Consider the following 112,885-nt stretch of genomic DNA (forward strand, 5'->3'; position numbering starts at 1 on the left):
CCACGACGGCGTTGTGGGCGCCGCGTCCGGCGCCGAACCACATCTCGGCCTGGCCCAGCGTCTTGGCGCCGTTGTCGATGAAGTACGGGACGGTGTCCGGCAGCGGGGAACCGGCGCGGAGCAGGGCCTCCAGCGGGACGGCGTCCCAGCCGATGGTCTGCCCGTGCACGAGCGCGCCACGGTCCGCGGTGCGCTCGACGATGCCGGGCACGCCGATGCCGACGCCGAGGAGCCGCTCGGGCGCGAGGCCGGCGGTGTCCAGCACCTCGGCGATGCCCCGGCGGATGTGGCCGACGACGGCCTCGACCTCGTAGCGCTGTGGCGACGGCTGGTGCTCGGTGCGAGCGAGTTCGGTGAGGGTGAGGTCGAAGAGTTCGACCCGGACCCGGGTCTCGCCGACGTCGACGCCGATCATGTGGCCGCTGCCGGGCGCGACGCGCAGCAGGGTGCGGGGGCGGCCGCCGTCGGAGTCGACGCTGCCGGCCTCCTCGACCAGCCCGTCGGCGACCAGGTCGGCGACGACGTTGCTGACGGAACCGGAGCTCAGGCCGGTCGCCGGGCCGAGTTCGAAGCGGCTGAGCGGGCCGTCGAAGTAGAGCCTCTGCAGCACGGCCGTGCGGTTGGCCCGCCTGAGATCGCGTACCGTGCGCCCGTTCCGCGCAGCCATGTGGCTCCCCCTTCGCGTCCCCTGTCCGACCTGCAACATACCGTCGAGGAGGGGCCCGGGGCGACATTCCTCCACCCCTTATTTCACGGTGTGAGATAACCGCGTCCGGTCGGTGGGCTCAGGACGTCTCCTCGATCTCGTCCAGGGCGGCGACGAGTTCGGGGGCGACCGTCTCCCGCACCCAGCGCCGCTGCTCCTCGCCGGCCTCGCGGGGAATCGTCTCGGTGAGCATGATCAGGTACAAGTAGGCCCGGTACAGGGCCAGTCTCAGACGGGCCGGGGCGTCGAAGCGGGCCCGGCCGCCGGCCTCCCGGTAGCCGGCCAGGAAGTCCTCGTCCCTCCTGATGTCCCCGAGCAGCGCCAGGGAGACGAAGTCGGCCAGGGGGTCGCCCCAGAACATGCGCTCCCCGTCGATGAGGCCGCCGATGCGGGCCCGTCCGTCCACGCGGTCGACGAGGATGTTGCCCCGCCACAGGTCGAAGTGGACGAGGCAGGGCCGGGTCACCTCGTCGAGGGCGCCGTACGCGGACGCGGCGGTACGGGCCACGGAGTCGACGGGGCGGGGCAGCCGGGCCCCGTAGCGCCGGGCGTCGTCGAGGACGGCGTCGAACATCGCCGTGAACGCCGTCCGCCAGTCGGGGGCGAGCGGGCCGAGGGCGCCGGAGGGGTAGCCGTGACCGGGGCCGGTCACACCGTGCAGGCGGGCCACCTGGCGTCCCAGTTCCGTGCGCAGAGCGGTCTGTTCCGGGTCGGTGAGCGTGCCGTCCCACGGGTCGCCCGGCAGGGCCGTCATGAGCAGGAAGTCGTCCCCCGCCGACACCGTCCGCGGCGCGGGGACCCCTGCCCGGGAGGCCGAGCGGTAGAACTCGGCCTCCGAGACGAGCAGCCGCTTCTCGTGCCGCAGACCGGGGACGGCGGCGGCCGGCGGGATCTTCAGCACGTAGCGGCCGCCGTCGGTGAGGCGGAGTTCCTCGACGGTGTTGTACGTGCCGCCCGTCAGCGGGACGAGGTGGGCGAGGCGGCGGGGGTCCAGGCCCGCCCCCTCCAGGATGTGCCGGGCCCGTTCCCAGGAGTCCACCACCGTGTGCCCACCCCTCCCCTGCCGCATCGGTCAGCCGGCCGCGTACACGTCCTCGACGTAACGCCCTTGCGCGATCAGTCCGTCGAGCCACTGCTCGGCGGCCGTCTCGTCGGCGCCCGGCGTGTGCTTCCGGAACAGGGTACGGAACGCCTCCCGCACCCCGGGGGCCATCCGGGAACCTTCACCGCAGACGTACACCCGCGCTCCGGAGTCCAGCAGGCCCCAGACCTCCTCGGCCTCGGCGGCGATCCGGTGCTGCACGAACCGCACCTCGCCCTCGGGCGCCTCGCTGAAGGCGGGGCGCAGGGAGACGGCGCCGGCGGTCTCGGCGGCGCGCAGTTCCTCGGCGTGCAGGAAGTCCGCGTCGGGGGCGTCGCAGCCGAAGTAGCAGAGGGCCGGTGCGAGTTCGGTGCCGGTCGTGAGGGCGGCCGTACGGTCCGCGATGGTGCCGCGGAACGGGGCGAGACCGGTGCCCGCCGCGACCATGACGACCGGCGCCGAGTCGCCGGTGACGTCGATCCGGAAGGCCTCCCGGCAGGGCTGCACGCGCGCGTACACCGTGTCGCCGGGCTCGACGGTGGTGAGGTGGCCGGAGCCGGTCCCCCGGTAGACGCCCCTGCCGGAGCGGGCGGGTGCCTGAAGCAGCGACACCATCAGGTCGACGTGGCCGGGGTCGACGGCCGGCGAGGAGGAGATGGAGTAGTGGCGCGGGCGCAGCGGGGTGAGGAGGTCGAGGAGCCGGGGCCAGTCCAGGGCGCCGCGCAGGGCCGGGTGGTCCTCCAGGATCTCCACGAGGGTGCGCGGGTCGTCGGTGAGGGCGGCCAGGGCCATGCGCTCCGGCGGGCACGGGTTGGCGGCGGCGAGCGCGGCCAGCTGCCCGGCGCTCGGGCGCTCCTGCAGCTCCACGTGGTGAGTGAGGAGCTGCCGTACCGTCACGGGGCGGTCCACGGCGATGCCGTCGCGGCGCGGGCGGGTGGCCCGGATGTCCAGGACGGTGTCGAGGTCGGCGCCGAGCGCGGCGGCGGCACGGGTGACGAGGCCGGGGGCGTTGGCGGGCAGCACGGTGAGGTGGTCGGCCGTGCGGTAGGTGACCCCGTCCGGCAGGGCGACGCGGAGGAACCGCTTGCGCCGGGCGTAGCCGGGGGCGGTGAGGTCGCGCGCCTCGATGACGCGCATGGGGACGAGGCCGTGCCGTTCGGCGAGCGCGTCCAGCGGCCCGCCGGTCAGGGCGCGGACCTCGTAGGCACTCCGGGGCTCGGGGTCCGGGGTCGTGGCGTCCGGGTCGCCGTAACGCTCCAGGAGGGCGGTGCGCAGGGACGCGGTGAAGGCGCGGACGGTGCCGGTGAGGTCGCCGGAGGCGTCGGCGGCTGCGCGGTCCACCAGCCGGGCGGCGCCGGACTCGGCGAGCCGCTCGTCGATGCGGGTGGGGACGTGCTGGTAGGTGGCGGCCCAGTTGCGGTCGCCGACGCCGAGGACGGCGTAGGTCACGCCCGACAGGTCGTGGGTCTCCTCGAGGCGGGCGGCGAAGGCGGTGGCGTCGTCGGTGGGGCGGCCGTTGTAGGAGGCGGCGGTGATGATGACGGGCCGGTCGGTGGGCAGGCCGCCCGCGTGGGCGTCCAGGGGTGCCACCAGGGTCTCGCAGCCGATGGCGGTGGCCTCGTCGGCGAGCTGGGCCGCGAAGTCACGGCAGGTGCCGTAGTTGCTGCCGTGTAGGAAGAGGGCGGCGGTGCCGGGGCGGACGCGGGCCGGCAGATCCTGCGGCTCGGTCACGGCGGTGTCCTGGGCCGGGGCGGCTCCGGGCAGCGGACTGTGGACGCGGTCGGCGCAGGTGCGCGGCGTCAGCGTGAGGGTGAAGCCCTCGGGCTTGAGGGTGAGGGTCTCCTTGACGTCGAGCCGGTAGTCGGCGTGGTCGCTCAGCCGGTAGCGGTGGACGAGCATGGCCAGCAGCATGGTCGCCTCGTGCAGCGCGAACTGCCGTCCGATACAGGCGCGCTCGCCGGTGCCGAACGGCTTGAAGGCGTGCACCGGCCGTTCTGCCTCCGCCTCGGCCGTGAAGCGGGCGGGGTCGAACAGCTCGGGGTTGTCGCCCCACACGGGCTGCCGGTGCAGCATCGGCGTGAGGACCAGGACGCCCTGCCCCGCGCGCAGCGGGATGCGGCCGCCGAGCAGGGTGTCCTCGCGGGCCTCCCGGGAGAACACGGCGGCCGTGGGCCACAGCCGGAGCGCCTCGTTGAGGACCTGGCGGGTGTAGGCCAGCCGGCCGACCTCGTCGAACGTCGGCTCGACGTCGGCCCGGTCGCCCCACAGCGCGTCGACCTCGCGCTGCACCAGCTGGAGCGCGGCGGGGTGCTTGGCCAGGTAGTACAGCGCGAAGGACATCGCGCCGGAGGTGGTCTCGTGGCCGGCGATCAGGAACGTGATGACCTGGTTGCGGATGTTGGCTGTGTCGAGCGTGGCGCCGTCGGCGGGGTGCCGGGCGGTGAGCATCAGGCCGAGGAGGTCCTCGGAGTCGCTCTGGTCGGTGCCGGTGCGCGAGGCGATGACGTCGTCGACGACCCGTGCGAGGTAGGCGGAGTCCTCCCGGAAGGCCGCGTCCTGCTCCGTGTAGTCCTGGCCGGGGACGCGTGCCAGACGGGTCATGCTCCACTCCAGGCAGCGGACCATCGACTGGACGAAGGGGTGCGGTTCGGCCCGTTCGAAGGAACCGAAGTCGTAGCCGAAGCCGGCGAGTCCGATGGTGTCGAGCGTCATGCGGGTCATGTCGTCGGGCACGTTCACCGGCTGCCCGGCGCGGGCGTCGCGGTCCCAGGACGCGATGAGCCGGCGCGCCACCTGAAGCATCACGGGGTGGTAGGTGCGCATCGAGCCGAGTGCGAAGGCGGGCATGAGGATGTCGTGCGCCTTGGCCCAGTTGGGCTCGTCGTTGTACGCGGTGAACAGGCCGTCGGCGGCGAACTCGCGGACGTTGCCCAGACCGGGCCCGATGTGCTTGGCGAACCGCTGCTCGTCGGCGAGTTCTGCCACGAGGTCCAGCTCGCCCACGAACAGGGTGTCCCGCCCGTACAGCCGCCGCACGAGCACGGGGCCGTGCTCACGCATCAGGTCCATGACCTGCTGGATGGGCGCACCGCCGGGTCCGGTGGCGGAGATGTCGGCGACGGGGACGCCGGGGAGGGTGTCGGTGGTCAGGGGGGTCTGTCCGGTGGGGGGCATGACGCGGCAACTGCCTTTCGCGGTACGGAAGTACTGCGCTCCAGCGTGATCCACCGGGCCCGGGAGGCGGCGCCCCGGCCCTACATGATTGTGTAGGAGGAGCAGATGCGCCGCTCTTGCGCGGGAGCGGCCCGGCGTGGCAGGAGAGGCTCGTGGACCTGGCCCGGCACGAGGCCGTGACGTGGCGCAACCGCGCCCTGCTCCTCTTCGACCGGGTCGCGATGCCGGTCGCGGTGTGCGACGTGTACGGGGCGGTACTGCTGGCCAATCCGGCGATGGCGGCGGAGTGCGGCAGGACGCCGGGGCGGTTGCGCGGCCGCGACGTGCTGGACCTGTTCAGCCCGCGGGAGGCGACGCAGGTGGAACGCATCGCCGAGGCCCTGCGCCTGCGGCATCGCTCGCGCTACCAGGTGTCGGTGCGCTGGCGGGCCCCGGGCGGCGCGGAGCGCACCGGCGAACTGACGGCCGATCCGGTCAGCGACACGGCGGAGGACCCCCCTGCCCTGCTGGTGATGCTCCAGGTGGACCCCGAACGCGCCCCCTCCCCCGCCGCACCCGCCGAACCGGCGCGGGTCACCCCGACGGAGGCCCGCATCCTGACGCTTCTGGCCGCCGGCGCCACCACGGCCCGAGCATCCCGGGAGACCGGTCTCACCCCCGACGGCGTGACCTACCACCTGCGCCGCCTGTCGTCCCGCTGGGGCGCGTCCAACCGCACGGAACTGGTGGCCCGGGCCTATGCGCTGGGGGTGCTGAGACCCGGGGTGTGGCCGCCGGAGGTCTCCGGCGCCGAGGCCTGACGGAAATCCGGTCGCCCCTCGCGTCGCGACTGTCTAATCTGACCTCGCCCCCAAAACCTAGGACCCCTAGGTTTATGGACACGACTCCCAGGAGCCCCCATGCAGCCGCTCACCGAGCAGGACATCCGCGCCTCCTTCGTCAACTGCTCGAAGGGCGAGGCCAAGCGCCTCGCCGTGCCCAGGGATCTCGACGGGCGGCCCTGGGACGATCTCGACTTCCTCGGGTGGCGGGATCCGGGAGCGCCGGACCGGAGTTATCTGGTGGCCGAGCGGGACGGGCGGCTCGTGGGGCTGGCGATGCGGTTCCAGGCCGCGCAGCGCGGGTTCCTGCACCGCAGCATGTGTTCGCTGTGCCTGACGACCCACCCGAGGGGCGGGGTCTCACTGATGACCGCGCGCAAGGCGGGGCCGGCCGGGCGTGAGGGCAACTCCGTCGGCGCGTACATGTGCACCGACCTCGCCTGCTCCCTGTACGTACGCGGGAAGAAGGCGCCGGAGGCGGGGTCCCGGCTCGACGAGAGCCTCACCCTGGAGGAGCAGATCGCGCGGACCACGGGCCATCTGGCCGCCTTCCTCGACAAGGTGTACACCTGAGCCCCTCGGTCGCCCCTGGTTTGCCCCGGCATTAACGTCCTTCATGAGCGTCCTTCATGGATGTGTTCGACGGATGCGTTCGATGCGCCGGGGAAGGGGAACAGCCCGAGGATGCGAGAGGTACGTGAGTGGACGGCGCACGCCGAGCGAATCGTGAGGAAGCGCCGTGATCCGGTGGTCGTCCAGACGCTGCGGTCCGCGACGGCGGCGACGATCGCGTACGTCATCGCGCTGCGGCTGAGCCCCGAGCCGGCCCCTCTCACCGCTCCCCTGACGGCACTGCTGGTCGTCCAGGTGACGCTGTACGCCACGATCACCAACGGCTTCCGGCGGGTGAACGCCGTGGTCACGGGCGTGCTCGTCGCCATCGCGTTCAGCCTGCTGGTGGGCCTGACCTGGTGGAGCCTCGCGCTGCTCCTGGTGGCCTCGCTGGCCGTGGGACGGCTGGTCCGGGTGGAGGAGTACGTACCCGAGGTCGCGATCAGCGCGATGCTCGTCCTCGGCGTGACCAGCGTCGGGGACTACGCCTGGGCCCGGGTGGTGGAGACGTTGATCGGCGCGGTCGTCGGGCTCGCCTGCAACCTTCTGCTGGCCCCGCCGGTGTGGGTGGAGGAGGCGGGCGAGTCCATCGAGGACCTGGCGCGCCGCCTGCGGCAGTTGATGCTGCGCATGGGCGAGGAGGCGGCGGCCGGCACGCCCGTGGACCGCGCGGAGAAGCAGCTGCACGAGGCGCGCCGGCTGGACCACGACATCGTCGAGGTGGACGCGGCCCTCCGGCAGGCCGAGGACAGTCTGCGGCTCAACCCGCGCGTGCAGGACAGCGTGCTGCACCGGGTGGTGATGCGCACCGGTCTGGACACGCTGGAGATCTGCACGGTCGTCCTGCGGGTGCTCGCCCGGTCCCTCACCGACCTCGCGAAGGAGCGTGAGCCCAAGCCGCTGTTCGAGGCCGAGACGGGCGCCGTTCTGGAGCAGTTGCTGTCCGAGATCGCCGACGCCGTGGTGAGCTTCGCGGTGCTGGTCACCACCCATCTCAGCGCGAGTGCCGAGTCGGCGGAGGAGCGGCTCGCCGCGGAACTGCGCACCGCCGCGGGCACCCGCGACAAGCTGGACCTGCTGTTGCGCCAGGAGGCCGAGCGCAACCCCGGGTACTGGCAGCTTCCGGGGGCCGTCCTGACGGAGGTCAACCGCATCCTCGACGAGCTCGACACCGAGCACCGCACCCGGCGGCTGTTCGAGGAACTGGACCGCGTCTCGCGCGAGCAGCGCGCCCGGATGCCCCGTCTGACGCGGCTGCGGGAGCGGCTGGGCGTCACGGAGCAGATGTGGCGGAACCGCGCGGGGTTCGACGGGCGTTCTCGCTGAGGGGAACGCCGGCAGGGGGCCGGCACCGGATGCGAGGAGCGGGCCGATGGCCGACACGACCGTGCGGATCGACGGGAACACACTGCGGCTGCCGGGCGGGGTCGCGGTGCGGTTCATCCGCACCCTGCGCCTGCCGGAGACCGGTACCCATCCGCTGCCGCCGGGCCTGGGCGAGTTCCCGGTGCGGCGGGTCGCGGACTACGCGGACCGGGTTCCCGACGCGATGCGGGCGCGCGGCGGTGTGATGCTGCCGGTGTATCTGCGCGAGGCAATGTGGCTGAGCTTCGCGGGCACCTCCGAGCCGGCCGCGCTTCAGGTCGGCGTCGGCAAGGTGTGCGCGGTATCGGGCCGGCCCTGGAGCGACCGGCCGGCTCGCGGCCCGCAGAACTACGTGGTGCTCCCCCGCCAGCCCTGGCTGGACGGCATCAACTCCGGCACGGGCACGGTCCGGCAGTTCGTGGCCGTCCCGCTCGGTCTGGGCGCCACCGTCGAGGGTCAGGTCACGGGCGAGGAGGTGTGGGGCGGCGTGCAGCTGCAGTCCTTCGCGTTGAACGACCGGGAACTGGCGCGGTGGCGAGCGGAGGAACGGGAGCGGGCGGAGCGGACGCGGTTCATGGCGCCGCCGAGTGGCTACGGCGCGGGGCTGCCGGGTGGCCTGCCCACCGCCGCGTCCGGCGGCTACGGCGCCGCGATGCCCATGGCGGCCCCGCCGGCGCCCGGGGCGGCCCCTGCCCCGTCCGCCCGCGGATCGATCCCGGCTCCCGCCGCTGCGGGCGCTCCGGCGAGCCCGCAGCGCGCGGCCGCCGCGATGGGCCTGGGTGTCGGCGGCTCCATGCGGCAGGAGGTCTACCAGGACGACCGGCCTCTCTCGGACTGGTCGAAGAAGCCTGCGGGACGGGTTTTCGTGCACCTGCTGACGCCACCGGAGTGGCGCCGCATCACCGGCGAGGCCGCACCGCCGTCGCCGGTGGACCGGGCCGCCTACACCCGGGCGGGCCTGCCCTGGTTCGACTACTTCGACCAGGACGCGGAGGACCTCGCCCCCACGGACACGCTCCAGGCCGTCAAGCCGGTCGGCGACTGGCTCGGCGACGACCACGAGCCCTGGCAGCCCCCCACGCCGGGGCAGACACAGCAGCTCAAGGACGCCCCGGGCCGACCGGTCGCGGACGGGGACTGGTAGTCGGCCGGGAGCGCAGCGAACGGGACCGGTGGTCCGCCGGGAGCGCCCCGGACGGAGACCCGGGGTCCGCCGGAAGCGCCCCGGACAGAGACCGGAGGTCCGCCGGGAGCACCCAGGACAGATACCGGTGATCCGACGCTGGCGCGTCAAGGACGGGGACCGGGGGGCGACGCTGGCGCGTCAAGGACGGGGACCGGGGGGCGACGCTGGCGCGTCAAGGACGGGGACCCGGGGGGCGACGCTGGCGCGTCAAGGGCGGGAAGCGTCGGCCAACTCCCCCTCAGGTGCGTTGCGCCGCACGCAACACCCGCTGCCGCTTGTTGCACTCGAAGGCCGGCAAACGCCAAGGTGGCAGTCACGACGGGGACGAGTGACGACCTGAGGGGCGACATGGACAGTGGTGGCTGGAGCAGGCGCCGGTTCGTCGGCGTACTGACGGGCGGGGCCGCGGCGGCGGCGCTGTCGTCCTGCGACAACGCGCCCGCGACCCCGTCGACCCCGGCCGCAACGCCCGAGGCGGGTACTAGCCCGTCGCGCGAGGCCCGGCGCCCCTCCGGGCCCCGTCCGCTCCACCTCGGCACCTACACGTCCGTCGAGGGCGGCGGCAAGGGCATCGGCCTGGCCACGTACGACGCGGCGACGGGTGAGATCACCGGTGCCGGCACGATCGGCGGCGTCGGTGACCCGTCGTACCTCGCTGTCCACCCGGACCGCGGCACGCTGTACGCGGTGGACGAGCGTGCGGACGGTGCCGTGACCGCCGTCCGGCTGTCCGACCGGAAGGTGCTGGGCAGTCGCAGCACCGGCGGCGCGGCCCCCTGCCATCTGTCGGTGCACCCGGGCGGGCGCTGGCTGCTCAGTGCGAACTACGGCACGGGCAGCGTCGCCGTGCATCCCATCGACGCCTCGGGCGCCCTCGGCGAACGCACCGCCCTCGTCCGGCACTCCACTCCCCCGCCCGGTCCGGGCCAGGAGGGCCCGCACGCCCACCAGGTCGTCACGAGCCCGGACGGGGGCCATGTGCTCGCCGTCGACCTCGGGACGGACACCGTCTACACGTACCGGCTGGACGACAAGGCGGGCACGCTCACCGAGATCGCACAGGCACACACCCGGCCGGGCGCCGGACCGCGCCATCTCACGTTCCACCCGGGCGGCCGGTACGCGTACCTCGCCAACGAGGTCGACAACACGGTGGCGGTCTGCTCCTACGACAAGGCCTCCGGCCGGTTGACCGTCGGCGAGGCGCAGTCGACGGGCACGGGTTCGGGCACGAACTACCCGGCGCAGATCCTGGTGACCGCCGACGGCCGGTTCGCCTATCTCGCCAACCGCGGCCACAACAGCCTCACGCGCTACGCCGTCGAGGCGGACGGCGCCCGGCTCAGGCTGCTCGACACGGTGCCGGTGGGCGGCGACTTCCCCCGGCAGATCGCGTTCTCCCCGGAGGGCACGCTGCTGTTCGCAGCGAACCAGAAGTCCTCCAGCGTCACCGTCTTCCATGTGGACGAGGGCAACGGCGCACTGCGGCGCGCGGGCGGGTCGTTCCCCTCACCCGTCGCCGTCTGTGCGCTGCCGCTGTAGGGCCCGTGGGCAGGACGCGGCGGTGGCCTGGCCGAGCAGGACGTGCATGCGCTCGGTGAGCTGCGCGACGTCGTCGGCGGGCGCGTGGAAGGCGAGGCGTACGTCGCCGTGGGCGCGGACCCGTTCGATGCGCAGCGTCAGTCCGTGCCGGTCGACGGCGAGCGGCTGGACACGCACCGCGCCGTGCAGGCTGTCGGAGTCGACGAGCCGCGTGAGGCGTTCGACGGCGTCGGCGTGGCAATCGGCGAGGTGGGTCAGCAGCCGGGCCTCGGCCGTGGTGAGCGGGTCGGGCACTGCGGCCGCGAACTCGGCGAGGTCGACGACCACGGAGCCGGACGGCTGCCGCAGCACGACACGGGTGGGCGTGAAGGCGAGCCTCTCCCCCTCGACGGCGAACCAGCCCGCGAGCCACAGCCGGGCGCGGATCCGGTTGCGGACCGGGACGGGCGCGACATCGGCGAACTCCAGTACCGCGGACGGCTCGCCGCGGGGTGCGCAGATCGCGGCCGCGAGCAGGGCGCTGTCCTCGGGAACGTCCACGAACACCCGGCCGCCCTCGTCCACGCCGTGTGCGCCGACCAGTTCCTCCCGTGTGCCCTCCGCGGTCACGGAGCAGGACCATGCGGCGGCGAGCACCGAGCGCGCCCGCTCCGCGGCGGCGGGAGCCGCTGTCCAGCTGTGGCTGTCGTCACCCATCCCAGACCTCCTTAGGTAAGCCTCACCTAACCTATCGAAGATCGGGGTGCACGCCAACCGCGTCACACGACCTTTGCGGGACCTTTCAGGGCGTGAGAACGCCCAGCAGGGCGCGTGCGCACAGCTCGCGCACCTGCTCGCGGCCCAACTCCGTACCGCGCAGCCACTCCAGGCACACGGCCGTGGTGAACGCCAGCCAGCCGCGCACGGCCAGCCGGACCTCCGGCCGCCCCTCGACGGCGGGGCCGAACTCGGGATCCGCGGCGAGCGCGGCGAGGATCTGCCGCTCCTGCGCGGCCAGGGCCCGCTGATAGACGCGCCGCACCGCCTGGTCCCCGGCGGCGTCGGCGCGGTGGAAGGCGCGATAGCCGTGCGCGTGCGCCTGGACGTACTCCAGGAACGTCTCCAGACCTGCGCCGAGTTGCTCGCGGACCGGGACGCCGGGCACCGCCGCCGTCATGCGCAGCATGCGCTCGCTCTCGCGCTCGACGACCGCCGCGAAGAAGTCCCGCTTGGTCGGGAAGTAGTGGTACAGCAGCCCGCGCGACACCCCGGCGATCTCGGCGACCTGCTCGATCCACACGTCGTCGTAGGGGCTCTCCGAGAACAGCCGCGCACCGACCGACAGGAGCTGCTCGCGGCGCTCCTCGGTGCTGAGCCGGCGGCGCGTGCGCCCGCCCTGGTTCGCAGCCATGCCCGCACTTTACTTGACGTCGGTTCAACAACGGGACCACACTGAACCGCGCTATTGAACCCACGTACAACACTGCGAACCCACCGTCGGATCAAGGGAGATCGCGTCATGACGGAGGCGCCGACACGGACCGGGGAGCCCAAGGGTTTCCGGAGTGCCGAGCTGGGCTGGCCGGAGCTGGACCGCATCCCGCATCCGCCGCGCCGGATCCCGCTGCTCGGGGACGTGGTGGGGGTGAACCGGCGCACTCCCCTGCAGGACTCGCTGCGCTACGCCCGTGAGCTGGGGCCGGTGTTCCGGCGGAAGGCGTTCGGCAAGGAGTTCGTGTTCGTGTGGGGTGCCCGGCATGCGGCCGACCTCGCGGACGAGTCGCGGTTCGCCAAGCACGTGGGGCTCGGCGTGGCCAACCTGCGGCCGGTCGCCGGGGACGGCCTGTTCACGGCGTACAACCACGAGCCGAACTGGCAGCTGGCCCACGATGTGCTCGCGCCGGGGTTCAGCCGAGACGCCATGGCCGGTTACCACCCGATGATGCTGTCGGTCGCGCAGCGGCTGACGGAGCACTGGGACCGGGCGGCGGCGACGGGCCGGGCGGTGGACGTGCCCGGCGACATGACCAAGCTGACGCTGGAGACGATCGCGCGCACCGGCTTCGGGCACGACTTCGGTTCGTTCGAACGCTCCCGGCCGCATCCCTTCGTCACCGCGATGGTGGGCACGCTGACCTACGCCCAGCGGCTCAACACCGTGCCCTTCCCGCTGGCACCCCTGCTGCTGCGGAGCGCGAGCCGCCGCAACGCGGCCGACATCGCCCACCTCAACGAGACGGTCGACGAACTGGTGCGGGCCCGGCGCGCCACCGGCGGCGGTGACGGCGATCTGCTCGACCGCATGCTGGAGACGGCCCACCCCGACACCGGGGAAAGGCTGGCGCCGCAGAACGTCCGCCGCCAGGTCATCACGTTCCTCGTCGCCGGCCACGAGACGACCTCCGGCGCGCTCTCCTTCGCCCTGCACTACCTCGCCCGCCACCCGGAGATCGCCGCCCGGGCCCGCGCCGAGGTGGACCGGGTGTGGGGAGACACGGCGGAACCCGCCTACGAGCAGGTGGCCCGGCTGCGCCACGTCCGCCGGGTGCTGGACGAGTCGCTGCGGCTGTGGCCCACCGCGCCCGCGTTCTCCCGGGAGGCCCGGCAGGACACGGTGCTGGCCGGGGAGCATCCCATGCGGCGCGGCGCCTGGGCGCTGGTGCTGACCCCGATGCTGCACCGGGACCCCGAGGTGTGGGGAGCGGACGCCGAGCGGTTCGACCCCGACCGCTTCGACGCCCGCGCCGTACGGTCCCGGCCCCCGCACACGTTCAAGCCGTTCGGGACGGGCGCGCGGGCGTGCATCGGGCGGCAGTTCGCGCTGCACGAGGCCACGCTGGTGCTCGGGCTGCTGCTGCGGCGCTACGAACTGCGGGCCGACCCGGCCTACCGGCTGCGCGTGACGGAACGGCTGACGCTGATGCCGGAGGGCCTGCGGCTGCACCCGGAGCGCCGCACGGCGGTGCGGGCGCCGGACTCAGACCTGCGCTGTCCAGTGCCCGGGGCGGGTGACTGACCCGGGCAGCCGGGTCCCGGCGCTTCCCCGGGCCGCGTTCAGCTGCGGCTGGGTGAGGAAGAACGCCCCGGTCAGGTCGGCGTCGGTGAGGTCCGCGTCGCGCAGGTCGGCACCTATCAGGTCGGCTCCCCGCAGGTCCGCTCCGGTGAGGTCCGCGGCGATGAGATAGGCGCCGCGGAGGCAGGCACCGCGCAGGTCGGCGCCCTTGAGACGGGCGCCCATGAGGTCCGCGCCCCGGCGGTCCTTCTTGCGGCCCTTGAAGCCGGCCCTGGCCAGCTCGCTCGTCCTCAGCAGCAGGACGTTGACCTCCTGGCGGTGTGCCGGCACGTCCAGGGCGGCGATCTCCTCGGGTGTCCCGCCGGTCAGTTCCTCGGTCTTCTCCAGGGCCCTGCGCAGGTCGGCGTGGACGGGACGGGCCGCCGGCAGGGTGAGCGCCTCGGTCAGGTACCACAGCAGTTCGTGCAGCTGCCGGACCACCGGGAACACCTCGAACATGCGGCGGGCCCGCTCCGGCGGACCGGTCCGCCAGTCCTGTCCGCCGAAGGTGATCTGCGAGACCTGCTGCCCGGCGCCGAAGCAGTCGTAGACCGTGCAGCCGGTGAATCCCTGCTGCCGGAGCCGGGCGTGGATGCCGCAGCGGTGGTCCTCCCGGAGGTTGCGGCAGGGCGTGCCGGCGGCCTTGTCGACCGCGAAGTCGGCCGAGGCGGCGAAGGGCAGGGCGACGCAGCACAGCCCGAAGCACTGCTCGCAGTCGCCGCGCAGTTCCGGCTGCCCGGCCTGGTGATCTCGCATGCCGTTCAGCATACGAAACGACAACTGACGGGCCCGTTCCGGTCACATCACCGGCCGGGGCACCTCCAGACGCTCCAGCCGCTCGGGGTCGGCCAGGATGTACATGTCCGTGATGCGGCCGTCGACGATCGTGACGCCCATGACCGACTGGACGCGGCCCCCGTGCGCGTTGACCAGTCCGACCGAGCCGTTGACCAGGACCAGCTCCGCGGCCTGTGTGAACGGGGCGAACATGAGCGCCTGCTCCGCCACCGCCTTCGCGCCCTGAACCAGCTTGGAGGCGGCCGCGCCGCGCACGAGCGCGCCCGAGTCGGCCCGCAGCAGCACATCCGGGTGCAGTACGGCCACCAGCGCCTCGAAGTCCCCGGCGCGCGCGGCGGCCAGGAAGGCGTCGAGCACCTGCTTCTGCCGGCCGAGGTCCGGCTCGCCCGACGGGGTGGCACCGCGCACCCGGCGCCGGGCGCGGCTCGCGAGCTGCCGGGTCGCGGCCGGGTTGCGCTCCACGATCGGCGCGATGTCGTCGAACGGCACCGCGAACATGTCGTGCAGGACGAACGTGAGCCGCTCGTCGGGCGTCAGGTTCTCCAGCACGACGAGCAGGGCCAGGCCCACGGAGTCGGCCTGGAGCACCTCCTCGGCCGGATCGATGTGGGACAGGGGCCGGAGCACCGGGTCCGGGACGTAGGCCCGCACGGTGTCCTGGCTGTCGCCCATCGGCTCCTCGCGACGGGCGGTGCGCGAGCGCAGCATGTCCAGGCAGATGCGGCCGGTCACCGTGGTCAGCCAGCCGCCGAGGTTGTGGATGTCGTCCGTGCCGGTGCGGCTGAGCTTCAGCCAGGCCTCCTGGACGGCGTCCTCCGCCTCGGAGAGCGATCCGAGCATGCGGTAGGCCACCGCCTTCAAGTGTCCGCGCTGTTCCTCGAAGCGGTGCGCCAGTTCCTCATTGCCTGTCATGGTCTCCCCCGTCGTCTGTTGATCAACCGCTGATCATCTGCTGAACAGTTCGAACGCCACCGCGGGGCGGCCCCCGAACCGCTCCCCCGTCCTCTCCGCGTGCTGCGTCAGGAAGCCGCGCGCATACGTCTCCGGGTCCTCGCTGGTCAACACCTCGATGTAGGTACGGTGTTCCAGCAGGGAGCGCACAGCCCGTTCCATCCCGGCTGTCGCGTCGACCGCGTGCGTGGGCGTGCTGGAACCCGCGACCGCGACCCAGCGCACGCCGTCCCACGGGTCGAGGCCCTGCTCGACGAGCTCGGGGAAGATCCACCGGTTGCCGGCGTCGCCGGCGGCGTCGAGCGTGGCCCGGCCGACGGCCACGTGGTCCGGGGTGTTCCAGGCGACGCCGCCCCAGGTGTCGCGATGGTTGAGCGTGAGGACCAGCTCGGGCTTGTGGCGGCGGATGGCGGCGGCGATGTCGCGGCGCAGGGCGGTGCCGTACTCGATGACACCGTCCTTGTGGTCGAGGAACTCCACCTCCGAGACACCGACGACCGCCGCACTGGCCCGCTGCTCACGCTCGCGCAGCGGCCCGCATCGCTCGGGCTCCAGTGTGTCGATGCCCGCCTCGCCCCGGGTCGCGAGGACGTAGGCGACCTCGCGCCCCTCGTCGGTCCAGGCCGCGATCGCCGCCGAGCAGCCGTACTCGAGGTCGTCCGGATGTGCCACGACCGCGAGGGCACGCCGCCAGTCGCCGGGCATGGGCTGCAGTTGAGTGGTCGTCATGTCCGCAGACTAGTCCGCGCCGCCGGCATCACAGGGGGGGGTGCGGCACCGTGTCATGCCTCGCCCCGCGCACCGTGTCATGCCTCGCCCCGCACCAGCGCCAGCAGCCGGTCGAGGACGCGGGGGCCGCCGGTGCGGATGCCGTCGTGCTCGAACTCGTCCGTGATCCAGGTGCGCAGACCCCGGATCGTGCGGGCGGTGCGCAGGGAGTGGGCCGTGTCGACGTACATGTCGTCGTGGTAGACGGCCGCCACCACCGGCACCGTGTTGGCGGCGAGGCGGGCCGGGTCGTACAGGGGCGTCCAGTCGGTGCGGGCGGCGAGCAGTTCGGCGGTCTCGCGCAGCGGGCGCAGGGCCGGGTCGCAGTCGAACATCCAGGGGTGAATCGATTCTCCGGTGAACAGCAGGGGCTCGTCACCGGCGAGGGCCTTGGCGGCGTCGAACTGCGGGAACTCGGCGCGGACCCGCTCGGCGGACCAGGCCGTGGGCCGGGCGTCCTGGCCGTAGATCGACTCGTGGATCAGGGCGTACAGCGGGTGACGGGCGAAGGAGAGCAGGGCCTGCACCTGCTCCTGGAAGGCGTCCGAGAGCCTGGAGCCCTGCGCGGTACGGACGAAGGCGTCCTCGAGGAGGTGGTGCAGCCGGTGGGTGCCCTCTCCGGTGCCGAGGGCGATGCCGAGGGACTGGAAGGCCTCCACGGTGAGCCGGTAGCCGTTCGGCAGGACCACGTCGTGGTGGAGCAGGTGGTCGGCGATGCGGCGGGCGCGTTCGGCGTCCTGCGGGTAGCGGTCGTAGTGGGCGGTGACCTTGCGTTCGATGCGCGCGAACGCGGCCCGGTAGACGTCGTCGGCGTGGGCGTCCAAGGAAGGCAGGCCGCCGGTGATCACGGCGGTGGCCAGGCCTTCGGGGGCGAGCGACAGGTAGGTGGTCGCGCAGAAGCCGCCGAAGCTCTGGCCGAGGACGGTCCAGGGCTTGCCTCCGGTGAGTTCCGCGCGGACGGCCTCGCAGTCGTGGACGATCGAGTCGGCGCGGAAGTGTGTGAGGTAGTCGGCCTGCTCGGCCGGGCCGCCGCGCAGCGGGAGCGTCTGGCGGTTCGCGGGGGTGCTGTGGCCGGTGCCGCGCTGGTCGAGGAGCAGGACTCGGTACTCCTTCAGGGCCCTGCCGAGCCAGCCCGGCCGCCCGACGGACCGGTCGGCGCCGAAGCCGGGTCCGCCCTGGAGATAGAGCAGCCACGGCAGGTCCTGGGATGCCTTGTCGCTCGCCACGACCTCCCGGGCGTACAGCTCGATCGTCTCGCCCTCGGGTCGGCCGTGGTCGAGGGGGACGGTGAAGCGGCGGTCGGTGAGGAGGACTCCGGGCTGGCGGTAGCTGACGGTCAACAGGGCTCCCGGGACGGAGGGATTTCGGACCGCGTCCCAGTTCATCACAAGGATCGCCCGTGGGTGAGCCCCTCGATCATGAAACCTTGCTGAACGGCCGTTCAGGCTCAGCGGGCGGACAGGCTGGAGCGACGGACCACCAGCTCGGGCTGCAGGACGACCCTGCGGTGCTCGTGTGTGCGTGCCGCGCCCTCCTCCTCCGTCTCCTCCAGGAGCAGGTCGGCGGCCATGGCGCCCATGGTGACGGCGGGCTGCCGCACCGAGGTGAGCGGGACGGCCGCGGCGGCGGCGAACTCGATGTCGTCGTAGCCGACGATGGCGAGGTCGTCGGGGACGCCGACTCCGGCCGCGTACATGGCCTGCAGGACACCGAGGGCGAGCAGGTCGTTGGCGCAGAACACGGCGGTGGGCCGGTCGGCGATCCCGAGCAGCCGGGCCCCGGCGTCCCGTCCCGCGGCGACGTCCAGCCGTTCGGTCGGCAGCTCGCGCAGCGCGTCGGGGCCCAGACCGGCCTCGGCGAGCGCTTCGAGGGCACCCGTGCGGCGGTCGCGGACCTGGTTCAGGCCGGGCGGGCCGCTGACGTAGGCGATCGAGCGGTGTCCGGCGTCGACGAGGTGGCGTACGGCCAGGGCGCCGCCCGCCACGTCGTCGACGGAGACCGAGCACTCGGTGGTGCCCTCGGCGACCCGGTCGACCAGGACGAACGGGATGCCGTGCCGGCGGAACGTCTCGATGTTGCGGCCGGTCGCGTCGGCCGGGGTGAGCAGCACGCCCCGCACCCGCTGCTCGGCGAAGAGCGACAGGTACTCGGCCTCCTCGCCCGGGTTCTGGGCGCTGTTGCAGACCATGACACCGAGTCCGGCCTGCCGGGCGGCGCGCTCGGCTCCGCGCGCGACGTCGACGAAGAAGGGGTTGCCCATGTCGAGGACGAGCAGTCCCATGATGCGGCTGCGGCCCGCGCGCAGCTGGCGCGCGGACTCGCTGCGGACGTAGCCGAGCCGGTCTATCGCGGACAGCACCCGGGCCCGGGTCTCGGTCGCGACCGTGTCCGGGCGGTTGATCACGTTCGAGACCGTGCCGACGGAGACTCCGGCGACGCGGGCGACGTCCTTGATACCCACCGACTGGGCCATCGGGCAGGGACCTCCAGAGGGGAGACGAGGGGGGGCGGCGTCCGGGGCGGCTTCACACTACCGGCACGCCGCCCCGGGAACCGGATACGGTCAGGCGGGCAGGCGGAAGTCCGTCACGTGCAGCGCCGAGGGCGTCGTACCGCTGGACTTCTCCTGGTACATGAACGACAGCACCCCGTCCTGCGCGACCCGCGTCTCGTCGATGACGACCTCGCCGAAGGCGTTGAGGCCGCTGCCGTCGAAAAGGGTCTTCCAGTCCGTGTACCCGGAGGCGGCGGAGGCACCGGCGATCCGGCCGAAGGGGAAGACCGCGTACGCGTTGTCGTACTTGTCCAGGATCAGCTTGGTGCGCTGGCTGGAGTTCAGAGGGACCGGTATCTCGGTCTTCTGCCAGGTGCCGGAGGCGTTCTTGCGGACGTGGAAGGCGCGTCCGTTGGCGGTCCGGTCCGCGACGTAGTTCGTGGTGCACTGGCCGAAGCGGCCCGGGACGTAGGAGATGATCGCGTGCGGCCGGCCCGCGGAGTCGGTGAACTGGCTCTCCTGGTTCATCAGGGAGTGGTCGGGGTTGAGCGGGTCGATCACCAGGCCGGCGTCGGTCACGGACACCTTGTCGGAGCCGCCGGTGACGCCCACGACGGTGCCGGCGTTGTTGCGCCAGGTGCGGCCCCGGTCGTCGGAGTAGACGTAGCCGGTGTCGTGGTTGGTGATGCCTCCGCCGTTGCACATCACGGCGCCGTTCTGCTCGCGCCAGGTGAAGAACGAGTGCAGCCGGCCGCCCCGGTCGTAGTCGATGCCGTGCAGGTACATGTTGCGGGCCGTCGAGGAGCCGTGCTCGCTGGTGTACGTGCCGGTGGAGGCGGACCACTCGCCGAGGTCGGTCCACCTGGTTCCGTCGTACTCGGCGAGGGCGTTGCGGCCGTTGCCGGAGACGGCGACGCGATAGCTCAGCTGGAGCTTGCCGTCGGGCGTGGAGACGAACTGCGGGTAGGTGAACTGGGAGGTGAGCGCCAGCCCGTCCAGGGTGGACTGGGGCGCCCCGAAGCGACTGGCGGTCCAGCTCAGCCCGCCGGGGTTGTCCATCAGCCCGGCCACCGACTTGACGTAGGTGAAGCCGTCGCTGTGGGAGTCCATGTTGAGGTGCAGCCGGCCGTCGACCTTGGAGACGCCCATGGAGATGACGTTGTGCGAGTCGTCGTACCGGAGGGTGTGCCCGACCTTCACGGTCGACCAGGTGCTCCCGCCGAGGACGCGGCGGCCGACGACGGCGCCCCGGTCGGCGGTGTACCAGACGGCGTACTGGTAGCCCTTGTAGGTCAGCAGGCCGTTCTTCTGGAATGCGTTGTTGTTGACCAGCCCGTCGTACGACACGAAGAAGATGGCCCGACCGTCGAGTGTGGTGGTGCCGGTCCGGGTGACGGAAGGGCCCGGGTCGGCGGCCCGCGCCGTGCCTGAGGTCAGGGCGGGGGTCACCACTGCTCCCGCGAGGGCGGCGGCCAGCAAGGTACGTCTGTGCATCTCGTGGACTCCATCGTCATGCGAGGTGGAACACTTCCGTGAGCGGTTTCATGGCCTCGTCGGGCCGGGCGCCGTCCAGCGACTCGAAGAACGGCGCCATCTCCGCCTGCCAGCGGGCGTTGACGTCGGTGGCTTCCATGCCGGCCTGGGCGGCCTCGAAGTCCTCGGTCTCCAGGTAGCCGACCAGCAGTCCGTCCTCGCGCAGGAAGAGCGAGTAGTTGTGCCAGCCGGTCTCCGAGAGCGCCTTCAGCATCTCGGGCCATACCGCGGCGTGCCGCTCGCGGTACTCGTCGAGGCGGTCCGCCCGGACCTTCAGCAGGAAGCACACGCGCTGCATCAACGATTCTCCGGGACTAGAAGTTGAACTGGTCGATGTTCTTGGCGTCGAACACGGTGGGCTTGCCGAGGCTGATCACGCCGTCCTTGCCGATGGTGTACTCGCCCATGGAGCCGGCCTTGAAGGTCTCGCCCTCCTTGCCCGTGATCTGCCCGGAGGACAGGGCGACAGCCGTGCGGGCGGCCAGTTCGCCGAGCTTCGCCGGGTCCCACAGCTCGAACGCCTCGACGGTGCCGTTCTTGACGTACTTGCGCATGTCGTTGGGGGTGCCGAGGCCGGTCAGCTTGACCTTGCCCTTGTACTTGGAGCCCGACAGGTACTGGGCGGCGGCCTTGATGCCGACGGTGGTCGGGGAGATGATCCCCTTCAGGTCCGGGTACTCCTGGAGCAGGCCCTGGGTCTGCTGGAAGGACTGCTGGGCGTCGTCGTTGCCGTATGCCGTCTTGACCAGCTTGATGTTCTTGTACTCGGGCTTCTTCAGCTCGTCCTTCATGAAGTCGATCCAGGTGTTCTGGTTCGTCGCGGTCTGCGCCGCGGACAGGATCGCGATCTCGCCCTTGTAGCCGATCTGCTCGGCGAGCAGCTGCACCTCGGTACGGCCCAGGTCCTCGGCGGAGGCCTGCGAGACGAAGGCGTTGCGGCAGTCGGGCGTGGTGTCGGAGTCGTAGGTGACGACCTTGATGTCGTTCTTCATGGCCTGCTTGAGCGCGGTGCACAGCGCACCCGGGTCCTGGGCGGACACGGCCATCGCGTCGACCTGCTGCTGGGTGAGCGTGTTGACGTAACTGACCTGCCCGGCGGTGTCGGTCGCGCTGGACGGCCCGACCTCCTTGTAGCTGGACCCCAGCTCCTTCAGGGCCTTCTCGCCGCCCTTGTCGGCACTGGTGAAGTACGGGTTGTTCACCTGCTTGGGCAGGAACCCCACGGTGAGGCCCTTCTTGGTGGCCGCGTTCGGGTCGGCCTTGCCGGCGGTGGCGGCGCTGCCACCCTCGTTCGCGACGTCCTTCTTGGTGGTGCCGCCGCCGCAGGCGGTCAACGCGAGTGCGAGGGAGGTGGCGGTGGCGAGGGCCGCGCAGCCGCGGCGCAGGGTTGACTTACGCATGACGGTTTCCTTTGACGAAGGTGAGTGAGGCGCGCCCTTGTCTTCTTGGGGGCGCGGGGCTGTATCGATATGCGGCTCCGCCGCGCGGGCGCGAACAGCCACAGCGGACGGTCAGCCGGACGACGATTGAGCACGCACGACGGCGATCTGCCGCGCGACCCGCGGTCCGAGTACGGAAAGCACGAGCAACACACCGGTGACGACGATCTGCGACTGTGCGGAAACGTCCTGGAGGCTCATCACGTTCTGCAACGCCCCCAGCAGAAACACCCCGGCGATAGCCCCGCCGAGCGTGCCCTTGCCACCGTCGAAGTCGATACCGCCGAGCAACACCGCGGCCACCACGGACAGTTCGAGGCCGGTGGCGTTGTCATACCGCGCACTCGCGTAGTGCAGCGCCCAGAAGATCCCGGTCAGTGAGGCCATCAGCCCGGTCAGCGTGAACAGGACCAGCTTCTGCCGCTTGACCCGGATGCCGGCGAACCGCGCGGCCTCCTCGCTCGCGCCGATCGCGAACAGCGACCGTCCGAACGGCGTGGCGTGCAGCGCGACCACGGCGAGGGCGAGCAGGACGAGGAAGGGCAGGAAGGCGTAGGGGATGAAGGTGTCACCGATGCGCCCGGCCGCGAAGTCCAGGTACTGCGTGGGGAAGTCGGTCACCGCGTCGGACCCGAGCACGATCTGTGCGATGCCCCGGTAGGCGGCGAGGGTACCGATGGTGACGGCGAGGGACGGCAGCCCCAGCCGGGTCACCAGCAGCCCGTTGACCAGCCCGCACACGACGCCGAGCAGCAGGCAGATCGGGATGATCGTCTCGATGGCCATGCCCTGGTTCCACAAGGCGCCCATCACGGCACCGGACAGACCGGCCGTGGACGCGACGGACAGGTCGATCTCGCCGGAGACCACCAGCAGGGTCATGGGCAGCGCGATCAGCGCGATGGGCAGGGTGTTGCCGATCAGGAACGACAGGTTGAGCGCGTTGCCGAACCCGTCGACGAAGCCGAAGGAGAACAGCAGGACCACGACGAGCAGGGCGCCGACCGCGGAATCCCACCTCTTCAAGGCGGACCAGCGGACCGCTCGGCTCAGGGAGATGTCAGCCATGGCGGGCGTTCCTCTTCTTCAGGGCGGAGGCCACGCGCAGCGCGACGATCCGGTCGACCGCGATCGCGAGGATGAGCAGGATGCCGTTGATCGCGAGCACCCACACGGAGCTGACGCCGAGGGCGGGCAGCACGCTGTTGACGGAGGTCAGCAGCAGCGCCCCGAGGGCCGCGCCGTAGACGCTGCCGGAGCCGCCGGTGAAGACGACGCCACCGACCACGACCGCGCTCACGACGGTCAGTTCGTAGCCGTTTCCGGTGCCGGAGTCGACGTTGCCGAACCGGGCCAGGTACATCGCGCCGGCGAGTCCGGCGAGCGCCCCGCAGAAGGTGTACGCGGCGAGGATCCGCTTGCGGACGGGGATGCCGGCGAGGCGGGCCGCCTCGGGGTTGGAGCCGAGGGCGTACAGCTCGCGTCCGCCGGCGAAGTGCCTGAGGTAGTAGGCGGTGGCGATGAGCACCGAAAGCGCGATCAGCGCCAGGTACGGCACCGCGGAGATGCCGCCGGAGCCGAAGTCGACGAATCCGCCGGGCAGATCGGCCGCGGTGATCTGGCGGGAGCCGACCCAGATGGAGTCGATGCCGCGGATGATGTAGAGCGTGCCGAGGGTGACGACCAGCGCGGGCACCTGGCCGAGGCTGACGAGCAGTCCGTTGAGCAGGCCGAAGCCGATGCCGAGCAGGACCGCCAGGGCGATCGCCACGACGGAGTCGCCCCCACCCTGGAGATACGTGCCGGCGGCGAAGGCGCTGATGCCGAGCGTGGATCCGACGGACAGGTCGACGTTGCGGGTGATGACCACCAGGGACTGGCCGGTGGCGACCAGGACCAGGATCGTCGCGTTCAGCAGGAGGTCCTTGATGCCCTGCTCGGACAGGAACTGGCTGTTGCCGGCCTGGGTGACGCCGATCATCACCAGGAAGACGAGCAGGATGGCGAGTTCGCGCATCTTGAAGACACGGTCGGCCAGCCGGGTGCCGCTCGACTTGGGCACGTCGGCCACGGGGGCCTCTTGCGGGGTCACGACCGTCATGCGGCGGCCCTCCCGGTGGCTGCGGCCATCACGGTTTCCTCGGTGGCGTCGGAGCGTGGGATCTCGGCGGTGAGCCGGCCCTCGTGCATCACCAGCACGCGGTCGGCCATGCCGAGGATCTCGGGCAGGTCGGAGGAGATCATCAGGACGGCCACGCCGTCGGCGGCCAGCTGTGACAGCAGCCGGTGCACCTCGGCCTTGGTGCCGACGTCGATGCCGCGGGTCGGCTCGTCGACGATCAGCACCTTGGGACCGGTGGCCAGCCATTTGGCGAGCACGACCTTCTGCTGGTTGCCGCCGGAGAGCGTGTTGACGGTATCGGCGATCCGGGCGTACTTGACCTGGAGCTTGACGGCCCAGTCGAGGGAGCGGCTGCGCTCGGCGCCGCGGTCCATCAGCCCGGCCTTCACCGTCGTGCGCAGCCCGGTGAGCCCGATGTTCCGCTCAATGGACATGTCCATCACAAGGCCCTGGGCGCGCCGGTCCTCCGGGACCAGGGCGACTCCGGCGGCCATGGCGGCCGAGGGCGCGCCGTTGACCAGGGACTTGCCGTGGACGGCGACCTCGCCGGCGTCCCAGCGGTCGATGCCGAAGACCGCCCGGGCGACCTCGGTGCGCCCGGCGCCGACGAGCCCGGCCAGGCCGACGATCTCGCCGTGCCGGACGTCGAAGGAGACGTCGGTGAAGACGCCCTCGCGGGTCAGCCGGCGCACGCTCAGGGCGACCTCGCCCGGTGTCACGTCCTGCTTGGGGTAGAGCTCGTCCAGGTCACGGCCGACCATGCGGCGCACGAGGTCGTCCTCGGTCATGCCGTCCAGCGGTTCGCTGCCGACCAAGGCGCCGTCGCGCAGGGTGGTGACCCGTCGGCAGATCTCGAAGATCTCCTCCAGGCGGTGGGAGATGAACAGCACGGCGGCGCCCTGGTCGCGCAGGGTGCGGACGACGCCGAAGAGGCGGGCGACCTCGCTGCCGGTGAGGGCGGCCGTAGGTTCGTCCATGATCAGGACACGGGCGTCGAAGGAGAGGGCCTTGGCGATCTCGACGATCTGCTGGTCGGCGATGGACAGGCCGCGGGCGGGCCGGTCGGGGTCGAGTTCGACCCCGAGGCGCTTCATCAGGGCGGCGGTCGCGTTGTGGGTGGCCTTGTGGTCGATCCGGCCGAGGGCGCGGCGCGGCTGGCGGCCCATGTAGATGTTCTCGGCGATCGAAAGGTCGGGGAAGAGCGTGGGCTCCTGGTAGATCACGGCGATGCCGGCGTCGCGGGCGTCGCCGGGTCCGTGGAAGGCGACCGGCGCACCGTCGAGCAGCACCTGGCCGGCGTCCGGTCGGTGCACGCCGGCGAGGGTCTTGATGAGGGTGGACTTGCCGGCACCGTTCTCACCGGCGAGTGCGTGCACCTCCCCGGGGAACAGCTCCAGGGAGACGTCCCGCAGTGCGCGGACCGCGCCGAAGGACTTGGAGACGTCCTTCAGAGCGAGAACCGGGGCCGGACCCGTGGTGGACGGGTGGGTCATGAGGGCTCCTCGACGACGCCGACGGGTCGGCCCTCTCGGCGTCGTGAAAGGTTTCAACTTGGTTGCCGGGACGTTAGGCGGGCCGCGCATGTCACGTCAATGGGTTCCGGTCGAAAAAGTTTCGAGGACAGAAGGTCACGCATGAGTCACGGGAAACCGCCTTGGCCCGAGGGGTTGACACCCCTACGGGGGGCCCATAGCTTCGCGTCCTGAATCGTTTCATTCAGTGGTCGTCACGACCCGATGTCACAGGAGCCTGACGTGACCGAGCTCGCCGCGGCGAAGGCCGCTCTCAAGACACAGGCCGTCGAGACGCCGTCGTGGGCGTACGGGAACTCGGGCACACGCTTCAAGGTCTTCGCGCAGCAGGGCGTTCCGCGCACCCCGTTCGAGAAGCTGGACGACGCGGCGAAGGTGCACGAGTTCACCGGGGTCGCCCCGACGGTGGCCCTGCACATTCCGTGGGACAAGGTCGACGACTACGCGGCGCTGGCCAAGCATGCCGAGCAGCGGGGCGTGAAGCTCGGGGCGATCAACTCCAACACGTTCCAGGACGACGCCTACAAGCTCGGGAGCATCTGTCATCCGGAGGCCTCCGTGCGGCGGAAGGCCGTCGACCATCTGCTGGAGTGCGTCGACATCATGGATGCGACGGGCTCGGGGGATCTGAAGCTGTGGTTCGCCGACGGGACGAACTATCCCGGCCAGGACGACATCCGGGCGCGCCAGGACCGGCTGGCCGAAGGGCTGGCGGAGGTCTACGAGCGGCTCGGGGACGGGCAGCGGATGCTGCTGGAGTACAAGTTCTTCGAGCCGGCGTTCTACACGACGGATGTGCCGGACTGGGGCACCGCCTACGCCCACTGCCTGAAGCTCGGGCCCAAGGCCCAGGTCGTCGTCGACACGGGGCATCACGCCCCGGGGACCAACATCGAGTTCATCGTGGCGACGCTGCTGCGTGAGGGGAAGCTCGGCGGGTTCGACTTCAACTCGCGGTTCTACGCGGACGACGACCTCATGGTCGGGGCGGCGGATCCGTTCCAGCTGTTCCGGATCATGTACGAGGTCGTGCGGGGCGGTGGGTTCTCGCCCGAGGTCGCCTTCATGCTCGACCAGTGCCACAACATCGAGGCGAAGATTCCGGCGATCATCCGGTCGGTGATGAACGTGCAGGAGGCCACGGCCAAGGCGCTGCTGGTCGATGGTGACGCGTTGGCCGCGGCGCAGCGGGCGGGGGACGTGCTGGAGGCGAACGCCGTGGTGATGGACGCGTACAACACGGATGTGCGGCCTCTGCTGCGGGAGGTCCGGGAGGAGATGGGGGTGGACCCCGACCCCGTCGCAGCGTATCGGCGGTCGGGATGGGCCGAGCGGATCGTGGCCGAGCGCGTGGGTGGGCAGCAGGCCGGCTGGGGAGCGTGAGCGTCTGCCGGGTTCTGTCCGATTCGGGCTGCGGGCCGCATGTGGCCGGTCGCGCAGTTCCCCGCGCCCCTGAGATACACACCCTCCGTTGCAAAGGAACCGTTCATGGCCGTTCATCCCGAAGCCGACGCCCTCCTCGCCCGGTCGCACCGGCTCGGGGCCGATCCCCGGAACACGAACTACGCGGGGGGCAATGCCTCCGCCAAGGGCACCGAGACCGACCCCGTCACCGGTGGGGACGTCGAGCTGATGTGGGTCAAGGGGTCCGGCGGTGACCTCGGGACGCTGACCGAGGCCGGGCTCGCCGTACTGCGGCTCGACCGGATGCGGGCGCTCGTCGACGTCTATCCGGGCGTCGAGCGCGAGGACGAGATGGTCGCCGCCTTCGACTACTGCCTGCACGGCAAGGGCGGGGCCGCTCCCTCCATCGACACCGCCATGCACGGGCTGGTCGAGGCCGCGCACGTCGATCATCTGCACCCGGACTCGGGGATCGCGCTCGCCTGTGCCGCCGACGGGGAGAAGCTCACCGCCGAATGCTTCGGGGACAGCGTGGTGTGGGTGCCGTGGCGGCGGCCCGGTTTCCAGCTGGGGCTGGACATCGCCGCCGTGAAGAAGGCCAACCCTCAGGCCGTCGGGTGCGTTCTCGGAGGGCACGGGATCACAGCCTGGGGGGACACCTCCGAGGAGTGCGAGCGGAACTCGCTGCACATCATCCGGACCGCCGAGCGGTTCCTCGCCGAGCGGGGGAAGCCCGAGCCCTTCGGGCCGGTGATCGAGGGGTACGCCGCGCTGGATGCCGCGCAGCGGCGGGAGCGGGCCGCCGCACTCGCCCCGTACGTACGGGCGATCGCCTCCCAGGACCGGCCTCAGGTGGGGCACTTCGACGACTGCGAGGCCGTGCTCGACTTCCTCGCGAGCGCCGAGCACCCGCGCCTCGCCGCGCTCGGCACCTCCTGCCCGGACCACTTCCTTCGCACCAAGGTCCGCCCGCTGGTGCTGGACCTGCCGCCGACCGCTCCGCTCGACGAGGCGATCGCCCGGCTGAAGGAGCTGCACGCCGAGTACCGCGAGGAGTACGCCGCCTACTACCGGCGCCACGCCGAGCCCGACTCCCCCGCCATGCGCGGCGCCGACCCGGCGATCGTGCTGATCCCGGGGGTCGGCATGTTCTCGTTCGGCAAGGACAAGCAGACCGCCCGGGTCGCCGGCGAGTTCTACGTCAACGCCATCAACGTGATGCGCGGGGCCGAGGCCGTGTCCGCCTACGCGCCGATCGAGGAGTCCGAGAAGTTCCGCATCGAGTACTGGGCGCTGGAGGAGGCCAAGCTGCAGCGGATGCCGAAGCCCAAGGCGCTGGCGACCCGGGTGGCTCTGGTGACGGGTGCAGGGAGCGGGATCGGCAAGGCCATCGCGCACCGGCTCGTCGCCGAGGGGGCGTGCGTGGTCGTCGCCGATCTCGACGCGGACAACGCCGAGGCCGTCGCCGAGGAGCTGGGCGGACCCGACAAGGCCGTCGCGGTGACGGTGGACGTCACGTCCGAGGAGCAGATCGCCGAGGCGTTCCGTGCGGCGGTGCTGGCCTTCGGCGGCGTGGACCTCGTCGTCAACAACGCGGGCATCTCGATCTCCAAGCCGCTGCTGGAGACCTCCGCCAAGGACTGGGACCTCCAGCACGACATCATGGCCCGCGGCTCCTTCCTGGTGTCGCGGGAGGCGGCCCGGGTGATGATCGCCCAGCAACTGGGTGGTGACATCGTCTACATCGCCTCGAAGAACGCCGTGTTCGCCGGGCCCAACAACATCGCCTACTCCGCCACCAAGGCCGACCAGGCCCACCAGGTGCGGCTGCTCGCGGCCGAATTGGGCGAGCACGGCATCCGCGTCAACGGCGTCAACCCGGACGGCGTGGTGCGTGGCTCGGGGATCTTCGCCGGCGGGTGGGGCGCCCAGCGGGCCGCCGTGTACGGGGTGGAGGAGGAGAAGCTGGGTGAGTTCTACGCCCAGCGGACCATCCTCAAGCGCGAGGTGCTCCCTGAGCACGTGGCCAACGCCGTCTACGCGCTGACCGGTGGTGACCTCACGCACACGACCGGTCTGCACATCCCGGTCGACGCCGGCGTTGCGGCCGCCTTCCTGCGATGAGCGCCGCCGTGAAGTCGTACGCCGCGGTCGATCTCGGCGCGTCCAGCGGGCGCGTCATGGTCGGCCGTGTCGGACTCGACTCGCTGGAGCTGAGCGAGGCCCACCGCTTCCCGAACCGGCCGGTACGCGTGCCCGAGGGGCTGCGCTGGGACGTGCTCGGCCTGTACGCCGGAGTGCTGGACGGGCTGCGGGCAGCGGGACAGGTCGCCTCCGTCGGCATCGACAGCTGGGCCGTGGACTACGGGCTGCTGGACGCCGACGGGGCGCTGCTCGGCAATCCCGTGCACTACCGGGACGCCCGCACGGAGGGCGTCCCGGAGAAGGTGTGGGCGACCGTGCCCGCCGGGGAGCTGTACGCCGCGACCGGGTTGCAGTACGCGCCCTTCAACACGCTGTACCAGCTCATCGCCGCCCGCTCCACGGCCCAGCTCGCCCGGGCCCGGCGGCTGTTGCTGATGCCGGACCTGCTGACGTACTGGCTGACCGGCGAGCAGGGCACGGAACTCACCAACGCGTCCACGACCCAGCTGATCGACCCGCGCACCCGCGACTGGGCGTACGGCGTCGCGGAGCGCCTAGGTGTCGACCTCGGGCTGTTCGCGCCGCTGCGGCAGCCCGGTGATCCGGCGGGGGTACTGCGGCCACGGGTGCTGGAGGAGACCGGGCTGAGCGGTCCCGTGCCGGTGACGGCCGTCGGGTCGCACGACACCGCGTCGGCGGTCGCCGCCGTACCCGCGTCGGGTGAGCGGTTCGCCTACATCTGTACCGGCACCTGGTCGCTGGCCGGTCTGGAACTGGACGCGCCGGTGCTGACCGAGGACAGCCGGGCCGCGAACTTCACCAACGAGCTCGGGCTGGACGGCACGGTCCGCTATCTGCGGAACATCATGGGGCTGTGGCTGCTCCAGGAGTGCGTACGGGCCTGGGGCGAACCGGATCTCGGCGCGCTGCTGCTGGAGGCGTCCAAGGCGCCGGCGCTGCGGTCGGTCGTGGACGCGGGCGACGCGGGGTTCCTCGCGCCCGGGCGGATGCCGGAGCGGATCGCCGAGGCGTGCCGTGTCTCGGGGCAGCCGGTGCCCGAGTCGCCGGCCCAGGTGACGCGCTGCATCCTCGACTCCCTCGCGCTCGCGCACCGCAAGGCCGTCCAGGACGCCCAGCGGCTGGCCGGACACGCGGTCGACGTCGTCCATGTGGTGGGAGGCGGTACGCGCAACGCCCTGCTGTGCCAGCTGACCGCCGACGCGTGCGGGCTGCCGGTGGTGGCCGGGCCCACCGAGGCGGCGGCCCTGGGGAACGTCCTGGTGCAGGCGCGGGCGGACGGGCTGGTCGGCGACCTGGCCGGGATGCGGCGGCTGCTCGTGAACACGCAGCCGCTCACCCGGTACGAGCCGCGCGGCGGAACCGAGCGGTGGCGCGCCGCGCAGGCTCGGCTCGCCGCGCAGTGATGGGGTCTCCCGCAGGCCCCGCGCCCGGACTAGGCTGCACTCATCCGATGACCGACCACGAGGAGCCGCGATGCGTGTCGCCCTGTTCCTGACCTGTGTCAACGACACGCTGTATCCGGACACCGGGCGCGCCGTGGTGAAACTGCTGACCAGGCTGGGTGTCGATGTCGACTTCCCGATGGCGCAGACCTGCTGCGGGCAGGCTCACTACAACACCGGGTACCGACGTGAGGCCGAGCCGCTCGCCCGGCATTTCTCCGATGTATTCGGCGAGTACGAGGCGATCGTGACACCGTCCGGGTCGTGCGGGGCGATGGTGCGGGAGCTGTATCCGCGGATGGGCGAACGGGCCAGGGCGGAGGGGCGCGGGGACACTCTCGCCGCCACACTGGCGCCGGTGGTGCCGAAGACGTACGAGCTGACGGAGTTCCTGGTCGATGTGCTGGGCGTGACGGACGTCGGGGCGTACTACCCGCACAAGGTGACCTACCACCCGACCTGCCACGGGCTGCGCGGACTCGGCCTCGGTGAGCGGCCGCGGCGGCTGCTGCAGTCGGTGAAGGGGCTGGAGCTCGTCGAGCTGCCGGGCGCGGACGAGTGCTGCGGGTTCGGCGGCACCTTCGCGCTGAAGAACGCCGACGTCTCGGCGGCGATGGGCGCCGACAAGGTGCGCAACGCCGAGTCGACGGGCGCCGGGGTGCTGTGCGCGGCCGACAACTCCTGCCTGATGCACATCGGCGGGACGATGACCCGGCTGCGGACCGGCATGCGGCCGGTTCACATCGCGGAGATCCTGGCGAGCACAAAGGAGGAACCGGCCGTATGAGCGGGACGTATCTCGGCATGCCGGCGTTTCCGGAGGCCGCGCGAGAGGCCTTGGGGAATGCGACCCTGCGCGGCAATCTGCGGCACGCCACGCACACCATCCGCGCCAAGCGGGCGAAGGCGGTGTCGGAGGTGTCCGACTGGGCCGAGCTGCGCGAGGCGGGCAAGCGGATCAAGGACCACACGCTGCGCCATCTCGAGCGCTACCTCGTGCAGTTGGAGGAGTCGGTCACGGCCGCGGGCGGCGTCGTGCACTGGGCCGCCGACGCGGACGAGGCCAACGAGATCGTCACCCGGCTCGTGAAGACGACCGGCGAGTCGGAGGTCGTCAAGGTCAAGTCGATGGCCACGCAGGAGATCGGTCTCAACGAGGCGCTGGAGGCCGAGGGCATCCATGCCTACGAGACCGATCTGGCCGAGCTGATCGTGCAGTTGGGCAAGGACCGGCCTTCGCACATCCTCGTCCCGGCCATCCACCGCAACCGGGGCGAGATCCGGGACATCTTCGCCCGTGAGATGAGCGAGTGGGGCCGGCCCGCCCCCGACGGCCTGACCGATTCACCGGCCGAACTCGCCGAGGCCGCCCGTGTGCACCTGCGGGAGAAGTTCCTGCGGGCCAAGGTCGGCATCTCCGGCGCCAACTTCATGGTCGCCGAGACGGGCACCCTGGTGGTCGTGGAGTCCGAGGGCAACGGCCGGATGTGCCTGACCCTGCCCGAGACGCTGATCTCGGTCGTCGGCATCGAGAAGATCGTGCCGACGTGGCAGGACCTCGAGGTCTTCCTGCAGACACTCCCCCGCTCCTCGACCGCGGAGCGCATGAACCCGTACACGTCGACATGGACCGGCACGACCGATCAGGACGGGCCGGGCACCTTCCATCTGGTGCTGCTGGACAACGGCCGCACCGACACCCTCGCCGACGAGGTCGGCCGGCAGGCACTGCGCTGCATCCGCTGCTCGGCCTGCCTGAATGTGTGCCCCGTCTACGAGCGGGCCGGCGGCCATGCCTACGGCTCGGTGTACCCGGGACCGATCGGCGCGATCCTCAGCCCTCAACTGCGGGGTACGGGCAGCGAGATCGACGCCTCGCTGCCGTACGCCTCGTCGCTGTGCGGGGCGTGCTACGAGGTGTGCCCGGTCGCGATCGACATCCCGGAGGTGCTGGTGCACCTGCGGGAGCGGGTGGTGCAGGGCGGCGAGGTCACGCGGGAGGGCAACAAGGTGGTGCTGCGGCCCGCGAAGGGGCATGCCGCCGAGCGGGCGGCCATGCGCGCGGCACGCTGGGCGTTCACGCACGCGGGGGCGCTGCGCACCGGCCAGCGCGTCGCCTCCCGGACGCGTCGCTTCCACCCCCGGACGCTGCCCGGCCCGGGCAAGGCCTGGAGCGGGTCCCGGGATCTGCCGCCGGTGCCCGCCGAACCGTTCAGGGACTGGTGGCAGCGGACTCGTGGTGGGAAGGACGCGGACAGGTGAACAGCAGGGAACGGATCCTGGGGCGGGTGCGGCGCGCGCTGGCGGACGCACCGGCCGACGAGACGCCGATCGTGCGGGACTACCTGCGCGAGCACGGGCAGCGGACCGTCGCGCGGACGGTGGAGCTGCTCGCCGAGAACCTGGCGGACTACCGGGCGCTCGTGCACCGCACGGATGCCGCCGGACTGCCCGTTCTGATCGCGGGGCTGCTGGACCGGCGCGGGGCGGCTTCGGTGCTGGTGCCGCCCGGGCTGGACGAGGAGTGGCTGGCGGCGACCGGGGTGACGCGGGTGGCCGACCGGGCCGAGAGCACTCCGGACGAGCTGGACCGGGTGGACAGTGTGGTGACGGCCTGTGCGGTCGCGATCGCCGAGACCGGCACCATCGTGCTGGACGGCTCGCCCGACCAGGGCCGCCGCCGGATCACTCTCGTCCCCGACCACCACATCTGTGTGGTGCGGGTGCCCGGCCAGGTCGTGTCGTCCGTGCCGCAGGGGCTCGAACGCCTCGACCCGGCACGCCCGTTGACGTGGATCTCCGGACCTTCGGCGACCAGTGACATCGAGCTGGACCGCGTCGAGGGGGTGCACGGCCCACGCACGCTGGAGGTGATCCTGGTCGGCGAGGACTGACCCCGCCTTCGGACTCAGGGACGATCGAGTCCGGCAGGGCGGTCGCAGCCACGTGTCGATGAGCGGGTCCCGGGTGGACGCCTTGTGGGTTGTGGCCCTACCGGGAGAGCAGCGCGCCGCCTCCGGGGGGAAACCGATCGGTTTTGCCGTCGGCCCGGACGGGAATCCCGTGACACCGCGGGTGAACAAGCGCTTAGATAGTGCCTGCCCGTCAGTCCCTCGCCGCCGTCCTGGAGGCCACCGTTGTTCACATCCGTCGACGACGTCTCCGCACGCCTCGCCGAGACCGGCTACCTCGCCTCGCCCGCCGTCGCCACCACCGTCTTCCTCGCCGATCGCCTCGGCAAGCCGCTCCTCGTGGAAGGCCCGGCCGGAGTCGGCAAGACGGAGCTCGCCAAGGCCGTCGCCGAGGTGGCCGGAGCGCGGCTGGTCCGCCTGCAGTGCTACGAGGGGGTGGACGAGTCCCGGGCGCTGTACGAGTGGAACCACGCCAAGCAGCTCCTGCGCATCAGCGCGGGCCGCGACGAGACGTGGGACGAGGCCCGTACGGACATCTTCAGCGAGGAGTTCCTCCTCACCCGGCCCCTCCTGACGGCGATCCGGGGCGACGAGCCGAAGGTGCTGCTGATCGACGAGACCGACAAGGCCGACGTCGAGGTGGAGGGCCTGCTTCTGGAGGTGCTCAGCGACTTCCAGGTGACCGTCCCCGAACTGGGCACCATCACCGCGACCCGCCGCCCCTTCGTCGTCCTCACCTCCAACGCGAGCCGGGAGCTGTCCGAGGCGCTGCGCCGCCGCTGCCTCTTCCTGCACATCGGCTTTCCCGACGAGGAGCTGGAGCGCCGGATCGTACGGCTGAAGGTGCCGGGGCTCGACGAGACCCTGGCCCGCTCGGTCGTCCGGATCGTGGGCGCGCTGCGGGCTATGGATCTGCGCAAGGCGCCGTCGGTCGCCGAGACCGTCGACTGGGCGCACACCCTGCTCGCGCTCGGCGCCGAGTCGCTGGACGAGACGATCGTGAAGGCCACGCTCGGCGTGCTCCTCAAGCATCAGGACGACGTCCTCAAGGCGTCCGCCAAGCTGGACCTGGACGCCCTGTGACCACGCCGGAGGGCGTCGCCGAGCGGCTGACGTCACTGGTCGGGGCGCTGCGCGCGCACGGTGTGCGGATCGGCACCGGCGAGACGGTCGACGCGGCGCGGGCGGTCGGGGAACTCGGGCTCGCGGACCGGGAGCTGCTGCGCGAGGGGCTCGCGGCGACGCTGCTGCACGGGCCCGCGCAACGGCAGGTGTTCGACCCGGTCTTCGACCTGTACTTCCCGCGCGGCGTCGGCGGCCCCGAGCACCGGGCGGCGGGGCGCGAGGATCTGCGGGACCGGCTGGCCGACGCCCTGGCCGCCGACGACCGGGAGATGCTGGGCCGGCTGGCGATCGAGGCGGTCGACGGTTTCGGCGGCTACGGTTCCTCGCCGGAGTCGGACGGCTGGTCGTCGTACCAGGCACTCGAGCGGCTGCGGCCGCAGACACTGCTGGCCCGGGTGCGTGACACCGTCCGGGGGCAGGGCGGGAGGCAGGGGTTCGCGGACCGGCTGCTGGAGGACGAGATCCGGCGGCGCATTGACGCCTTCCGCGCCCTGGTGGCCGCGGAGGCACGGCGGCGGGTCGCCGAGCGGCGCGGCCGGGACGAGATCGCCCGGCGGGCTGTGGCCCCGACCGCGGACCGGGTGGACTTCCTGTTCGCCGGGCAGGACCGGCTGGCCGAGCTGCGCAGAACGGTGCAGCCGCTGGCCCGCAAGCTCGCGACCCGGCTGGCGGCCCGGCGCCGTCGCGCCTCCCGGGGCACGATCGATCTGCGGCGGACCCTGCGCGGTTCGCTGTCGACGGGCGGAGTGCCGATGAAGCCGGTGCTGCGCGCACGGCGTCCCGCCCGCCCCGAACTGGTGCTGCTGTGCGACGTGTCGGGTTCGGTCTCCGGCTTCTCCGATTTCACGATGCTGCTGGTGCAGGCGTTGCACGACCAGTTCAGCAAGGTGCGCGTTTTCGCCTTCGTCAACCGGATCGACGAGGTGACCGGGCTGCTGGAGCACGGGCGGGCCGATCCGGAAGGGCTGGGCACCCGCATCCAGGCGGAGGCGGCCGTCACGGGCTATCACGGAAGCAGCGACTACGGCATGGCCCTGGGCGAGTTCGCGGAGCGGTACGCGGACGCGGCCGGTTCCCGTACGACCGTGTTCGTCCTCGGTGACGCCCGTACGAACCGGAGCGACCCGAATCTGCCCGCCCTGCGGCAGATCGCCGAGCGCGCCCGCCGCGTCCACTGGCTGAACCCCGAGCAGCGCTCCCGCTGGGGCACGGGCGACTCCGTCGCGCCCGCCTACGCCGAGCTGGTCGAGATGCACGAGTGCCGCAACGCCCGGCAGCTGAGCGCCCTGGTGGCCCGGCTGCTGCCGGTGTGATCAGACGGCGGCGAGATGCGGGCAGAGGGTGTGCGGGCCGACCGCGAGACCGCCTTGACCTGCCGTGAGAGGTCGTCGGCCAGGACCTCGTAGGCGCCCGACGCGATGCCGTCGAGGGCCTGGGCGACGACGGAGCGGGCCGTGGACTTGAAGCGGCCTCGCTAGTCCTTCTTGGCGTACTCCTTGGCCATGCTGCCCGCGAAGTCGTACACCACGCACTGCTCGTCGCCGACGACCCAGGCGTCGTGGCCGGGCGCGCAGACGAACACGTCGCCGGGTCCCACTTCGCTCTCCGCGCCGTCGTCCATGCGGATGTGCATACGGCCCGAGACGACGTAGCCGTTGTGGTGGATCCGGCAGCTGTCCGTCCCCGCGATCGGGGCCACGGACTCGGACCAGCGCCAGCCCGGTTCGAAGGTGGCCACGGCGAAGTCCAGCCCTGTCATGTGGACGGCTTCCAGGTGGCCTCGGGGGTAGTCGCGCCGCTCGTCCGGCTTGTCGAGCGTCTTCACTTCAAGCATGACGCTCCTCCTCGGTGGGGGTGTGCCTCCATCGTCCGTCCGCCCTCCGGGCGGCGCCATTCAGGGGGTGGCGCCGCCGCAGAGTTCGGCGAAGCGTCCGGCGTCGATGTTGCCGCCGGAGATGACGACACCGACGCGAGGGGGGAGGGTGCCCGCCCGGCCGGTGAGCAGTGCGGCCAGCGGGGTGGCGCCGCTCGGCTCGACGACGATCTTCAGACGCTCGAAGGCGAACCGCATCGCGTCCCGGATCTCGTCGTCGGTGACCAGGACGACCTCGTCGAGGAGCCGTGCGTTGACCGAGAACGTCAGCTCTCCCGGGGTGTGCAGGGCCTGGCCGTCGGCGATGGTGTGCGGGACCGGGATGCTGACGCGCCGGCCCGCTTCCAGCGAACGCTTGGTGTCGTCCCCGGCCTCCGGCTCGACACCGACGGTCCGGATGCCGGGGTGCAGCCCCTTGGCCGCCGTGGCGCTGCCGGCCATCAGCCCGCCACCGCCGACCGGCGTCAGCAGCGCGTCCAGCTCCCCTACCTCTTCGAGGAGTTCGAGAGCGGCCGTGCCCTGCCCGGCCATGACGTGCGGGTGCTCGTAGGGCGGGATGAGGGCGAGGCCGCGCTCGGCGGCGAGGGCCTCGGCGAGGGCGACGCGGTCTCCGGTGTAGCGGTCGTACGTGACGATCTCGGCGCCGTAGCCGGCGGTGGCGGCCCGCTTCGAGGGCGGAGCGTCCTCCGGCATGACGATGACGGCGGTGGTGCCCAGCTCCCGGGCTGCTAGGGCGACGGCCTGGGCGTGGTTGCCGGAGGAGTAGGCGGCGATGCCCCGGGACAGCTGCTCGGGGGTGAGGCGGGAGGCGGCGTTGTAGGCGCCGCGGAACTTGAAGGCGCCCACGCGCTGGAAGTTCTCGCACTTGAGGAAGACCTCGGTTCCGGCGAGCGCGTCCAGGGTGCGGGAGCGCAGCACGGGCGTGCGGTGGGCGACGCCTTTGAGGCGGGCGGCGGCGTCCCGGACGTCGTCGAGGGTGACCGGTGGGGTGGTGGTCGTCACGCGGATCCTCCGGTGGAAGTGTCGTGGGCGGCCCGGGCCCGGGACAGGTAGTTGTAGGCGGACGCACGGGAGATGCCGAGCCGGGCGGCGACCTGTTCGACGGCGCCGCGCACGGCGAAGACCCCGCGGCCGTCCAGGCCGCCGAACAGCTCCAGGCGTTCCGCGCGGTCGAGCTCCGCCCAGCTGCCCCGCTGCTGAGACCGGTGGGCGTCGACGAGGGCGTCGACCACGGAGTCGATGTCGTTGCCGAAGGTGGTCGTCGGGAGCTCCGCCGGAGCGGCGGCACCGACTCCGGCGAGCGCGCCGAGCAGGTCGTGGACCTGGGTGACTGCGCCGACGTCCACGTTGATGCAGAGGGCGCCGAACACCGCTCCCGTGGAATCCCGGAGCACCATGGTGGAGGACTTCACCAGCGTGCCGTTGCGGGCGCGGCTGACGTAGTTCAGCTCGTCGGACGCCTCGTCGCCGCGGGCGAGGACACGCATGCCGATCTCGCTCATCGCGCCGCCGACCGTACGCCCGGTCACCGCTCCGGCCACCGCGACCACCGATCGCTCCGGGTTCCGGTAGTCGTGCAGCACGACGTCGCAGACCGGCCCGAAGGTCGCGGCGATCCCGTCCACGACCGGCTTCAGCGCGGCGAGGACCGCGTCCCGCTCGGCATTCAGAGCGTTGCTCATCTCCGCCCCCTCTCATCACGATCACCTTAGACCATGAGTCCAGCGCCTGGATAGCGAGTCCAGAGAATCACCAACAATTGGCAATGGTTTTCACATGACTTCGACCGCAAGCCGCTTCTGACATTCATTCCCATCTAGCGTGCTGTCCGCCGATGACCTTTGCGCCCGCCCTCCTGGAGGAGCCATGCCCCTGTCCACGTCCCGCCGCATCGCGCTGCTGACCAGCGCGTCACTGGCCCTGCTGGCGGGCTGCGGCGGCTCGTCGGACTCCTCCGGCGGCAAGAGCACACCGGCTCGCGTGACCGTGGTCGCCTCCACGAACGTCTGGGGCGACATCGCCCGACGCATAGGCGGCGATCGGGTCGACGTCACGTCGGTCATCAGCGACCCCGACCAGGACCCGCACTCCTACGAGGCCGACCCCCAGAACCAGCTGGCGCTGGCCAGGGCGAAGGTCGTCGTCGAGAACGGCGGCGGCTACGACGACTTCGTCGACCGCATGCTCAAGAGCGGCCACAACGGCTCCGCCGAGGTGATCAACGCGGTCGAGGTGTCCGGGAGGACCGCGCCCAAGGGCGGCGAGCTCAACGAGCACGTCTGGTACGACTTCCCCACCGTCGCCAAGGTCGCCGACCGGATCTCCGCCGTCCTCGCGAAGGCCGACCCGGGCGACGCCGGCGCCTTCACGAGGAACGCCGCCGCCTTCAAGGCGAAGCTCGCACCGCTGGAGGCCGGGGAAGCGCGGATCAAGAAGGCGCACGACGGTGAGGGCATCGCCATCACCGAGCCGGTACCGCTGTACATGACCGAGGCGAGCGGCCTGGTGAACCGGACGCCCGCGCAGTTCAGCGAGGCGATCGAAGAGGGCGACGACGTCTCCCCGCGCGTCCTCCAAGCGAGCCTCGCGCTGTTCAGCGGCAAGAAGGTGAAGGCCCTCGTCTACAACGAGCAGACCTCCGGACCCCAGACCGAGGGGGCCGAGGCGGCGGCCAAGGCGGCCGGCATCCCCGTCGTGCCCGTGACCGAGACCCTGCCTCGGGGCAAGGACTACTTCGGCTGGATGACCGCCAACATCGACGCGCTCTCGAGCGCTCTGGCCAAGTGACCCCGACACCCCGGCAGGACGGCACACCGGTCATCGCCCTGCGCGCGGCCGCCCTGACCTACGGCGACCGCGAGGTGTGGAGCGGTCTCGATCTCGACGTGCGGCCCGGGGAGTTCCTGGCCGTGCTGGGCCCCAACGGCGCGGGCAAGACCAGTTTCGTCCGGGCGCTGCTGGGCCGTCAGCCGCTGTCCGCCGGCACGCTGACCGTCCTCGGCCGGCCGGCCCGCGAGGCCGCCCGGCACATCGGCTACGTCCCACAGCAGGCGGCGCTGTCCGCGCAGGCCATGCTGCGCGCCCGGGATCTCGTCCGGTTCGGCATCGACGGCCACCGCTTCGGGCCGCGGCCACGCACCGGCGGCGTCCGCCGCAGGGTGGACGAGATCCTCGCGTCGGTCGGCGCCTCGGCCTACGCCGACGTCCCGCTCGGGATGCTCTCCGGCGGCGAACGGCAGCGCGTGCGCATCGGGCAGGCCCTGGCGACCGACCCCCGCCTACTGCTGTGCGACGAGCCGCTGCTGTCGCTCGACCTGCACCACCAGCGGGCCGTCACCGAGCTGATCGACGCCCGGCGTCGCTCTGACGGCACGGCCGTGGTGTTCGTGACGCACGAGATCAACCCGGTGCTGGGCATGGCCGACCGGGTGCTGTACCTGGCTCCCGGCGGCCACCGGGCCGGGACCCCGGAGGAGGTGTTGACCTCGGAGTCGCTGTCCCGCCTCTACGGCACGCGGGTCGACGTGCTCCGCGTCCGGGGCCGGGTGGTGGTCGCGGGAGCTCCCGACGAGACGGCCGGCCCGCCTCACCACCCCGAGCAGGCCCACGAGACGGACGGAGGGCGCGCATGACACTCGCCGACGGGATCTGGCACCAGATCTTCGACTTCACCGACTACGGCGAACTCCTCGCCCTGGTCCGCAACTCCCTGGTCGTCGGCGTGGCACTGGGCCTGGTGGGCGGACTGGCCGGGGTGTTCGTCCTGATGCGGGACCTGCCGTTCGCGGTGCACGGCATCAGTGAGCTGTCGTTCGCGGGCGCCTCGGCCGCCCTGCTGCTGGACGCGAACATCGTGGTCGGCTCGATCGCCGGTTCGCTCCTGGCCGCCGGTGCCATCGGCGTCCTCGGGTCCCGGGCCCGGGACCGCAACTCGGTGATCGGCATCATCATGCCGTTCGGCCTGGGACTCGGTGTGCTCTTCCTCGCCCTGTACAAGGGCCGGGCGGCCAACAAGTTCGGGCTGCTCACCGGGCAGATCGTCGCCGTGGACACCCCGCAGATGTCGTGGCTGCTGGGCACGTCCGCCCTGGTGCTGGTGGCCCTGGCGGTCATGTGGCGTCCGCTGGCCTTCGCCAGCACGGATCCGGACGTGGCGGAGGCCCGTGGGGTGCCGGTGCGTGCGCTGTCCTTCGCGTTCATGGTGGTGCTCGGGCTCGCGGTCGCCCTGTCGGTGCAGATCGTCGGCGCGCTGCTGGTGCTCTCCCTGGTCGTCACCCCGGCCGCGGCGGCCGCCCGCGTCACCCCGTCGCCGGTCCTGCTGCCCGCGCTGAGCGTGGTGTTCGCCGTGCTCTCCATCGAGGGCGGCATCCTGCTCGCCCTGGGCAGCAGCATCCCCATCAGCCCCTACGTCACGACGATCTCGTTCACCCTCTACGCGGTGTGCCGGGTGGCCGGCCGGTACCGCAACCGGCGGTGGGGGGTGCGACGCACGGCGGTGCGGGCGGCCCGAGCGGCTCTCACCGCTCGCACCCGACCGGACCTCACCGCTCCAACCCGGCTGGGCCTCACCGCTCGCACCCGACCGGACCCCACCGCTCCAACCCGGCTGGGCCTCACCGCTCGAAGACCACCTGCCCGTCGAACACCGTGAGATCCACCTGCGCCTGAGTGATCTCGTGCGGGTCGAGACCCGGCAGCGGCCGGTCCAGGACGCACAGGTCGGCGGCCCGGCCCGCTTCGAGGGTGCCCTTCCATTCGTCCGCGAAATCCTGCCGCTGTTCCTGTCGCCGCGGACCGTGCACAGCCATGTCGAGCACCTGCTGCGCAAGACCGGCTGCGCCTCGCGGGCCGAGGCCACCGCGCTCGCGGTGCGCGACGGGGTGCTGCGACCCGACCCGGATCACCTCGCGCGGTTCGTCGAGCGGTGATCCGGGGCGGGGCGGTCAGGACGTCAGCGTCTCGACGCGCCGCATGACCTCACGGCAGAACTCCCCCACACCGTCGGGGTCGTCGATGAACTGGTTCGGCTTGACGCAGAACGTCGTGAAACCCTGCTCCACCTGCTCCGGGATCACGGACAGCGCCGCGCCGAGGTCCGCCGGTGAGCGGTCGTCGGGGAAGACGGCCTGGGTGCCGCCGATCATCTCCAGGTCGGCGATGTCCCGCCCGGCCGCGGACATCGCCTCCTTGAGCCCCTGAAGGTCCTCGGGCGCGGGTCGGCCGAGCGGGTGGAAGCCGTGGCCGTACTCGACGAGACGGCGCAGGACAGGGCCGTGCAGGCGCTGGCCGCCGAACCAGAGCCGGGGGCCGTCCGGCCGGTGCGCCTTGGGCTCGAAGTAGACGTTCCGGAAGGAGTAGTGGGGTCCGGCGTGGGAGAACGGTGACGGCCCCCAGGCCTTCGCCCAGACCTCCAGGTGTTCGTCGAGGAGCCGCCCACGGCGGGCGAACGGCACACCGAGGGCGTCGTACTCGTCCTTGCTCCAGCTCACCGTGGGCTGTACGACGAGACGCCCCTCGCTGATCAGGTCGAGGGTGCCGAGTTCGCGGGCGAGCAGCAGGGGGTGACGCAGCGGGGCGAGGACGGCCGCGGCGGCCAGACGCAACCGGGAGGTGACGGAGGCGATGGCGGCGAGCAGCAGCAGGGAGTTCGGCCAGGGGGTGCAGGGGTCCTGGTTGCCCGGCAGGGCGTAGTCGCGGGGGTTTCCCATGACACCGGCGGCCGCCGCGTCGGGGCCGAGGACGATGTGCTCGCTGACCATGACAGCGTCGAAGCCGGCGTCCTCGGCCTCGCGGGCCCAGCGGACGGCGGCGGGCAGATCGGCCCGGCCGCCGGTGAGGGTCCAGTTCTCGCTGAGGACGAGGAGCATGCGGGGAGGGCCGGGCATGACGGGGTGTTCCTTTCGGCTCGTACAATTTGAGTCCGAACGATCGGGCGGCGGGGTTGAGCCGCCCGTGTGTGACGCGTCGCGACCGGACAAAGGGAACCGCGACCAGACGAAGGAGCCGCTCGTGCCGGGGCACCGATCCATCACCGAAGCCGAGAAGCTCGCCGCGGCGAAGCTCGGCGGTATTCCGATCCGCCGGGAGCAGATGGCGGCGGTGGCGAACATCTACCGGGCCGCGTCCGCCGTGCGGCAGCACCTGGAGAACTCGGTGCTGCGCGGTTCCGACCTGACCTGGACGGCCTTCGTGGTGCTGTGGGTGGTCTGGGTGTGGGGCGAGTCGGAGACCCGGCACGTGGCCGAGGAGGCGGGGATCTCCAAGGGCACGCTCACGGGTGTGGTGCGCACGCTGGAGTCCCGGGGCCTGCTGCGGCGGGACGGCCATCCCAGCGACGGGCGCCTGGTGCTGCTGAGCCTCACCGCCGAGGGCGAGAAGTTCATGGCGCGGGTGTTCCCGGCGTTCAACGAGGAGGAGGCCTTCGTCACCGCCGGGCTCAGCGACGCCGAGTGCCGCAGCCTCGCCGAGGGGCTGCGGAGCGTGGTGCTCCAGGTGGAGGAGCACGGCGAGGAGCGGCGGCAGTCCCTGCTGGGCGGCGCCGAGCCCGCCCCGCGGCGCAGCGGGCGGCGGCCCCGGGCCTGAGAACCGCCGCGGCCTCACCGGGTCGCGGCCCGCACGAGCGCGTCGAACAGGCCCTGCTGGGCGGGATCCTCGTGTGCGGTGTCCTCCGGGTGCCACTGGACGGCCGTGAACCAGCCGTGGGCGCCGGGGATTTCGAGGGCCTCGACGGTGCCGTCGGCCGCCCGGGCCGTGACGCGCAGGCCCGCTCCCGGGCGGTCGACGCGCTGGTGGTGGTAGCAGGACACGTCGGTCTTCTCGGCGCCCGCGGCCCGCGCCACGAGCGAGCCGGGTTCCAGGGAGACGGGGTGCACGAGGTGCCGGTGTTCGCGCTCGGGGCCGCCCATGTCCTGCTCCAGGGTGCCGCCGAGGGCGACGTTGACGACCTGGAGGCCGCGGCATACGGCGAGCAGGGGCAGGCCGGACTCCAGGGCGTGGCGGGCGACGTCGAGGTCGAAGGTGTCCTGGAGGGCGTCGACGTCGTAGACGGTGTCGTGGGTGTCGGTGGCGCCGTAGCGGGAGGGGGCGAGGTCGCCGCCGCCGGGGAGCAGGACGCCGTCGAAGCGGGCCAGCCGGGCTGCCGTGCCGCTGTCGGCCGGGTGGATGCCCACCGGTTCGCCGCCGGCCCGCCAGACGGACTCGATCAGGGCGCGGGCGTTGACCTCGGCGGCGTACCGAAGGGCGGAGGTCGTGGCGGAGAAGCGGGCGGGGATCGCGATCAGGGGGCGGGTCACAGCTGGATCCAGGTGGTCTTGAGCTCGGTGTACTTCTCCAGCGCGTGGGCGGACTTGTCGCGGCCGTTGCCCGACTGCTTCATGCCGCCGAAGGGCACGGTGAGGTCGCCCTCCTCGTAGCAGTTGACCCAGACCGTTCCGGCCTTCAGGGCGCGCGACACCCGGTGGGCGGTGGACAGGTCGGAGGTCCACAGTCCGGCGGCGAGGCCGTACTCGGTGGCGTTGGCCAGCCGGACCGCCTCGTCGAGGTCGTCGAAGGCGAGCACGGACAGGACGGGGCCGAAGATCTCCTCCCGGGCCAGTCGCGAGCCGGGGTCCACGCGGTCGAAGACAGTGGGTTCGAGGTACGTCCCGCCCGTCTGGGCGAGGACGCGGTCGCCGCCGGTGCGCAGCCGGGCGCCCTCGTCGACACCGTGGCGGATGTGATCGCGGACGCGGTCCAGGTGCGCCCGGCCGACGAGGGCGCCCATCTCCGTCTCAGGATCGAGCGGGTCGCCCACCCTCAGTTCACGGGCCCGCCGGACCACGGCCTCGGTGACCCGCTCGGCGATCGAGGAGTGCACGAGGAGCCGGGAGGGAGCGGTGCACATCTCGCCCTGGTTGAAGAAGATGCCCCAGGCGGCGGTGGCGGCGGCCTTCTCCAGGTCGGGAGCGTCGGGCAGGACGATGTTGGGCGACTTGCCGCCGAGTTCCAGCCAGACGCGCTTGAGGTTGGAGTCGGCGGCGTAGCGCAGGAAATGACGGCCGACGGCGGTGGAGCCGGTGAACGCCAGGACGTCGACGTCCGGGTGGAGGCCGAGGGCACGGCCCGCTGTCGGGCCGTCGCCGCTGACGACGTTGAGGACACCGGGCGGGAGGCCGGCCTCGGTGGCGAGGCGCCCGAGGAGCAGGGCGGAGAGCGGGGAGTTCTCCGAGGGCTTGAGGACGACCGTGCAGCCGGCCGCCAGGGCCGGGGCCACCTTCCAGCCGGCCAGGGTCAGTGGGAAGTTCCAGGGAACCACCGCCCCGACCACCCCGGCGGGTTCCCTGGTGACCAGGGCGAGGGCGTCCGGGGCGGTGTGCGGAGCGGCGTCGGTCAGCTTGTCCGCGAGCTGGCCGTACCAGCGGAAGGTGGTGATGACGGCGCGCAGTTCGATGCCGTAGGCGTCCGAGATCGGTTTGCCCATCTCCAGGCTGACCGTGAGAGCGAGTTCCTCGCGCCGCTCCTCCAGCAGATCGGCGAGGCGGAACAGGGCCCGGCCGCGCTCGGCGGGTGCCAGGCGCGGCCACGGGCCGGTGTCGAAGGCCCGCCGCGCGGCGGCGACAGCCGCGTCCACCTCGGCGGCCCCGCCGTCCGCGACCTCGGCGAGGACCCGGCCGTCGCGCGGGGACACGACCGGGAACGTCGCCCCTGTCCCGGCCTCCTCGGCGCCGTCGATGTGATGGGCACCGGAGAGCTGGAACGCCTTGGCGCGGCGCAGCCACTCGTCGTGGGGGACGGCCGGCATGAGTGATCCTCCTTTGATCTCAAACGATATGGGCGGGGCTGTGCACGGACGGCCGTGCCCGCGGTCAGCCGTCGGCAGCCGCGACGGCCCTGCCCCGCACCCGTGCGGCGACCAGGCCGAGTCCCATGACGACCGGGACGGACAGCGTGAGCCACAGGGCGGTGGTGCGTTCGCCGCCGATGAGGGTGGTGAAGTTGACCAGGATGAGCCAGATCGCCCCCGCGATGCCGAGTGCGCCCAGGGCGGGTGCGATCAGCGTGTTCCACAGGCGGGTGTCCAGGCGGGCCCGACGGAAGAAGACGACGACGGACACCGAGGTCAGCAGGTACAGCAGCATCATCGCCAGGACGGCGACGCCGCTGAACCAGGAGAACAGGGTCAGCACCGGGTCCTTGCCCGCCAGCGCGAAGGGCACCACCAGCAGGGCGGCCAGGGCCGTCTGGACGCACCCGGCGGTCCAGGGCGCGTGACGGCGGTTGAGCCGGCACATCCGGAGCGGCAGCAGCCGGTCGCGGCCGAGGGAGAACAGATAACGGTTGGCCGAGTTGTGGAAGGTGAGGATGCCGGCGAAGAGGGACGTGGCGAGCAGGACCGGCAGCACGTCGCCCACCCAGCCGCCGAAGTCCGCCGCGATCGGCGCGAAGACGAACCCGGCGCCGTCGCCGCCCTCCAGGGCCTTGCCCGCGGCCGCGGTGGCCCGGGAGGCGCCGTAGGAGGAGATCAGCATCCAGGAGACGAGGGCGAAGAAGCCCGTGACGACGGCGACCGCGAGGTAGGTGGCCCGCGGCACGGTCTTCCTGGGCTCGCGCGCCTCCTCGCCGTAGATGGCGGTGGCCTCGAAGCCGAACATGGAGGCCACGGCGAACATCACGGCCACGCCCGGGGCGCCGTCCAGGGCGGCGGACGGGGAGAAGCTGTCGGCGAGGCCGAGCCCCTCGGGACCGCCGCCCTTGACGAGGGTGACCAGGGCGAAGACCGACAGGATGCTGAACTCGGCGAGGACGAACACGGCGAGGACCTTGGCGCCCATCTCGACGCCGGCCGCCCCGAGCGCCTGGACGACGGCCATGGTGGCCAGCGTCCAGACCCACCACGGCAGGTCGAGGCCGGTGTGGCTCGCGACCAGGCCGCTCACGATGGCGCCGTAGAGACCGTACATCGCGGCCTGGATGGTGCAGTAGGCGAAGAGGGCGAGGCCCGCGCTGCCGGTGCCGGTGGTGCGGCCGAGGCCCTTGCCGATGTACGTGTAGAAGGCGCCCGCGTCCACCACGTGGCGGCCCATGGCGACGAAGCCCACCGAGAACAGCAGGATCACCAGGCCCGCCACCAGGTAGGCGGCGGGTACTCCGGGGCCGTTGCCGAGGGCCACGGCGATGGGGGCCGCGCCGGCGATGCCGGTCAGCGGGGCCTGCGCGGACAGGACGAAGAAGAGGATGCCCAGGACGCCGAGGGCGTTGGGCTTGAGTGTGCCTGCGGTGGGCGCGTCCGGTTCCGCTGTGTGCTGGAAGACCGTCTGACTGTCCACTCGGATCACCTGCCAGAGGGGAGGAAGGATCGTTTCAGGCCAAACGAGTTGCCTCATCCTGGGGCGGAACTATCCGTTTGGCAAGGGGTGAAGGACGAGGAATTCCGGCGCCGCGGGACGGCGGGGGCCGGCGCGGGTCAGGCTTCGTCGCCGGGCCGCTCGGCGAGCAGGCTCAGCACCGAGCGCAGCTCGTCCAGGGCCTCGTCGATGACCTCGCGCTCACCGAAGACCAGCTGGTGCAGGACGAGCCCTTCCAACGTGGCGAACACCATCCGGGACAGGCCTTCGCCGACCGGGCCGGGCAGCATCTGGGTGAGCTCTCGCCGGGTCGCGTCGAAGTACTCGTCGTACAGCGACCGCAGGTGGGCCAGGAGCTCGGGGCGCCGCCGGGCTTCCAGGAGCAGTTCGTACTGGAACGCCTGGAGATCCGGCCCGGTCTCCACCATGTCCGTCAGCCCCACCGAGAAATCGGCGGCCCTGCCGGTGCCCGGTTCCAGGGCGCTGCTGTTCAGCGAGGAGCGGATGGCGTGGGCCACGGCCTCCTCGATCAGGGCGTCCCGGGAACCGAAGTGGTGCACGACCAGGCCGTGGGTGACGCCGGCCTCCTCCGCGACGGCCCGGTAGGTGAGCCTGCGCAGCCCGCCCCGGGCCACGACCCGCACGGCGGCCTCCAGCAGGGCCTCACGGCCCGTGCCGTAGTTCACGCGCTTGCGGGGGCGGGGCCCGGCGGGCTCAGTCATGCCCGTGACCCTACCGGGGCGCTCCCTCTCGGCGACGGCCCGGCCGGGGAGCACGTCGGCACCATGGCTCCCGGCCTCCGCGTCAGCGGCGCGGCGGCCGGATGCCACGGAACTCCCAGTCGCCGCCGAGGGCGGTCGAGAGCACCTCCTCCGATTCCGTGGGCTGGGCGCCCACGTCCGGGCGGATGGCGGTCGGCCCGGTGACGATGTGGTTGGTGAGCCGCCCGAGGCCCTCGACCTCCACCTCCACGACGTCGCCCGGTTGGACGGGCCGCGAGTTGGCGGGCGTGCCGGACAGCAGGACGTCCCCGGGGTACAGCGTGATGGTGCGGGCGATGTCGGCGACGAGGTAGTGCATGTCCCAGGTCATCTCGTCGGTCGAACCGTCCTGCACCACCTCCCCGTTGACGTACGTCCGCAGCCGCTTGCCGTGGAAGTCCCAGTCGGTGACCAGGCCGGGGCCGAGCGGGCAGAGGGTGTCGGAGCCCTTCACCCGGAGCATCGACCCGGCGTCGGTGTCGCGGAAGTCGTGCAGCCCGTAGTCGTTGGCGACGGTGTATCCGGCGATGTACTCCCCCGCCTCGGCCGGCGAGATGTTCCGCGCGGTCTTCCCGATGACGATGGCGACCTCGCCCTCGTAGTTGAGCCACTTGCAGCCCTCGGGGCGGACGATCGCGCCCCGGTGGGCGTTGAGGGACGAGGTCGGCTTGTGGAAGAACGTGGGGGTGTCGGGCAGCCCGATCCTGAACTCGTCCACCCGGCTGCGGTGGTTGAGGTGGACGGCGATGACTTTGGACGGCACGACCGGCGGCAGGTGCTGGGCCTCCTCGGTCTTGACGCGGCGGCCGTCCCCGGCGACGAGTTCGTCACCGTCGACGGTGACCTGGACGGCGGCGCCGTCGAGGAGGATGCGGCGGTACTCAGGCATGGGCGGGCTCCTGCGTAGTGGGGTCATCTGCGGTCCAGCCGCCGGCGGGTCGGTCGAACCAGAGGTGGGCCTGGCCGGTGCCGACGGAGTTCTCGTAGGCGCCGTACTGGCGGGCCTTGGCGACACAGGCCTGCTCGCCGAGGGCGCCGGCCATCATCAGGTAGTGGAAGAACTTCGCCTCGGGCTTGAACTTCCAGAACTCTTCCATCGTGTCGAGGACCTTGTCGTGGCGGCCCTCCTTGAACCAGGCGATGCGTTCGTAGTCTGCCTCACGTGCTTCCGGCGTGCGGATGTGCACCGGGTCGCTCGCCTCGTGGTCGCGCAGCTCGCGCAGCGGCCAGAAGGTGTGCGAGAGGGCACCGGAGGCGATGAGCAGCACCCGCCGCCCGGGGGTCGCGGCGATCCCGTCGGCCAGGGCCCGCCCGAGCCGGAGATGGTCCTCCATGTCGCCGGTCTGGCAGACGCCGATGGTGACCCACCGCTTGTCGGGCAGGCCCTCCCCCAGGTACTTCCAGAGGTTGAGGGTGGCGTAGTAGATGGGCAGGTACTCGTCGTCGATCGGCGTGATCCAGGTGCCGTGCTTGTCGGCGAACGCGGCCACGTTGTGGGCGAGTTCCGGGTCGCCGGGGAAGTCGTAGGGCATCCTGCACATGCCGCGCGGCAGTTCCTCGGAGGTGAAGAGCCCGGCGCGGCGTGTTTGCGCGGTCACGACGAACTCGACAGTGGTCGCCCAGTGCGAATCCAGGACGACGACGGTGTCGTAATCGTTGGCGGCATCCCGCTCGAAGACGTCCCGGCGCAGTTCCCGCAGCCCGGTGACGAGGGTGATCTCCTTGCCCTCGTTGAGCTCCAGCCGGTCGGCCTCGGGCAGCACGATGGTGGGCACGTGGGCGAGCAGCCCGGCCCCGACGATCTCACCCATGGTCCTGGTCCCATCCCTTGGGGGCGGTGACGGTGTTCTTCAGGTCGCAGTAGAAGTCGAAGCTCCAGGTGCCGCCCTCGCGGCCGACCCCGGACTGCCGGGAGCCGCCGAAGGGTGCCTGGAGGTCACGCACGAAGAAGCAGTTGACCCAGACGGTGCCGGCGACGAGTCGCGCGGTGACGCGCCCGGCCCGTTCCCGGTCGCCGGTCGCGACGGTGGCGGCCAGCCCGAACCGCGTGTCGTTGGCGAGCCGCACGGCCTCGTCCTCGCCGGCGAAGGTCTGGAGGGTCAGGACCGGCCCGAAGACCTCCTCCTGCACGATCTCCGAGTCCTGGGCGACGTCGGTCAGCAGGGTCGGCGCGTAGTGCTGCCCGTCCTTGCGGTGCCCGCCGACGACCGCCCGCGCCCCCGCCGCGAGGGCCCGCTGCACGAAGCCGTCGATCTTCTCCAGCTGGCGCGGGTGAATGTTGGGCCCGACGTCGGTGTCCTCGTCACGCGGGTCGCCCTGCCGCAGGGCGGTGGCCTTCTCGACGAACCGGCGGGTGAACTCCTCGGCGACCGGCTCCTCGACGAGCAGCCGGGTGGCCGCGAGGCAGACCTGCCCGGCGTTGTCGTACTGCTCCACGGCGAGATCGACGGCCAGGTCGAGGTCGGCGTCGGCGAACACCAACAGGGGTGACTTTCCGCCGAGTTCGAGGCTCAGAGGCGTGAGGTTCGCGGCGGCGGACTCCGCGATCCGCCGGGCCGTCGGCACCGACCCGGTGAAGCTGATGCGGCGCACGTCGGGGTGGGAGGTGAGCGCGTCGCCGATCTCGGAGCCGTACCCCTGGACGACGTTGAGGACACCTGCGGGCAGTCCGGCCTCCGCGGCGATGTCGGCCAGCAGGGAGGCGGTCAGCGGCGACCACTCGGCGGGCTTGAGGACGACGGTGTTCCCGGCGGCGAGGGCCGGGGCGACCTTCCAGGTGGCCAGCATCAGCGGCGCGTTCCACGGCGTGATCAGCACACAGGGCCCGGCCGGATCCCAGCTGACGTGGTTGGTGTGACCGCGCGTCTCGAAGTCCTCGTGTCCGAGCCGGAGCAACCAGTCGGCGAAGAACCGGAAGTTGTGGGCGACGCGGGGCATGACACCCCGCCGGTGGGATCGCAACAGCGCCCCGTTGTCCGTGGTCTCGACGATCGCCAACTCCTCGATCCGCTTTTCGACACCGTCGGCGACGGCGTGCAGGATGCGGGCGCGTTCGGCGCGCGAGGTGGCGGCCCAGCCGGGAAACGCGTCCCGGGCGGCGGCGACAGCGGCTTCGGCTTCGGCGGGCCCGCCTCGGGCGATCTCGCCGAGGGCACTTCCGTCGATGGGAGAGTGATCGGTAAAGGTCCCGGCGGAGGCGACACGCTCGCCACCGATCCAGTGCCGGGTGTCGACGGACACTCCGGCGACGGTGATGTTGTCAGACATAGGAAGAGTTCCATTCGAACGAGGGGCACTGCACTTCCCAAGGGGCGCGGGGAACCGCGCGAGCAACCACAACGAGCCCGCACCCGCCGACCGGCACTACTCGGCAACCGCTCCGGACATACCCCCCTCCAGCAGCCGCCCCCCGTCCCAAACCACCCCGACCTGCCGGTAATACGCAGCGATCGGCTCCCGCACCTCCAGCCGGGCCAGCTCCTCCGTAGGCGCCTCGAACAGCTCCAGCTCCGCATCCCCCACCCAGGCCTGACCACCCTCGAAGGACGCGGCCCCGGACTCGATCAACTCGTCCAGAGCAAGCCCCTTGCCCTTCTCGATCGACGGCAGCCACCGGTGATGGGCCATGGGGTGCGCGTTGACGAACCCGCCGCTCTCGGACGGCTCCCGCAGTGTCACCACGGCCTGGGCCAGACGCCGGTCCGCGGCCGCCAGGGTCGCCCCGAACCGGGCCCCGGCCTCGATCCGCGGAGCGGGCCCGTAGGGATGCGGCCTCGTCTGGTGGATGGAGCCGAGCTTCTTCGGATACCCCTGGTGCAGCCCCCGCGCGATGGCGAAGTCCTTGTCCACCCAGATGTAGACGCACCGCGAGTACGTCCGCCCCCGGAAGCGGCACCGCACCACCGCGAACGCCTCCTTGTACTGCGCCCGCACGGGATCCAGCAGTTCCTCCCCGGAGGCCGAGCACGACTGCCAGTCGGCCCAGATCAGGGCGACGGCCCCCGGATCCTCCTTCTCCAACTCCATTGGCTCGGGCAGCAGTTCGCGCACGCGGGCGGGGTCCGTCCGGTACTCCACGGTGAGCAGGTCACCGGAGTAGCGCCAGGGCGGGGAGGGGATCAGCGACGACGCGCCCGTCGCCGTCTTGGGGTGGAAGTAACCACGAAGTCCGGTCACGAGAGGGCTCCTTGCGCAGTGAGGGCGGGCTGCTTCAGCAGATCGGCGCGATATCGGGCGGCGGCCCGCGCCGCGGAGGGTCCGCCGAGGGCGACGACACCGACCAGCAGCCCGTCGCGGTGGTAGCCGACCAGCACATCCCCCGAGAGGTCACCGTCCAGGACCCGGACGTCGCCGAGCCCCAGGCCGGGCGCGCCGAAGGACTGCAAGCGGAAGTCGTGCTGGTCGCTCCAGAAGGTGGGCAGGGGCGCGAAGGGCGGCAGGCCGGCGGCGCCTCCCACCAGCACCTTCGCCGCGTGCTTGGCAGAGTCGGTCGGCACGGACCAGTGCTCGACCCGCCGGGGCACCCCGTCGTAGCGGGCGTTCGGGAAGCGGGCGACATCGCCGACCGCGACGACGTCGGGCCGGCCGCCGACGCGCAGCTGCCCGTCGGTGAGCACGCCGTCACTCAGGTCGAGTCCGTTGCCCTCCAGCCACTCGGTGTTGGCGACCGAGCCCACGGACTCCACCACCACATCGGCGGGCAGTACGGATCCGTCGCCGAGTACGACACCGGTGACACGGTCGCCACCCTCGAACCCGGTGACACCCGAGGCGAGTACGAAGCGGACCCCGCGTTGCTCGTGCCGCGTGCGCAGCTCCCGGGCGAGCAGTTCCCCGAGAGGGCCGACCATCGGCAGCGGCAGCGGGTCGACCACGGTCACCTCGGCGGCACCGAGCCCGACCGCCGTGGCGGCCACCTCGCAGCCGATGAATCCGGCGCCGACCACGACGACCCGCACTCCCGGCCGGGTCAGCTCGCCCCGCAGCGCCTGGGCGTCGTCGATGGTCCGGACCGTATGACGGCCGGCGAGGGGCCCGGGGCAGCGCAGTCGGCGGGGCCGCATCCCGGTGGCGACGACCAGGCCGTCGTAGGAGAGCACCGCGCCGTCGTCGAGTGAGACGGTCCGCTCGGCGAGCCGTGCGGAGACGACTCTCGCGCCGAGCCGCCACTCCACATCCGTCGCGGAGGCCTTCGGAGTGAAGGCCAGGGATTCGAAGGCCGCCTTGCCCGCGAGGACCTCCTTGGACAGCGGGGGCCGGTTGTACGGGGGGTGCGGCTCGTCGCCGATCACCGTGATGCCGCCGGACCAGCCCGCGGCGCGCAGCTGCTCGGCGGCACGCAGTCCGCCGAGTGAGGCACCGGCGACGACGATGCGCCCGCCCATCTCAGTCCTCGATCCGGATGGCCTGCAGCGGACACACGTCCGCGGCCTCCTCGACCTCGTCGCGCAGGGCGTCGTCGGGGTCGGGGACGTAGGCCAGGCGGCCGACGTCGTCCATCCGGAAGACGTCCGGGGCCGAGAAGACGCACTGGCCGTGGTCCTGGCACTTGTTCATGTCGACGACGACCTTCATGGCCGGTCCTCCTGAATGTGAGGGCGTCGAAACGGAAGGAAAAGAGGGGCCCGGCCGGAAGGGGCCGGGCCCCGGCCAACGGGGTGCGGTCGAACGCGCCCCGAACTCGTTTGGCTTCAAACAAGGTAGGCAGGGGAAGGGGTCTGGTCAAGAGCTATCCGGATGGATAAATTCTTGCCCCGACCCTCTTGCGGGGCCCCGCACCCACCTCTACCGTTTGGCATCAAACAAGCACCGGGCGGTCCTGGCTTCGCCGCGCCCGGACGCTCGCTCTCTCGCCACCCGCCTCCCCGGCCCCGTGTCCCGGAGGTGTCCCGACGTCCGCCCGAGGAGACAACGGTGAGCGCTCACGATTCCGAAGAAGTCCGCCGCCACATGGACCGGCTCGCCGCCGACGGCATCGACGTGGTCCGGGTGACCTATCCCGACCTGATCGGCACCGACCGGGCGCGTGACGTGCTGCTCGAAGAGCTGCCCCGGGCCTGCGAGCACGGCTTGGCGTTCTGCCGCGCCGTCTACCACACCAGCCCGCAGGGGGACGTCGTCCCGGTCAGCGGCGGGCTCGACGCGGGGCTGCCGGACATCTGCGTCCGCCCCGACCTCGGCACTCTCGTGCCGCTGCCGTGGGAACCGGGGGTGGCCGCCTGTCTGGGCGAGGTCGTCGACCCGGCGACCGGTGCGCCCGCCCCCGAGTCGCCCCGCGATCTGCTGCGGTCCGTCCTCGCACGATGCGCCGAGCACGGCCTGCGCCCGGTGGTCGGGCCCGAGCTGGAGTACTTCCTGTGCGAGCGGGACCCGTCCGGCGGCTGGCGCCGTTACGCCCCCGACGCCGGGGTCGTCTACACCGCGGGGTTGCGCGCCGACCCGGACAACCACCTGCTGCGCACCCTGCGCCACGTACGCGATCTGAAGGTCGGGGCGATCAGCGGCAACCACGAGTTCGACGGCGGCCAGATCGAGATCAACCTGGTGCACTCGGAGGCCGTGTCGGCCGCCGACCGCTCCTTCCGCTTCAAGGCCGCCATCAAAGAATTGGCCCGCAAGGAAGGACGGCTGGCCACCTTCATGGCCAAGCCGTTCAACGACGCGGGCGGCTCCGGCTTCCACCTCCACCTGTCCTGCGACGACGAGGAGGGCTGCAACACCTTCGACGACCCGTCGGGCGCCTACGGCCTGTCCGCCACCGCCCGGCACGCCGTCGCCGGCGTCCTCGCCCACGCGCCCGCCCTGGCCGCGCTGCTCAACCCCACGGTCAACTCGTACAAGCGCTTCGGCCCGGACACCCTCGCGCCCTGGCTGATCGACTGGGGGCTGGACAACCGCAGCGCCATGGTGCGCATCCCGCCCGAGCGCGGCAGCGGCGCCCGGCTCGAACTGCGCCTCGGTGACGCGAGCGCCAACCCGTACCTGGCGATCGCCGCCACGACAGCGGCCGCGCTGCTGGGCGTGCTGGCCGGCGAGGAGCCGCCCGCCCCACTGGAGGGCTACGGCTACGACGCCGCCCGCTCTGCCGTCCTGCCGCAGACCCTGTCCGCCGCGCTGGACGCGCTGGAGGCGGACACCGCCCTGACCGACCTGCTCGGCAAGGGGTTCACCACGTCCTTCCTCTCCTACAAACGCGACGAGGTCGAACGCTTCCACCGGCACGTCACGGACTGGGAGTTCACCGAGTACGCCTACCACCTGTGACACCACCTGTGACGCCGAGGAGCTGCCGATGACCACCGAGACCCCGACCGACGCCGTGCGCGAGCCGCTGCCCCTGGCGGACGTGAACCTCGCCGACCTGGACCACTTCACCGACGGTGTCACGCCCTGGCGGATGTTCCACACCCTGCGCCACGAGGACCCCGTGCACTGGCAGCCCGAGGAGGCGCCCAACTCCGGCTTCTGGTCGCTGACCCGGCACGAGGACATCGTGCGGGTCGACCGCGACGCGGAGACCTTCACGTCGACGAAGTTCGTCAACCTCGAAGAAGTCGACGACGACCAGATCAAGAAGCGCGCCTCGATCCTCGAACTGGACGGCGTGCGCCACCGGGCACTGCGGAGCCTGATCCAGCGGCAGTTCGGTGCGAACGTGATCAACGGTTACACCGACTTCCTGCGCGGGCTGACCGCGAGGACCCTCGACGCCGCCCTCGCCAAGGGCCGCTTCGACTTCGTCGAGGACGTCTCGGCGGACTTCCCCATCAACGTGCTCGCCCGGCTGCTGGACGTGCCCCCGGAGGACAACCAGCGGCTCATCGACTGGGGCAACCGCATCATCGGCCACACCGACCCCGACTACGCGGACGTGCTGCTGCACAGCGAGGAGAGCGAGCAGTACCGCGACCTGCCCTTCCGCTCCCCCGCCTCGCTGGAGGTCTTCGAGTACGGCCGCGAGCTGGCGCGGCAGCGCCGGGGCGGTGACGGCACGGACCTGGTCTCCCGCCTGGTCAACACCACACCCCGGGACGGTGTGCCACTCTCCGCGCAGGACTTCGACAACTATTTCCTGCTGCTGGTCGTAGCCGGCAACGAGACCACCCGGCACACCATCTCCCACTCCATGCTGGCCCTCCTCCAGCACCCCGAGCAGCTCGCCCGCCTCCAGGAGGACCCCTCGCTGATCCCGGTCGCGGTGGAGGAGTTCCTGCGCTGGGCCTCCCCCGTCTACCACTTCCGCCGCACCGCCACGCGCGATGTCGAACTGGGCGGCAAGCCGGTAAAGGCGGGCGACAAGGTGGTGATGTGGTTCGCCTCCGGCAACCGCGACGAGGAGGTCTTCGGCAACCCCTACGACTTCGACGTCACGCGCCGAGACAACGACCACGTCACCTTCGGCAAGGGCAGCCCGCACCTGTGCCTGGGCAACCTGCTGGCCCGCACCGAGATCCGCATCATGTTCGAGGAACTGATCCCGCGCCTGGCGGACATCCGCCTGACCGGAGACGTGCCCAGGGTCCGCTCCAACTTCGTCAACGGCATCAAGAAGCTGCCGGTGGAGGTCACCCTGGCCTGACGCGAGCTCACGAGCGGGTGGGGAGCGGAACCCGGCACGGCCGGAAGCCGGTACGGCCCCCGGCGGCGGCGCACGCTCCGGACATGCGTCGTCTCTCGGTCGGCGGGAGGCTGGTGATGTCAGCACGGGCACCCGTCCCGAGGAGATCGTCATGGACACCGCCACCCTGGAAGACATGCGGACCACGCTGCGGGGGCCGGTGATCGGCCCGCGGGACGCCGGATACGACCAGGCCCGCAAGATCTACAACGCGATGATCGACAAACGGCCCGCCGCCCTCGTGCCCTGCGCGGACGCCGCCGACGTGATGGCCGCCGTCACCTACGTCCGTGACCACGGTCTGGAACTCGCCGTGCGGGGCGGCGGGCACAGCGGCCCCGGCCTGTGCCTGGTGGACGACGGCGTGACCATCGACCTCTCGCCGATGCGCTGGGTACGGGTCGACCCGGAGGCGCGGACCGCCGAGGTCGGCGGCGGCAGCCGGCTCGGCGACCTCGACCACGCCACGCAGGCCTTCGGTCTCGCCACCCCCACCGGCATCATCTCCATGACGGGCGTCGGGGGCCTGACCCTCGGCGGCGGCCACGGCTACCTCACCCGCAAGTACGGGCTGACCGTGGACAACCTGCTCGCCGCGGACGTGGTGCTGGCCGACGGCACCTTCGTCACCGCGAGCGAGACCGAACACCCGGACCTGTTCTGGGCCCTGCGGGGCGGCGGCGGCAACTTCGGCATCGCGACCTCCCTCACCTACCGGCTGCACCCGGTGGGCGCGGTCGGGGTCGGGGTGACGGTCTGGCCGGTCGACAGCACCCGTGAAGTGCTGGCCTGGTACCGCGAGTTCCTCCCGCAGGCGCCCGAGGACGTCTACGGTTTCTTCGCCGTCCTCGTCGTCCCGCCCGGCCCGCCCTTCCCCGAGGAGCTGCACGGCAAGAAGGTGTGCGCCATCGTGTGGTGCCGCACGGGTGACCTGGACGGGCTCGACGAGACCCTCTCCGTGGTGAACGACGCGGGCCGGCCGGCCTTCCACTTCACGACGCCGATGCCGTACGACGCGCTGCAGGGCATGTTCGACGAGCTGATCCCGACCGGCTACCAGTGGTACTGGCGGGGCGACTTCTTCGACCACATCCCCGACGCCGCCCTGGACGTGCACCTCGAGTACGGTCGGAGCAACCCCACGCCGCTGTCGCTGATGCACCTCTACCCCATCGACGGGGCCGCCCACCGGGTCGGCCCCGACGACACCGCGTGGGGCTACCGGGACGCGCTCTGGTCCGGCGTGTTCGCCGGTGTCGATCCCGACCCGGCCAACGCCGGCACGATCAGGCGGTGGTGCGTGGACTACCAGGAGGCCATGCACCCGTACTCGATGGGCGGCTCGTACGTGAACTTCATGGGCGCGGGCGAGGGCCGGGAACGCGTCCGGGCGACGTACCGCGACCACTACGACCGACTCGCCGGGATCAAGCGGACCTACGACCCGGACAACCTCTTCCACGCCAACCAGAACATCGAACCGGCGCGCGCCTGACGACCGGTTCCGGAACCCGGGGGCGGGGTGAGCGGTGCCCGCCGGCAGGAGCGGCGGGCACCGTCGGCCTCGCCCGGCCAGGCCGCGACGAGGGCAGGCTCCGGACGTGTCAGGCCGCGACGAGGGCAGGCTCCGGACGTGTCAGGCCGTGACGAGGAGAGGGTCCGGACGTGTCAGGCCGCGACGAGGGCCGGGCCCGGTTCCTCCGCCGCGGCGAGCAGGGCGAGGAGCGTGGCCCGGGCGCGGGACACGCGGGAACGGACCGTGCCGACGGGGCAGTTGCTCAGTTCGGCGGCTTCCGCGTAGGGCAGACCGAGCAGTTGCGTGAGGACGAACGCCTCGCGGCGTTCGGTCGGCAGACCGGCCAGCAACTCCAGCAGCGCCACGCCGTCGTCGAAGCCGGGAAGGCCACGCGGCTGGGCGAGTTCGGCCGCCGGTTCCCAGTCCGGCAGGTCGGCCGGGCGGGGGCGTACGGCGGTGTGGCGGATGCTGTCGGCCACCGCGCGCCGGGCGATCGCCAGCAGCCAGGTCCGTGCCGAGGAGCGGCCCTCGAAGCGGTGCAGGCTGCCGAGCGCCCGCAGGAACGTGTCCTGCGCCAGGTCGTCCACGGCCTGGGGGTCGGCGCACAGATGGGCGACGTACCGGGTCACGTCACGGTGCAGGGCGCGCACGAACCGGTCGACGGCCGCGGAATCCCCGCCGCGGGCGGCCAGCGCCCAGGCGGTTATCGACTCGTCGGCCGACGCCGATCTCTCGTGCGCGGGGGAAAGGGGCAGGGCAGGAGTGATCACCTGATGTCCTTCTCGGGATGCGGGACCACGAGGACACGCGGGTGGGCAGACCGTGAGGTCCGGCGAACGCGTGCGGGTGCGTGGCCCCGTGAGCGGGGAGGCGGGCGGGCGTCCGGCACGGAGCATCGTGGGCGTGAGCGCCTGCGGGTGCGCGGGTGCGGGGACGTACGACCGCGACCGGGGAGCGCAGGGGCTGCCCCGGTGTCACCGGCTGCCGTCAGACGGCAGCGGCCCCCGCGGGCGGTCCGCGCGTCGTGATCGCGTGGACGAGAAGGAGTCGGTGCGGCCTGCGGTGCGACGGCCGCCGCCGCTCGCGCACGGGCGGGGGCGGCGGGGCGATCAGGGCGGACAGGAGCCGCAGCGGTGCGGCGAGCCGGCTGCCCACGGCGTGCAGCAGCCGGAAGACGGCCCGTTCCCCGTACCCCAGCCACAGGCCGCACAGCAGCGCGGCCAGGAGGTGGGCGGCGAGCATGCCGAGGGACGAGTCACCGCCGGGGAGGTGCCCCGCGTGCGGGGACATGGAGGCCATGGCGTCCGGGCCCGTGCCGTGACTCATGTCGTGAGGCATGCCGTGGCTCATGGATCCCGTGCCGTGACTCATGTACGGCATGCCCATGACCCCGGGTCCGGATGCGGCCGGGGGCGGCGGCCCGAAGGAGAACACCGAGTGCAGCGCCGTCTGGACGGCGACGGCGACGGTGACGACCAGGCTGAGTCCGCGCTCGCGGCCCGCCAGGCACCAGCCCGCCATGGCCGTCACGGCCCAGCCGGCCAGCAGCGTCGACAAGGGCACGTGGTCGTCGGACATCATGACGTGCCCCAGGGCGGCGAGCACGACACAGACGGCCGCGAACACCGCGGCCCGTATCGTGCGAGCACACCACCCGACTGTCATGGCGCCTCATCCTCGCATCCGGCCCCGCTCCGACACCCATGGGTACGGACATCTCCCCCGCCGCACACTCAATCCAAGCCATGTGATCCGGGCCACTGCGACGGAGTCGGCGCCTCCGGTGGGGGCACGGCAGAATCCCGGCGTGGAGATCACCGCGCAGGAACTCAATCGGGCCACCCTCGCACGCCAGTTGCTGCTGGAGCGGGAGGCGATGGAGACCGGGGAGGCCGTGCGGCGTGTGGTGGCGCTGCAGGCCCAGCACGCCGCTTCGCCGTACGTGGCGCTGTGGAACCGTCTGGCGGGGTTCGCGCCGGAGAAGCTGGACGCCGCGTTCGCGGAGCGTGCGGTGGTCAAGGCGACGTTGATGCGGATCACGTTGCACGTGGTCCACGCGGCTGAGTACCAGGTCTTCCGGGAGGCCATGCAGCAGACGCTGTACGCCTCCCGGCTCGGGTACCGCTTCGCCGCGGCGGGGCTGACGCCGGCCGACGGCGAGGCACTCGTGCCCGAGTTGCTGGACTTCGCGAGCCGCCCCCGGACGGCCGCGGAGGTGCAGGACTGGCTGGAGGAGCGGGTCGGTGCGGAGAAGAAGGCCGGGGCGTGGTGGGGGCTCAAGGCCTACGCGCCGCTGCACCACGTGCCGACCGGCGGGCCCTGGGCGTTCGGCACCCGGTCGTCGTTCGTCGCGGCGCGGACCGGCCCCGCACCTCGAGGGCGGGCGACCGCGGTGGAGGCGCTGGGCTATCTCGTCCTGCGTTATCTGGCGGGTTTCGGGCCCTCCTCGGTGGCGGACGTCGCCCAGTTCGCCATGGTGCCGCGGGCACTCGTACGCCAGGCTCTGCTCGCCCTCGACGACGCTGTGGAACAGCTCCGGGATCCCGAAGGGACGATTCTCTACGACGTGCCGGGCGCCTTGCGCCCACCGGCAGACACACCGGCCCCGCCCCGGCTCATGGCCATGTGGGACAGCGTTCTGCTGGCTCATGCCGACCGCAGCCGTGTGATTCCCCCGGCGTATCGCCGTCTGGTGATCCGGGTGAACGGCGACGTGCTCCCCACGCTCCTGGTCGACGGCCGGGTCGCCGGCGTGTGGCGAGCGGTCGACGGCGGTGTCGAGGCCACGGCGTTCCACGACCTGCCGGCCGCAGTATGGGACGAACTGGCCGCCGAAGCCGCGTCGTTGACGGCGCTGGCGGCCGGCCGCGACACCGAGGTCTACCGCCGCTACCACCACTGGTGGCCGAAACTCCCCAAGGGCCAGGTGCGCCTGTTCAGAGGCTGAGTCCGGCCGGGCACGGTCCGCTCGTTCGTCCGCCCCCCGCATGCGCACCTGTGTGACGTCGTGTCAGTGGTGGGCGTGGACCACCGCGTGCCCCCGGCCGCGGCCGATCATCCACTTGTTGACCGGGGCGGTGATCAGGAAGGCGACCGCGAAGCCGCCGAGGAGGGCGGACCAGAAGAGGCCGTCGGACAGGTGGGCGTCCATCGCGCCGGGGGTGACACGGGTATCCAACGAGAGGTCGGACCCGACGACGGCTCCTCGACATCGAGACCGCCCGCACCACCGCCGACAACCTCGTTCACCTGCACGACGACCTCGCGACGGAAGGCCGGGGCCTCCGGGCCCGCCGCAGCCCGCGCCGTCCGCTCGGCCTCACGCAGCAAGCCCTCTGCCGCCGACGACCCGGTGAGATCCTGCCCGCAGCCCGGCCCACCTCGGTTTCCGGTCTCCGGCATTCGCTCATGTCCTGATACCGGTGGCCTACGACTAACCGTCGCAGAGGGCCCTGGCCCGTCCCATGATCGACTTAGAGTGGTCGCCATGACGACACACCCGACCCCAGCCACCGGACCGACCCGGCCGGACGGGGCCCCCACGCCGTCCCGGGCGACCGGGGCCTACCTCTGCGAACTGTTCTCGCTCGAGGGCAGGACCGCGGTGGTAACCGGCGGCAGTTCGGGTATCGGCCGCGCCATCACCGGCGCCCTCGCGCGCGCCGGGGCGAGCGTGGTGGTCGTGGCCCGGGGCGAGGCCGGACTGGCCGCGACGGTCGAGGAGCTGACGGCCCAGGGCTGCCGCGCCGCATGGGTCAGCGCGGATCTGAGCACCCGCGAGGGTGTGCGGACCGCTGCCGAGCGGGCGGCCGAGGCGTTCGGGGAGCCCGACATCCTCGTCAACAGCGCCGGGATCAACCTGCGTCCACCGATGGACGAACTGGGCGAGGACGTCTGGGACGCCACGATGGCCGTCAACCTGGAGGCGCCGTTCCTGCTCGGGCAGCGCTTCGGCCCCAGGATGGCGGAGCGGGGCCACGGTCGGATCATGCACATCAGCTCACAGCAGGCCCATCGCGCGTTCGTCCAGAGCGGGGCCTACGGCGCCTCCAAGGGCGGCCTCGAGGCGCTGACGCGTTCCCAGGCCGAGGCGTGGTCACCACGCGGGGTGACCTGCAACCTCCTCGTGCCGGGGTTCGTCATGACACCGCTCAACGCCCGGCTGTCGTCGGACCCGGAGAAGGTGGCCGCCCTCGCCTCCCGCACGATGATCGGCCGCAACGGACTCGCGGAGGACTTCGCGGGCGCGGCGGTCTTCCTGGCGAGCGGGGCGTCCGCCTACGTCACCGGGCAGTCGGTCTTCGTCGACGGCGGGCTGTCCGTCCACTGAGGCCCCGCGTCGGCGGGGTGGCCCCGGGCGGAGAGTCGCCGACGGGGTGCCCGAACGGAGAGCCACCGACGGGATGCCCCCGGGGGAGAGCCGCCGACGGGCGGTGGCCGGTGCTCGGTGTCACGCTGGGCACACAGGACCCGCGGAAGGGAAGCATCGCCATGATCACGACGGAGTACGTCCCCGGTTCTCCCTGCTGGCTCGATCTGGGCACTCCGGACGTCCGCGCCGCCGCCGGCTTCTACGGCGCCGTCCTCGGGTGGGACTACGAGTCCATGGGCGAGAGCGAGGACTTCGAGGGCGGGATGTTCAAGAAGGACGGCAAGACCGTCGCCGGACTCGGCAAGCTCACCGAGGAGGGCGCGCGGCCGGCCTGGATGCTCTACTACAGCGTCACCGACGCGGACGCCACGACGGAGGCCGTGCAGCAGGCGGGCGGCACCGTGCGGGTCGCGCCGATGGACCTCGACGACTGGGGCCGGATGGCGCAGTACAGCGACCCGCTGGGCGGCCAGTTCGCCGTCTGGCAGCCGGGCACGAACAAGGGCATGGAGCTGGTCGACCAGCCGGGCTCACTGTCGTGGACCGAGCTGTACACGACCGACGCCGCGGGCGCGCGGGAGTTCTACGGCTCCCTCTTCGGCTGGCAGTTCAGTGACATGCCACTGCCGGGCGGCGCGGGCACGTACACCCTGATCACCCCCTCCGGGCTCTCCGAGGACCGGATGCACGGCGGGCTCATGCAGCTCGGCAAGGAGGACCTGGCGCTGACGGGCGGGCGGCCGTACTGGCACCCGGTCTTCGCCGTCGACGACTGCGACGCCGCGGTGGCCCAGGTCACCGCGAACGGCGGCAGCGTGCAGATGGGCCCGGCGGACATGGAGGGCGTCGGGCGGCTCGCCGTCTGTCTCGACCCGGCGAACGCGGACTTCGTGGTGCTCGCCCCGTCCGAGGGCTGAAACCGGGACGTCGCGCCCGGTCCGGTCCACCCGGACCGGCCAGGAGACCCGGCCCGGTCCACCCGGACCGTCCAGGAGACCCGGCCCGATCCACCCGGACCGTCCAGGAGACCCGGCCCGATCCACCCGGACCGTCCAGGAGACCCGGCCCGGTTGCCCGCGGGCCTGCCGCCACCGCCGGTCTGCCGGAAGCGGCACCGGCACCCCCGACCGGCCCCGACGCCTTCTTGCATATGATGCGCAAATGCGTGAGTACAGCATCAGAGAAGCCGGGACGGCCGACATCGACGGGGCCCGGGCGGTGATGCTCGACGCCGTGTACCGCGACTTCGGCACGGGCTACGTGCCGCGCTGGCACGCCGACATCATCGATCCGGTGCCGTTCTACGTCACGCCGCCCCGGCACACCCTCCTGGTCGCCGTGGACGAGCGCGACGGGACGGTGGCGGCCACGGCGGCACTGGACGCGCGCGGACCGGCCCATCCGCCGAACCCCCGCTGGCTGGCCGATCGGTTCCCCTCGGGCGAGACGGCACAGCTCCGGCGGGTGTACGTGCGCCCCGAACACCGGCGGCGCGGGCTCGCCCGGCAACTGGTGGACGGCCTCCTGGAGTTCGCCCGGGCCGACGGCGGTTACCGGTCAGCCTACCTGCACACCTACCCGCACTCCCCCGGCGCGATGGGCCTATGGAAGGCGCTGGGCAAGGTGCTGTGCGACGAGCGCGAGGAGATGCCCGGCGGGGGCAGCGGCGTCTTGCACTTCGAAATACCATTCGCTTAACGAAAATGGTATTCATATACACTATGAGAATCCCCCGCCGCCGGCTCACAGCCGGTCTGCTGCTCCTGCCGCTGCTCTCCGGCTGTTTCGCGTCCTCCGGTGACGGCTCCGCCGAGACCTCGGACTCCTCCGGCTCCGAGGACGGCGGACGGCTGCGCGTGGCCCTTGCCTTCCCGCCGACGCAGAACTACTCGCCCTACGGGTACGACGCCTACAACCTGTCCCGGCTGGGTGTCGCCGAGGGGCTGACCCGCCTGGACGCCAACGGCACGGCGGTGCCCGCGCTCGCCGAGTCCTGGAGCAGCGAGAAGGGCGGCGAGAGCTGGCTGTTCACCCTCCGGGACGCGAAGTTCCAGGACGGCGAGGACGTCACCGCCGAAGCCGCCGCCTCCGCCCTCACCCACGCCGCCGCGGCGAAGCCGGCACCCACCGCGATATCCGGCGTGAAGCTGACCGCCGAGGCAGTCGGCGAGAACCGGGTGCGGGTCTCCACCGGCGGAGCCGACCCGGTGCTGCCGCTGCGGCTGACCAACCCCAGCCTCGCGGTGTTCTCCCCGAAGGCCTACGGGAAGAAGGGCACCGTGAACGCGGTCGGCACCGCCACCGGCCCCTTCGAGCTCAGCGAGGTCACCGGTGACCGGTCGGCCGCACTGGACCGTTTCGACGGCTACTGGGGCGGCCGGGCCCAGGCCTCGGGCGTCGACGTCAGGTACGTCTCCGACGGCACGGCCCGCGCCAACGCCCTGCGCACCGGGGACGTCGACATCGCCGAGGCGGTCCCCGTCGCCCAGGCCGCCTCCCTGGGCAAGGGCACCGTCCACGCATCGAACACCGCCCGCAACACCAGCCTGTACCTCAACACCCGGTCCGGCGCCTTCACGAACGCCGGATTGCGGGCCGCCGCGCGTGAGGCGGTCGACGGTGCGACCGTCGCCAAGGGTGTCTACGAGGGGTCGGCCGAACCCGCGCAGGGCATCTACGGACCGGCCCTGACCTGGGCCGCCGGCAAGCGTGTCCAGCCGTCCGGGCGGGCCGCGGCGACCGACCCCGACGGCAAGAGCATCACCATCGGCAGCTACAACGACCGGCCCGAACTGGCGGAGACCGCGCAGGTGCTGCAACAGCAGCTGGAGAAGGCCGGGTTCGAGGTGAAGCTGGAGGTGCGGACGTACGCGCGCCTCGAAGGGGATCTGCTGGACGGGAAGTTCGACGCCGCCGTCGTCGCCCGCAACATGATGACGGACACGGGCGATCCGGTCACCGTGCTCGACAGCGACTTCACCTGCGACGGCTCCTACAACCTGGCGTTCCTGTGCGACCGGGACGTCGACCGGCTCGTCGCGACCGCCCGGGCCGAGTCCGACCCCGCGAAGCGGCAGGACGCGGCCATGAAGGCGGAGGCCGCGATCCTGGGTACCGACGCGGTGATTCCGCTGGTGCACCTGAAGGCCGTCACGGGGATCCGGGCGTCCGTACAGGGCGCTCGACTCGACCCGTACGAGCGGGAGTTCGTCGGCGTGGGGACGCGACCCTGAACGCCAAGACCTCCCTCCTGATCCGGGGTCTCACCACCCTGCGCGTCCTCGCGCGGGGCGGTGGCCCGACGCTGGCGTGGCGGGCCGTGCTCATGACCGCCCTGGTGGCGGCGATCGGCCTGCTGCCGTGGCTGTCGCGGACCGACCCGGCGCTGACCGTCCTCAAGGCCCGCTCCGCCGACCGCGATCCGACACCGCAGACCCTGCGCGCGATCCGCGCCGAACTCGGCCTGGACGACGGGCCATCGGTCCTGCTCGGCCGCTGGTTGAGCGGCCTGCTGCACGGAGACGCGGGCTCGTCCTGGGTGTCCGGCGCCCAGGTGCTGCCGGGTGTCGTGCAGGCGCTCGGCGTGTCACTGCTGCTGATGTGCGGGGCTCTGGTGGTCGCCGCGGGCACGACCGCCGCCGTCTGCGCCCCCACCCTCCGGCTCGGCGCGCGGGGCAGTCTCGGTGCGCGCCGTCCCGGCGGGACGGTGACGGCCGTGCTGGCCTCGCTGCCCGAGTTCCTCGTCGCCTCGGTGCTGGCCTCGGTGATCGCCGTGCAGCTGGGCTGGCTGCCCGCGCTGGGCTGGTACGGCCCGCAGTGGATGGTGCTGCCCTCACTCGCCCTCGGCCTGCCCGCCGGGGCGGTCCTGGGCCGCATGCTCGACGACCTGCTGCCCGGCGCGTTCGCGGAACCCTGGGCCATGGCGGCCGCGGCACGCGGTGTTCCGCCGAGGTCGCTGGCCCGGCAGGCGGTGCGCCGCTGCGTCCCCGGACTTCTGCCGAACCTGGGGCTGTTCGTGGTCGGGCTGACCGGCGGATCGGTCGCCGTCGAGCAGATCTTCGACATCCCGGGCCTCGGCCGGCTCACCCTGCACGCCGCACTCGCCCAGGACCTGCCCGCCCTGCAGACCGGCACACTCGCCCTCGTCCTGCTCGCGGCGGCCGCGGGGCTCCTCGCCCGGATCGCCGCCCGGCTGCTGATCGGACCGGCGCTGCGCGACGGCGCCCTGCAGTCCCTGCACCGGCCCCGGCCCCCCGCGCCCCGGACGCTCCCGCTGCTCTACGGGGGACTGCTCGCCGCCGTCATCGGGGCCGGGCTCCCCCGCGACCCGCTCGCCCTGGACACGCTCGCCCGGCTGCAAGCCCCCTCCGCGGAGCACCCCTTCGGCACGGACGCGCTCGGCCGGGACGTCCTCGCCCGGATCTCCCACGGGGCGGTGACCACCCTCGGCACCGCCCTCGCGGTGAGTGCCGCCGCCCTCGTCGCCGGGCTGCTGCTGGGGCTGCTGCCGAGGCTGTCCGGGCCGCTGGCCGACACGCTCAGCGCCGTACCGCCCGTACTGGCCGGGCTGCTCGTCACCGGCGTCGCCGGGAGCGGCCCCTGGACGCCCGCGCTCGCCGTGGCCGTCGTGGCCTGGTCCCCGCTCGCCGCGCACACCTCTTCCCTGCTGCGGCAGGAGCGTGCGACGACCCATCTGGCCGCCACCCGGGCGCTGGGGGCCGGCCGCTGGTACCTGCTCCGGCACGAACTGCTGCCCGCCGTCGTGCCCCCGGTCGTCCGGCACGCCCTTCTCCGGCTCCCGGGCGTCGCGCTGGGCCTCGCCGCGCTCGGGTTCCTCGGCCTGGGCGCCCAGCCGCCCTCCCCCGAGTGGGGCCTGCTGCTCGCCGAGAACCAGCCCTATGCCGAACGGGCCCCGTGGGCCGTCCTCTTCCCGGCCGCCGTACTCGCCCTGCTCGGGGCACTCGCGGTGACGGCCGCGGGCGGGGTACGGCTGCCCCGGCGGCGCACACGGCCCGCGGGCCCCGCCGCGCCGCCCGTGGATCAGGGCGTGCCGGCGCCGCGACGGCACCCGGAGCTCTCCGACGACCTCCTGACGCCCGTGTCCGCCTCACAGACAGAGGAACGATGACCCACCCCGCCTCCCGGGTGCCGCCCCGTAAGGCCGCCCCCACGATCCGCGCCGGAAGCCACGCCGGCACCTGGCGCCTCATCAGGCAACTGTCGCCGCTGCTGCGGCTGCTGATCCTCACCCAGCTCGCCTTCAACATCGGCTTCTACGCCGTCCTGCCGTTCCTCGCCGAGCATCTCGGCACCGCGATCGGCATGGCGGGCTGGCTGGTCGGGTTCGTGCTCGGGCTGCGTACCTTCAGCCAGCAGGGGCTGTTCGTGGTCGGCGGCTGGCTCGTCGACCGGTTCGGGGTGCGGCCGGTCGTGCTGGCGGGCTGCGGCCTGCGGATCGCCGGGTTCGCATGGCTGGGCTTCGCAAAGACGAGCGGGGCCGTGATCGGTGCGGTGCTGGTGATCGGTTTCGCCGCGGCGCTCTTCTCCCCCGCCGTGGAGTCCGAGGTGGCCCGCCAGGCGGTCGGGTGGGAGGAGGACGGGCACGGCCCGCGCACCCGGGTCCTCGCCCTGTTCAGCGTGGCGGGCCAGGCGGGGGCGTTCGTGGGGCCGTTGCTCGGAGCGCTGCTGCTCGCCGTCGACTTCCGCACCGCGTGTATGGCCGGTGCCGGGGTCTTCGTGCTCGTCCTCGCCGGGCACCTGTGGCTGATGCCGCAGCACATCCCCGGCCGTATCCGCGTCCGGGAGCGGGGCGGGGTCCGAGCCCTGCTGCGCAACCGCCGCTTCCTCGCCCTGTGCTGTGCGTACGGCACCTACCTGCTCGCCTACAACCAGCTGTATCTGGCCCTGCCGGACGAGGTGCAGCGCGCGTCGGGGTCCCAGGCGCCGTTGTCCTGGCTCTTCGCGCTGTCCTCGGTGCTGGTGGTGTTCACCCAGCTGCGCGTGACCGGCTGGGCGGGCGACCGGCTGGATCTGCGCCGCTCCATGACCGCGGGGCTGCTGCTGATCGCGTCCGGTTTCGCGGTCGTGGCCGCGGCCCGCCCCGCCGGCTGGACGGGCACGGCCGGGCTGCTCCCGGCCGCGGGCTTCGTGATCTTGCTCACCGTGGGGCAGATGCTGGTCGTGCCCGCCGCCCGCGCCTGGGTGCCCGACCTCGCCGAGGAGGGCCGGCTCGGGCTCTACATGGGTGCGCTGTCGTCCGTCTCGGGCCTGATCGTCCTGGCCGGCAGCGCCGCCACCGGCCTCCTGCTCGACCTGGGCCTGCCGGCCGCCGTGCCGTGGCTGGTCCTGGCGGCCGTGCCGGCCCTGGCGGTGGCCCTGTTGCCGCACCGGGAAAAGCGTACGGGCGCGGCGGCCTGACACCCTGCCGGCCTCCCGCGGCAACCGGGCGCCGGGAGTGTCACCCCGGCGGGCGACTCCTTCGCTCCGGGATTTCCGTGCCGGGGCCCTCCGGGGACAGCGCCGCGGAGATCGGCGGTCGTGCCGCGCCAGTATCCTGGGTCGGCTGCGGCACCCCTCATCAATCCTCGTGCACAAGCGGGGAGTTCGGCGTCCTGCGGCGACGACCTTCCCCTATGCGTGAGACGAGGACGAGTGCTGCTAGCGGGCCGCTACCGGCTGGATGTGGAGATCGGGCGCGGTGGAATGGGAGAGGTCTGGCGCGCGTACGACGAGACGCTCGCCAGAGCGGTGGCCCTCAAGCTGCTGCTGCCCCAGGACACCGACGCCACGGCGGCCTCCCGGTTCCGTCTGGAGGCTCAGACCGCCGGACGGCTCAACCACCCCAACGTGGTCGGTGTGCTGGACTTCGGTGAGTACGACGACCGGCTGTACCTGGTGATGGAACTGGTCGAGGGCGACAGTCTCGCCGGGGTGCTGACCGCCTCCGGCGCGCTGCCCGCCGAGCGGGTGGCCCTGCTCGCCGCGCAGGCGTCCGCGGGGCTCGCCGCCGCGCACGCGCAGGGCATCGTGCACCGGGACGTCAAGCCCGCCAACCTGCTGCTGGACGCGGCCGGCACGCTGAAGATCGGGGACTTCGGCATCGCGCGGTTCCTCGACGACCCCGGCGCCGCGCTCACCGCCACCGGCCAGATCATCGGCACCGGCCTCTACCTCGCGCCCGAGCGGGCCCTGGGCAAGCCAGCGGGGCCCGCCTCCGACATGTACTCCCTCGGCTGCGTGCTCTACCAGCTCCTCAGCGGACGCCCGCCGTTCCAGGCCGACACCGCCGTCGCCCTGCTCCACCAGCACCTGGACTCCGCTCCCGTGCCGCCTCGCGAGCTCGGTGTCGCCGGACTTCCGCCGGCGTTCGAGAACTTCCTCCTCGGTCTGCTCGCCAAGCAGCCCGAGGACCGTCCCACCGCCCAGCAGGCCGCCGAGTGGTTCGCCGGGGGCGCCTGGCGGGGCCTGCCCGAGCCGCTGCCGGAGGTCTCGCCGCCGCTGCGGCCGAACACCGCCTCCGCGGCGATGCCCGCGAGGCCGGGACCGTACGCGACCGCCGAGACCGGCAGCCCGACCACGTACGCGCTGCCCGCCACCACGGGCCATCGCACCGCCGCCCGGGCGGCCCAGGCGGGGCGTTCGGGCCGCTCGCGCGGGCGCGACGGTCGCGGGAACCGGTCGAAGCTGGCCGCGACGGCCGCCGCCGCGGCACTGTTCATCGCCGCGATGCTCATCGGCATGCGCTGGTTCTCGCCCGACACGACCACGGAGGGCACGGAACCCGACGCGTCCCCGAGCGCGAGCAGCCCCGCCGCCACGCCGTCCGCCGACTCCGCCACGTCCGACTCCTCCGATCCGCAGGCCGACCCGGCTGGCGGCCCGGCGGGCGGCCCCGCGGGCGGCCCGGGGGCAGCCGACACGCCGGCCACGGGCACCGTGGCCGATGTCACTCCGTCCCCACCGCCCCCTGCCCCGACACCTTCCGCATCCGCGCCGGGCGCCGCGACACCGACGGAGGAAGCGGTCGACGGCGGCCCGGAGCAGCCGAAGCCGGAGAAGCCGCGCCAGGCCGGGGAAGACGGGGGGAGCGACGCCGGCGGGGACGACGGTAACGAGGACTGACACGGCCCGGACGTCACGCGGCGGGAGCCTGCGTGGAGAAGCGTGGACCAGCCGGGGGATGCGCCGGTGTGCGAACGGGCGCCCCCTCGCGCGCCCCTTGGGTGGCTTGTCATCGCCCTTACCCCGGCCTTATTGTCACCAGGCCTTGGTGAACGGGAAATCCGGTGTGATGCCGGTGCGGCCCTCGCCACTGTGAATCGGGAAGTCCGGCTCCAGCCCTCACGGGCAGCCACTGGGTCCTCGTGACCCGGGAAGGCGGAGTCCGGGCGGTGGTACCCGTCAGCCAGGAGACCGGCCAAGGCGCGTCAACCATCCACGAGGTGCTGGAGAGGGTCTGCTGAGCCATGCACATAGCCGAGGGTTTCCTTCCTCCGGCGCACGCGGTCGCCTGGGGTGTCGCGTCGGCGCCGTTCGTCGTCCACGGGGTCCGGTCGCTCACCCGTGAAGTGCGCGAGCACCCCGAGAGCACTCTGCTCCTCGGTGCGTCCGGTGCCTTCACGTTCGTCCTGTCCGCCCTGAAACTGCCGTCCGTCACCGGAAGTTGCTCACACCCCACCGGCACGGGCCTCGGAGCCATCTTGTTCCGGCCGCCCATCATGGCGGTGCTGGGCACCATCACCCTGCTGTTCCAGGCGCTGCTGCTGGCGCACGGCGGCCTGACCACGCTCGGCGCCAACGTCTTCTCCATGGCGATCGTCGGGCCCTGGGCCGGATACGCCGTCTACAAGCTGCTGCGGCGCTCCAACGCGCCGCTGATGGTGGCGGTGTTCTTCGGCGCCTTCGTCGCCGACCTGTCCACCTACTGCGTGACCAGCGTGCAGCTGGCGCTCGCGTTCCCCGACCCGGGCAGTGGATTCCTGGGCGCGCTCGGCAAGTTCGGTTCCATCTTCGCCGTCACGCAGATCCCGCTCGCGGTGAGCGAGGGCCTGCTGACCGTGCTCGTGATGCGGCTGCTGGTGCAGTCCAGCAAGGGCGAACTGACCCGGCTGGGCGTGCTCCTCGCCAAGAAGCAGACCCGGACCGAGACCGAGGCGGTGGCCCGATGAGCAGGAACACGAAGATCAACCTGGTGCTGCTGCTCGCCGTGGCCGCGCTCGCCGTGCTGCCCCTGGCACTCGGCCTCGGCGACCACAAGAAGGAGCCGTTCACGGGATCCGACGGCGAGGCCGAGACGGCGATCACCGAGCTGAAGCCGGACTACGAGCCGTGGTTCTCGCCGCTGTACGAACCGCCCTCCGGTGAGATCGAGTCGGCGCTGTTCTCCCTCCAGGCGGCCCTCGGCGCCGGGGTCCTCGCCTACTACTTCGGCCTGCGCCGGGGACGTCGGCAGGGCGAGCGGCGGGCGCTGGAACGGGAGTCCGACAGCACGCTCGCCGGCACCGCCGGGAAGTCCACCGCGGAACAGGACTGAGCCCGGGTGCTGCCGATCGACGCGGCGGCGCACAGCAGTCGCTGGCGCCGCCGCCATCCCGTGGACAAGGCCGTGCTCGGACTGGGTCTCACCGTGCTCGCGATCTCCCTGCCGCCCTGGCCGGGCGCGGCCCTGGTCCTCCTGACGGCCGTGGTCGTGCTGCTGGGTCCGGCCGGGGTGCCCCGGCGTCGGCTGTGGCGGGCCTACCGGGTGCCGCTGGGCTTCTGCGTGACCGGCGCGCTCACGCTGCTCGTCCAGGTGGGCGGACCAGGGGGGTTCGTCTCCCTCGCCGCCGACGGGCCGCTCCGGGCCGGGGAGTTGCTGCTGCGCACCTCGGCGGCCTCCCTGGGGGTGCTGCTGTTCGCCTTCACCACGCCCATGTCCGACCTGCTGCCCCGACTGGTCCGGGCCGGAGTCCCCGCGGCGGTCGTCGACGTCGCGCTCGTGACGTACCGGATGAGCTTCCTGCTGCTGGACTCGATGCGGCGCATCCGGGAGGCCCAGGCGGCCCGGCTCGGGCACACCGGCCGGGCCGCGGAGTGGCGTTCCCTGGCCGGGCTCGGCGCCACCGCGTTCGTCCGGGCCTTCGACCGGGCCGGCCGGCTCCAGGCCGGGCTCGCCGGGCGGGGCTACGACGGCACCCTGCGAGTCCTGGTGCCCGAGGCCCGGGTCTCCGTCCGCTTCACGGCGGCCAGTTGCGCGCTGCTCGTCGCGCTGGCCGTCCTCACCCTCGTACTGGAAAGGCCGCTGACATGAGCGAGCCCGCCCTCGTCGCCCTGCGGGGCGCGTCCTTCGCCTACGAGGACGGCCCGGCCGTGCTCAGCGGCCTCGACTTCGAGATCCACGAGGGCCGCGCGCTGGCGCTGCTCGGCCGCAACGGCAGCGGCAAGACCACGCTGATGCGGCTGCTCAGCGGCGGCCTGAAACCGCACGAGGGGCGGCTGACGGTCGAGGGGCAGCCGGTGGCGTACGACCGCAAGGGGCTGACCCGGCTGCGGACCACCGTGCAGCTGGTGGTGCAGGACCCTGACGACCAGTTGTTCGCGGCGTCCGTCGAGCAGGACGTGTCGTTCGGTCCGCTGAACCTCGGCCTGGACGACACGCAGGTACGGGCGCGGGTGGCGGAGGCACTCGCCGCCCTGGACATCACGGCCCTGGCCGACCGGCCGACCCATCTGCTCTCCTACGGACAGCGCAAACGCACGGCCATCGCGGGCGCCGTCGCCATGCGGCCGCGCGTCCTGATCCTGGACGAGCCGACGGCCGGACTCGACCCCGACGGCCAGGAGCGGCTCCTGACCACCCTCGACGGACTCCGTGCCGCCGGCACCACGGTGGTGATGGCCACCCACGACGTCGACCTCGCGCTGCGCTGGGCCGACGACGCGGCGCTCCTCACGCCGTCCGGTGTCCGCACCGGGCCCGCGGCCGCGGCACTGGCCCGCACGGATCTCCTCCGGGAGGCGGGTCTGCGACTGCCGTGGGGTGCCGCGGTGACGGAATGTCTGCGGTCCCAGGGGCTGCTGACGGAAACGGAGCCGGGCCCGCGTACACCGGACGAGCTCGCCGTGCTCGTGGGAGGGCGGCTGGGGGCGTCCGGAGGGTGAGAGCCCCGGCGGCGGTGAGCACGGTCGGCCGGAACACGCTTGTCCGGCGTCGCCGCGCCGCACTACGTTGCCGAGGTGGATCTCTTCTCACGCACCTGGACGGCGTTGCGCGCGGCGGTGGCGGATCTCTCCGACGAGGACTTCGGGCGGCCCTCCGGCTGTACGGGCTGGCTGGTACGGGACCTGGTGTGCCATCTGATCGTCGACGCCCAGGACGTGCTGATCACCCTGGCCACCCCCTCCGACCGGGCCCCGACCCGTGACGCGCTGACGTACTGGGACGTCTCCGGCACTCCGCCGACCGGTGACGACCCGCTCGACGCGCTGACCGTCCGGCTGGCCGCCGCGTACGAGGATCCGCACCTGCTGAAGTTCCATCTGGACGACGTCGGCTCCGCCGCCGGGCGTGCGGCCCTGCTCGCCGATCCGGGCAGCCGGGTCGGCACCCGTGACGAAATCCTCACGGTGCGCGACTTCCTCTCCACCTATGTCATGGAGTGGACGCTGCACCACCTCGACCTGATCGCTCACCTGCCGGGCGCGGAGCTGCCTCCCGCGGAGGGGCTCGCCCGGTCCCGGGAGATGCTGGAGCTGATCGCCGCGGGCTCGTTCCCGTCCTCCTTCCCCGATGCGGACGCGTTGCTGATCGGCACCGGGCGGCGTGCGCCGACCGAGGCGGAGCAGGCCGAGCTCGGTGACCTGGCCTCCAGGGTGCCGCTGTACCTGGGCTGACTTCACGGTGGCGAAGCCGTTGTCCGCGGGCCGCCGTCGTCCCGCTCCGGCCGGGGTGGGAGCATGGCCGCCATGGACATCCGTCGCAGGAACAACGTCAACGTCGTCGGGCCCGACGACGCGCCGGTGCTACTGCTGGCCCACGGGTTCGGCTGCGACCAGAACATGTGGCGGCTGGTGGTGCCGGCTCTTGCGCAGCGCTACCGGGTGGTGCTGTTCGACTACGTCGGTTCCGGCGGCTCGGACCTCGGGTCGTGGAGCGAGCAGCGGTACTCCTCGCTCCAGGGCTACGCCGCCGACGTCGTCGACGTCTGCGAGGAGCTGGACCTGCGGCAGGCGGTGTTCGTGGGGCACTCGGTCAGTGCCATGGTCGGAGTGCTGGCGGCGCAGGCCGCGCCGGAGCGGATCGGGGCGCTCGTGATGGTGACTCCCTCGCCCTGTTACATCGACGACGAGGGCTACCGCGGCGGCTTCAGCACGGAGGACATCGACGAACTGCTCGCCTCCCTGGAGGCGAACTACCTGGGCTGGTCGTCCGCGATGGCCCCGGTGATCATGGGCAACCCGGAGCGGCCGGAGCTGGGCCGGGAACTCACGAACAGCTTTTGCGCCACCGACCCCGACATCGCCCGGGTCTTCGCCCGTACGACCTTCCTCACCGACAGCCGTGAGGACCTGCAGGGCGTCGCCGTGCCGACCCTCGTGCTGGAGTGCGAGCAGGACGCCATCGCGCCCCGTGAGGTCGGCGCCTACGTGCACGCGGCGGTCCCCGCCTCCCGCCTGGTCACGCTCGACGCCACCGGGCACTGCCCGCAGCTCAGCGCGCCGCAGGCCACCACGGAGGCGATCCTCGAATTCCTGGAGTCCCTGAAGTGATGTGTCGTACGGGCGGCGTGCCGGAGCCGGCCGGGAGGGGGGACGAGGCGAGCACGGACGCGGCCTTCTCCGCGCTGCTGGAGGACAGCTCGGAGGACCTGTACGAGTCCGCGCCCTGCGGTTACCTGTCCACGATGATGGACGGCACCATCGCCAAGATCAACAACACGCTGCTGGAGTGGCTCGGCCTGGACCGTGAGGCTGTGGCGGGCCGCAAGCGCTTCGTGGACCTGCTCACCATCGGCGGAAAGCTGTACCACGAGACGCACTTCGCTCCACTGCTGCGCATGCAGGGCGAGCTGCGCGGCATCGCCCTGGACATGCGGCGCCCGAGCGGTGGCCCGCTGCCGGTCCTGGTCTCCGCCGTGATCAAGCACGGCACCGAGGGCGAGCCGTTGCTCATCCGCATCACCGTCTTCGACGCCTCCGACCGCCGCGCCTACGAGAAGGAGCTCCTGCGCCGGCGCCAGGAGGCCGAGCGGGCCCGTGCCGAGGCGGACGCGGCCCGGCGCCAGGCCGAGGCCGACCGGGCCAGGCTTGCCGACGCCCTGGCCGTTCTGCAGCGCTCCCTCGTGCCGGACTCGCTGCCCGCCGTACCGGGCCTGGAGACGGCCGTCCACTACCACACCGCGTCCCCGGACCAGCTGGGCGGCGACTTCTACGACCTGTTCCCCGTGACCGGTGACCGTTGGGCGTTCTTCCTCGGCGACGTGTGCGGCAAGGGCCCCGAGGCCGCGTCCCTCACCTCGCTGACCCGCTACACCCTGCGCGCGGCCGCCCACCACGACCCGGATCCGGCCTCGGCGCTGAGCACCCTGAACGCCGTCCTGCACGAGCGGTACACCGGCGACGGCAACCCCCGGTACTGCACCTGCATCTTCGGGATCGTCGAACCGGGAGGCGAACACGGGCGGACCGCGGTGCGCCTGGCCTCCGGTGGCCACCCGCCGGCACTCGTCCTGCGGGCGGACGGCCGAGCCGAGTACCTGCCCACCCCGGGCGGTCTGCTCATCGGCGTCGTCCCCGGCGCTCCGATCGGCACGGCCGAGACCGTGCTGGCGCCCGGTGACACGCTCGTGCTGTACACCGACGGCCTCACCGAGGCCCGCATCGGCCCCGGCCGCGACGACCTGTACGGCGAGGAAGCCCTGCACGCCTTCGCCACCGATCACGCCCCCGCCGCACCGCACGAGGTGATCACCGCCCTCACCGGGCTGCTCGAGAGCTTCGGCGACGGTCTCGACGACGACACCGCCCTGCTCGCCCTCGGCGTTCCCGCCGCCCCTTCCGTCATAGCCCCGGCAACGAATCACACCTCATGAACCCGCTCACCGTCAGACAGCTCGACACCGCCACGGGACCCGTTCTGTACGTGGCCGGCGACCTGGACTTCGACCAGGCCCCCGTCCTGCGCAGCCGGCTCGACCATCTGCCCCTGTCGCCGGGGCAGTGCCTGGTCCTGGACCTGTCGGGTCTCGCGTTCTGCGACTCCTCGGGCATCACCGCCCTGCTCGCCGCGCGCCAGCACGCCCTGGCCGCCGATGCCGACATCGCCCTGGCCGCCGTCCCGGCGAACCTGCTGCGCGTCCTCAATCTCGTCGGCCTCGACCAGGTCTTCACCCTGCGCCCGGACTCCAGCGCCGCGTCATGACCCGTGCCGGAGGGCGGGCCGGACGACCGGCTTGAGCTGCTTCTCCGGCGGCGCGGTCCCCGGTCGACCACCCTCACCTCCGGAGGGCTCTGCGGCCTCGCCCCGGCGTACGGACGCCCGGCCGCCGCGCTTCCTGGCGCTCCCCGCACACCTCCGCCCGGCCGGAAAACGCTTGGACTGCGCGGCCGGCATCGCGGGACACTTCCGGACTCGACCCGAGACCTCACACATCCGTTGCTGCGACGGCCCCTGCACGCACGACGTGGCGGGCGGCCACAGAACGACACAGGGGTGGGATGGAAACGCCGGAAACACACAGGGTATTACCGGGCAAGCGCTCGGTGCTTCTCGCACTTCGCCACTACGGACGGGAGTTGTCCCGGCTGCGCCGGTGGACGGCACCCGCGATGCTGCTCTCGGCGCTGGGCAACATCGGAATCAACTACGTCGCGCCGCTGATCGTCGCCAAGCTCGTCGCAGACATCGCGGGGAACAAGGACGTCACGGCCGGCTCGACGCTGCCGTACGTACTCGCCTTCGCGGGTGTCCTGCTGGTCGCGGAGGCACTGTGGCGCGTCGCCCTGCACTGCCTCAACCGCCTCGACGCCCTGGGCATCGAGCATCTGTACGTGATCGGGATGGACGAGCTGTTCGCCAAGGACGCCGCGTTCTTCCACGACAACTTCGCCGGTTCGCTGACCAAGCGGGTCCTCAGCTTCGCCTCCCGTTTCGAGCAGTTCGTCGACACGCTGACGTTCCAGATCGTGGGGAGCTTCGTGCCGCTGACGTTCGGCGCGGTGGTGCTGTGGCGCTACGAGCCGCTGCTCGTCGTCGGTCTCCTGGTGATGATCGCGCTGACCGCGGTGCTGGTCGTGCCGCTCATCCGGCGGCGCCAGGCGCTCGTCGACCGGCGTGAGGAGGCGATCGCCCGGGTGTCGGGCCATGTCGCCGACAGCCTGATGAACATGGACACGGTGCGGGCGTTCGCCGCGGAGGAGCGCGAGGCCGCCGAACACCGCTCCCGGGTGGCGACGTCGCGCCGGCTCACCATGCGGTCGTGGGACTACGGCAACCTGCGCATCGACACACTGGTCGCGCCGATGTCAGTCCTCACCAGCGCGATGGGTCTGCTGCTCGCGGTGACGCTGGCCGGTGGCGCGCACGGTGTGGAGGCGGTCGTGGTCGCCTTCGCCTACTACAACAACGCGACCCGGATCATGTTCGAGTTCAACCAGATATACCGCCGGCTGGAGAGCTCGATGACGGAGGCCGCGCAGTTCACCGAGCTGCTGCTGACGCCGCCGACCGTGCTCGACCCGCCCGCCCCGGAGCCGCTGCGGTCCCGGGCCGCCGACGTCCGCTTCGAGAAGGTGACCTTCGCCCACCGGGGTGGCCGGCCGCTGTTCGAGGGACTCGACCTGGCCGTGCCGAGCGGGGCGAAGATCGGGCTCGTGGGCCGGTCCGGCGGCGGCAAGACCTCACTCACCCGGCTGCTGCTGCGGATGACCGACATCGACGGCGGCCGCATCCTGGTCGGCGGCCAGGACATCAGCCGAGTGCGCCAGGCCGACCTGCGCGGGCGGATCGCGTACGTGCCGCAGGACCCGGCGATGTTCCACCGCAGCCTGCGGGACAACATCGCCTTCGCCCGGCCGGACGCCACCGACGCCGAGATCCTCCGGGCGGCCGAGGCGGCCCATGTCACGGAGTTCGCCGACGCGTTGCCGGACGGCTTCGACACCATGGTGGGCGAGCGGGGCGTCAAGCTGTCCGGCGGTCAGCGCCAGCGGGTCGCTCTCGCGCGGGCGATCCTGCGGGACGCGCCGATCCTGCTGCTCGACGAGGCGACCAGCGCCCTGGACTCCGAGAGCGAACTGCTGGTCCAGGAGGCGCTGTGGCGGCTCATGGACGGACGGACCGCGCTGGTGGTGGCGCACCGGCTGAGCACGGTGGCCGGCATGGACCAGCTCGTCGTCCTCGACCGCGGCCGGATCGTCGAGCAGGGCACCCACCAGGAGTTGCTCGCGATCGACGGTGCCTACGCGAAGCTGTGGCAGCACCAGTCGGGCGGGTTCCTCGACGACACCTCCGGGCGGGCCGAGGTGCTGTAGGGCAGGCTCGCTCACCTGTGTCCGAGAGCGCCCGAGCGCGGACCGCCAGGGCCTCCAGCAGGAGGTCCACCGCCGGCTCGAAGGAGCTGTCCGCCATGGCGGGCAGCTCCGGGCGCACCGTGGTCAAGGACGGGTACGTCGCGGTATCGAGGCCCGGTAAGTGAACCACCTGGACGGCACCACCGGCAGCATCACCGTCCAACGACTGGCCGCTGTGGGCCATCCCGGCGGTCTGGGGGCCGCTCGCGCTGCTGATCCTGGCGTCCATGACGGCCGTCGCCCTCGGCGCGCTGCGTGGCGAGGGCGAAGACGACGCGCCCGCCCCGCGGGAGTCCCGGCCGCAGACCTCGTGAGGGTGTGACCGCTCAGGTCTGCCGGGCGTGCACGGGACTGTGGGCGACATCGTCCGGGCACCGGCGGTGCGGCTGCGGGGTGCGCCGGTCGCGCCGCCAGTCGTAGGCCGCGAGGGCCAGGGACGCGGCCATCCCGACGAGCCCGGCGACCATCGCGACGAAGAGGGCGCCGCGGTAGTCGTCGCTCCTGCTGCCGAGCACCAGGTAGAAGAGGCCGGGCAGGGCGGCGGTGCCCACCGCGGCGCCGAGGCGCTGCCCGGTCTGCAGGGCGCCGCCCGCCGCTCCCGCCATGTGCACGGGTACGTCGCGCAGCGTCATGGTGATGTTGGGTGAGATCACGCACCCGCCGCCCACGCCGCCGAGGAACAAGACCGGGGCGGCGATCCAGGGCGCGCTGTCGAGGGGCGCGAAGCGCAGCAGCAGTGCGGTGCCGCCCAGTCCGAGGATCACGCCGGTGAGTCCGCCCACGGTGAGCAGCCGGCCGAGCCGGTCCACGAGTCGCCCGGATATGGCGGCCGCGAGGGCCGAGCCGAGGGCGAAGGGGGTCACGGCGAGGCCCGACTGAAGCGGGGAGAAGCCCAGGCCGTGCTGGTAGAAGAGGGCGAAGACGAGCCAGACGCCGCTGAAGCCGATGAAGTAGAGCGTGCCGACGCCCGCGCCGACGGCATAGCCGCGCACGGTGGTGAACAGCCGCGGATCGAGCAGCGGCTGGGTGCCGCGGTCCAGCAGCCGGCGCTGCCACCGGGTGAAGACGAGGAGCAGCCCGGCACCGGCGAGGAACATCCACCACAGCCGGGCGAGGCCGCCGCTCTCCGCCTGGACCAGCGGGTACATGAGCGCGAGGACGCCGAGGCCGAGGAGCAGGACACCGGGCAGGTCGACGTGTTCCCGGCCGGAGCGCCGGGTGCGGGGCAGCAGGCGGCGGCCGAGGAGGACCGCGAGGATGCCTATGGGGACGTTGACGTAGAAGATCCACCGCCAGCCCTGGGCGCCTTCGGCCAGGGCGAGGATCAGGCCGCCGGTGAGGGGGCCGACGGCGGAGGAGATGCCGACGGTGGCACCGAAGAAGCCGAAGGCGCGGCCGCGTTCACCGCCCCGGAACATCTGCTGGATGAGCGCGGAGTTCTGCGGTGCCATGAAGCCGGCGGCCAGGCCCTGGGCGAGCCGGGCCACCACCAACAGGGTGATGTTCGGGGCCGCTCCGCAGGCCGCGCTGAAGAGCACGAAGCCGCTGAGGGCGATGAGGAAGATGCGGCGCCGGTCCAGGGCGTCGCCGAGGCGGCCCGCGGTGACGAGGGCGAGGCCGAAGGAGAGGGCGTAGCCGGACACCACCCACTGGACCTCGGCCGCGGAGGCGTGCAGCTGCTCCTGGATGGTGGGCAGGGCGACGGCCACGATCGACACGTCCAGCAGGCTCATGAAGCCGGCCACCAGCGTGACCCACAGGGCCCGCCAGCGTTTCGGGTCGGGCTCGTACCCGTCCTCCCGCGCACCCCGGTCGTGGCCGCCCGCCGCTGACGCCGTCACTTGGGCTCCTCTCACCAGGAACGCACCCGGCGACTCAAGTTCCCCCGCCGGGGCACGGGCACACACCCGCCCCGGAGATCCTCCCGGACGGCGCGGCGCCCCGCCTCTCGCCCTGAGCACCCGTGCATCACGTTCCGTGATCAACCGGGCGCCGCGCGAAGGGGTCCGTTTGAGCGTGCGAGATCTGTGCAGGCGTTGTCCTTGGAATGCGAACGGCGAAAGGAACCACGTGATGGCGGAGACCGACAACGACGAGTCGGTGGATCCCGCGGCGGTGAGACGACACCGGGTGCTGTTCCGGGCGATCGAGAAGCGACGCAACCCGAAGCTGCGCCGCAGCGACATCACGGTGACCGACGATGCGGCGGTCAAGCGCGCCACCAAGGCCGCCGCCCTCGGCAACGCGATGGAGTGGTACGACTTCGGCATCTACAGCTATCTGGCGTCGACCATCGGTCGGGTCTTCTTCCCGTCCACCAACGACACCGCCCAGCTGCTCGGCTCCTTCGCGACCTTCGCGGTGGCCTTCCTCGTGCGTCCGCTGGGCGGCATGGTGTTCGGGCCGCTCGGAGACAAGGTCGGCCGCAAGCGCATCCTCTCCCTCACCATGATCATGATGGCGGTGGGGACCTTCGCGATCGGCCTGGTGCCCTCGCACGCCGCGATCGGTCTGTGGGCCCCGGCTCTGCTGATCTTCTTCCGGCTGGTGCAGGGCTTCTCGACCGGCGGGGAGTACGGGGGTGCCTCGACGTTCATCGCGGAGTACGCGCCCGACAAGCGGCGCGGCTTCTTCGGCAGCTTCCTGGAACTCGGCACGCTCGCCGGTTACGTCGGGGCCTCCGGCCTGGTCGTCGTCCTGCAGATGCTCCTCAGCGACGATCAGATGCTGTCGTGGGGCTGGCGCGTGCCGTTCCTCGTCGCGGCCCCGCTGGGCCTCATCGGCCTCTATCTGCGGCTCAAGCTGGACGAGACGCCCGCCTTCCGGAAGCTGGAGGGCGGCCAGGCCAAGGCGAGCGAGGCGGCCGACACCGTGGAGACCTCGGCGGCCGCCGACCTCGGCAAGATCTTCACCCGGTACTGGCGGCCGCTGCTGCTGTGCCTCGCACTGGTCGCGGCGTACAACATCACCGACTACATGCTGCTGTCGTACATGCCGACCTACCTGTCCGACGAACTGGGCTACGGGACCAACCACGGGCTGTTGATCCTGCTCGTCGTGATGGTGCTGCAGATGTGCGTGATCAACCAGGTGGGGCGGCTCTCCGACCGCTTCGGGCGCAAGCCGCTGCTGATGACGGGGATGCTCGGATTCCTGTTCCTCTCCCTGCCGTCGTTCCTGCTCATCCGGCAGGGCAGCGTCGTGCTCATCACCCTGGGGCTGCTGCTGATGGGGCTCTCACTGGTGGCGATGCTCGGCACCATGTCGGCGGCGCTCCCGGCGATCTTCCCCACGCAGGTGCGCTACGGCTCGCTCTCGGTGGCCTACAACCTGGCCACCTCGATCTTCGGTGGTACGACACCGCTGGTGATCACCGCGCTGATCAGCGCCTTCGACTCGACGCTGATGCCGGCGTACTACGCCATGGGCGCCGCGGCCATCGGTGTCATCGCCGTGCTGTGCATGCGCGAGACCGCCAACCAGCCCCTGGCCGGCTCCCCGCCGTCCGTGGAGACACAGGCTGAGGCGGAGGAACTCGTCCAGGCGCAGTCCCCTCAGCCCAGGTTCTGACCGATGAGAAGGGCCCCGTCCGCAACCGGGCGGGGCCTTCACGGTCGGGTCGGGGCGGAGCGGGAACACGGCGCGCGCTACGACCCCCGAGGCGAGGCCGGTGAGGCGATGACCGAGCCCTCGAACGTCCGCCGAGCCAAGCCGGGAGGCATCCGGAAACGCGCGTCACTTTCCCCCGGAGCCGTCCCGCTGGGCGCGTCGTCCGGCCGCGGCGACGTCCCGCATGGTCAGCAGGAAGCGCCGGACCACGGCCAGTTCCGCTTCGTCGAAGGACCTCATCGAGCCGACCATCTCGTGGATCAGCGGCCCGAAGAAGGACCAGCCCAGCCGGACGGCCTCGTCCCGCACCACCAGCAGCACGCGCCGGCGGTCCTCGGTGTCCCGTTCCCGGCGCACCAGCTCCAGCCGCTCCAGCCGGTCGACCAGGGCCGTGGTCGACGCCGAGTTCACCCCCAGCTGCGCGCCCAGCCACCCCGGGGTGGCCCGCACGCCCTCCCGGCCGGCGTCGAGCAGATGGATCAACGCCCGTACGTCCGTGGGATGAAGCCCGTTGCGACCTGCGAACTCGGCTGCGAACAGGTCGAGTTCCATGGTCACGGCCCGCAGCAGATGCACCAGTCGCAGACCGGGATCCTGGTCGTCCATGCTTCACTCCCCTAATATCTCGTTGGTCGAGAATATCGGTGAACGAGTCATACGGAGCGGGGAACATGGATGACACGGCAGCGTTTTTCAGGGCGTACGACGACGTCCTGCGACAGTGGCCCGGAGAGGTGCACGGCGTCGACGTCCCCACCCCCTACGGCAGCACCCGGGTTCAGGTCTGCGGGCGCGAAGACGGTGTCCCCCTCGTCCTGCTGCCCGGCGGCGGAACCACCTCGACCACCTGGTTCGCCACCGTCGGCGCCCTGGCCCCCGCCCATCGCATCCATGCCGTCGATCTCATCGGCGACATCGGCCGCAGCGTCCACGACGGAGCAGCGCTACGCGGCGCAGCGGACCTGACGGCCTGGCTCGATGCCCTCTTCGACGCGCTGGACCTGGACGGCGCGCACCTGTGCGGCCACTCCTACGGCGCCTGGATCGCCCTCCGCTACGCGCTGCACGCGCCCCACCGGCTCGGCAGGCTCGCGCTGCTCGACCCGGTCAACTGCTTCGCCGGCATGAGCCCGCGCTACCTCGCGCACGCCCTGCCGATGCTGCTGAGTCCCAGCGCCGAGCGGGTCCGCGCCTTTCACCGGTGGGAGACCGGCCGTGACCCCGAGGATCCGGTGTGGCGGGCGTTCCTGGGGAGCACCGCCGGCGCCCGCCGGTCGAAGGTCGTGGCCATGCGGCGCCCCAAGGCGCGGGAACTGGCGGCGTGCACCGTCCCGACCCTGGTGGTCCTGGCGGAACGCAGCCGCGCCCACGATCCGCGGCGTGCGGCGGCGGCCGCACGCCGGCTGCTGCCCCCGGCGAGCGTCGTCACCCTGCCCGGCGCCTCCCACCACTCCCTGCCCACCGAGCAACCCGCCGAACTCAACCGACTGCTGCGCAAGTTCTTCGGCTGAACCCCGCAGGTCCGCGTCCGCACCGCTAGTGCCGCGGCACCGCCGCCGGATCGCGGTCCTGCCCGGTGCACACCGAGGCGGCGCCGCACGCGGAAGTCCGGGGGCGGATGGGGACGCCGTTGGTGCGAAGCACCTCGCGGACGTCCAGGATCAGGGAGAACACCTCGCGATTGCGGTCCTCGCCCTGCTCGTCCCAGGCCCGCTGTTCGGCCTCGACGGCCATCCGGTCCTCGGCGAACACCCGCTCGGTGAAACGCCTGATGAGAGGCCAGGCCAGCTGAAGGGCACCGGGAATCCGCGGCTTCTCGATCATGAGCAGGCCGAACGTGTGGCAGCGGCGCTGTTCGGCGTCCTCGGGCACGTAGGCGGCCCAGAGGCGGAAGGCCGGCCGCTCGGCGTTCTCCGGGAGCAGGTCGAGGGTCTGGTACGGGTACTCGGTGCGGATCGTCATGACGTCGCGGGAGTTGGTGCCGCCGATCCCCTCGGCCGCCAGCAGGCTGGCCCCGCGGTTCCGCCTGCCCCCCCGCGTGGCTGAACAGGTACCTGGCCTCCACCGACCGCTCGTCGGTGCGGGAGTCGAGCAGCTCGGGGCGGAGTTTTCCGACCACGCCCCGGTGCAGGAACTGGTGGTTCATGTCGAGGAGGTTCTCGTGCATGAACGAGTAGTGGCAGCGCACGGTCCGGGAGTAGGTCATCGTCCTGTACAGCGGCGAGCCGAACGCGGGCAGGTCGGGCAGCGGAGCGGCGGCCGCCTCGTCCGGGTCGCCGGGGAACACGAAGACCAGGCCGTACGCCTCGCGCACGGGGTAGCCGCGAACGCCGCGCGGGGGCCGGCCGTCACCCTTGGAGAGGTACGGGATCTGCGAGATGCGTCCGTCGCCGCGATAGGTCCAGGCGTGATAGCAGCAGCGGAGCGTCTCGCCTTCCACGACGCCCATGCTCAACGGCACCTGCCGGTGGGCGCACCGGTCCTCCAGCGCGTACACGGTGCCGCTCCGACCGCGGTAGAGCGCGATGCGCTCGCCGGCGAACGTCGTCGCGAACGCCCGCTCGCGCCGCACGTTCTTCGACAGGGCGACCGGATACCAGAAGTCCGGGTTCGCCCCCACGCGCCGGAGATCGACCAGGTCCGCACTCGGGTCACGGTGCGCCGCCGGCCACTCGGTCCCGGCAGAGAGGGCCCCGGCCTCGTCGGTCTCGGTCATACCTCTCCCTCGCGCGTACCGGCAGCGACAGCCGCACGCCCCGTCAGGCAGCACCGAGCTGCCGGTGCGGGCGCCCGGCACCGCCCATCCTCACCGCGCCGCGCCGGGCACGCCCTGCCCGGCGCGTACGGACGGGTGATGGGGCTAGCGGTCGATCTCGGGCAGACCGGCCAGGCCCGTGTCGAGCATGATGCGGTCCACGGTCTGCGGCAGGGTGCTGTCGGCACCGACGACGGTCTCGATGCCGCCGGGCAGCAGGTCCAGTTCCCGGTACCACTCGCGCAGCTGCGGCTCGCCGACCTCGTTCGCGATCGGCTTGGTGGCATGACGGACGAGGGTCTGCTCGAACGGCACATGCAGGTAGTACCCGTGGGTCGGCCCGCGGTGGTCGGCGCGCAGCCGGGTGAGCATCTCGCCGTAGTGGTCGGCGTACAGGATCCCCTCGACCACCACGTGGTACCCGGCATCGAGGGCGTGGCGGGCCGTCAGGTCGATCAGACCGATGTTCGCCGCGCCGGGCCGGTCCCTCTCCCGCAGCACGACGCGGCGCAGATTGTCCTGCGCCACCAGCGCCAGCCCCCGCCCGAACCTCTCACGCATTCCGGCCGCGACAGACGACTTCCCCGCTCCGCTGTTGCCCCGCAGCACGATGAGCCGGGTCTCTTCGGTCCCCACCGTCACGGAGGGCACCCTACGAGGAACCGTGACGGCGTTCAGGCCCCGAGCCGACGACCGTCGCGTCAGGCCGTACCAGTCCACCGACCCACCAGTCATGGGGCTTGCCGTCGTTGGCGATGCCGCGGCTGCGCAGCGTCCCTTCGACGGTGAAGCCCAGCCTTTCGGCTACGGCACGCGATCCGGTGTTGCCGGTCATGGCCCACCATTCGATGCGGTGGACGTCGAGCGTGGCCCACCCCCAGTCGCACAACGCCCGCGCGGCCTCGACCGAGTAGCCCCGGCCGCGCTGCTCCTTGACCGCCCAGTAGCCGAGTTCGTAGACGCCCGCGCTCACCTTGGTCAGACAGTACGAGCCGACGAGCGCGGCACTGTCCTTGCGGAACGCCCCGAGGACGTAGTCCTTGTCGGCTGCCCAGCCCTCGGGCCACTCCTCGTGGACCCTCTCCTCGGCGTCCTGCCGTCCGAAGGGCACGGGCACCGGCGTGTAGAACTGGATGTCTTCGTCCTGGCAGGCGTCGTGCACCGCGTCCACATCGCCCGGCTCGAAAGCCCTCAGCACCAGCCGTCCGGTCTCAAGCGTCACTGGATCCACCGCGTCAGTATGGGCGTCGCACCGGGCCTACTGCCAACGAATATCGATCACTTGCCGCGGGGTGGGGGGTCTCTTCTGGAGGAACGTGGCAGGCGGCTGGAGGCGTTCGGCCGGAGGCGTGTGCCCCCGCCCCCTCCGGTCAGCCGTCGGGGACGCGCAGGACCAGGACGGCGACGTCGTCGTCGTTGCCCGCGGGGCGGACGCGGCGCAGGAGCAGGTCGGTGAACGAGGCCAGGGGCCGGTGGGCCAGGGCGGCGGCGTGCTGGCGCAGTCGGTCCAGTCCCTCGTCGAGGGTGCGGCGGGGCGCTTCGACGAGTCCGTCCGTGTAGAGCACCAGGGTGGAACCGGGCGGGAGCTGCGCGGTGGCGTCCGGGCGCCGTGTGCCGGTCTGGGTGCCCAGAAGGATGCCGTGGCCGTCGGTGAGGTAGCGGGCCAGGCCGTCCCGGCTGATCAGCAGCGGCGGAGGGTGGCCGGCGTTGGTCCAGGACAGCTGCCATCCGTCGTCGGCCGGTTCGATCCGGGCGAAGATCGTCGTGGCCATGGTGACGTCGGTGATGTGCTGGATCGCCTCGTCGAGCCGTTCGACTATCCGGCTGGGAGGCTCGTGCTGGGACCAGGCGTAGGCACGGAGCATGTTGCGGACCTGCGCCATACCGGCCGCCGCCTCCAGGTCGTGGCCGACGACGTCTCCGATGGCCAGGGCGGTGGACGCGTCGGACAGGGGGAACGCGTCGTACCAGTCGCCGCCGACCTGGGAGGCGTCGGGTGCGGGCAGATAGCGGACGGTCATCTGCAGGCCGGAGACGCCCGGCATCTGCGGCAGCAGATGGTTCTGCATGGTCTCGGCGACCTTGCGCTGGCGCTGATAGAGGCGGGCGTTGTCCAGGGCGAGGCCGGCCCGGCGCGCGATGTCCTCGATCAGGGGGAGGTCCACGGACGTGAAGGCCGCCGATTTCTCGTCGCGGCCCAGGGTCAGTGCTCCCAGGACGGCGCGGGTGCTGCGGATGGGCGCGATGGCCGCGGAGCGCATCCCGGTGACGTCGAACAGGCGACGCTGCTCGACCGCGATGCCGGAGTCCGGTGCTCCCTGATAGGTCTGCGGGCCGGCCAGGTTGGAGGCGACCCCGCGCAAGGCCCTGGACAGGGGCATCGGGGATTCCTCGGGGATCGGCGGCATCGGTCCCTGCAGGTCCTCGTGGTGCGTGAGCGTCTCGCCGTCGGCGTGGACCACGAGGGTGCGCCACACCTCGTCGCGCTCGGTGATCAGGTCGACGACCACCCAGTCCGCGAGGCGGGGCAGGACCAGGGTCACCAGCCGCTGCAGCGCCTCGTCCACGTCGAGCGTGGAGGTCAGCTGCGTGGTGGTCTCGGCCAGCAGGGCGAGTCGTGCCAGCTCCGACAGCTGCGCCGTCGGCTCCGGCCGCGGCTCGGCGACCTGCGGGTGGTCGGGGGTGTGGAAGACGACGAGTGTGTCGTGCCGGCCGTCGATGTCGTAGGGCGTGATCAGCCAGGAGATGCGCAACACGGTGCCGTCGGCGCGGGCGAAGTAGTCCTCGTCGGCCTGGGCCGTGCGCCCGGCGTGGAAGGCCTGCCTCATGGCGCACTGTGTTCTCGGCAGGGGCTGTCCCTGCGGGCCGCGGTGCAGCAGGTCGTGCGCGTCATGTCCGATCAGGTCGGCGGCGGGGCGGCCCAGCAGGTGCTCGGCACGGGCGTTCACGGCGATGATGCAGCCCTGTTCGTCCACGATGTAGGCGCCGGCGCCGAGGGCTTCCAGGGGCGCGGCCGGCTCGACGGGCGCTGTCGGCACGGACGGCCCGTGAACGGTCTCCGTGTATTCCGGCCCCGTCATCGCGGCCTCCCTGCTGATCGGGCCGGCCTCCCGCTGCCGACGTCCCCTGCTTGCTTGCCTTCCCCGTATGCCCATACGAGGGAAGATTCCACGTGACGGGGCGACGTCGCTGCTTCGTGCACCCCGTGCGGGCCTTTGACCTGCGGTCCCGGGGAAAAGGGACCGTCCGTCGGGGGACGAGCCCGGCAGGGCGTGGCGGTCACCGGGCGGTACCGCCCGGTGACCGCCCTCAGCTCAGGTCGAGGTCGGCGTGCAGCAGGTGGTGGTCCGAGTACGAGGTCGGATGCACGCGGTGCCCGAGCGGGACGACGCCTCGCAGGAACACGTAGTCGAACTTGCTCTGCCAGTCGGTCGTCGGCCGGCAGCTGCCGGTGGGCGACGGACGGCACTGCGGGTCGGCATCCGTGGCCAGCGCCCAGATGCCGGACAGTTCGGGGGCGTCCGGCACGGCGTTGAAGTCGCCGAGGAGGATCGCGCGGTCGGGCCGGGCGACCTCCGATGCGAGCACGCGGGCCTGCTCCGCCCGGACCGCCTCCTGTCGTCGCTGGGCGAGATGGGTGTTGAAGACCCGGACGGACCGGCCGTCGACGGTGGTGGTGACGGCCATGTACCCACGGTCCTCGGAGCCGCCCTCGGGATATTCCACGGTGACCGGGTCCGTCATCGGCGCGGCCGACAGGACCGCCTGGCCGAAGGCCCCCGGGCTCCACGGCGTCCCCCCGCAGCGGCCCCACTTGCGCAGCACCGACCCGTACTCGACGTGGTAGGCCAGCCCGTGCAGGTTCTCCAGATACTCCCGGATCCTCTCGACGTCACGCACGCACGCTTCCTGCAGGCCGATGACCTGGGGCGCGTACGCGGCGATCTCCGCGGCCTTGTCGACGTCACTCGCCTCGCAGGGGTTGCAGATGTTCCACGTCATGACCCGGTTCGGCACGACGTCCCTGGCCGCCGCGGCGGGCTGCGCCCCGGCGAACAGGGCACCGCTCGGTGCACTGGGACCCAGCAGCACCATGCAGACCGCCAGCATGACGCCCGCGAGCAACCGTGCGCCCGTGCGCCTGTCGAGCACCATGGCCTCCTCACAGTGGATACACCGGCCTCTGACGCCTCCGGACACGAGGTTATGGGACGGAGTCGTCGGCAACCCTGGTGATGGGCGATCTCGTTGCCGCGGTGACTGTTCACGCTCACTCGGCCCACGGCAGGACGGAAAGGCGCCGCGGCTCGCGCCACGCCCCGTGCTCCTGGCGTCTTCGACGGTGAGGGACAAGGCTGTGCGTAGGGTGGCCGCACTGGTGATCGACGTGGGTGGTGCGACATGGAGTGGCAGAAGTTCGCCGAGGAAATGGCCGTGCTCGCGCGGACCCTGCTGAAGCAGGACTCCGTGCAGCAGACACTGGACGAAATCGCGGCGTCGGCCGTGAGGCTGGTGGACGGCTGTGACGCGGCGGGGATCCTCGCGGTGCGCAAGGGCCGTGCCATCACGCTGTCCTCGTGCGGCGACATGGTCGAGGAGTCCGACCGTCTGCAGGGTGAGCTGGGCGAGGGGCCGTGCTTCGATCTCGCCCGCCGCACGGACGACGAGCGCGTGTTCCGGATCGTGGACATGAACCGTCCCCAGCCGGACTGGCCCCGCTACGCCGAGGCCGCGCGGAAGCTGGGCATCGGCAGCATGACCGGGCTCCTGCTCTACACCCACGAAGAGGACTTCGGCGCGCTCAACCTGTACGCCCGCCGCCCGGGCACCTTCACCGAGGACATCGCGACCGCCGGCTGGCTGCTGGCCTCGCACGCCGCCGTCGCCCTCGCGGACGCCCGCACCATCGACCAGCTCGAACACGCGCTGGAGACCCGGCACGCCATCGGTGAGGCCATGGGCATCCTCATGGAGCGCCACGGGATGAGTGACGAGGACGCCTTCAACGTGCTGCGCAAGATCTCCCAGCACCACAACATCAAGCTGCGCGACGTCGCCCAGCGGATCCGGGAGAAGCGCTCCGGCAACCAGGCCTGAGCACGCTGGGGACCCCGGTCCCGCCCGACCTGGCCCTGGCCGTCGTCACCGCCGGCATCCGTACCTGCGCCGACCTGCTGCTGACCATCGGCGTCCGCGCTGAGAGGACTCTGACCCCACACCGTGCGGTGGCTGCGGGAGCACCTGCAGTCCACGAGCGGCTCGCCCGAGAGCGGCCCGCCGGGCGGACCCGCGTCCGGAACAGGGCCGCCCCACGCCGGGTGCGAACCGTCGGTACGTCCCGGGTGACCGGGCCCGACGGGACGTCCCCGCCCGGGACACGGCCAGGGATCTCCGACCGGGCCTGCCGGTATCATCAGCGTCACATGTGACGGCCATCCCGCCGGTTACGCGTAAGGGCCCCGTAGAGCGGCGCGCTCATGGAGGGGAGCTCAGGTTGTCCCTGACGGACAAGGCCATAGAGCAGATCCGTGAGCTCATCCGCTCGGGGGCGCTTCCCCCGGGCGCGAAGCTGCCCCCGGAGCCGGAGCTGGCGGCGCAGCTGGGGCTCTCGCGCAACCTCGCCCGCGAGGCGGTCAAGGCTCTGTCCGTCGCCCGGGTGCTGGAGGTCCGACGAGGAGACGGCACGTACGTGACCAGTCTCCAGCCGAGCCTTCTCCTGGAGGGCCTGGGCGGCGCTGTGGAGCTCCTCCAGAGCGACAAGGGCGCGCTGCTGGATCTGATGGAGGTGCGGCGGTTGCTCGAACCGCTCGCCACCGGGCTCGCCGCCGGCCGGATCACGGACGAGCAACTGGCCGAGGTCGAGCGGCATTTGGACGCCATGCGCGAGGCACGCGACGATGTCGAGCAGCTCAACGCGCACGACGCCGCCTTCCATCGGGCGGTTGTCGCGGCCACCGGCAACGAAACCCTGCTCACCCTGCTCGAGGGCATATCCGGCCGCACCCTGCGCGCTCGCATCCGACGCGGACAGGTCGACGACCGGTCGTCCGAGCGGACCCTGGCGGAGCACCAGGCGATCTTCGACGCCCTGTGCACCCGCGACCCCGCCCTCAGCCAGGCCGCCGCCCTGCTGCACGTCAGCAACACCGAGCACTGGCTCCGCCGCCACCTGCAGTCCCTCGGCCTTCGGGCCCAGGGCCTCTCGGACAGTCCATGAGCACCGGGGTCACCTGACGTTTTCGAGGGCGTACCGCCAAGGCCGCCGTCCCGCGGCGCGTCATGTCTACGAATCCGCCGCCACCGGGTCCAGCCGGAGAAGAACGGCGGTGTTCCCGCGCGGCAGCGAGACGGTGAGCCGCCCCGCGTCCGCGTCCCACTCCGCGATGGCATCGGCTGTCGGTGGATACAGCACCGTGGGCCGGACGTGCGTACCCCGCAGGTGAGGGATGGCAAGGGTGCTGCTCATGGCGGGTGCTCCGCCGTCGCCCGGTTCCCTCCTGCAGACGGAGAGGAACGTGGCTCCTCGGCCCCGAAGTCCATGAGCGACCCACTCGTCCTCCCAGCCGGGAAGCCCCAGGGGCCAGAACGGCCTCGCCCCGCCGAGCTCCGGCCGCAGCTCCTTGTACACGGAGATCGCCGAGCGGACGAGGCCGGACTGCTCGGGGCTCATCAGGTTGAGGAAGCCGGAGAGGTGGACGCGGCCGAGCAGGGCCCCGGTGAGGGTGAGGGCGATCTCGTCGAGGGTGTGGTCCGGCTGGGGGTAGGCCCAGACCGCGGCCTGCTCCGGTGTCACGGCGGTGGCGGCCGCGGCGGCGATGGGCGGATAGCGCAGGAGGTCCTGCTGGTCGCTGGTGGACTGCAGTTGGGCCACGGCCAACTGCGCGTAGTCCATGCGCAGGCCGCCCGATCCGCAGTTCTCCAGGACGAGACCGGGATGCCGGTCGAGGAGCGAGGCCATCCAGTCGAGGTGGGCACGGTGGTGTCCGAGCAGACCGGCACCCGCGCTCTCGGGGCCGTTCTCCGTGCCGGGACCGATGTTGATGTTGTAGTCGAGCTTCAGGTAGCCGACGCCCCACTCACCGACCAGCCGGTCCACGACCTCGTCGAGATGGGCGCGGGCGGCCGGGTGACGCAGGTCCAGGTGGTGCCGCCCGTGTTCGGTGACGCGCAGACCGCCGCGCCGGAAGAACGCCTCGGGAGGGAGAGTGCGGGCCAGGGGGCTGCGTACGCCGACGACTTCGGGTTCGAGCCAGAGCCCCGGGGTCATCCCCTGCGCTCTGATGGCGTCCAGGACTTCCGGCAGCCCGCCCGGGAAACGGCGGGGAGCGGGCTCCCACGCGCCGACGGCGTCCCACCACCCCTGGGCGTCGTCGTCGTACCAGCCCGCGTCGATCACGAACACCTCGGCACCGGCCGCACCCGCCGCCTCGATCAGCGGCAGAAGCCGTTCGGTGGTGGGGTCACCCATCAGGGTGTTCATGTAGTCGTTGTAGATCACCGGCAGGGCGCGGTGGTCGGGGTGATCACGGCGGATGCTCCGGCGGTGGTCGGTGAGTTCACCGAAGGCCGCGTCCAGTCCGCCGGTCTCCGTGTGGACGAGAACGGCCGGGACGGTGTGGAACTCCTCACCGGGGGCGAGGGTGTGCCGCCACTGGTGGTGCGCGTCGTCGGGGCCGAACAGGGCCACATAGGCGGCCCCCTCGCGTTCACCCGTTTCGAAGCGCCAGCCCGCGCTGGACTCGATCTGCCACAGCCAGGCGCGGCCTTCCGAGTCGGTGAGGCCGGCCACGGGGAGGTGGCGGCCGGTGGACCAGCTCCCCTGCGAGTACCGCTCGAAGCAGCCCCGGCCCTCGTGGCCGTGGGCGGCGCGGCTCAGCGGGACGACCCGCTTGCGGAACCCGTCCCGCCGCCACCGGCATTCGGCGAGCCAGTCGTTGTCCGCCCAGTGCAGGGTCAGGTCGTCGAGGCCGCCCTCCCCGTCGACGACGCCACCGAGGGCCAGGGTGGAGACACTCTCCAGCCGCAGCGCCGCGCCGCCCTCGTTGACGAGGCGTACCCGGGCCCGCAAACAAGCGCTGCCCGCACGGGTTTCCAGGGTGACGTGGGCGGCCAGAGAGGTCTCGGAATCCGTGAGCCGGATCGTCGTACGCTCCCCGCCGCCACGCTGGACCGTCTCGTGCCCCCCATAGGTCAGGCGCTCGCCGATGGCCGTCTCGATGAATCGCTCCCCCGACCACATGCGTCCATGGCCGGTGGCGGTGACCTCGACGAGGGGCACCAGGCGGGCCCAGTCCTGACCGGGCCTTCCCAGCCTCACCGCTCCGGTGGCATCCCTGACGGCATGCAGACCGGATTCCGGATGCGACCAGACCCAGGAGCCCTCGGCTGTTTCGGCGGTAGCGGTCAACGCGATTCCCCTTCCGGGATGATTCGGTCCTGCGGCGGTCTGTGTGGGGCTGATCTGGGGATTCACCGATGCCGACGAGACCGGGCCCCGGCGGCGGATGTGCCGGAGAGCTGATTCCGCGCTCACGGTCTCTTGACGCCCGCGTTGTGACCGCTCACAATCCTCGCATGTTTGTGACCGGTCACACAAGGTCGGACAGCTCCGCCGACCCCCCTCAGGGACAGCGGAAGGCCAAGAGCATCCGCGATGTCGCCCGGGCGGCGGGCGTCTCCCACCAGACCGTTTCGAGGGGCATCAACGGCCACCCGTCATGGCGTTGGCGGGCGCCGAGGACAGCGGGGGCCGGCATCACTGGTGGCACGCCTACCGCGGGGTGCTGCCGCCGACCTACCGGGACTTCATCAGCCTGGCCGGGAGGAGACGCGCAAGCGGGTGCAGGAGGCCATCACCGCCCTGGGATTCAGGCGCAACGCCACCGCGTTCGCGCTGGCCAGCGGCGTGACCCGGTCGATCACCGTCCTCACGTCGAACACTGCGCTCCACGGTTACGCAGCCACCCTGCAGGGCCTGGAGGAGGCGTCCCGCGCCGCGGGCCACACGCTCGGCGTGCGGGTCCTGACTCCCGAGGACGACCTGGACCGCACGATCGCCTCGGCCGCCGACGCCGGTGGCGGCCTGGTGGTCATCGGCTTCGACCGCCTCGGCGCGGCCGCCCTGGACCGCGTACCGGCACACGTGCCGTGCGCGGCCGTGGTGGAGGCGCCGCCGCCCGGGAGCTCACCCGGGCTGCCCGCCGTGTGGGCCGACGACCGCGAGGCGGCCCGTGCCGCCACCGAACACCTCTTGGCGCTGGGGCACCCCACCGCCCATTACGTGGCGATTCCCCGGATTCGACGACGCTCCGCACTCCGCCTACGTCACACCCTCCCCACGACGGTCCGCATGGACTTCCAGGGGCTGGGCCGCGCCGCCTTCGGGCTGCTGGGTGCCCGGCTCGACACCGATCAGCAGGCACCCGCAGCACCGTCCGCCGAACCCACCCTCGTCGTCCGGGAGAGTTCGGGCCCACGCCGCACATGAGCCGGACCGCGCACCCGCGCCCCACGTCTCCTTCCGCCCCCTTCCCGTTCCCCGCAGCCATCGCCCCTCTCCGCAGCACCGCACCGCCTTCCCGCTCTTTACGACCGAGGATCTCGCCATGAGAAGAGCCGTCTCCGTCCTTGTCACCGCCTGTCTGCTCGGCCTGACCGCCACCGCCTGCAGCGACAGCACCGCCGGCGGAACCGGTGCCGCTCCCGAGGGATCGGTCGACCCGACCGCCGACCTCAAGGGTGTGGAACTCACCATGTGGACGGCCCAGAACAGCGTCGGGCAGCCCGAGCAGGCCATCGAGGCGTTCGAGAAGGCCACCGGCGCCAAGATCAACACCGAGGTCATTCCCGACCCCTACGAGTCGAACGTCCCGACCAAGCTCGCCTCGGGCGTCAAGCCGGACCTGATGTTCTGGCAGCCCACGGGCAGCACACTGCCGTTCATCCAGCCGCAGCAGAACCTGCTCCGGCTCGACAACGAGGACTGGGTCCCGAAGCTCGGCAAGACGGAGCAGGGCCTCGGCCGGGTCGACGGCCACCGCTACGCGGCCATCGTCACCAGCCCGGCGGTCCTCGGCGTCTACTACAACAAGGACGTCTTCAAGAAGGCCGGCATCACCACGATGCCGACGAGCTACGACGACCTCCTCGCCACCGCGTCGAAGATCAAGTCCAAGACGGGCGTGGCCCCCTTCTTCGAGGTCGGCGGCGACAAGTGGCCCCTGCAGTGGCAGGTCCAGGTGCAGATGACGGATCTGCCGCAGACGTTCTGGGACAAGCTGAACGAGAACAAGGACAGCTGGACCGACAAGACCATCGTCGACGCCATCACCACGTACAAGACGAAGGTCCTCGACGGCGGCCTGGCGCAGAAGAACTACAAGACGGCCACGTTCGTCGACCAGGGCAAGGCGATCATGGACGGCAGTGCCGCGATGGCTCTCAACGTCACCTCGCTCCAGTCCCAGATACAGGCCACCTCCAGTACGGAGGAGATGGACAGGAAGCTGGGCTGGTTCCCCATCGCCAACAGCGCCGCCAAGGCCGAGTACTCGCCCGACCAGACCAACGGCGTCGTCGCCTTCAAGACCGGCGACACCAAGCGGCAGAACGCCGCCCGGCAGTTCCTCTCCTTCTGGCTCGGCACGGACTACCCGGACTACATCAAGGCGAACAAGCTCGTCTCGGTGCAGCCGTCGGTGCCCGACCCCGGCGGTCTGCCGCAGACCGCGATCGCCCAGGCCGAGGCGCTGTCCTCCGCCACCGGCGTCTTCCAGGTCAAGGCACTGACGGCGCCCGACATGCACCTCGCCCTCGCCGACATGATCTACGGCAAGAAGTCGCCCCAGCAGGTCGCCCAGGCCGCCCAGGACCAGTTCGAGCAGGTACTCAAGGCGCGCGGCGTCTCCGGCTTCTGACCGGCGCCCTTCCGCCAGCCCGCTTCCCGGGCCGCCGTCGGCGGTGCGCCCGGGGTCCGCATTCGGAGGTGAGAAAGTGGTGGACACCGCCACCAGGGGCGCCATCGACGCCATGCGCCCGAAAGACCTGAGCGCATCGCCCCGCCGCGGCCGGCGCGAGCGCGTCCGCAGGAGGGCCGACCAGCCGTGGTGGTTCGCGCTCCCCGCGCTCGCCGTGTTCGGAGCGTTCTTCCTGCTGCCGAACCTGCTGAACTTCGTCTACCCGTTCACCGACTGGTCGGCGTTCCATCCGCAGATCGGCTTCGTGGGCCTGTCGAACTTCGAGACCATCCTCGACGACGGCTCGATGGCCCGCGACATCCGCATCACGCTGGAGTACGCGGTCCTGGTGGCCGTGTTCCAGAACGGCTTCGGTCTGGGCCTGGCCCTGCTGCTGGAGCGGGACACCCGCTTCAACCGCTTCTTCAGGGCGGTGTTCTTCCTGCCCGTACTGATCTCCGCCCTGGCCGTGGGCTACATCTTCCGGGCCCTGCTCGCGCAGGACGGGGCGCTCAACAGCGTGCTGTCCACCCTCGCGGGGCACCAGGTCGACACGCCCTGGCTGGGGTCGACGACCTGGACCCTGGTCGTGGTGACCCTCGTCCACGGCTGGAAGTGGATGGGCCTGGCCATGCTGATCTACCTCGCGGGCCTGAAGAGCATGCCCGGCGACGTGCTGGAGGCCGCCCGGATCGACGGGGCGGGCGCCTGGCGCACCTTCTGGTCGATCCGGTTCCCGCTGCTGGCGCCCGCGGTGACGTTCAACGTGACGACCGCGCTGATCGGCTCCATGAACACCTTCGACATCGTCCAGGCCACCACCGGGGGTGGTCCGGGAAGCGAGACGGAGGTGTTCAACATCTACATGTTCCGCATCTTCGGCCAGGGCCTGTACGCCCAGGCGTCCGCGATGAGCCTGGTGCTCTTCCTCGTGGTCGTCGTCCTCGCCGTGCCCGTGATCGTCGGCCTGCGCCGGAGGGAGAACAACCAGTGACCGCCGCCAGCGTGTTCGCTCCCGCCCGCCGGCGCGCCCCGCGCCGGCTGCAGCCGGCAGCCGTCCTGCTCATCGCGGCCGTCACCATCGGCATCCCGCTCTGGCTCGTCGCGGTGACCTCCGTGAAGCCCCAGGCGGAGGCGATCAAGCCCAACCTCACGCTGCCGCACCAGGTGCAGGCCGCGGAGAACTACCAGCAGACCTTCGACCAGGGCAAGGTCGTCCAGGGTCTCGTCAACAGCCTGCTGGTCGTGGTGCCTTCCGTGGTCCTCGTGCTGCTGCTGGGCGCCGGCGCCGCCTGGGTCTTCGCCCGCCGCAAGGGGCGCCTGGCCGGCACGCTGTACGCGTTGAGCATCAGCGGCCTCCTGCTGCCGCCCGCCGTCATCACCATCGTCATGGAACTGCGTCAGCTCGGCCTGGCGGGCACCCGGCCGGGCATGATCGCGGTCTACACGGGGATGTACCTGTCCACATCGATCTTCTTCATGACCGGCTTCATCCGGAACCTCCCCGAGGAACTGGAGGAGGCCGCGCGCATGGACGGCGCCGGTCCGGCCCGGGTCTTCTACCAGGTGATCCTGCCGCTCCTGCGCCCCGTCATCGCCACCGCGACGATCATGGTGATGCTCTTCGCCTGGAGCGACATCTTCTACGCGTTCTTCGTGCTGGGCGGCGGGGAGAAGGCCACGCTCCCGCTCAACCTCTACCAGGTCGCGAGCGCCCAGCTGTACCTGAACAACTGGCACCTCATCTTCGCCTACGTCGTGATGATGAGCCTCCCGATGGTGGCCGTCTTCGTCATCGCCCAGCGCCGGATCGTCGCCGGCATCACCAGCGGCGCCGTCAAGTAGCGGGGCCCACGATCTCCGGGGCGCGACTCCCCGCACGCCCCGGCCCGCTCCCTCCGGTCCGCCCGGTTGCCCGTGGGCTCCCCGGGTGGGCCGAACGGCTCGCTCGGGCCGGCCGAACGGGCCGTCTCAGCCGGGCACTCACGGCGGTTGGAGGCGGGCACGGAGAGGCGCCGCCGCCCCCTGCGCCGTGGCGGCTCGCGCGGAGGACGGTTCACGACGGCAGGTTCAGTCCGTAAAGGGTGCGTCCGCCCAACAGCTCCCGGCCGGTGACCAGTTCCGGCTCGATGCGCACGAAGACCTCCACGGGCCAGGGCACCCAGGAACGGGGACCGGTACGGACCAGGTGCGCGTGCTCTTCGGGATCGGTGACCACCGAGGCGAGGCCGGTGACGACGACGCTCCAGCCGGAGTGCGCCGCAGCGTCGACTTCGTCCGCCTCGAAGGCGACCACAGCCCCGTCGATGGCGCGGACCAGCTCCGAGGAGGCCGACGTGCGCAGCAGCACGGCACCGCTCTCCTCCAGGAGAAAGTTGACCGGCAGGACGGCGGGCAGCGCATTGCGGGTGTGCACGATGCGGCCCACGGACGCATCGGCCAGCCGGCACAGGCTTTCCTGCCGGTTCAGTTCGCGGAATCCGTCGTTGCGGTACATCAGCCGGTCGTCTTTCCGTGTGTCGTCCGGTGCGCGGCCTCCCATCCTTCACGTGGAAAGCGGCCGGCGGCGAGGGCCGACCGTCCCTGACCTGTCGCGGAACGGCCCTCGCCTCGGTGGGGCTCGCCCCGTCCGCCTCCTTTCACGGTGGTGCCGTCCTTGGGCAGCGCGTGAGCCGGAGGTCCGTGCGACGGGTCGTCCTTCATGCGGGTTCTCTCACGGGCCGCTCGTCTCTTCGGACGTGCCGATCTTCGCGTACCGCACCGCGAGGTGGCCCGGTCCGCCCACGCCCGAGATGGCGACGAGCTGGGCGGGCCGGACGTCGGCGACCTTGAGCGCCTGGCAGGTGGTGACGCCCGCACAGGTGAGCGGAGCGGCGTCGAGGGCGCTGACGCCCTCGGGTACCGGCTCGCCCGCCGACGCGGTGCGTCACCGGGCGGGCCGGCCGCTTTCCGCGGTGCCCGGGGACTGCGCCAGCGGCGCGTGCCACACCAGTCGTGTTCCCTTTCCGCCGGGACTTTCCAGCTCCATGCCGCCGCACAGCTTCTGTGCTCGCTCGGCCATGTTGGTCAGACCACTGCGGCGGCCTCCGTTCGGAATGCCTACGCCGTTGTCCGTGACCGTCAGGCGGACCTGCTTGCCGTCCGTGTCCAGTACGACGTCGGCACGGTCGGCGTCGGCGTGCCGGGCGATGTTGGTCAGGGACTCGGTGAGGACGGCCATGACGTGGTCGGCGATCTGACCGGGCACGTGCGTGTCGAGCAGGCCCTCCATGCGGACGCTGGGAGCGAAGCCCAGGAGAGGGGCGGCCTCGCCGATCGCGCGTACCGCGCGGGAGCGCAGGCCGGGCGCCGGGTCGTCGTCGCGGGAGCGCAGCCCGAAAATGGTCGACCTGATGATCTTGATGGTTTCGTCGAGGTCGTCGACCGCCCGCAGGATCCGTTCGGAGGCCATGTCGTCCTGGACACGGCGTCCGGCGCTCTGCAAGGTCATGCCGGTGGCGAAAAGACGTTGGATGGCGAGGTCGTGCAGGTCACGTGCGATCCGGTCGCGGTCCTCCAGCAGGGCGATCTGTTCGGCGTCCTCCCGGCGTTCGGCCAGCTCCATCGCGACGGCGGCCTGCGCGGCGAAGACCTGGAGCGGCTCGGTCTCCTTCCCGGAGAACTCCTGACCGCCCGACCGCCGTACCAGCAGAACGACACCGCGGGCCTCGTCGCCCGAGCCGATCGGCACCGCGACCGCCGGCCCGAGCCCATCGAAGCGTGGCGGACCGGTCGAAACCCGGGAGTCGCGTGAGATGTCCGGGCTACTGACAGGTGCCCGCCGGACGAACGCCTGCCCGATGAGAGTGTCCTCCACTGGCAGGACGATTCCGCGCCAGACGTCGGCCTCCTGGCCGATCGCGAGTTCCACGGCCAGCGTCTTGGTCCCGCTCACCGGCATGGCCACCACGCTCAGGGCGGACGCGGTGATCTCCCTGGCCCGTTCGGCGATCAGCGGAAGCACCCCGCCCTGGTCGGCGCCGGACATCAGCGTGTGGGTGATCTCCGCGTTCACCTGGAGCCAGCGCTCCCGCAGCCGGGACTCCTCGTAGAGACGGGCGTTGTCGATCGCCACGCCGGCCGCCACGGCCAGCGTCGCCAGCACCGACTCGTCGTCCTCGTCGAACTGCTGCCCGCCGCGCTTCTCCGTCAGGTACAGGTGGCCGAAGACCTGGTCCCGTACCCGGATCGGAACACCGAGAAAGGTGTTCATCGGTGGGTGGTGGGCCGGGAATCCATAGGAGGCGGGGTGCTCGGAGAGCTTGGCCAGGCGCAGCGGCTCGGGGTGGCGGATCAGCTCGCCCAGAATGCCGTGGCCCTCCGGGTAGGGTCCGATCCGCGCGATCTGCTCCGCGTCCACGCCCACCGTGTGAAAGGCCGACAGCCGCTTGCCGTCGGGGCCGATGACGCCGAGCGCCGCGTACTCCGCGTCGACCAGCGCCGCAGCGGCCTCCACGATGCTGTACAGGGCCTGTTCCAGGTCCAGTTCACGGCCGACCGACAGCACGGCCTCCAGGAGGTTGTGCACCCGGTCCCGGGTGCCGCGCGCCGCGTCCAGCCGAGCCTGCAGCTCCTCCAGCAGTTCGTCCAGCCGCAGCTGTGGCAGTCGTACCCGCGCCTCGCGCGCTCCTTCGGCGTTCTCCAAGGCTGATCCTCCAACGCCCTGCCCCGTGCCGGCGGCCGTACAGTTCGACCGCCACGGTAGCGCCTTGAACAGGGGGACCCCATGGAATCGGCGCCGCTGTGCCGGCCGGCTGGCCGGAACCGTCAGTACCGGGGCCGTCGGGCCGTCACGTACGAGGTCAGGTCGAGCAGGCGGTCGGTGCAGCCCCACTCGTTGTCGTACCGGCCAGGGGTGTCCGTCCGGGCATGGGCCGGGCGGGGATGGACTGCGGGACCTTCGGCCCCCTGGGGATGCCGGGTACGGCGGCCGCCGGCGGGCCGATTCCCCTACCGGCCTTCCGACCGCATGCGGTCCCGTGCCTGGGTGGCGATGACGGCGGCCTGGATCCGACGTTCCACGCCGAGCTTGGCGAGCAGCCGGGAGATGTGGTTCTTGACCGTCTTCTCGGCCAGGTAGAGCCGCTGACCGATCTGCCGATTGGTCAGCCCCTCTCCGATCAGTTCCAGGATCTCGCGTTCCCGGTCGGTGAGACCCGGCAGGACCTCCGGCTCCTCGGCCGGCTGCTGTCCGCCGCCGCGCAGGCGTGCCATCAGCTTGGTCGTGGCGCTGGCGTCCAGCAGGGACTGGCCGCGGGCCACCGTCCGCACGGCCGAGACAAGGTCCGAGCCCTGGATCTGCTTCAGGACGTAGCCGGCCGCGCCCGCCATGATCGAGTCCAGCAGGGCCTCTTCGTCGTCGAAAGAGGTCAGCATCAGGCAGGCCAGGTCCGGCATCTGCGACCGCAGTTCACGGCAGACGGTCACACCGTCTCCGTCGGGCAGGCGCACGTCGAGGACGGCCACGTCGGGGCGCAGGGCGGGGACCCGCACCAGCGCCTGTTCCACCGTCGCCGCTTCTCCGACAACGGTGATGTCCGGTTCGTCGTCCAGCAGGTCGTGCACCCCGCGTCGCACCACTTCGTGGTCGTCCAGGAGGAAGACCTTGATCGGACTTCCCGTACTGCCGTCCTGCTCGCTGTGCGTCATCGAACACCCCTCGCAATGCCTCGGCCCGTGTCGGAATCCTTTCTGCCCGGGGTGGCCGCGGTCCAGGGCCGGTCGGCCCCGTTCCCGGCCGCGTCAGTGGGCCTTGAGACCGTGCCCGCGGAACTGGCCCCTTACCCGGTCCGCCGAACGGCAGCGGCCGGACAGCGGATCCGATGTCCGCGGCCCGGGCCCGCCCGGCTCCTGTCAGCCGTCCCACGACCAGTCGGCGACCTCGGGCAGGTCGACACCGTGCTCGCGGATGTACGCGAGGTGGCGGAGCCGCGCGTCCTCCATTTCCTGACGTACGGCCGCCGCACGCACCGCGAGGCCGGGGACGCGGTCGATGACGTCCATGACCAGCCGGTAGCGGTCCAGGTCGTTGCGGACCACCATGTCGAACGGTGTGGTGGTGGTGCCCATCTCCTTGTAGCCGCGCACGTGCAGATGCCTGTGGCCGGTGCGGCGGTAGGCCAGCCGGTGGATCAGCCACGGGTAGCCGTGGTAGGCGAAGACGACCGGCTTGTCGGGGGTGAAAAGGCCGTCGTACTCGAAATCGGTCATTCCATGGGGGTGTTCCGCGCTCGGCAGCAGCCGGGCGATGTCGACGACGTTCACGACCCGGACGGCCAGCTCCGGCAGGTGGTTCCTCAGCAGCTGTGCGGCGGCCAGTACCTCCTGCGTGGGGACGTCACCGGCTGCGGCGAGCACCACGTCCGGTTCGTGTTTGCCGCTCTCGGTGCCGGCCCAGTCCCAGATGCCGGCGCCGCGCGCGCAGTGCGCCTTGGCCTGCTCCATGGTCAGCCAGTCGAAGCAGGGCTGCTTGCCGGCGACGATCACGTTGACGTAGTCGCGGCTGCGCAGGGCGTGATCAGCCACGGAGAGCAGGGTGTTGGCGTCCGGCGGCAGGTAGACCCGGACCACTTCGGGGCTCTTGTTGAGGATGTGGTCGACGAAGCCGGGGTCCTGGTGGGAGAAGCCGTTGTGGTCCTGGCGCCACACGTGGGAGGTGAGGAGGTAGTTGAGGGAGGCGATGGGGGCGCGCCAGGGCAGGCGGCGGGTCACACGTAGCCATTTGATGTGCTGGTTGACCATGGAGTCGACGATGTGGACGAACGCCTCGTAGCAGGAGAACAGCCCGTGCCGGCCGGTGAGGAGGTAGCCCTCCAGCCAGCCCTGGCAGGTGTGTTCGGAGAGGATCTCCATCACCCGGCCATGGCGGTCCAGGTGCTCGTCCACGTCGAGCCTGCCGGCCTGCCATGCCTTGCCGCTCGCGGCGTAGACGGCCTGCAGGCGATTGGAGGCGGTCTCGTCCGGGCCGACCAGGCGAAAGTCGCGCCGGTCGGCGGTCGCGCGCATGACGTTCTCCAGCAGGTCACCGAGTACGCGGGTGGGTTCGTGCAGAGTCGCGCCCGGTTTGTCGACCGGGACGGCGTACCGCTCCAGTGGTGGCAGGGGAAGTTCGCGCCTCAGCAGGCCGCCGTTGGCGTGCGGCGTGGACCCCAGCCTGCGGGCGCCGTCGGGGACGCACGTCAGGACGTGGGGGCGAGGCGCTCCGTGTTCGTCGAACAGCTCCTGCGGTCGGTAGGAGCGCAGCCACTCCTCGAGCTGCCGCAGGTGGTCGGGGTTGTCCCGGACGGCGGACAGCGGGACCTGATGGGCTCGCCAGGTCCCCTCCACGGGAAGGCCGTCGACCTCGGCGGGGCCGGTCCAGCCCTTCGGGGTGCGCAGCACGATCATCGGCCAGCGGGGCCGCTCGGTCGCCCCGTCCTCGCGAGCGGCGCGCTGGATACCGGCGATACGGTCCGCGGCGGCGTCCATGGCGTGGGCCATCGCCCGGTGGACGGCGGCCGGCTCGTCGCCGGTGACATGGATCGGATCGTGGCCGTACCCCTTGAGGAGGTCGTCGAGTTCGGATTCCGGCAGCCGGGACAGCACCGTGGGATTGGCGATCTTGTAGCCGTTGAGGTGCAGGATCGGCAGGACGGCGCCGTCGTGCACCGGGTCCAGAAACTTGTCGGAGTGCCAGGAGGCGGCCAGCGGCCCGGTCTCCGCCTCACCGTCACCGATGACACAGGCGACCAACAGGCCGGGGTTGTCGAAGGCCGCGCCGTAAGCGTGCGAGAGGGCATAACCCAGTTCGCCGCCCTCGTGGATGGAACCGGGCGTCTCCGGGGCCACGTGACTGGGCACGCCTCCGGGGAACGAGAACTGCCGGAACAGCCGGGCCATCCCGGCGGCGTCCCGGGTGACGTCCGGGTAGGTTTCCGTGTACGACCCTTCCAGCCAGGAGTTGGCCACCACGGCCGGGCCCCCGTGGCCGGGGCCCCAGATGCAGAGGGCTTCCTGCCCCCGGGAGTGGATGAGCCGGTTGAGGTGCGTGTACACGAGATTCAGGCCGGGCGAAGTGCCCCAGTGACCGAGCAGCCGCGGCTTGACGTGCTCCGGGCGCAGCGGTTCGGTGAGCAGCGGGTTCGCCATCAAGTAGATCTGGCCGACGGACAGATAGTTCGCGGCACGCCAATGGGCGTCCAGCGTCCTCGACTCCTCGTCTGTGAGCGAACCGGACACCTGTTGCGAATCGACGGGCATGCTGGGTTCCCTTGCGGATCGAGGATTCGGGCCGACGGGGGCTCCTGCCGGGTCTGCGTCCCACCCTCCCCCGTTCACCGGGCGCACGACAGGGCCGACCGGGCCCTGTCGCGCACACCGTGTCGGATACGCGAGAGGAAGCCCGCGTACAGGGCCCGATCACGGCAACGAAAACCCACTCCTTCCGGTCAGTCGTGCGAGATCACCGCCACGGGCTCGAACCCGGGGCGGTGGGCGCGGGCAGGGGAGCGACGCCATGATGCTGCAGTGCCTGGGGCACCGGCCCGATATGAGCGCCGGCCGCCGCCCGGCGGATCTTCCGCCCCACCACCACGAGAGCGGCATCGGCTTGTGCGGTTCGAGGCCGAGGACGACGTCACGGTGGTCGGTGACGTCGGGAACTTCGCGTGCCGAGGGCTCCGGCAGCACCGTCTCCTGGCCGTGCTCGGCAGCACGGACGAGGACGAGGGGCCGCTCGCACGAGGCCAGGACGGCATGGGAGGCGGAACCGAGCAGAAAACCCGCCGTTCCGCTCAGTCCGCGGGAGCCCGGTGTCATCGGTTCGGCGGACTTTCAGCAGAGCCGGGACGGGCGGGTGCCGGGATGCGCCCTCGCCCCGCGCGCTCCACGATGAAGACATGGTTCCCGTCGGTCCTGCCGACCGTTTCGATGCGTTCCGGGCCCTGGCCGGCCGTCGCGGGCGGCCCGGAAACCGATTGATCGAGTCCCTGGCCGAGGCCAGGGCGGGAACAGGGGACGGTCCCGAGGCTTGGGCTCCGGCTGTCGCCACCCGAGTCGGACTGGCTGCCGCCGCCGCGCTCGGACCCGCGAGTTACTACGCGGACCTCGCCACCCCGCACAGCCGCCGTCATGTCCGGGTGTGCGCGGCGACTGCCTGCTTCGCGGCCCAGGCCGGACGGCATCTCGCAGACGTCGAGGACGCGCTGGGCACCGGCCCCGGCACGGCCTCGCCGGACGGTGACGTGTCGGTGCAGGGCGTCCGATGTCTGGGCTACTGCTACGCGGGGCCCGCCGCGCTCGACGGCGACACGCCCTGCACAGGTCCGACGCTCGCCGTGCAGCTCAGCGGGCGGGAGCCACCGTCAGCACCTGCTATCCCCGCGTCCGACAACACCGGTGACCCCGTTCTGCTGAGCGGTGTGCTCTCGGGTGAGCCCTCCTGGCAGGTGTGGCCGGCGGCGGTGACGGGCGCCCCGGACGAGGTCCTCCGCGAGGTCGCGGTGTCCGGGCTACGAGGCCGTGGCGGCGCGGGTTTCCGGGTGGCGGCGAAGTGGGAAGCGGCCGGCCGGGCCCCAGAGGCGGTGGTCGTGGCCAACGGCGACGAAGGGGATCCCGGATCGTACGCCGACAGGCTGCTGATGGAGGCCGATCCGGCGCGGGTGCTGGAGGGACTGGCCTTGGCTTGCTTCGCCTGCGGGGCCCGCCAGGGCGTGGTTCTGGTGCGCTCCGAGTACCCGGCCGCCTTGGCACGGATGCGGGAAGCCGTGGAGCGCGCGTATGCCGACGGCCATCTCGGGCCGTCCGTGCACGGTACGGCCACCGCGCTCGACATCCGGATCGTCGAAGGCGCCGGGTCCTACGTCGCCGGTGAGGAGACCGCGCTCATCGCGGGGCTGGAGGGCGGCCGGGGATGTGCCCGGCCGCGCCCGCCGTACCCGACCGAGCGGGGGCTGTGGGACGCGCCGACCGTGGTCAACAACGTGGAGACCCTGGCGGCCGTGCCGTGGATCGTCCGGCGGGGCGGCGAGTCCTACGCCCGGCGTGGCACGCCCACCGAGACGGGGACCAAGCTGGTGTGTCTCTCCGAACGGTTCGCCCGGCCGGGTTGCCACGAGGTCGAGATCGGCACGCCCGTGCTGCGGATCGTCACGGAGCTGGGCGGTGGTCTGAAGGACGGTGCCGAGCTCGCCGCTCTCCAGGTCGGCGGGCCACTGGGCGGCTTCCTCGCCGCCGATGCCCTGGACGTACCTCTGTCGGAGGCCGGCCTGTCGGCTCGGGGCGCCGCCCTGGGCCATGCCGGTCTGGTGGCCTTCGACCGGCGCGTGGCGCCGCAGGACGTGTTGCGGCACGTCTGGGAGTTCGCGGCGGCCGAGAGCTGCGGGGCGTGTTCGCCCTGCCGGGTCGGCTCGCGCCGCGGCCTGGAGCTGGCAGACGCCGGGAGTCCGCCGGGTCGGGAGTGGGAGCGGCTGTCGCGGGTCCTGGCCGAGGCCAGTCTGTGTGCCTTCGGACGGCGGATCCCGCCGGCCCTGCGGAGTCTCGCCCGCGTCTACGGGGATCAACTGGCGGGGTGGGGCCCGTGACCACGATCGCGGTCGAGGTCGACGGGGCCGGGGTCGAGGTGCCCGAGGGGGCTTCGCTGCTCGCGGCGGTGCGGGCGGCCGGGGTCGAGCTGCCCGCGCTCTGCTCCGACGACCGGCTCAGTCCTGCCGGGTCCTGCCGTACGTGCCTGGTACGGGCGGATGGGCGCGTCGCGGCCGCATGTGTCACCCCGTCGTCCCCCGGCACCCGCGTCGACACCGCGACGGAGGATCTTGTACAGCTGCGCAGGGACGCGGTGGAGCTCATCGTCTCCGCTCTGCCGCCCCGGGCGCTGGCCGACGGCGATCTCAGTGAACTGGCGCATGTCTGCCGGTCGATGGGCATCGGTCCCGAGACGGCCCAGGGTCCCGGGGGCCGGGGCGGGGACGACTCCCATCCGTACGTGCATCTCGACCGGGATCTGTGCATCGCCTGCGGCCGGTGTGTGCGGATGTGCTCGGAGGTGCAGGGGACCTTCGCCCTCACTCTGGTCGGCAGAGGCGCGGACACGGTGGTGGCCCCGGGCACCGGCGGGCCCTGGGCCGAGTCGGACTGCGTGGCCTGCGGGGGTTGCGTCGACACCTGCCCCACAGGAGCGATCATCCAGCCCGGACCGGCGCGCGGGATCACGTCCGCGTCCCCACCAACGGCCAGGACGCGCACCACCTGCGGCTACTGCGGCGTGGGCTGTGCCCTGGACGTGGTCACCCAGGACGGTGAGGTCGCGGCGGTGCTGCCCGCCCCGGACGGCCCGGTCAACCACGGGCACGCTTGTGTCAAGGGCCGCTTCGCCCACGGCTTCCGCACGTCCCCCGAGCGGCTCACCCGGCCCCTGCTCCGGCGCGGCGGCACGCTGGAGCCGGTCGGCTGGGACGAGGCGCTCGGCCATGTGGCCCGGGGGCTGCGTGCCGCCGTCGACGCCGGGGGCCCGGACGCCGCGGCGGCGATCTCCTCGGCGCGCGCCACCAACGAGGACAACTATCTCGTCCAGAAGTTCATGCGGGTCGTCATCGGCACGAACAACGTCGACAACTGCTCCCGGCTCTGTCACTCCCCCTCAGCCGCCGGCCTGACGGCGTCCTTCGGGCTCTCCGGCGGCACCGACACCTTCGACGACGTCGAGCGGGCCGACTGTCTGCTGGTGGTCGGCGCCAACCCCGTCGAGGCCCACCCGGTGGTCGGAGCCCGGCTGCTGCGGCGCGTGCTGCACGGAGCCGGGCTGGTCGTCGCCGACCCCCGCGCGGTCGGGCTCGCCCTGCACGCCGACGTCCACCTGCGGCCCCGCCCGGGCACCAACGTCGCGCTGTTCCACGGACTGGCGCACGTCCTGCTCGCCGAGGGGCTGACCGACGAGGAGTTCCTGCACGAGCGGGCCACCGGGCTTGGCGAGCTCACCGGGCTCCTGGCCGACTACTCGCCCGACCGGGTCGCGGACATCACCGGCGTGCCCGCCACGGACCTGGTCGCAGCCGCCCGCCTCTACGGCAGGGCCGAGCGGCCGGCCATCGTCTACGGCCTGGGCGTCACCGAGCACCTCCACGGCACCGACGGGGTGCGGTCGCTGGCCAACCTGGCGATCCTGCGCGGCGCCGTGGGAACCGACCGGGGGTACGGGGTCAACCCGCTGCGCGGCCAGAACAACGTGCAGGGCGCCTCCGACATGGGTGCCCTGCCGGACCTGCTGCCCGGGTACGGCAAGGTCACCGACCCGGCCGTCCGCGCACGGGCGGAGGACGTCTGGGGCGTTCCGGTCCCGGCACGGCCCGGTCTGCGGATCCCGGACATGTTCGCCGCTGCCCGGTCGGGAGACCTGCGGGCTCTGTGGGTCATCGGCGAGGACGTCTGCGCCACCGACCCCGACGCCAACCGGGTGGCCGAGGCCCTGGACGCCTGCCCGCTCGTCGTGTGCAACGAACTGTTCCTGTCCGAGACCGCCCGGCACGCCGACGTCGTCCTGCCGGTTGCCTCCTGGCTGGAGAAGGACGGAACCTTCGTCAACTTCGACCGCCGGTTCCAGCGGGTCCGCCCCGCCGTTCCCCCGCCGGGAGAGAGCCGGACCGACTTCGACATCGTCCGGGCCCTCGCCACCACGATGGGAGTCGGCCTGGGCTGCGCGACACCCGCCGACGCCCTCGCCGAGTGCGCACGGCTCGTACCCGTCTTCGCCGGGCTCTCCCACGACCGGCTGGACCGCGAGGGCGCCGTCCCCTGGCCCTGCCGCGCCCCCGGCCGGCCGGGAGAAGCCAAGCTGTACTTGGAGAGGTTCGCCACGCCGGACGGCCTGGCCCACCTCGCCGCCGTCCCCTACCTGCCTCCCGGCGAGCAGCCCGACGACGGCTATCCGCTGGTCCTGGTCACCGGGCGGCGCTGGGCGCACTACAACTCCGGCAGCATGACCCGGCGGGGCGGCAATCTCGCTCTCGATCCGGTCGACTTCCTCGACATCCACCCCGACGACGCCGTCCGGTACGAGCTGCGGAACGGCGGGCGGGTCACCGTGGAGAGCCGGCACGGCAGGGCCCGGCTCATCGCCCGCGTCAGTGAACAGACGGCTCCCGGCCAGGTCTTCTGCTCCTTCCACTTTCCCGCGAGCGGCGTGAACCGGCTCACCTCCGGCCATGCGGACACCGTCACGTCCTGCCCCGAATACAAGGTCACCGCGGTCCGCGTGGCCGCCCCGTGAGGCGACGGTCCGAGGCACTCGGCCATGGGCACCCGAACCGGCCCTCGCGATGAGAGCCTCCGCCGGCCGCCGGCTCACTCGGACCGCAGCTCGCGAACCCGCGCCAGCGCCTTTCGTTCTCCTGCACAAGCGTCGCTGACCGAGTCATCAGGTCGGAAGCCCGGTCGAACAGCCCGGCCGCCGGCTCACTCGGACTGCAGCTCGCGAACCCGCGCCAGCGCCTTTCGTTCTCCTGCACAAGCGTCGCTGACCGAGTCATCAGGTCGGAAGCCCGGTCGAACAGCCCGGCCGCCGGCTCACTCGGACTGCAGCTCGCGAACCCGCGCGCGGAACACACGCCAGCGCCTTTCGTTCTCATGCACGAGCGTCGCCGACTGGGTCATCAGGTCGGAAGCCCGGTCGAACAGCTCGGAAGCCGAATAGAGGTAGGCCGGGGCTTTCCGCTCGCTTCGCAGGTCGGCCCGAAGCGCCGCCGGGGAGAAGTCGACGCGGGCCAGCAGGTCGAGTGCGCGCCGCAGGAGGCGCGCCACCAAGGCCTGTAGGCCGGCCGACTGCCAGTCATTGGCGATGATCCGGTGCCGCTCCCCCAGCAGGTCCGCAAGCGCCGGGTGAGCGGCCAGACCGCCGGCGATCTCCCACGCCTGCTCCATCGCCCGGGCCAGCCAGGCGCCGCCCTGCTCGGTCTCGTCGGCGACCTGGCCGACTTCACGCTTCAGCCTCCGGAGCTCGGCGGGCTCGTTCTCCCCCTCCATGAAGAGGATCCCCGACTCCGCCACGAGCCCCGGAGCGTTCAGATCCTCCGCCCCGGCGAACGGGATCGCCGACGTCTGCTCACCTGCCTCGACCACGCTCCACCGGTCGGCCAGTGCCTTCAGCGCCCGGGAACTCGCCTGGAGTTCACCGGCCTGCCGCAACGGGGCCTGTGAGTAGTACTCCTCATGCTCTCGATGGAACCGTGCGAGGTTGTCGATCACCTGCAGCAGCGACTGGGGAGGGGACGGATGGGACTGCTGCTCGGGCATGCTGAAAGTCTGCAACACATCTCACGCCGCGGCATCGGCGCACCGGGCGGATCAGTCCTGCGCGAGGTGAAACGTGCGGGTCTCTCCCGGCGCCACGGTCACGGCCCGGTCGGGCAGCACCACACGGATCGGTGACTCCTCCGAGTCGGGCACGCCGAGCCGCAACGGTCCGCGCTGCGGCCGTACGCCGACGCCCCGGTGGCCGCGGTAGCGCAGCGAGAAGGGCGATGGCGGAGCCGACGTGGTGCTGGAGCCGGGAGTTGTCGGGCAGCCGGCGGCCCGAACGGGGGTCGAGGTGCAGCCCCTGGGTTTCCTCCCGCCCGTCACTGCCGCTCTGCCACGTGCACATGGCCCCGCTCCGGCCCGGCCGCGCGGGGGGCGGCAGGCCTGCGACTCTGCTCCACGCCCCGGCACGCCCGCCTCGTCGTCCCGGTACGGGAAGGTACGGGTCAGTGTGCGGCGCCCTCCCCTTCTCCCCCACGCGATGTGCGGGAGCGCCAGTCCGCGCGGCGGCGCTCAGGCTCGCTGCGGGACGACGGCCACCGGGCAGTCGGCGTGGTGCAGCAGAGCGTGGGCGGTCCGGCCGAGTTGCAGGCCGAAGTGCCCCTGCCGCCGCAGCGCACCCACGACCACCAGGTCGGCACCGGTCGAGGCGTCCAGGAGGACCTTGTGGGCGGGGCCTTCGACCACTTGGCGCTCCACTTCGACCTGCGGATGGTCCTTCGCGGTGTCGCGCAGCGCTTCGGTGAGGAGAGCGGAGGCCCGTTCGTCCCCTGACGCGACGGCGTCGTCCGCGATCAAAGGGCTGTCCGTGTGCTCATGCGCGCGGTGGCGCCAGGCGCGGACGGCGTGCAGGGCGCAGCCGCGCGCCTCGGCCTCGCGGAGGGCGAACCGTACGGCGGCCGAGCCGTCGGTCGCGTCACCGACGCCGAGCACCACCCCGCCACCGGAACCCTGCTGGTGCGACGTCCGGCCACGGACCACGACGACCGGGCACACGGCGCGGGCGGCCACGGTGAGGCTGACCGACCCCAGCAGCATCCCGGCGATCTCGCCACGCCCCCGGGAGCCCGTGACCAGGGCGAAGGATGCATGAGCCGCGTGCAGGAGCGCGGAGGCGGGGTCGTCGGGCAATACCTCGCTCGACACCTTCACCTCCGGGTTGCGCAGCCGGGCGCGTTCCGCACAGGACGCCGTGAGGTGCTCGGCCATGACCTTGTCGGCCGCGCGGTCGGTGCTGAAGGACGGGCGGACTCCCTCGTAGCGCTCCCACAGCGAGGCGAAGACCAGCCGCAGGGACAGCCCGTGGCGCGCCGCCTCGTCCACCGCCCAGTCCACCGCCTCCAGGCTGGAATCCGATCCGTCGACACCCACGACCAGCGGGAGCTCCACGGTTCCCACCGCCTTCCTGCGTGGCCACTGCGGGACACCCCTGTGAATACCGTCCCACCGCCCCCGGCCCGTCGCTACACGTGGGCGGGCTCCCCGCGGGACGTCCCGGCCCGGGTTGCACCCCGCTGAATTGCGACGATCGTGGAGTCATGCGGCCCGGAACACAGCGCGGGGTGCCACTCCCCATCGCCGTCGGCCTTCGCATACGAACCCCACTCCGCTTCGAGGTCTCGGAGAAGGGAAGTCCCTGATGGTTGCGAGGACCGGCGTCTTCGGCGCCATGACCAAGGAGCATCGCGAGCAGCTCATGGCGCTGGCTCGCGAGGTGTCGTTCGCGATGGGCGAGCGCATCTTCGAGGAAGGTGGCAGGGCCGACCGCTTCTGGATCATCCACACGGGCACGGTCGACCTCGACCTCCACGTGCCCGGCCGGCATGCGGCGGTCATCGAGACCCTGGGCGCCGGACGGCTGCTCGGCTGGTCCTGGCTGCTCCCTCCCCACCACTGGCACCTGGGCGCCGAAGCCAGCAGCCCGGTACGCGCCTACGAGTTCGACGCGGCGGCGGTCCGTGAGATGTGCGCAGCCGACCCGGAGCTGGAACACGAACTCAGCACCTACATGCTCGGTGTACTGGCACGCCGGCTCAGGTCCGCCCGGGTGCGGCTGCTCGACCTGTACGGGCCCTACGGGGCGGGCGAGGTGCCCTGACGAGGCGGGACGAGGAGACCCCGGTACCTGAGACCCCTCACGTCGTGGGCGATGGATGACGCGGACGGTCGTGGCCGTCGAGACGCGGCGCCCCTTCATGGAGATCGTCCGCCGGCCCATCTCCGTGCGGAGCGCCGGAATGTGGTCGTGCTCCGCTGGTGGTTGCGCGGGTCCGCGTCCAGGGCCGAGGCCGCGACCGCGTCTTCGATACGGCGGCGGACCCGCGGAGTCTTCGATACGGCGGCGGACCCGCGGAGTCTTCGATACGGCGGCAAACCCGAGGACATGAGCGTCACCTCCTCGTCGACCGCCCGGCGACGGGGCCTGCCTGTGGCCCGTCACCTGTGGAACCGCGCGGACCACAGGGGCTCCACCCGGTCCCATTCGGCGTCCCACTGGGCGTACCTTCTGCGGTCCAGCGCCAGGCGCACCCCTTTGCGCGCCGCGAGGAAGCCGGCGTAGACACCGGCCGCCGTCATGCCGCCCATGAGCCAGCCGGAGGCCTGCGCGTTGCTTGCGGCCATCGGTGGCTCCGTGACCTTTCCGTCGCGATCGACCCAGATCCGTACGGTCGAGCCCGCCGTCTCGTCCGGTGACACCGGTGCGGTTCCCGTCCGTTGCCGGCCGCGTTCATCGGTCCACCGGAGCTGGGCCTGCTGCTTCTCGTCCGCGGCGCTGCCCGGTGCCGCGTCCGGGGCCGAGGTCACCTGTGCGGTGACCTGGGACCGCTCTGCGGCCTGGGCTCGGACCGTCCGCGTCGTCGACTCGTGGACCGCCGTTCCCGCGCTCACCGAAGCCGCAGGCAGCCCGAGGACGAGCACGGCCAACAGGAAGCGGGAGCACCAGGTCTCCACCCGATCGGACCTGCGCCTCAGAGGGTTCGCGTCCACGGCCGGATGCTTCTGCCGGCGTGGTCCGGGGCTGGACCCCTGCGGCGGATCCTGTGTGCTC

The 112,885-nt window shown here is 72.0% G+C and carries 97 protein-coding genes, 7 pseudogenes and 1 riboswitch (2 of these 105 cut by a window edge); of the genes and pseudogenes, 52 read left to right on the forward strand and 52 right to left on the reverse strand.

All coding sequences use genetic code 11. From position 1 onward, the window contains the following. The 3 genes from ACZ7EG_RS33745 to ACZ7EG_RS33755 all read right to left on the reverse strand — a co-directional run. A protein-coding gene (locus ACZ7EG_RS33745; RefSeq protein WP_471087474.1) for an ROK family protein crosses the window boundary here: on the reverse strand, nucleotides 1-667 show its 5' portion. Its footprint begins 623 nt before the window's first position; only the first 667 of its 1,290 coding nucleotides appear in the window; its start codon is at nucleotides 665-667; its stop codon lies off the left edge, out of view. Between the two features lie 118 nt (nucleotides 668-785). Then, nucleotides 786-1,748, reverse strand: coding sequence for a phosphotransferase family protein (locus ACZ7EG_RS33750; RefSeq protein ID WP_471087477.1), 963 nt, complete (start codon nucleotides 1,746-1,748; stop codon nucleotides 786-788). A 30-nt stretch (nucleotides 1,749-1,778) separates the two neighbouring features. Next, nucleotides 1,779-4,961: a cytochrome P450 gene (locus ACZ7EG_RS33755; protein WP_471087480.1), complete on the reverse strand. Its 3,183-nt coding sequence runs from the start codon at nucleotides 4,959-4,961 to the stop codon at nucleotides 1,779-1,781. A gap of 152 nt (nucleotides 4,962-5,113) precedes the next feature. Here ACZ7EG_RS33755 and ACZ7EG_RS33760 point away from each other — a divergent pair, with 152 nt between their 5' ends. The 5 genes from ACZ7EG_RS33760 (at nucleotide 5,114) to ACZ7EG_RS33780 (ending at nucleotide 10,487) form a co-directional block, all read left to right on the forward strand. Beyond that, a complete protein-coding gene (locus ACZ7EG_RS33760) occupies nucleotides 5,114-5,761 on the forward strand; it encodes a helix-turn-helix transcriptional regulator (RefSeq protein WP_471087483.1) in 648 nt (215 codons plus the stop codon). 99 nt (nucleotides 5,762-5,860) lie between these two features. After that, nucleotides 5,861-6,355: an FBP domain-containing protein gene (locus ACZ7EG_RS33765; protein ID WP_471087486.1), complete on the forward strand. Its 495-nt coding sequence runs from the start codon at nucleotides 5,861-5,863 to the stop codon at nucleotides 6,353-6,355. A 111-nt stretch (nucleotides 6,356-6,466) separates the two neighbouring features. Next, a complete protein-coding gene (locus tag ACZ7EG_RS33770; protein ID WP_471087489.1) occupies nucleotides 6,467-7,720 on the forward strand; it encodes an FUSC family protein in 1,254 nt (417 codons plus the stop codon). A gap of 46 nt (nucleotides 7,721-7,766) precedes the next feature. Then, entirely contained in the window at nucleotides 7,767-8,903 is a 1,137-nt protein-coding gene (locus ACZ7EG_RS33775; RefSeq protein ID WP_471087492.1) for a hypothetical protein, read from the forward strand. A 390-nt stretch (nucleotides 8,904-9,293) separates the two neighbouring features. Next, the gene (locus ACZ7EG_RS33780) at nucleotides 9,294-10,487 is read left to right on the forward strand and encodes a lactonase family protein (protein ID WP_471087495.1); all 1,194 of its coding nucleotides are present in this window, start codon (nucleotides 9,294-9,296) and stop codon (nucleotides 10,485-10,487) included. Here ACZ7EG_RS33780 and ACZ7EG_RS33785 read toward each other — a convergent pair. After that, nucleotides 10,455-11,183, reverse strand: coding sequence for a DUF2470 domain-containing protein (locus tag ACZ7EG_RS33785; RefSeq protein WP_471087498.1), 729 nt, complete (start codon nucleotides 11,181-11,183; stop codon nucleotides 10,455-10,457). The two genes, ACZ7EG_RS33780 and ACZ7EG_RS33785, sit on opposite strands and share 33 nt — an antisense overlap. A gap of 85 nt (nucleotides 11,184-11,268) precedes the next feature. After that, nucleotides 11,269-11,877: a TetR/AcrR family transcriptional regulator gene (locus ACZ7EG_RS33790; RefSeq protein WP_344455602.1), complete on the reverse strand. Its 609-nt coding sequence runs from the start codon at nucleotides 11,875-11,877 to the stop codon at nucleotides 11,269-11,271. A gap of 108 nt (nucleotides 11,878-11,985) precedes the next feature. On the opposite strand from ACZ7EG_RS33790, the gene ACZ7EG_RS33795 reads away from it, so the two are divergent. Continuing rightward, complete coding sequence (locus ACZ7EG_RS33795) at nucleotides 11,986-13,482, forward strand: cytochrome P450 (RefSeq protein ID WP_471087500.1); 1,497 nt, start codon at nucleotides 11,986-11,988, stop codon at nucleotides 13,480-13,482. Here the strand turns inward: ACZ7EG_RS33795 and ACZ7EG_RS33800 are convergent. The 11 genes from ACZ7EG_RS33800 to ACZ7EG_RS33850 all read right to left on the reverse strand — a co-directional run bounded on the left by ACZ7EG_RS33800 (nucleotide 13,444) and on the right by ACZ7EG_RS33850 (nucleotide 25,116). Beyond that, a complete protein-coding gene (locus ACZ7EG_RS33800; RefSeq protein ID WP_471087810.1) occupies nucleotides 13,444-14,286 on the reverse strand; it encodes a pentapeptide repeat-containing protein in 843 nt (280 codons plus the stop codon). The two genes, ACZ7EG_RS33795 and ACZ7EG_RS33800, sit on opposite strands and share 39 nt — an antisense overlap. Before the next feature lie 30 nt (nucleotides 14,287-14,316). Further along, complete coding sequence (gene sigJ / locus ACZ7EG_RS33805) at nucleotides 14,317-15,228, reverse strand: RNA polymerase sigma factor SigJ (RefSeq protein ID WP_471087503.1); 912 nt, start codon at nucleotides 15,226-15,228, stop codon at nucleotides 14,317-14,319. A gap of 33 nt (nucleotides 15,229-15,261) precedes the next feature. Further along, on the reverse strand, nucleotides 15,262-15,996 hold the full coding sequence (locus tag ACZ7EG_RS33810) for a PIG-L deacetylase family protein (protein ID WP_471087507.1): 735 nt from the start codon (nucleotides 15,994-15,996) through the stop codon (nucleotides 15,262-15,264). A gap of 77 nt (nucleotides 15,997-16,073) precedes the next feature. Further along, nucleotides 16,074-17,375, reverse strand: coding sequence for an alpha/beta fold hydrolase (locus ACZ7EG_RS33815; protein WP_471087510.1), 1,302 nt, complete (start codon nucleotides 17,373-17,375; stop codon nucleotides 16,074-16,076). 107 nt (nucleotides 17,376-17,482) lie between these two features. After that, complete coding sequence (locus ACZ7EG_RS33820) at nucleotides 17,483-18,508, reverse strand: LacI family DNA-binding transcriptional regulator (RefSeq protein WP_471087513.1); 1,026 nt, start codon at nucleotides 18,506-18,508, stop codon at nucleotides 17,483-17,485. A 90-nt stretch (nucleotides 18,509-18,598) separates the two neighbouring features. Next, entirely contained in the window at nucleotides 18,599-20,023 is a 1,425-nt protein-coding gene (locus ACZ7EG_RS33825; protein ID WP_471087517.1) for a BNR repeat-containing protein, read from the reverse strand. Between the two features lie 16 nt (nucleotides 20,024-20,039). Further along, nucleotides 20,040-20,360, reverse strand: a complete 321-nt coding sequence (locus ACZ7EG_RS33830) for an L-rhamnose mutarotase (RefSeq protein ID WP_471087520.1) — start codon at nucleotides 20,358-20,360, stop codon at nucleotides 20,040-20,042. Nucleotides 20,361-20,376: 16 nt separating this feature from the next. Further along, entirely contained in the window at nucleotides 20,377-21,462 is a 1,086-nt protein-coding gene (rhaS, locus tag ACZ7EG_RS33835) for a rhamnose ABC transporter substrate-binding protein (protein ID WP_471087523.1), read from the reverse strand. Nucleotides 21,463-21,573: 111 nt separating this feature from the next. Then, complete coding sequence (locus ACZ7EG_RS33840) at nucleotides 21,574-22,569, reverse strand: ABC transporter permease (RefSeq protein WP_471087526.1); 996 nt, start codon at nucleotides 22,567-22,569, stop codon at nucleotides 21,574-21,576. Next, a complete protein-coding gene (locus tag ACZ7EG_RS33845) occupies nucleotides 22,562-23,602 on the reverse strand; it encodes an ABC transporter permease (protein WP_471087529.1) in 1,041 nt (346 codons plus the stop codon). Before ACZ7EG_RS33845 ends, ACZ7EG_RS33840 begins: the two co-directional genes overlap by 8 nt. Then, complete coding sequence (locus ACZ7EG_RS33850; protein ID WP_471087532.1) at nucleotides 23,599-25,116, reverse strand: sugar ABC transporter ATP-binding protein; 1,518 nt, start codon at nucleotides 25,114-25,116, stop codon at nucleotides 23,599-23,601. Before ACZ7EG_RS33850 ends, ACZ7EG_RS33845 begins: the two co-directional genes overlap by 4 nt. A gap of 261 nt (nucleotides 25,117-25,377) precedes the next feature. On the opposite strand from ACZ7EG_RS33850, the gene rhaI reads away from it, so the two are divergent. The 8 genes from rhaI to ACZ7EG_RS33890 all read left to right on the forward strand — a co-directional run bounded on the left by rhaI (nucleotide 25,378) and on the right by ACZ7EG_RS33890 (nucleotide 35,517). Next, the gene (gene rhaI / locus ACZ7EG_RS33855) at nucleotides 25,378-26,538 is read left to right on the forward strand and encodes an L-rhamnose isomerase (RefSeq protein ID WP_471087535.1); all 1,161 of its coding nucleotides are present in this window, start codon (nucleotides 25,378-25,380) and stop codon (nucleotides 26,536-26,538) included. Nucleotides 26,539-26,643: 105 nt separating this feature from the next. Beyond that, nucleotides 26,644-28,683 carry a bifunctional aldolase/short-chain dehydrogenase gene (locus ACZ7EG_RS33860; protein WP_471087538.1) on the forward strand — a complete coding sequence of 680 codons (2,040 nt, stop codon included), beginning with the start codon at nucleotides 26,644-26,646 and terminating at the stop codon, nucleotides 28,681-28,683. Next, nucleotides 28,680-30,128 (forward strand): rhamnulokinase, encoded by a 1,449-nt coding sequence (locus ACZ7EG_RS33865; RefSeq protein WP_471087541.1) that lies wholly within the window; start codon nucleotides 28,680-28,682, stop codon nucleotides 30,126-30,128. The genes ACZ7EG_RS33860 and ACZ7EG_RS33865 overlap by 4 nt, the downstream gene beginning before the upstream one ends. Nucleotides 30,129-30,198: 70 nt before the next feature. After that, nucleotides 30,199-30,954 carry a (Fe-S)-binding protein gene (locus ACZ7EG_RS33870; protein ID WP_471087543.1) on the forward strand — a complete coding sequence of 252 codons (756 nt, stop codon included), beginning with the start codon at nucleotides 30,199-30,201 and terminating at the stop codon, nucleotides 30,952-30,954. Next, nucleotides 30,951-32,429: a LutB/LldF family L-lactate oxidation iron-sulfur protein gene (locus ACZ7EG_RS33875; RefSeq protein ID WP_471087545.1), complete on the forward strand. Its 1,479-nt coding sequence runs from the start codon at nucleotides 30,951-30,953 to the stop codon at nucleotides 32,427-32,429. Before ACZ7EG_RS33870 ends, ACZ7EG_RS33875 begins: the two co-directional genes overlap by 4 nt. Then, nucleotides 32,426-33,061, forward strand: a complete 636-nt coding sequence (locus tag ACZ7EG_RS33880) for a LutC/YkgG family protein (RefSeq protein WP_471087548.1) — start codon at nucleotides 32,426-32,428, stop codon at nucleotides 33,059-33,061. Before ACZ7EG_RS33875 ends, ACZ7EG_RS33880 begins: the two co-directional genes overlap by 4 nt. A 243-nt stretch (nucleotides 33,062-33,304) precedes the next feature. After that, nucleotides 33,305-34,162, forward strand: a complete 858-nt coding sequence (locus tag ACZ7EG_RS33885) for an AAA family ATPase (protein WP_471087552.1) — start codon at nucleotides 33,305-33,307, stop codon at nucleotides 34,160-34,162. Then, nucleotides 34,159-35,517, forward strand: coding sequence for a vWA domain-containing protein (locus ACZ7EG_RS33890; RefSeq protein ID WP_471087555.1), 1,359 nt, complete (start codon nucleotides 34,159-34,161; stop codon nucleotides 35,515-35,517). The genes ACZ7EG_RS33885 and ACZ7EG_RS33890 overlap by 4 nt, the downstream gene beginning before the upstream one ends. A 50-nt stretch (nucleotides 35,518-35,567) precedes the next feature. On the opposite strand, the pseudogene ACZ7EG_RS33895 reads toward ACZ7EG_RS33890, so the two are convergent. The 4 genes and pseudogenes from ACZ7EG_RS33895 to ACZ7EG_RS33910 form a co-directional block, all read right to left on the reverse strand. Continuing rightward, a pseudogene (locus ACZ7EG_RS33895) lies at nucleotides 35,568-35,666 on the reverse strand (short-chain dehydrogenase); the annotation flags it as partial. Between the two features lie 12 nt (nucleotides 35,667-35,678). Continuing rightward, on the reverse strand, nucleotides 35,679-36,038 hold the full coding sequence (locus ACZ7EG_RS33900; RefSeq protein WP_053673613.1) for a cupin domain-containing protein: 360 nt from the start codon (nucleotides 36,036-36,038) through the stop codon (nucleotides 35,679-35,681). Between the two features lie 60 nt (nucleotides 36,039-36,098). Beyond that, entirely contained in the window at nucleotides 36,099-37,079 is a 981-nt protein-coding gene (locus tag ACZ7EG_RS33905) for a pyridoxal-phosphate dependent enzyme (protein WP_471087558.1), read from the reverse strand. Further along, complete coding sequence (locus ACZ7EG_RS33910) at nucleotides 37,076-37,759, reverse strand: helix-turn-helix transcriptional regulator (protein ID WP_471087560.1); 684 nt, start codon at nucleotides 37,757-37,759, stop codon at nucleotides 37,076-37,078. Before ACZ7EG_RS33910 ends, ACZ7EG_RS33905 begins: the two co-directional genes overlap by 4 nt. Before the next feature lie 184 nt (nucleotides 37,760-37,943). Here ACZ7EG_RS33910 and ACZ7EG_RS33915 point away from each other — a divergent pair, with 184 nt between their 5' ends. From ACZ7EG_RS33915 to ACZ7EG_RS33925, 3 genes are read left to right on the forward strand one after another with little or no spacing between them, the layout of a single operon-like run. After that, the gene (locus tag ACZ7EG_RS33915) at nucleotides 37,944-38,864 is read left to right on the forward strand and encodes a metal ABC transporter solute-binding protein, Zn/Mn family (protein ID WP_471087563.1); all 921 of its coding nucleotides are present in this window, start codon (nucleotides 37,944-37,946) and stop codon (nucleotides 38,862-38,864) included. Next, nucleotides 38,861-39,709, forward strand: a complete 849-nt coding sequence (locus ACZ7EG_RS33920; protein ID WP_471087566.1) for a metal ABC transporter ATP-binding protein — start codon at nucleotides 38,861-38,863, stop codon at nucleotides 39,707-39,709. The genes ACZ7EG_RS33915 and ACZ7EG_RS33920 overlap by 4 nt, the downstream gene beginning before the upstream one ends. Then, complete coding sequence (locus ACZ7EG_RS33925; RefSeq protein WP_471087569.1) at nucleotides 39,706-40,728, forward strand: metal ABC transporter permease; 1,023 nt, start codon at nucleotides 39,706-39,708, stop codon at nucleotides 40,726-40,728. Before ACZ7EG_RS33920 ends, ACZ7EG_RS33925 begins: the two co-directional genes overlap by 4 nt. Here the strand turns inward: ACZ7EG_RS33925 and ACZ7EG_RS33930 are convergent. Beyond that, the gene (locus ACZ7EG_RS33930; RefSeq protein WP_471087572.1) at nucleotides 40,691-40,885 is read right to left on the reverse strand and encodes an amidohydrolase family protein; all 195 of its coding nucleotides are present in this window, start codon (nucleotides 40,883-40,885) and stop codon (nucleotides 40,691-40,693) included. The genes ACZ7EG_RS33925 and ACZ7EG_RS33930 overlap by 38 nt on opposite strands. Between ACZ7EG_RS33930 and ACZ7EG_RS33935 the strand changes: the two genes are divergently transcribed. After that, nucleotides 40,874-41,005, forward strand: a complete 132-nt coding sequence (locus ACZ7EG_RS33935; protein WP_471087575.1) for a hypothetical protein — start codon at nucleotides 40,874-40,876, stop codon at nucleotides 41,003-41,005. The two genes, ACZ7EG_RS33930 and ACZ7EG_RS33935, sit on opposite strands and share 12 nt — an antisense overlap. Nucleotides 41,006-41,020: 15 nt before the next feature. Here the strand turns inward: ACZ7EG_RS33935 and ACZ7EG_RS33940 are convergent, their stop codons facing one another. Further along, nucleotides 41,021-41,962 (reverse strand): TIGR03619 family F420-dependent LLM class oxidoreductase, encoded by a 942-nt coding sequence (locus ACZ7EG_RS33940; protein WP_471087578.1) that lies wholly within the window; start codon nucleotides 41,960-41,962, stop codon nucleotides 41,021-41,023. Nucleotides 41,963-42,086: 124 nt separating this feature from the next. Between ACZ7EG_RS33940 and ACZ7EG_RS33945 the strand changes: the two genes are divergently transcribed. Next, nucleotides 42,087-42,659, forward strand: a complete 573-nt coding sequence (locus tag ACZ7EG_RS33945; RefSeq protein ID WP_471087581.1) for a MarR family winged helix-turn-helix transcriptional regulator — start codon at nucleotides 42,087-42,089, stop codon at nucleotides 42,657-42,659. Between the two features lie 14 nt (nucleotides 42,660-42,673). Here the strand turns inward: ACZ7EG_RS33945 and ACZ7EG_RS33950 are convergent, their stop codons facing one another. The 10 genes from ACZ7EG_RS33950 to ACZ7EG_RS33995 all read right to left on the reverse strand — a co-directional run bounded on the left by ACZ7EG_RS33950 (nucleotide 42,674) and on the right by ACZ7EG_RS33995 (nucleotide 52,734). Then, nucleotides 42,674-43,369, reverse strand: a complete 696-nt coding sequence (locus ACZ7EG_RS33950) for a gamma-glutamyl-gamma-aminobutyrate hydrolase family protein (RefSeq protein ID WP_471087584.1) — start codon at nucleotides 43,367-43,369, stop codon at nucleotides 42,674-42,676. Next, a complete protein-coding gene (locus tag ACZ7EG_RS33955; RefSeq protein ID WP_471087587.1) occupies nucleotides 43,366-44,856 on the reverse strand; it encodes an aldehyde dehydrogenase in 1,491 nt (496 codons plus the stop codon). The genes ACZ7EG_RS33950 and ACZ7EG_RS33955 overlap by 4 nt, the downstream gene beginning before the upstream one ends. A gap of 64 nt (nucleotides 44,857-44,920) precedes the next feature. After that, on the reverse strand, nucleotides 44,921-46,381 hold the full coding sequence (locus ACZ7EG_RS33960; RefSeq protein WP_471087590.1) for an APC family permease: 1,461 nt from the start codon (nucleotides 46,379-46,381) through the stop codon (nucleotides 44,921-44,923). A gap of 137 nt (nucleotides 46,382-46,518) precedes the next feature. Beyond that, complete coding sequence (locus tag ACZ7EG_RS33965) at nucleotides 46,519-47,121, reverse strand: TetR/AcrR family transcriptional regulator (protein ID WP_471087592.1); 603 nt, start codon at nucleotides 47,119-47,121, stop codon at nucleotides 46,519-46,521. 82 nt (nucleotides 47,122-47,203) lie between these two features. Next, the gene (locus ACZ7EG_RS33970) at nucleotides 47,204-48,049 is read right to left on the reverse strand and encodes a fumarylacetoacetate hydrolase family protein (RefSeq protein WP_471087595.1); all 846 of its coding nucleotides are present in this window, start codon (nucleotides 48,047-48,049) and stop codon (nucleotides 47,204-47,206) included. Further along, nucleotides 48,042-48,971, reverse strand: coding sequence for a 3,4-dihydroxyphenylacetate 2,3-dioxygenase (locus ACZ7EG_RS33975; RefSeq protein WP_471087598.1), 930 nt, complete (start codon nucleotides 48,969-48,971; stop codon nucleotides 48,042-48,044). Before ACZ7EG_RS33975 ends, ACZ7EG_RS33970 begins: the two co-directional genes overlap by 8 nt. Then, a complete protein-coding gene (locus ACZ7EG_RS33980; RefSeq protein ID WP_471087600.1) occupies nucleotides 48,964-50,427 on the reverse strand; it encodes an aldehyde dehydrogenase in 1,464 nt (487 codons plus the stop codon). The genes ACZ7EG_RS33975 and ACZ7EG_RS33980 overlap by 8 nt, the downstream gene beginning before the upstream one ends. A gap of 96 nt (nucleotides 50,428-50,523) precedes the next feature. Next, nucleotides 50,524-51,336, reverse strand: coding sequence for an acetoacetate decarboxylase family protein (locus ACZ7EG_RS33985; protein WP_471087603.1), 813 nt, complete (start codon nucleotides 51,334-51,336; stop codon nucleotides 50,524-50,526). Next, nucleotides 51,333-52,544, reverse strand: a complete 1,212-nt coding sequence (locus ACZ7EG_RS33990; RefSeq protein ID WP_471087608.1) for an NAD(P)/FAD-dependent oxidoreductase — start codon at nucleotides 52,542-52,544, stop codon at nucleotides 51,333-51,335. Before ACZ7EG_RS33990 ends, ACZ7EG_RS33985 begins: the two co-directional genes overlap by 4 nt. A gap of 1 nt (nucleotide 52,545) precedes the next feature. Then, on the reverse strand, nucleotides 52,546-52,734 hold the full coding sequence (locus ACZ7EG_RS33995) for a ferredoxin (RefSeq protein ID WP_466830975.1): 189 nt from the start codon (nucleotides 52,732-52,734) through the stop codon (nucleotides 52,546-52,548). Between the two features lie 339 nt (nucleotides 52,735-53,073). On the opposite strand from ACZ7EG_RS33995, the gene ACZ7EG_RS34000 reads away from it, so the two are divergent. From ACZ7EG_RS34000 to ACZ7EG_RS34010, 3 genes are all read left to right on the forward strand, one after another. Then, on the forward strand, nucleotides 53,074-54,423 hold the full coding sequence (locus ACZ7EG_RS34000; protein WP_471087611.1) for a glutamine synthetase family protein: 1,350 nt from the start codon (nucleotides 53,074-53,076) through the stop codon (nucleotides 54,421-54,423). Between the two features lie 28 nt (nucleotides 54,424-54,451). Next, nucleotides 54,452-55,738 (forward strand): cytochrome P450, encoded by a 1,287-nt coding sequence (locus ACZ7EG_RS34005; RefSeq protein WP_471087614.1) that lies wholly within the window; start codon nucleotides 54,452-54,454, stop codon nucleotides 55,736-55,738. Nucleotides 55,739-55,889: 151 nt separating this feature from the next. Beyond that, complete coding sequence (locus ACZ7EG_RS34010; RefSeq protein WP_471087617.1) at nucleotides 55,890-57,272, forward strand: FAD-binding oxidoreductase; 1,383 nt, start codon at nucleotides 55,890-55,892, stop codon at nucleotides 57,270-57,272. A 173-nt stretch (nucleotides 57,273-57,445) separates the two neighbouring features. On the opposite strand, the gene ACZ7EG_RS34015 is transcribed toward ACZ7EG_RS34010, so the two are convergent. Together ACZ7EG_RS34015 and ACZ7EG_RS34020 are read right to left on the reverse strand one after the other, a co-directional pair. Further along, entirely contained in the window at nucleotides 57,446-58,063 is a 618-nt protein-coding gene (locus tag ACZ7EG_RS34015; RefSeq protein WP_471087620.1) for a sigma-70 family RNA polymerase sigma factor, read from the reverse strand. Between the two features lie 217 nt (nucleotides 58,064-58,280). After that, entirely contained in the window at nucleotides 58,281-58,958 is a 678-nt protein-coding gene (locus ACZ7EG_RS34020) for a hypothetical protein (protein WP_471087623.1), read from the reverse strand. A gap of 142 nt (nucleotides 58,959-59,100) precedes the next feature. On the opposite strand from ACZ7EG_RS34020, the gene ACZ7EG_RS34025 reads away from it, so the two are divergent. Continuing rightward, on the forward strand, nucleotides 59,101-60,240 hold the full coding sequence (locus ACZ7EG_RS34025; RefSeq protein ID WP_471087626.1) for a winged helix DNA-binding domain-containing protein: 1,140 nt from the start codon (nucleotides 59,101-59,103) through the stop codon (nucleotides 60,238-60,240). Nucleotides 60,241-60,303: 63 nt separating this feature from the next. Here the strand turns inward: ACZ7EG_RS34025 and ACZ7EG_RS34030 are convergent. Beyond that, nucleotides 60,304-60,459, reverse strand: a pseudogene (locus ACZ7EG_RS34030) (DUF4396 domain-containing protein); the annotation flags it as partial. A gap of 321 nt (nucleotides 60,460-60,780) precedes the next feature. Between ACZ7EG_RS34030 and ACZ7EG_RS34035 the strand changes: the two are divergent. From ACZ7EG_RS34035 to ACZ7EG_RS34110, 16 genes are all read left to right on the forward strand, one after another. Beyond that, nucleotides 60,781-61,623, forward strand: a complete 843-nt coding sequence (locus ACZ7EG_RS34035) for an SDR family NAD(P)-dependent oxidoreductase (protein WP_471087630.1) — start codon at nucleotides 60,781-60,783, stop codon at nucleotides 61,621-61,623. Between the two features lie 161 nt (nucleotides 61,624-61,784). Further along, entirely contained in the window at nucleotides 61,785-62,582 is a 798-nt protein-coding gene (locus ACZ7EG_RS34040; RefSeq protein ID WP_471087633.1) for a VOC family protein, read from the forward strand. 244 nt (nucleotides 62,583-62,826) lie between these two features. After that, entirely contained in the window at nucleotides 62,827-63,363 is a 537-nt protein-coding gene (locus ACZ7EG_RS34045; RefSeq protein ID WP_471087636.1) for a GNAT family N-acetyltransferase, read from the forward strand. A gap of 23 nt (nucleotides 63,364-63,386) precedes the next feature. Continuing rightward, entirely contained in the window at nucleotides 63,387-64,898 is a 1,512-nt protein-coding gene (locus tag ACZ7EG_RS34050; RefSeq protein ID WP_471087639.1) for an ABC transporter substrate-binding protein, read from the forward strand. Nucleotides 64,899-64,990: 92 nt separating this feature from the next. Continuing rightward, complete coding sequence (locus tag ACZ7EG_RS34055) at nucleotides 64,991-66,793, forward strand: ABC transporter permease subunit (RefSeq protein WP_471087642.1); 1,803 nt, start codon at nucleotides 64,991-64,993, stop codon at nucleotides 66,791-66,793. Continuing rightward, nucleotides 66,790-68,082, forward strand: a complete 1,293-nt coding sequence (locus tag ACZ7EG_RS34060) for an MDR family MFS transporter (RefSeq protein WP_471087645.1) — start codon at nucleotides 66,790-66,792, stop codon at nucleotides 68,080-68,082. Before ACZ7EG_RS34055 ends, ACZ7EG_RS34060 begins: the two co-directional genes overlap by 4 nt. Nucleotides 68,083-68,316: 234 nt before the next feature. Next, a complete protein-coding gene (locus ACZ7EG_RS34065; RefSeq protein WP_471087649.1) occupies nucleotides 68,317-69,786 on the forward strand; it encodes a serine/threonine-protein kinase in 1,470 nt (489 codons plus the stop codon). Between the two features lie 129 nt (nucleotides 69,787-69,915). After that, a riboswitch (cobalamin riboswitch) is annotated at nucleotides 69,916-70,100 on the forward strand. 30 nt (nucleotides 70,101-70,130) lie between these two features. Continuing rightward, nucleotides 70,131-70,832, forward strand: a complete 702-nt coding sequence (locus tag ACZ7EG_RS34070; protein WP_471087652.1) for an energy-coupling factor ABC transporter permease — start codon at nucleotides 70,131-70,133, stop codon at nucleotides 70,830-70,832. After that, entirely contained in the window at nucleotides 70,829-71,197 is a 369-nt protein-coding gene (locus ACZ7EG_RS34075; protein WP_471087655.1) for an energy-coupling factor ABC transporter substrate-binding protein, read from the forward strand. The genes ACZ7EG_RS34070 and ACZ7EG_RS34075 overlap by 4 nt, the downstream gene beginning before the upstream one ends. A 6-nt stretch (nucleotides 71,198-71,203) precedes the next feature. After that, the gene (gene cbiQ / locus ACZ7EG_RS34080) at nucleotides 71,204-71,953 is read left to right on the forward strand and encodes a cobalt ECF transporter T component CbiQ (protein ID WP_471087658.1); all 750 of its coding nucleotides are present in this window, start codon (nucleotides 71,204-71,206) and stop codon (nucleotides 71,951-71,953) included. Continuing rightward, nucleotides 71,950-72,804 (forward strand): energy-coupling factor ABC transporter ATP-binding protein, encoded by an 855-nt coding sequence (locus ACZ7EG_RS34085; RefSeq protein WP_471087661.1) that lies wholly within the window; start codon nucleotides 71,950-71,952, stop codon nucleotides 72,802-72,804. Before cbiQ ends, ACZ7EG_RS34085 begins: the two co-directional genes overlap by 4 nt. Nucleotides 72,805-72,879: 75 nt before the next feature. Continuing rightward, nucleotides 72,880-73,536, forward strand: a complete 657-nt coding sequence (locus tag ACZ7EG_RS34090; protein WP_471087664.1) for a maleylpyruvate isomerase N-terminal domain-containing protein — start codon at nucleotides 72,880-72,882, stop codon at nucleotides 73,534-73,536. Nucleotides 73,537-73,608: 72 nt separating this feature from the next. Then, nucleotides 73,609-74,412 (forward strand): alpha/beta fold hydrolase, encoded by an 804-nt coding sequence (locus tag ACZ7EG_RS34095; protein WP_471087813.1) that lies wholly within the window; start codon nucleotides 73,609-73,611, stop codon nucleotides 74,410-74,412. Beyond that, nucleotides 74,412-75,734, forward strand: coding sequence for a PP2C family protein-serine/threonine phosphatase (locus ACZ7EG_RS34100; protein ID WP_471087667.1), 1,323 nt, complete (start codon nucleotides 74,412-74,414; stop codon nucleotides 75,732-75,734). The genes ACZ7EG_RS34095 and ACZ7EG_RS34100 overlap by 1 nt, the downstream gene beginning before the upstream one ends. Continuing rightward, a complete protein-coding gene (locus tag ACZ7EG_RS34105; RefSeq protein ID WP_471087670.1) occupies nucleotides 75,731-76,063 on the forward strand; it encodes an STAS domain-containing protein in 333 nt (110 codons plus the stop codon). Before ACZ7EG_RS34100 ends, ACZ7EG_RS34105 begins: the two co-directional genes overlap by 4 nt. Nucleotides 76,064-76,359: 296 nt before the next feature. Continuing rightward, on the forward strand, nucleotides 76,360-78,174 hold the full coding sequence (locus ACZ7EG_RS34110; RefSeq protein ID WP_471087674.1) for an ABC transporter ATP-binding protein: 1,815 nt from the start codon (nucleotides 76,360-76,362) through the stop codon (nucleotides 78,172-78,174). Between the two features lie 365 nt (nucleotides 78,175-78,539). On the opposite strand, the gene ACZ7EG_RS34115 is transcribed toward ACZ7EG_RS34110, so the two are convergent. Then, the gene (locus ACZ7EG_RS34115) at nucleotides 78,540-80,054 is read right to left on the reverse strand and encodes an MFS transporter (RefSeq protein WP_471087678.1); all 1,515 of its coding nucleotides are present in this window, start codon (nucleotides 80,052-80,054) and stop codon (nucleotides 78,540-78,542) included. A gap of 232 nt (nucleotides 80,055-80,286) precedes the next feature. On the opposite strand from ACZ7EG_RS34115, the gene proP reads away from it, so the two are divergent. Continuing rightward, on the forward strand, nucleotides 80,287-81,783 hold the full coding sequence (gene proP / locus ACZ7EG_RS34120) for a glycine betaine/L-proline transporter ProP (protein ID WP_471087681.1): 1,497 nt from the start codon (nucleotides 80,287-80,289) through the stop codon (nucleotides 81,781-81,783). A gap of 165 nt (nucleotides 81,784-81,948) precedes the next feature. Here the strand turns inward: proP and ACZ7EG_RS34125 are convergent, their stop codons facing one another. Beyond that, nucleotides 81,949-82,428 (reverse strand): MarR family transcriptional regulator, encoded by a 480-nt coding sequence (locus ACZ7EG_RS34125; protein ID WP_471087685.1) that lies wholly within the window; start codon nucleotides 82,426-82,428, stop codon nucleotides 81,949-81,951. Between the two features lie 65 nt (nucleotides 82,429-82,493). Between ACZ7EG_RS34125 and ACZ7EG_RS34130 the strand changes: the two genes are divergently transcribed. Further along, nucleotides 82,494-83,333 (forward strand): alpha/beta fold hydrolase, encoded by an 840-nt coding sequence (locus tag ACZ7EG_RS34130; protein WP_471087687.1) that lies wholly within the window; start codon nucleotides 82,494-82,496, stop codon nucleotides 83,331-83,333. Between the two features lie 25 nt (nucleotides 83,334-83,358). Here the strand turns inward: ACZ7EG_RS34130 and ACZ7EG_RS34135 are convergent. From ACZ7EG_RS34135 to ACZ7EG_RS34155, 5 genes and pseudogenes are all read right to left on the reverse strand, one after another. Continuing rightward, a pseudogene (locus tag ACZ7EG_RS34135) lies at nucleotides 83,359-84,538 on the reverse strand (Rieske 2Fe-2S domain-containing protein). A 144-nt stretch (nucleotides 84,539-84,682) separates the two neighbouring features. Beyond that, entirely contained in the window at nucleotides 84,683-85,228 is a 546-nt protein-coding gene (locus tag ACZ7EG_RS34140; protein WP_471087690.1) for a P-loop NTPase family protein, read from the reverse strand. A gap of 1 nt (nucleotide 85,229) precedes the next feature. Then, nucleotides 85,230-85,808 (reverse strand): GNAT family N-acetyltransferase, encoded by a 579-nt coding sequence (locus ACZ7EG_RS34145; RefSeq protein WP_471087693.1) that lies wholly within the window; start codon nucleotides 85,806-85,808, stop codon nucleotides 85,230-85,232. 139 nt (nucleotides 85,809-85,947) lie between these two features. Continuing rightward, nucleotides 85,948-87,657: a PP2C family protein-serine/threonine phosphatase gene (locus ACZ7EG_RS34150; RefSeq protein WP_471087696.1), complete on the reverse strand. Its 1,710-nt coding sequence runs from the start codon at nucleotides 87,655-87,657 to the stop codon at nucleotides 85,948-85,950. Between the two features lie 229 nt (nucleotides 87,658-87,886). After that, nucleotides 87,887-88,732 carry an endonuclease/exonuclease/phosphatase family protein gene (locus ACZ7EG_RS34155; RefSeq protein WP_471087699.1) on the reverse strand — a complete coding sequence of 282 codons (846 nt, stop codon included), beginning with the start codon at nucleotides 88,730-88,732 and terminating at the stop codon, nucleotides 87,887-87,889. 246 nt (nucleotides 88,733-88,978) lie between these two features. Between ACZ7EG_RS34155 and ACZ7EG_RS34160 the strand changes: the two genes are divergently transcribed. Beyond that, nucleotides 88,979-89,674 (forward strand): GAF and ANTAR domain-containing protein, encoded by a 696-nt coding sequence (locus tag ACZ7EG_RS34160; protein WP_471087701.1) that lies wholly within the window; start codon nucleotides 88,979-88,981, stop codon nucleotides 89,672-89,674. 397 nt (nucleotides 89,675-90,071) lie between these two features. Continuing rightward, the gene (locus ACZ7EG_RS34165; protein ID WP_471087704.1) at nucleotides 90,072-90,794 is read left to right on the forward strand and encodes a FadR/GntR family transcriptional regulator; all 723 of its coding nucleotides are present in this window, start codon (nucleotides 90,072-90,074) and stop codon (nucleotides 90,792-90,794) included. Between the two features lie 66 nt (nucleotides 90,795-90,860). Here ACZ7EG_RS34165 and ACZ7EG_RS34170 read toward each other — a convergent pair whose 3' ends face one another. After that, a complete protein-coding gene (locus ACZ7EG_RS34170; protein WP_471087707.1) occupies nucleotides 90,861-92,984 on the reverse strand; it encodes a glycoside hydrolase family 36 protein in 2,124 nt (707 codons plus the stop codon). A gap of 167 nt (nucleotides 92,985-93,151) precedes the next feature. On the opposite strand from ACZ7EG_RS34170, the pseudogene ACZ7EG_RS34175 reads away from it, so the two are divergent. From ACZ7EG_RS34175 to ACZ7EG_RS34200, 6 genes and pseudogenes are all read left to right on the forward strand, one after another. Then, nucleotides 93,152-93,259 (forward strand): annotated as a pseudogene (locus ACZ7EG_RS34175) (hypothetical protein); the annotation flags it as partial. 38 nt (nucleotides 93,260-93,297) lie between these two features. Continuing rightward, nucleotides 93,298-93,411 (forward strand): annotated as a pseudogene (locus ACZ7EG_RS34180) (transcriptional regulator); the annotation flags it as partial. Nucleotides 93,412-93,416: 5 nt separating this feature from the next. Further along, nucleotides 93,417-94,064 carry a type 1 periplasmic-binding domain-containing protein gene (locus ACZ7EG_RS34185; protein WP_471087710.1) on the forward strand — a complete coding sequence of 216 codons (648 nt, stop codon included), beginning with the start codon at nucleotides 93,417-93,419 and terminating at the stop codon, nucleotides 94,062-94,064. Nucleotides 94,065-94,182: 118 nt separating this feature from the next. Next, a complete protein-coding gene (locus ACZ7EG_RS34190) occupies nucleotides 94,183-95,493 on the forward strand; it encodes an ABC transporter substrate-binding protein (protein ID WP_471087713.1) in 1,311 nt (436 codons plus the stop codon). 76 nt (nucleotides 95,494-95,569) lie between these two features. Further along, nucleotides 95,570-96,526: a carbohydrate ABC transporter permease gene (locus tag ACZ7EG_RS34195; protein ID WP_471087715.1), complete on the forward strand. Its 957-nt coding sequence runs from the start codon at nucleotides 95,570-95,572 to the stop codon at nucleotides 96,524-96,526. Continuing rightward, the gene (locus ACZ7EG_RS34200; protein WP_471087717.1) at nucleotides 96,523-97,377 is read left to right on the forward strand and encodes a carbohydrate ABC transporter permease; all 855 of its coding nucleotides are present in this window, start codon (nucleotides 96,523-96,525) and stop codon (nucleotides 97,375-97,377) included. The genes ACZ7EG_RS34195 and ACZ7EG_RS34200 overlap by 4 nt, the downstream gene beginning before the upstream one ends. Nucleotides 97,378-97,588: 211 nt before the next feature. Here the strand turns inward: ACZ7EG_RS34200 and ACZ7EG_RS34205 are convergent, their stop codons facing one another. From ACZ7EG_RS34205 to ACZ7EG_RS34225, 5 genes and pseudogenes are all read right to left on the reverse strand, one after another. Continuing rightward, entirely contained in the window at nucleotides 97,589-98,029 is a 441-nt protein-coding gene (locus tag ACZ7EG_RS34205) for a pyridoxamine 5'-phosphate oxidase family protein (protein ID WP_471087719.1), read from the reverse strand. Between the two features lie 246 nt (nucleotides 98,030-98,275). Beyond that, nucleotides 98,276-98,452 (reverse strand): annotated as a pseudogene (locus tag ACZ7EG_RS34210) (zinc-dependent alcohol dehydrogenase); the annotation flags it as partial. Nucleotides 98,453-98,458: 6 nt separating this feature from the next. Further along, complete coding sequence (locus tag ACZ7EG_RS34215) at nucleotides 98,459-100,216, reverse strand: sensor histidine kinase (protein ID WP_471087722.1); 1,758 nt, start codon at nucleotides 100,214-100,216, stop codon at nucleotides 98,459-98,461. 305 nt (nucleotides 100,217-100,521) lie between these two features. Continuing rightward, nucleotides 100,522-101,220 carry a response regulator gene (locus ACZ7EG_RS34220; RefSeq protein ID WP_471087724.1) on the reverse strand — a complete coding sequence of 233 codons (699 nt, stop codon included), beginning with the start codon at nucleotides 101,218-101,220 and terminating at the stop codon, nucleotides 100,522-100,524. 204 nt (nucleotides 101,221-101,424) lie between these two features. After that, the gene (locus tag ACZ7EG_RS34225) at nucleotides 101,425-103,809 is read right to left on the reverse strand and encodes a phosphoketolase family protein (protein ID WP_471087727.1); all 2,385 of its coding nucleotides are present in this window, start codon (nucleotides 103,807-103,809) and stop codon (nucleotides 101,425-101,427) included. 638 nt (nucleotides 103,810-104,447) lie between these two features. Here ACZ7EG_RS34225 and ACZ7EG_RS34230 point away from each other — a divergent pair. Together ACZ7EG_RS34230 and fdhF are read left to right on the forward strand one after the other, a co-directional pair. Beyond that, nucleotides 104,448-106,130 carry an NAD(P)H-dependent oxidoreductase subunit E gene (locus tag ACZ7EG_RS34230; RefSeq protein WP_471087730.1) on the forward strand — a complete coding sequence of 561 codons (1,683 nt, stop codon included), beginning with the start codon at nucleotides 104,448-104,450 and terminating at the stop codon, nucleotides 106,128-106,130. Beyond that, nucleotides 106,127-108,811 (forward strand): formate dehydrogenase subunit alpha, encoded by a 2,685-nt coding sequence (fdhF, locus tag ACZ7EG_RS34235; protein ID WP_471087733.1) that lies wholly within the window; start codon nucleotides 106,127-106,129, stop codon nucleotides 108,809-108,811. The genes ACZ7EG_RS34230 and fdhF overlap by 4 nt, the downstream gene beginning before the upstream one ends. 296 nt (nucleotides 108,812-109,107) lie before the next feature. On the opposite strand, the gene ACZ7EG_RS34240 is transcribed toward fdhF, so the two are convergent. The 3 genes and pseudogenes from ACZ7EG_RS34240 to ACZ7EG_RS34250 form a co-directional block, all read right to left on the reverse strand. Further along, nucleotides 109,108-109,833, reverse strand: coding sequence for a hypothetical protein (locus ACZ7EG_RS34240; RefSeq protein WP_471087736.1), 726 nt, complete (start codon nucleotides 109,831-109,833; stop codon nucleotides 109,108-109,110). A 223-nt stretch (nucleotides 109,834-110,056) separates the two neighbouring features. Further along, a pseudogene (locus ACZ7EG_RS34245) lies at nucleotides 110,057-110,197 on the reverse strand (hypothetical protein); the annotation flags it as partial. A 152-nt stretch (nucleotides 110,198-110,349) separates the two neighbouring features. Further along, on the reverse strand, nucleotides 110,350-111,225 hold the full coding sequence (locus ACZ7EG_RS34250) for a universal stress protein (protein ID WP_471087816.1): 876 nt from the start codon (nucleotides 111,223-111,225) through the stop codon (nucleotides 110,350-110,352). Between the two features lie 250 nt (nucleotides 111,226-111,475). On the opposite strand from ACZ7EG_RS34250, the gene ACZ7EG_RS34255 reads away from it, so the two are divergent. After that, entirely contained in the window at nucleotides 111,476-111,934 is a 459-nt protein-coding gene (locus ACZ7EG_RS34255; RefSeq protein ID WP_471087738.1) for a Crp/Fnr family transcriptional regulator, read from the forward strand. A gap of 338 nt (nucleotides 111,935-112,272) precedes the next feature. Here the strand turns inward: ACZ7EG_RS34255 and ACZ7EG_RS34260 are convergent, their stop codons facing one another. Then, on the reverse strand, nucleotides 112,273-112,885 hold the 3' portion of the coding sequence (locus ACZ7EG_RS34260; protein ID WP_471087741.1) for an Rv1733c family protein. It continues 2 nt past the right edge of the window; the window shows 613 of its 615 coding nt (coding positions 3-615); its start codon straddles the right edge of the window (only 1 of its three bases is visible, at nucleotide 112,885); the stop codon is at nucleotides 112,273-112,275.

The organism is Streptomyces sp. NPDC037100 (genome assembly GCF_055606225.1).

What these genes read in the sequence shown, in the direction of transcription:
- ACZ7EG_RS33755 (WP_471087480.1), bottom strand. Translation starts at nt 4,961, where the DNA reads ATGCCCCCCACCGGACAGACCCCCCTGACCACCGACACCCTCCCCGGC.
- ACZ7EG_RS33765 (WP_471087486.1), top strand. Translation starts at nt 5,861, where the DNA reads ATGCAGCCGCTCACCGAGCAGGACATCCGCGCCTCCTTCGTCAACTGC.
- ACZ7EG_RS33770 (WP_471087489.1), top strand. Translation starts at nt 6,467, where the DNA reads ATGCGAGAGGTACGTGAGTGGACGGCGCACGCCGAGCGAATCGTGAGG.
- ACZ7EG_RS33775 (WP_471087492.1), top strand. Translation starts at nt 7,767, where the DNA reads ATGGCCGACACGACCGTGCGGATCGACGGGAACACACTGCGGCTGCCG.
- ACZ7EG_RS33780 (WP_471087495.1), top strand. Translation starts at nt 9,294, where the DNA reads ATGGACAGTGGTGGCTGGAGCAGGCGCCGGTTCGTCGGCGTACTGACG.
- ACZ7EG_RS33785 (WP_471087498.1), bottom strand. Translation starts at nt 11,183, where the DNA reads ATGGGTGACGACAGCCACAGCTGGACAGCGGCTCCCGCCGCCGCGGAG.
- ACZ7EG_RS33790 (WP_344455602.1), bottom strand. Translation starts at nt 11,877, where the DNA reads ATGGCTGCGAACCAGGGCGGGCGCACGCGCCGCCGGCTCAGCACCGAG.
- ACZ7EG_RS33795 (WP_471087500.1), top strand. Translation starts at nt 11,986, where the DNA reads ATGACGGAGGCGCCGACACGGACCGGGGAGCCCAAGGGTTTCCGGAGT.
- ACZ7EG_RS33800 (WP_471087810.1), bottom strand. Translation starts at nt 14,286, where the DNA reads ATGCTGAACGGCATGCGAGATCACCAGGCCGGGCAGCCGGAACTGCGC.
- sigJ (WP_471087503.1), bottom strand. Translation starts at nt 15,228, where the DNA reads ATGACAGGCAATGAGGAACTGGCGCACCGCTTCGAGGAACAGCGCGGA.
- ACZ7EG_RS33810 (WP_471087507.1), bottom strand. Translation starts at nt 15,996, where the DNA reads ATGACGACCACTCAACTGCAGCCCATGCCCGGCGACTGGCGGCGTGCC.
- ACZ7EG_RS33820 (WP_471087513.1), bottom strand. Translation starts at nt 18,508, where the DNA reads ATGGCCCAGTCGGTGGGTATCAAGGACGTCGCCCGCGTCGCCGGAGTC.
- ACZ7EG_RS33825 (WP_471087517.1), bottom strand. Translation starts at nt 20,023, where the DNA reads ATGCACAGACGTACCTTGCTGGCCGCCGCCCTCGCGGGAGCAGTGGTG.
- ACZ7EG_RS33830 (WP_471087520.1), bottom strand. Translation starts at nt 20,360, where the DNA reads ATGCAGCGCGTGTGCTTCCTGCTGAAGGTCCGGGCGGACCGCCTCGAC.
- rhaS (WP_471087523.1), bottom strand. Translation starts at nt 21,462, where the DNA reads ATGCGTAAGTCAACCCTGCGCCGCGGCTGCGCGGCCCTCGCCACCGCC.
- ACZ7EG_RS33840 (WP_471087526.1), bottom strand. Translation starts at nt 22,569, where the DNA reads ATGGCTGACATCTCCCTGAGCCGAGCGGTCCGCTGGTCCGCCTTGAAG.
- ACZ7EG_RS33845 (WP_471087529.1), bottom strand. Translation starts at nt 23,602, where the DNA reads ATGACGGTCGTGACCCCGCAAGAGGCCCCCGTGGCCGACGTGCCCAAG.
- ACZ7EG_RS33850 (WP_471087532.1), bottom strand. Translation starts at nt 25,116, where the DNA reads ATGACCCACCCGTCCACCACGGGTCCGGCCCCGGTTCTCGCTCTGAAG.
- ACZ7EG_RS33860 (WP_471087538.1), top strand. Translation starts at nt 26,644, where the DNA reads ATGGCCGTTCATCCCGAAGCCGACGCCCTCCTCGCCCGGTCGCACCGG.
- ACZ7EG_RS33865 (WP_471087541.1), top strand. Translation starts at nt 28,680, where the DNA reads ATGAGCGCCGCCGTGAAGTCGTACGCCGCGGTCGATCTCGGCGCGTCC.
- ACZ7EG_RS33870 (WP_471087543.1), top strand. Translation starts at nt 30,199, where the DNA reads ATGCGTGTCGCCCTGTTCCTGACCTGTGTCAACGACACGCTGTATCCG.
- ACZ7EG_RS33875 (WP_471087545.1), top strand. Translation starts at nt 30,951, where the DNA reads ATGAGCGGGACGTATCTCGGCATGCCGGCGTTTCCGGAGGCCGCGCGA.
- ACZ7EG_RS33900 (WP_053673613.1), bottom strand. Translation starts at nt 36,038, where the DNA reads ATGCTTGAAGTGAAGACGCTCGACAAGCCGGACGAGCGGCGCGACTAC.
- ACZ7EG_RS33910 (WP_471087560.1), bottom strand. Translation starts at nt 37,759, where the DNA reads ATGAGCAACGCTCTGAATGCCGAGCGGGACGCGGTCCTCGCCGCGCTG.
- ACZ7EG_RS33915 (WP_471087563.1), top strand. Translation starts at nt 37,944, where the DNA reads ATGCCCCTGTCCACGTCCCGCCGCATCGCGCTGCTGACCAGCGCGTCA.
- ACZ7EG_RS33925 (WP_471087569.1), top strand. Translation starts at nt 39,706, where the DNA reads ATGACACTCGCCGACGGGATCTGGCACCAGATCTTCGACTTCACCGAC.
- ACZ7EG_RS33930 (WP_471087572.1), bottom strand. Translation starts at nt 40,885, where the DNA reads ATGGCTGTGCACGGTCCGCGGCGACAGGAACAGCGGCAGGATTTCGCG.
- ACZ7EG_RS33940 (WP_471087578.1), bottom strand. Translation starts at nt 41,962, where the DNA reads ATGCCCGGCCCTCCCCGCATGCTCCTCGTCCTCAGCGAGAACTGGACC.
- ACZ7EG_RS33955 (WP_471087587.1), bottom strand. Translation starts at nt 44,856, where the DNA reads ATGCCGGCCGTCCCCCACGACGAGTGGCTGCGCCGCGCCAAGGCGTTC.
- ACZ7EG_RS33965 (WP_471087592.1), bottom strand. Translation starts at nt 47,121, where the DNA reads ATGACTGAGCCCGCCGGGCCCCGCCCCCGCAAGCGCGTGAACTACGGC.
- ACZ7EG_RS33970 (WP_471087595.1), bottom strand. Translation starts at nt 48,049, where the DNA reads ATGCCTGAGTACCGCCGCATCCTCCTCGACGGCGCCGCCGTCCAGGTC.
- ACZ7EG_RS33975 (WP_471087598.1), bottom strand. Translation starts at nt 48,971, where the DNA reads ATGGGTGAGATCGTCGGGGCCGGGCTGCTCGCCCACGTGCCCACCATC.
- ACZ7EG_RS33980 (WP_471087600.1), bottom strand. Translation starts at nt 50,427, where the DNA reads ATGTCTGACAACATCACCGTCGCCGGAGTGTCCGTCGACACCCGGCAC.
- ACZ7EG_RS33990 (WP_471087608.1), bottom strand. Translation starts at nt 52,544, where the DNA reads ATGGGCGGGCGCATCGTCGTCGCCGGTGCCTCACTCGGCGGACTGCGT.
- ACZ7EG_RS33995 (WP_466830975.1), bottom strand. Translation starts at nt 52,734, where the DNA reads ATGAAGGTCGTCGTCGACATGAACAAGTGCCAGGACCACGGCCAGTGC.
- ACZ7EG_RS34005 (WP_471087614.1), top strand. Translation starts at nt 54,452, where the DNA reads ATGACCACCGAGACCCCGACCGACGCCGTGCGCGAGCCGCTGCCCCTG.
- ACZ7EG_RS34010 (WP_471087617.1), top strand. Translation starts at nt 55,890, where the DNA reads ATGGACACCGCCACCCTGGAAGACATGCGGACCACGCTGCGGGGGCCG.
- ACZ7EG_RS34020 (WP_471087623.1), bottom strand. Translation starts at nt 58,958, where the DNA reads ATGACAGTCGGGTGGTGTGCTCGCACGATACGGGCCGCGGTGTTCGCG.
- ACZ7EG_RS34035 (WP_471087630.1), top strand. Translation starts at nt 60,781, where the DNA reads ATGACGACACACCCGACCCCAGCCACCGGACCGACCCGGCCGGACGGG.
- ACZ7EG_RS34040 (WP_471087633.1), top strand. Translation starts at nt 61,785, where the DNA reads ATGATCACGACGGAGTACGTCCCCGGTTCTCCCTGCTGGCTCGATCTG.
- ACZ7EG_RS34045 (WP_471087636.1), top strand. Translation starts at nt 62,827, where the DNA reads ATGCGTGAGTACAGCATCAGAGAAGCCGGGACGGCCGACATCGACGGG.
- ACZ7EG_RS34050 (WP_471087639.1), top strand. Translation starts at nt 63,387, where the DNA reads ATGAGAATCCCCCGCCGCCGGCTCACAGCCGGTCTGCTGCTCCTGCCG.
- ACZ7EG_RS34055 (WP_471087642.1), top strand. Translation starts at nt 64,991, where the DNA reads ATGACCGCCCTGGTGGCGGCGATCGGCCTGCTGCCGTGGCTGTCGCGG.
- ACZ7EG_RS34060 (WP_471087645.1), top strand. Translation starts at nt 66,790, where the DNA reads ATGACCCACCCCGCCTCCCGGGTGCCGCCCCGTAAGGCCGCCCCCACG.
- ACZ7EG_RS34070 (WP_471087652.1), top strand. Translation starts at nt 70,131, where the DNA reads ATGCACATAGCCGAGGGTTTCCTTCCTCCGGCGCACGCGGTCGCCTGG.
- ACZ7EG_RS34075 (WP_471087655.1), top strand. Translation starts at nt 70,829, where the DNA reads ATGAGCAGGAACACGAAGATCAACCTGGTGCTGCTGCTCGCCGTGGCC.
- ACZ7EG_RS34085 (WP_471087661.1), top strand. Translation starts at nt 71,950, where the DNA reads ATGAGCGAGCCCGCCCTCGTCGCCCTGCGGGGCGCGTCCTTCGCCTAC.
- ACZ7EG_RS34095 (WP_471087813.1), top strand. Translation starts at nt 73,609, where the DNA reads ATGGACATCCGTCGCAGGAACAACGTCAACGTCGTCGGGCCCGACGAC.
- ACZ7EG_RS34100 (WP_471087667.1), top strand. Translation starts at nt 74,412, where the DNA reads ATGTGTCGTACGGGCGGCGTGCCGGAGCCGGCCGGGAGGGGGGACGAG.
- ACZ7EG_RS34105 (WP_471087670.1), top strand. Translation starts at nt 75,731, where the DNA reads ATGAACCCGCTCACCGTCAGACAGCTCGACACCGCCACGGGACCCGTT.
- ACZ7EG_RS34110 (WP_471087674.1), top strand. Translation starts at nt 76,360, where the DNA reads ATGGAAACGCCGGAAACACACAGGGTATTACCGGGCAAGCGCTCGGTG.
- proP (WP_471087681.1), top strand. Translation starts at nt 80,287, where the DNA reads ATGGCGGAGACCGACAACGACGAGTCGGTGGATCCCGCGGCGGTGAGA.
- ACZ7EG_RS34125 (WP_471087685.1), bottom strand. Translation starts at nt 82,428, where the DNA reads ATGGACGACCAGGATCCCGGTCTGCGACTGGTGCATCTGCTGCGGGCC.
- ACZ7EG_RS34130 (WP_471087687.1), top strand. Translation starts at nt 82,494, where the DNA reads ATGGATGACACGGCAGCGTTTTTCAGGGCGTACGACGACGTCCTGCGA.
- ACZ7EG_RS34150 (WP_471087696.1), bottom strand. Translation starts at nt 87,657, where the DNA reads ATGACGGGGCCGGAATACACGGAGACCGTTCACGGGCCGTCCGTGCCG.
- ACZ7EG_RS34155 (WP_471087699.1), bottom strand. Translation starts at nt 88,732, where the DNA reads ATGGTGCTCGACAGGCGCACGGGCGCACGGTTGCTCGCGGGCGTCATG.
- ACZ7EG_RS34160 (WP_471087701.1), top strand. Translation starts at nt 88,979, where the DNA reads ATGGAGTGGCAGAAGTTCGCCGAGGAAATGGCCGTGCTCGCGCGGACC.
- ACZ7EG_RS34190 (WP_471087713.1), top strand. Translation starts at nt 94,183, where the DNA reads ATGAGAAGAGCCGTCTCCGTCCTTGTCACCGCCTGTCTGCTCGGCCTG.
- ACZ7EG_RS34205 (WP_471087719.1), bottom strand. Translation starts at nt 98,029, where the DNA reads ATGTACCGCAACGACGGATTCCGCGAACTGAACCGGCAGGAAAGCCTG.
- ACZ7EG_RS34220 (WP_471087724.1), bottom strand. Translation starts at nt 101,220, where the DNA reads ATGACGCACAGCGAGCAGGACGGCAGTACGGGAAGTCCGATCAAGGTC.
- ACZ7EG_RS34225 (WP_471087727.1), bottom strand. Translation starts at nt 103,809, where the DNA reads ATGCCCGTCGATTCGCAACAGGTGTCCGGTTCGCTCACAGACGAGGAG.
- ACZ7EG_RS34230 (WP_471087730.1), top strand. Translation starts at nt 104,448, where the DNA reads ATGGTTCCCGTCGGTCCTGCCGACCGTTTCGATGCGTTCCGGGCCCTG.
- ACZ7EG_RS34240 (WP_471087736.1), bottom strand. Translation starts at nt 109,833, where the DNA reads ATGCCCGAGCAGCAGTCCCATCCGTCCCCTCCCCAGTCGCTGCTGCAG.
- ACZ7EG_RS34255 (WP_471087738.1), top strand. Translation starts at nt 111,476, where the DNA reads ATGGTTGCGAGGACCGGCGTCTTCGGCGCCATGACCAAGGAGCATCGC.